Origin of the sequence: Marinobacter sp. UBA5687 (assembly GCF_002420325.1) — a bacterium.
Lineage (GTDB): Bacteria > Pseudomonadota > Gammaproteobacteria > Pseudomonadales > Oleiphilaceae > Marinobacter > Marinobacter nauticus.
Window position 1 is genome coordinate 21,536 of the sequence record NZ_DIHV01000122.1, and the last position, 100,548, is coordinate 122,083.

The following is a 100,548-nucleotide window of genomic DNA, read 5'->3' on the forward strand; positions in this document are numbered from 1 at the left end:
TGGCCATCATTCTGGCCATCGGCCTGGTGGTGGACGATGCCATTGTCATGCTGGAGAACATCCAGCGTCGCATTGATGAAGGCGAACCACCGTTGCTGGCGGCCTACCGGGGCGCCAAGCAGGTGGCTTTCGCGGTGATCGCCACCACGCTGACTCTGGTGGCGGTGTTTGTGCCCATCTCGTTCATGGGCGGCAACGTGGGCCGGTTGTTTGCGGAATTTGGCTTCACCCTGGCTGCCGCCGTGGTGGTCTCCAGCCTGGTCGCTCTGACCCTGGCGCCGATGCTCTGTTCCAAGTGGCTCCGGCACAGTCCCGAAAGTGCCGAGGGGCATCGGCTCTGGGCCTTCAGTGAGCGCATCCTGAACGGCCTCACCCACGGCTATCAGAGAATGCTGCGGTTTTCCCTGAACCAGCCCGGGCTGTTGCTCGGGCTCGGTATCGTCGGGCTGATTGTGGCGGTGGTGATTTTTCCCCGTTTGCCCCAGGAACTGGCCCCAACCGAAGACCGCGGCGTAATCATCATGCCCGTCAGCGCGCCCCGGGGCTCAACCGTCGAATTTACCGATCACTTTGTCAAACAGGCCGAAGAGCGACTGTTGCCCTACCTGGATGACGGTATCGCCGAGCGTTTCCTGTCCATCGTCGGATTCCGGGATGAAGAAGACAATGCCTTCATGATCATGGGGTTGGTGCCCTGGGAACAGCGGGAGATCAAGCAGCAGCAGGTCACCACCGAGATTCGCGACAAGCTGTCTGACATTTCCGGGGTGCGGATCAGTGTCATTAACCCGCCGGGGCTTGGCCAGCGCGGCTTCAATCAGCCAGTGGAGTTTGTCATTGCCGGCCCCGACTACGAGTCGGTGCAGGCCTGGAGTGAGGAGATCGTTGAACGGGCAAAGGAAAACCCGAATCTGCTGAATGTCGACACAGATTTTGAGCTGACCCGGCCGGAACTGAAGGTCAACATTGACCGCGACCGGGCAGCGGATCTGGATATCACCATCGAAGACGTAGGCCTCACCCTGCAGACCATGCTCGCTTCCCGGCAGGTAACCACCTATCTGGATCGGGGCCGGGAATACGACGTCATTATCCAGGCGGACGATGCCGACCGGGCCACGCCCGGTGATATGGAGCAGATCTTCCTGCGGCCTCGGGCAGGTGGGGAACTGATTCCGCTCAAGGCTCTGGTATCTGTGGAAGAGATCGGGGCCAATCCGGATCTGCGCCGGATTGACCGGCTGCCGGCGGTGGTGGTGAGTGCGTCCCTGGCCGAGGGCTATGACCTGGGTTCAGCGCTGACCTACCTGAATAACCTGGCTGTGGATAACCTGCCGCCGGAGGCCCGGCTCAGTTACAAGGGCCTGTCCCAGGAATTCCAGGATTCCTCGGCGGCCATCTACCTGACCTTCGGGCTGGCGTTTATTATCGTGTTCCTGGTGCTGGCGGCCCAGTTCGAGAGCTGGATCCACCCGCTGATTATCATGCTGTCGGTGCCGCTGGCGGTGACCGGTGCGCTGATCGCGCTGGCCTGGTCGGGCATCAGTCTGAACATCTACAGCCAGATTGGCATCATCATGCTGCTGGGACTGATGGCCAAGAACGGAATTTTGATCGTGGAATTTGCCAACCAGCTTCGGGACAAGGGCTACGAGGTGAAAGAAGCCATTCTGGAAGGCGCCAGCCTGCGCTTCCGTCCGGTACTGATGACCACCATATCTACGGTGTTCGGGGCGGTTCCGCTGGTGATTGCCACTGGTGCCGGGGCCGAGAGCCGGGCGGCTATCGGCATGGTGATCTTGGGTGGCCTGATTTTCGCCACCACCCTGACTCTGTTCATTATCCCGGTCTTGTACAACCTTCTGGCCCGCTTTGCGAAATCCTCGAACGCGGTGGAGCAGGAGCTGGAACGCCTGGCAGCGGGCCCATCCGGCGGTAGCAGTTCGGCGGCGGTGCCACAGCGCAAGGCGGACGATTTCTGAACCCGACCGGGTGAAATCCCGGTATCAAAGGGTGTCCGGGAACAGAACCTGACCGTCCAGGACCTCATCCGGATGGATATCCACGCAGAAGATCCGGTGGCCCTGGGCCAGTGAGGTGCCGGTGGACAGGGTGACGGTTCGTCGGGCGTCCGGAAGGGCGACGTAGGGACGACTGCAGCTGATGTGTTGCGGTCGCTCCAGGGCGTTGCGGAAATATTCCCGATGGCTCCAGCAGGCGCCAGCGGACTGATACAGCGGGTTGAATGCGGCATTCCGGGAAGCCCCGGATTGGGCCAGACTACCTTGCTGAACCCCTTTTTGATCGAGCAGGAAGCATCGCCGTACGCCCTCCATTTGCAGCAGAGGCCGGCAGACCCGATCAAATTCCTCGCCCCGGGCCAGGGCATGGCAGGCATCCATGATTTCGAATCTCAGCAGCTTGAGATAGGTCTCGCGGGTCCTGAAATCGTTCTGACACCAGCGTTCGGATTCCGACATGACCTGTCGCAACGCGGTTTCGGCGGTCTGTGTCAGTTCTTCGGACCCTTGCCCTGGTCGGGCAAACAGAAAGCCCTGCAGCAGATCCGCTTCGGTGGCCAGCGCAATGTGGGCCTGGGCATTGTTCTCGATGCCTTCAATCAGCACCAGGCTGCCACTCTCCCGGATCATCCGGACCAGGCTGTTCAACAGTAATCGCGCGCGGTTGTGATCCTGGGCGTTCATTAACAGGGAGCGGTCAATCTTCACGATCAGCGGGTTGATGCGCCACAGGCGCTCAAAATTGGAATCACCCATGCCAAAGTCGTCGATGGCGATCTGGAACCCCCGGGCCTTGGCTTCCTGGACGAACTCCAGCAGCGTGGCGCTGTCCCGGGAGGCGGTTTCCACCAGTTCCAGAACGATTTTCTCCGGATGCACACCCAGTTGATGGCAATGGTCAGCCAGTACAGACAGGTAGTCGTTATGGTGGAACAGAGTGTCCGGGTTGATATTGATAAACAGCCAGATAGGTAGGTTGGCCTGGGTGAAATTCTCCAGATGCAGGTTCAGCAGGTGCCGGTCCAGTTCCGAGGTGACGCCCTGAATGCTGGCCTGCTCGAAAAGCGAAGGCGGCGCCACTGGCTGATTACCACGACGAACCCGTACCAGTGCCTCGTAGCCGACCATCTTCTGATGGGTGGGGCTGAGAATGGGTTGATAGACCGACCGGAAATCGTGATGTTCGATAAAGCTGGCGGTTTTGCCAGAGGGGCGGTGCCGGTGCTCGGCAAGTCTGAGAACGCGCTTCATGGTCAGGAACCCTTGTACTGCCTGTTCGAGCCTTCCTGGCCGTGGTTGAGAAACTGCATTCCAGGCTCAAGCGAGTTCTGTGCCAAAACCTCTGGTTGGGCGCCTGACACCGGGGCCAAGCGACCGCGCTGGCGAGCCTGCGTGGAAACTGGCCCTTTGTTGGTGCACTTGCGTTCAGGGGTACCGGCTTTTTGCACCGTATATAGGCATTCGGTAAAAACGCTGTGGATAATTACTGGGATAATTTGCGAATAATGCCAGAGTAATTTGATTAAATTTATATTTAACAAATAGTTACCGACGTTTTTGGCTGTAAGTGAAGGCATCAATTGTGTGGATAACTTTTTGAAAACTTTTTTGAACAATGTATGACAAGGCTATGAAATCCTGAAACTTTCGGAATTTCCTTATCCTGTACGAACCCTGTCAGAGAGCCGCGTCGCACTGATATTCGGCCAAGGCCAGCCGACAGGGTTTTTATTCACCTCGTTGCTGGTTAAAATTTGCACATTCTGACTGCAATTTCCCGGGCGAGGCGTTATACTCGCCGCCCTGTTTTTTTCCCCGATTTCCGAGGTGTAGTGTGGAGTTTCCGACCCGTTTCGATGTCATTGTCATTGGTGGTGGCCATGCCGGTACTGAAGCCGCCCTGGCGGCTGCGCGCATGGGTTCGCAAACCCTGCTGCTGACCCACAACATTGAGACTCTGGGGCAGATGTCCTGTAACCCGGCCATCGGTGGCATTGGCAAGAGCCATCTGGTGAAGGAAATCGATGCCCTGGGCGGCGCCATGGCCCGGGCCACCGATCAGGCAGGCATCCAGTTCCGGGTCCTGAACAGCCGTAAGGGCCCGGCAGTGCGTGCCACCCGTGCTCAGGCGGACCGGATTCTGTACAAAGCCGCCATTCGCCATATGCTGGAAAACCAGCCCAATCTGACCCTGTTCCAGCAGGCGGCCGATGACCTGATTGTGGAAAACGACCAGGTGGTGGGCGTGGTGACCCAGACCGGCATCCGCTTCAACGCCAAAACCGTGGTCCTGACCACCGGTACCTTCCTCGGTGGCGTTATCCACATCGGTATGCAGAATCACGCCGGTGGTCGCGCCGGTGATGCGCCGGCCAATGCCCTGGCCAAACGCCTGCGGGAGCTACCGTTCAACGTTGGCCGCCTGAAAACCGGAACACCGCCGCGCATTGATGCCCGCACCGTGGATTTCTCCGCGATGCAGCAGCAGTGGGGAGACGATCCGACACCCGTGATGTCGTTTATTGGCAGCCGTGACGAACATCCGGAGCAGATCTGCTGTTACGTGACCCGCACCACCGAAGAAACCCACGACATTATCCGCAGTGGGTTTGACCGCTCACCCATGTTCGCTGGCAACATCGAAGGCGTGGGCCCGCGCTATTGCCCGTCCATCGAGGACAAGGTCAACCGCTTTGCCGACAAGGATTCGCACCAGATTTTCGTCGAGCCCGAAGGCCTGACCACCAACGAGCTGTACCCGAATGGTATTTCCACCAGCCTGCCGTTTGATATCCAGCTCAAGGCCGTGCGCTCGATACCGGGTTTCGAGAACGCCCACATCCTGCGCCCGGGTTATGCCATCGAGTATGACTACCTGAACCCGCAGGACCTGCGCCATACCCTGGAAACCAAGTATATCCAGGGCCTGTACTTTGCCGGTCAGATCAACGGCACCACCGGTTATGAAGAAGCTGGCGCCCAGGGCTTGCTGGCGGGCATCAACGCCTCGCTGCGGGCCCGGGACCAGGAAGAGTGGTACCCGCGCCGGGATGAGGCCTATCTGGGCGTACTGGTGGACGACCTGATCACCATGGGCACCCAGGAGCCTTACCGTATGTTTACCAGCCGTGCCGAATACCGGCTGATCCTGCGGGAGGACAACGCCGACCTGCGCCTGACCGAAACCGGCCGCAAGCTGGACCTGGTGGACGACGAACGCTGGCAGAAGTTCAGCGAGAAGTGCGAAGGCATTGCCAAAGAGCGTAGCCGCCTGGAAAGCACCCGCATCCATCCGAACACCGAGGCGGGTGAGCGAGCCAATGGCTACCTGAAACAGCCGATGACCCGTGACCAGTCTCTGGCAGAGCTGCTGCGCCGTCCGGAGATTGTCTACGATCACATCGCCGAGATCGGGGCCGAACGGGCGGAGGACCCGAACGTTGCCGATCAGGTGGAAATCGAGATCAAATACGAAGGCTATATCTCCCGGCAGGCGGACGAGATCGAGCGCCTGCGCAAGAACGAGAACACCGCGTTGCCGCTGGATCTGGACTACGACGTCATCGGTGGCCTGTCCAACGAGATCAAGCAGAAGCTCAAGGACGTGCGCCCGGAAACGGTGGCTCAGGCGTCCCGTATCCAGGGGGTAACCCCGGCGGCGGTCAGCCAGATTCTGGTGCATCTGAAAAAGCGCGACCTGTTGAAAAAGCAGAGCGCCTGAGATGAGTTATCCACAGTGGCCCGGCCAGCTTCGGGACGGCCTCGCGGCCATGAACCTGTCTTTGTCCGACAGCCAGCAGCAACAGTTGCTGGCTTTTCTGGCTCTGCTGAACAAGTGGAACAAGGCCTACAACCTGACCGCCGTGCGGGATGAGCGGGTCATGGTCTCCCGCCAGTTGCTGGACAGTCTGAGCATCCTGCCCTGGGTGACCACAGACCATTTGCTGGATGTGGGCGCCGGCGGCGGCCTGCCGGGTATTCCGCTGGCCATTGTGTTCCCGGAAAAACGCTTTACCCTGCTGGACAGCAACGGCAAGAAAACCCGATTCCTGAATCAGTGTGTGCTTGAGCTCGGGCTGGACAACGTTGAAGTTATCCACGGCCGGGCGGAAGACTGCCAGCCCGATCAGCCCTTCACCCAGATCAGCAGCCGGGCCTTCACCGCGCTGGAAAACCTGGTGACCTGGTGTGGTGGTCTGCTCGCGAATGACGGCGAGTTCCTTGCCATGAAAGGCCAGTATCCGGATGATGAAGTAGCTGCCCTTCCGGCGGGCTGGCAGGTAGAATCCAGCCATTCCCTGACCGTCCCCGGAGCCGACGGCGAACGGCATTTACTGATCGTCGCCCGGGCTGAACGACACCGGTAACCCTCAACAGCAGGAGGCAAAGCATGGCGCGCGTGATTGCAGTGACCAATCAGAAAGGCGGTGTGGGCAAAACCACCACCTGCGTCAATCTTGCCGCGTCTCTGGCGGCCACCAAGCGCCGGGTGCTGCTGGTGGATATGGATCCCCAGGGCAATGCCACCATGGGCAGCGGTGTGGATAAAAATTCCCTGGAGCTGTCCGGATACGATGTGCTGACCAAACGGGCTACTCCGGCGGACGTGATCGTCCACGCTGAAGCCTCCGGTTTTGACCTGCTGCCCGCCAACGGTGACCTGACCGCCGCCGAAGTGGAGCTGATGAACGAGATTGGCCGGGAACACCGGTTACGGCTGACCCTCAACACCGTTCGGGAAAACTACGACTACATCCTGATTGATTGCCCGCCTTCACTCAGTCTGCTGACCGTGAATGCTCTGTCTGCCGCGGATTCGGTACTGATCCCGATGCAGTGTGAATATTATGCCCTGGAAGGGCTGGCGGCACTGATGAACACCGTCCAGCAGATTCAGGAAACGGTCAATCCCAATCTGGAGATTGAGGGTATCCTGCGCACCATGTACGACCCCCGCAACAGTCTGACTCTGGATGTCTCCGGTCAGCTCAGTGAATATTTCGGTGACAAGGTTTACCGGGCGGTGATTCCCCGTAATGTCCGGCTGGCAGAAGCGCCCAGCTACGGCATGCCGGCACTCAAGTATGATCGGGTGTCCAAAGGTGCGGTGGCTTATCTGGCGCTGGCTGGCGAGATGGTACGCCGGCACGGATCGAAAAAGACATCGCCCGCGGTTGCGGTGTAACATAGATCGCCGTCAGGCAACCATGCACCCACTATTTCAACAGGAAGAATGACAACTACCATGGCGGCGAAGAAGCGAGGCTTGGGCGAACGGGGACTGGGGGCACTGCTCCAGGGCTCGAAGGTGAATCTCAATCAGGAGACCAGTGATCACGATGGTGAACTGCGTGAGATCCCGGTCGACCTGATCCAGCGTGGTCGTTATCAGCCGCGCCGGGATATGGATCCCGCCGCTCTGCAGGAACTGGCAGACTCCATTCGTCAGCAGGGCGTGATGCAGCCGGTCGTGGTGCGTCCGGTTTCGGAAGGCCGTTATGAACTGATTGCCGGTGAGCGCCGCTGGCGTGCCACCCAGCTGGCAGAACTGGACCGTATTCCTGCCATTATCCGCGATGTCCCGGATGAAGCCGCCATTGCGATGGCGCTGATCGAGAACATTCAGCGCGAAAACCTGAACCCCATTGAAGAAGCCTTCGCCCTGCAGCGCCTGCAGGACGAGTTCGGCCTGACCCAGGCTCAGGTGGCCGAGGCGGTGGGCAAGTCCCGAACGACGATCACCAACCTGTTACGGTTGATCGGCCTGACCGAAGACGTAAGGGTAATGCTGGAGCATGGTGATCTGGAAATGGGCCACGGCCGTGCCATGCTCACCCTGCCACCGGAGCAGCAGATGCAGGTGGCCCGTCAGGTGGTCGCCAAATCGCTGTCGGTACGCCAGACTGAAGCCCTGGTGCGCCGGGTTCAGCAGGAAAAACCGGAAGACAAAGCCAGCGCCAAGCCGGCTCTGGATCCTAACATCCGGGCCCTGCAGGACGATCTGTCTGACCGGCTCGGTGCCCGGGTGGCGATCAATCATGGTAAACGCGGCAAAGGCAAGCTGGTGATTGAGTACAGTTCACTGGACGAGCTTGACGGCATTCTGGGCCACATCCGTTAGTCGGCCCGATAAAACCTGAAAATCATCCTAAAGTCCCGTCTGGTGCCGGAAACACCACATGTGGTTGTGGTGATCGATGAGCAACACAACCTGTGTAAAACTTCAGGTTTCGGCGGCAAAACCTGCTCACTTTTTCGCCAATTTTTCCGTGCGGTTATGTTGAACACCTATCGGTTAACACATATAATTCCGCGCGCTTGGAATGACAGCTGGTGATATGAACCGTTCTTCGAGAGCCATCACGTACGTACCACTTGGCAAGTGGTTGATTATAGAGATGGCAGTTCTGCTGATTCTGAGCCTGTTGTGGTTGTTGGAAAGTCGTTTGGCCGGGTATTCCGCCCTCATTGGCGGTCTTATTTTTGTCATACCAAACGCGTACTTTGCTCACCGCGCTTATCGTTATCAGGGTGCCCGACAGATGCACCTGGCAGTGAGCAACATATTCAGGGCAGAGAGCATCAAGCTGGCCCTTACCGCAGTGTTTTTTGCGGCCGTTTTCACTTTAATGGAGCCAGTCCACGTACCGGCTCTGTTATTCACTTTTGCTGTGATGGTTGTGTTGGGTACGGCATTGCGCTGGCTCATCCGGCCGCGAACACAGCGATGACTGGACGAGAGCAGTATGGCAGCTGATACCCCAGTAGAGTATATAAAACACCACCTCACCAACCTTACCTATGGCAAGCTCCCGGAAGGCTATGAGCGCGCGGATGGCAGTGTCGTGCAGGAGGCCACCTGGACCTTCGCACGAACTGGTCAGGAAGCCACAGATATGGGCTTCATGGCAATCCACGTCGATACCCTCGGCTGGTCAATCGCCATGGGTATTCTGTTCCTGGGCCTGTTCCGCTTTGTGGCCAACCGGGTCACCGAAGGCACGCCGAGCGGCTTGCAGAACCTGATCGAGATGACCTTTGAATTTGTTCAGGGCATCGTGCGCGACGTTTTCCACGGCAAGAATCCGCTGATTGCGCCCCTGGCGTTGACGATTTTCGTCTGGATTCTGCTGATGAACATCCTGAAGCTGATCCCCATCGACTATATTCCGTCGATCGCTCACGCGCTGGGGCTTGAGTACTTCAAGATTGTTCCGACCACCGATCCAAATGCCACCTTCGGCATGTCGATTGGTGTGTTCCTGCTGATTCTGTTCTACAGCTTCAAGGTGAAAGGCGTCAGTGGTTTCAGTAAAGAACTGGCTTTCAACCCGTTCAATCATTGGATCATGATCCCGTTCAACCTGCTGCTGGAAATTCTGGCACTGATCATCAAGCCAATCAGTCTGGCGCTGCGTCTGTTCGGTAACATGTACGCTGGTGAAGTTGTGTTTATCCTGATTGCGCTGTTGCCACTGTGGATTCAGTGGACGTTGAACGTTCCCTGGGCGATCTTCCACATCCTGGTTATTCCGCTTCAGGCCTTTATTTTTACGGTGCTTACTGTGGTTTACCTCAGCGCGGCACACGAAGATCACTGATTAACCCTTAAATAAACAAACCCTTAACTATCTGAAAAAACTGAGGAGTCTTCAATGGAAATGGTATTTATCGCAGCTGCGTTGATCATCGGTCTGGGCGCTCTGGGCGCTGGTATCGGTTTCGGTCTGCTGGGTGGCAAACTGCTTGAGTCCACTGCCCGTCAGCCGGAAATGGCCAACCAACTGCAAACCAAAGCCTTCATCATGGCTGGTCTGCTTGACGCGGTTCCCATGATCGGTGTTGGTATCGCGATGTACCTGATCTTCGTTGTTGCTGGTTAATTAAACCGAGAGCTGTGGGCGCCGGCTAAGGCCGCGCCCCTCCTTCCGGAAACCAGGACGCAACGAATAGCAAGAGGTATATCGCCGTGAATATAAACCTTACGTTGATAGGGCAATCGATTGCCTTCGCTATTTTCGTCTGGTTCTGCGTCAAATATGTATGGCCGCCGATTACGGCTGCCATGGAAGCGCGCCAGAAGAAAATTGCAGATGGCCTATCCGCGGCCGATCGGGCATCACTCGATCTCGAACTGGCCCAGGAAAAAGCCACCAAAGAACTGCAAAAGGCGAAAGAAGAAGCTGCAGCCCTGATTGACCAGGCCAACAAGCGTGCCGCCCAGATTGTGGAAGCCTCCAAAGAGGATGCCCGCAAAGAAGGCGAAAAGCTTATTGAGCAGGCCAGGGCGGAAATTCAACAGGAGCGTGTTCAGGCTCGCGACGCACTCAGAGCAGAAGTGGCCACCCTGGCCGTTGCCGGTGCCGAGAAGATTCTGGAAACCTCTGTAGACGCCAAAGCTCACAGCGAGATGCTGGAAAAGCTGGCCGCAGAACTCTAAACGAGGGTCATCATGGCAGAACTTACAACGTTAGCCCGACCCTACGCGAAGGCCGTTTTTGATGCCGCGCAGGACCAGAACGCCGTTGATCAGTGGGATCAGGCTCTGGCTTTTGCCGCTCAGGTTGCGGCTGACCAAGAGGTAAAGAACATCCTGGCCAACCCCGGCCTGTCTGAGCAACGCAAGGCGGAACTCTTCGCAGAGTGTTTTGAAGAGCCGCTGCCTGAAGCACTCAGAAACTTCCTGTTGATTCTTGCTGAAAACAAGCGTCTGGCCCTGCTGCCGGAGATTTCTGCTTTGTTCCGTTTGTACCGTGCAGACCTTGAGAAGTCTGTGCACCTGACAATCGATACCGCATTCGACTTGTCTCCAGACGAACAGCAGAAACTGATCGACGCACTGTCCAAAAAGCTGGAGCGCAAGGTCGAACTCGAGACCACCGTGGATCAGTCCCTGATCGGTGGCGTGATCGTACGAACAGGCGACCTGGTTATCGACGCTTCAGTCCGTGGCAAACTGGCCAGAATGGCCAGGGCTCTGGGCTCCTGATTTCAGCACAAGGTTTGAGGACAAAGGCATGCAGCAACTGAATCCATCCGAGATCAGTGACATCATCAAGAAGAGAATCGAGAAACTCGACATCTCTTCCGAAGCAAAAAACGAAGGTACGATCCTGTCTGTATCTGACGGTATCGTGCTGATCCACGGTCTGGCCGACGTTATGTACGGCGAGATGATTGAATTTGCCAACGGCACATACGGCATGGCGCTGAACCTGGAGCGTGATTCTGTTGGTGCGGTTGTTCTGGGTGACTACGAAGGTCTGGCCGAAGGCCAGAAGGTACGTTGTACTGGTCGTATCCTGGAAGTACCCGTTGGTAACGAACTGCTGGGCCGTGTGGTTGACTCCCTGGGTAACCCCATCGACGGTAAGGGCGAGCTGGGCAACAGCCTGACCTCCCCGGTCGAGAAGGTTGCACCTGGCGTTATCGCCCGTCAGTCCGTTGACGAGCCGGTACAGACTGGTCTGAAAGCCATCGATACCATGGTTCCCATCGGCCGCGGCCAGCGTGAGCTGATCATCGGTGACCGTCAGATCGGTAAGACCGCGGTTGCCATCGACGCGATCATCAACCAGAAGCACACCGGCATCAAGTGTATCTACGTTGCCGTTGGCCAGAAGCAGTCTTCCATTGCCGCCGTTGTGCGCAAGCTGGAAGAGCACGGTGCCATGGACCACACCATCGTGGTTGCCGCTGGTGCCGCCGATCCGGCCGCCATGCAGTTCCTGGCTCCGTACGCCGGTACTTCCATGGGTGAGTTCTTCCGCGACCGCGGTGAAGACGCCCTGATCGTATACGATGACCTGTCCAAACAGGCCGTTGCCTACCGTCAGATCTCCCTGCTGCTGCGTCGTCCGCCGGGACGTGAAGCATTCCCGGGTGACGTTTTCTACCTGCACTCCCGTCTGCTGGAGCGTGCGTCCCGTGTAAATGCTGACTACGTTGAGCAGTTCACCAACGGCGAAGTGAAAGGCAAGACCGGTTCCCTGACCGCGCTGCCGATCATCGAGACTCAGGCTGGTGACGTGTCTGCATTCGTACCGACCAACGTAATCTCCATTACCGATGGTCAGATCTTCCTGGAAACCAACCTGTTCAACTCCGGTATCCGTCCGGCCATGAACGCCGGTATCTCCGTATCCCGGGTAGGTGGTGCAGCCCAGACCAAGATCATGAAGAAGCTCGGCGGTAACATCCGTCTGGCCCTGGCCCAGTACCGGGAACTGGCGGCGTTTGCCCAGTTCGCTTCTGACCTCGACGAAGCAACCCGTAAGCAGCTGGAGCATGGTCAGCGCGTCACCGAGCTGATGAAGCAGAACCAGTACAGCCCGATGACCGTTGCGGAAATGGGTACCGTACTGTTCGCAGCGAACGAAGGCTTCCTGGACGATGTGGATGTCAACAAGGTTGTGAAGTTCGAAGCCCAACTGCTGGACTGGATGCGGTCCGAGCAGAAGGAACTTCTGGACAAGATCGGCCCTGAAGGTAACTTCAACGACGACATCACTGCCGGCCTCAAAGCTGCTCTGGAGAAATTCAAGACCACTCAGAGCTGGTAAATCCAAAAGGCCCGCCGTTGTGCGGGCCTGCTGGTCCATTTGAGTGTCTAACTTGAAAAGGCAGTGACATATGGCCGTCGGAAAAGAAATACGTAACCAGATCGGAAGCATCAAGAGCACGCAGAAGATCACGTCTGCCATGGAAATGGTAGCCGCGAGCAAGATGCGTAAGGCTCAGGAGCGTATGCAGGCAACCCGCCCGTACGCTGAAAAGATGCGCCAGGTAATCGGACACATTGCGAAGTCCAACAAGGATTACCGCCATCCGTTCATGCAGGAGCGCGAGGTCAAGCGGGTAGGCTACATTGTGGTCTCCTCTGATCGCGGTCTTTGCGGTGGTCTGAACACCAACGCGTTCAAGCTGCTCGTCAGAGAAATGCGTGAATGGAAACAACAAGGTATTGAGACCGATATCTGCGCTATTGGCCAGAAGGGCGCCTCCTTCTTCCGCAACTACGGCGGAAACGTGGTGGCAGCCGTGACGCACCTGGGCGATAGCCCGAGTGCAGATCAGCTGATCGGTAGCGTCAAGGTGATGCTGGATTCGTTCGTGGAAGGCAAGATCGACCGCCTGTTCCTGATCAGCAACGAATTCGTCAACACCATGACCCAGAGCCCGAAGGCGCTGCAGTTGCTGCCGCTGCCGGAAGGCGATGATGAAGAAATCGGTCACCAGTGGGATTACATCTACGAGCCGGATTCCCGTCCGATCCTTGACGGGCTGATGCCACGTTATATCGAATCCCAGGTGTATCAGGGTGTGGTAGAAAATCTGGCCTGTGAGCAGGCTGCCCGGATGATTGCCATGAAGAGCGCGACAGATAACGCTGGCAGCATCATTGACGAGCTTCAACTGGCCTACAACAAGGCCCGTCAGGCAGCGATCACACAAGAGATTTCGGAGATTGTGAGCGGCGCGGCATCTGTTGGTTAACGCTCACAGACCTACTGGTTTTATTGACTATCAAGATAACGAGGAACCGAGCATGAGTAGCGGACACATCGTTCAGATCATTGGCGCGGTTATCGACGTGGAATTTCCACGTGACTCCGTTCCAAGCGTTTACGACGCACTGCTGCTTGAAGGTGGCGAAACAACTCTGGAAGTCCAGCAGCAGCTGGGTGACGGCATTGTTCGTACCATCGCCATGGGCAGCACTGAGGGCCTGAAGCGTGGCCTGAAAGCAGAAAACACCGGCAAGCCGATCTCTGTACCTGTTGGTACACAGACTCTGGGCCGGATCATGGACGTTCTGGGTCGTCCCATCGACGAACAGGGCGACATCGGCGAAGAAGAGCGCTGGGCTATCCACCGCAAAGCACCGGGCTATGCCGATCAGGCAGCATCTGCCGACCTGCTGGAAACCGGCATCAAGGTTATCGACCTGATCTGCCCGTTCGCCAAGGGTGGTAAGGTTGGTCTGTTCGGTGGTGCCGGCGTAGGCAAGACCGTAAACATGATGGAACTGATCAACAACATCGCGAAAGAGCACTCCGGTCTCTCCGTATTCGCAGGTGTTGGTGAGCGGACCCGGGAAGGTAACGACTTCTACTACGAAATGAAGGAGTCCAACGTTCTCGATAAGGTTGCCATGGTTTACGGCCAGATGAATGAGCCCCCTGGAAACCGTCTGCGTGTGGCCCTGACCGGCCTCACCATGGCTGAGAAGTTCCGTGACGAAGGCCGTGACGTACTGCTGTTCGTTGACAACATCTACCGTTACACCCTGGCCGGTACCGAGGTATCTGCACTGCTGGGTCGTATGCCTTCTGCGGTAGGTTACCAGCCGACCCTGGCGGAAGAGATGGGTCAGCTGCAGGAGCGTATCACCTCTACCAAGACCGGTTCCATCACTTCTATCCAGGCGGTCTACGTACCGGCGGATGACTTGACTGACCCGTCTCCGGCCACCACCTTCTCGCACCTTGACGCGACCGTGGTACTGAGCCGTGACATCGCTTCCAAGGGTATCTACCCGGCGATCGATCCGCTCGACTCCACCTCCCGTCAGCTGGATCCGCTGGTGATTGGTGAGCAGCACTACAACGTTGCCCGTGGTGTTCAGAACGTTCTGCAGCGCTACAAGGAACTGAAAGACATCATCGCGATCCTGGGTATGGACGAGCTGTCTGAAGACGACAAGCTGATCGTATCCCGCGCCCGTAAGATCGAGCGTTTCCTGTCGCAGCCGTTCCACGTTGCTGAAGTATTTACCGGTTCTCCGGGTAAGTACGTGTCTCTGAAAGAGACCATCGCCAGCTTCGAAGGCATTCTCAACGGTGACTACGACGACATGCCGGAGCAGGCGTTCTACATGTGCGGCGGCATCGAAGAAGCGATTGAGAAAGCTAAGGCAATGAAAGAGAAGGAAGGTAAGTAAGACACCTTTTTTCCTTTCTGACCCAAGAGGCGTATGAAATGGCTATGACCGTACATTGTGACGTCGTAAGTGCCGAGGAAAAAATCTATTCGGGCCTGGTGGAGATGCTGATCGCCACCGGTACCGAAGGTGAGCTTGGCATCCAGTATGGCCATGCTCCGCTACTGTCCGAGCTGAAGCCCGGCGCAGTGCGGATCATCAAGCAGGGTGGCAGTGAGGAGATTCTGTACGTATCCGGTGGTTACCTGGAAGTACAGCCCAATCTGGTTACCCTGATGGCCGACACCGCCGTTCGTGCAAAGGATGTGGACGAAGCAGCGGCCCTGGAAGCCCAGAAGCAAGCCGAGAAGGCACTGGCGAACAAGACAGGCGAGTTCGAGTACTCGCGTGCTGCCGCCGAGCTGGCCGAAGCTGCCGCTCAGCTGCGCACCATCCAGAAGCTGCGCAAGCACCTGCGTTAAGCAGAGCCTGTGTCAGCGCCCGGACTGGCCTGACAGTGAACCGCATCCTCAGGTGGAGGGCCCGGTATTCCGGAAACGGAGTGTCGGCGATTCCACCGGGACGCGGTTTTTTCATTTATGGACGTTTTGAATACCGGAGCTGATTGCCCCATGAGCCCGTTACACGTTGTGATCCTGGCCGCAGGCCAGGGCTCCCGCATGAAATCCTCCCTGCCCAAGGTGCTGCATCCGGTGGCGGGTAAAGCCATGCTGCACCATGTGGTTGATACCGCAAAACAACTGGGCGCGGAGAAAATTCACACGGTGATTGGTCACGGAGCCGATCAGGTTCGGGCGTCTCTGGAAGACGACTCGGTGAACTGGGTGTTGCAGACCGAACAGCTGGGCACCGGCCATGCCGTGGCCCAGGCACTGCCGGCACTGCCGGATGATGCCCGGGTGCTGGTGTTGTACGGTGACGTCCCTCTGACTCGCAAAGATACCCTGGAAACCATGGTCGCGGACCTGGACGAACGGAATCTGGCTTTGCTGACGGTGGATATGGATAACCCCCACGGTTATGGCCGGATCGTTCGCAACGAACAAGGCCTGGTTCAGGCCATCGTTGAGCAGAAAGACGCGACCGCCGAACAGCAGCAGATTCAGGAAGTGAATACGGGCATTCTCGCGGTATCAGCCAGTCATCTGAAGCAATGGCTGCCCGCTCTGTCCAACAGCAACGCCCAGGGCGAGTATTATCTGACTGACATTATCGCGATGGCGGTGGACCACGGCTTGTCAGTGACGGTTTCCCAGCCGCTGAATCCGTTTGAGGTTCAGGGCGTGAACAACCGCCTGCAACTGGCGGAACTGGAGCGTTGGTACCAGCGTCAGCAAGCCGAGCGTTTGATGACCGAGGGTGCATCCCTGGCGGACCCGGCCCGCATTGAGGTCCGCGGTGAGCTCATCATTGGCAACGACCTGTGGATAGACGTAAACGCGGTCTTTGAAGGCCGGGTGAGCCTCGGCAACAACGTTGTGATCGGACCCAACTGTGTGATCAAAGACGCCACCATTGCCGATGGTGCGGAGATCAAGGCCAACAGCGTGATTGAAGGTGCAGTAGTGGGTGCCAACGCCCAGATCGGGCCATTCGCACGTCTGCGCCCGGGCACTGAACTGGCCGCCAACACCAAGGTTGGCAATTTTGTCGAAACCAAGAAGGCCGTGGTGGGTGAGGGCAGCAAGATCAATCACCTCAGTTACGTTGGTGATGCCTCACTGGGCCGTAATGTGAATGTGGGTGCAGGTACCATCACCTGCAATTATGATGGTGTGAACAAACACCAGACGGTATTGGGTGACGGGGTATTTGTCGGCTCCAATACCTCACTGGTCGCCCCGGTGAACGTAGCGGAACAGGCCACCATTGGTGCCGGCTCCACCATTACCCGCGATATCAGCGAAGGGGAACTGGCGGTGGCCCGTGGCAAGCAGCGTAACATCGCCGGCTGGGAACGGCCGAAAAAAGCGTAACCAACGATTAACGAACAGGTGAAAACAGCATGTGTGGGATTGTAGGAGCGGTATCTGAACGGGATGTCCAGGGTATTCTGCTGGAGGGCTTGCGCCGCCTGGAATACCGGGGGTACGACTCCGCCGGCATGGCCGTCATCAATGGCCAGCACCTGGTGCAGAGAGCCCGGGAAGTTGGCAAGGTTGCGGCCCTGGCTGATGCCATTGAAGCAAACCCCCTGGCTGGTCACCTGGGTATCGCCCACACTCGCTGGGCCACCCACGGCGAGCCCTCGCAGGTGAATGCCCATCCCCATATGTCCGGCGAGCGGCTGGCCATCGTCCATAACGGCATCATCGAGAACTACCAGGAACTCCGGGATGAACTCAGGGCCGAGGGTTTTGAGTTCACCTCCCAGACCGATACCGAGGTGGTCGCGCACCTGATCGAGAAATACTTCCGTGAACAGGGCAAACTCTATGAAGCGGTAAAGGCGGCCATTCAGCGTCTGCGCGGTGCCTACGCCCTGGCCGTTGTTCACGCCGATGAGCCGGATCACCTGGTGGTCTGTCGCGAGGGCAGCCCTCTGGTAGTTGGCGTCGGTATTGGCGAGAACTTTATCGCGTCTGACCAGCTGGCCCTGTTGCCGGTGACCGACCGATTCATGTTCCTGGAAGAGGGCGATATCGCCGATATCCGCAAGGACAGCATCCGCATTCACGATCGCAGTGGTCAGCCGGTGGAGCGGACCATTACCCGTTTTGAACACGGTGCTGACTCTGCAGACAAAGGTGAATACCGCCACTTCATGCTCAAGGAAATCTACGAGCAGCCGAAAGTGATCAAGGCCACCATGGAAGGCCGGATTACCGACAGCCGGGTCCTGGAGCAGGCGCTCGGAACCGACGCGGCCAACCTGCTGGATAACGTCCGTCACGTCCAGATCATCGCCTGTGGTACTTCGTACCATGCCGGCATGGTAGCCCGCTACTGGATTGAGGAACTGGCCGGCGTGCCTTGTTCGGTGGAAGTCGCTTCGGAGTTCCGCTACCGCAAACACGTGATTCAGCCCGACACCCTGTTCCTGTGCATTTCCCAGTCCGGTGAAACCGCCGACACCCTGGCGGCATTGCGCCAGGCCAAACAGGCGGGCTTCCGCGCGGCTCTGGCTATCTGCAACGTGCCGGGCAGTTCCCTGGTGCGGGAATCCGATCTGGTCATCATGACCCAGGCCGGTCCGGAAATTGGTGTGGCGTCGACCAAGGCGTTCACCACCCAGCTGACCGCGTTGCTGATCTTCACCCTGGCGCTGGCACGCCACAATGGCCTGAGCGAAGAGAAAGAGGCAGACATCGTTGCTGCCATTCATCAGTTGCCCAAGCAGGTGAGTGATGTCCTCGCCCTGGATGCCGACATTGAAGAGATGTCCAAGGCGTTTATGGACAAGAACCACAGCCTGTTCCTGGGCCGCGGCTCTCAGTTCCCGGTGGCGATGGAAGGGGCCCTCAAGCTCAAGGAAATCTCTTACATCCACGCCGAGGCCTATCCCGCCGGCGAGCTCAAACACGGTCCGCTGGCCTTGGTGGACAGTGAAATGCCGGTAGTCACGGTGGCACCGAACAACGACCTGGTGGAAAAGCTGAAATCCAATCTGGAGGAAGTTCGCGCCCGTGGCGGTGAGCTGTTCGTGTTTGCCGACAAGGCGGCGGATGTGAAGCCGGAAGAAGGCATCCACGTGATGCAACTGCCATCCGTGCATGAGATCACCGCGCCCATCGTGTACACCGTGCCGCTGCAGTTGCTGTCTTATCACGTGGCGGTGTTGAAGGGTACGGATGTGGACCAGCCCCGGAACCTGGCCAAGAGTGTGACGGTGGAATAGGCCACCATTTAGAATGGGCCGGAGCTGTGGGATAATAATAAAGTTGGTAACAACATAAAATAGTTGGTAACTTTATAATAAAGTTGGTAACTCGCGGTCCGTGTGCCAGAATCACTCTATTCTCCTCGGGAGTGATAGAGAATGGCCAACTACAAAATCGACAAGAAAACTGAAAAGTGGATCAAAGAAGAACGCGGTAAAGGTAGAGGTAAAGATTATCAACCTTGGCTGACCGTCAGAGATCTACCCTCAAGCGGCCGTTCGCATCGAGTGATGGGACACCTGACAGGACGAACTCATCACTTCCTATCCGATACAGAGCTCGCCGCGTTTCTGTTACTAGAATGGAACCCGGATGTCATCGATATCCGTGAGCAGTTTCCTCTCCGAATAGAAGATACTCTCTCACTGGCTGAGCAAGCGAAAATTTCTCATCCGGCAGTAAGCGGATACCACCAGATCATGTCCAGTGACTTTTTGGTCGACCTTTCTTCATCGACTGGGCCACAGAGCATGGCCATCCAGGTGAAAGTTTCTTCCGATCTAATGGATCCGCGAACAGTAGAAATACTGGAAATTGAGCGTCGGTATTGGAAGCTTAAAGGTATCCCCTGGTATCTGATCACCGAGAAGCAGATGCCCGCCACCATAATGGCAAATCTGGATCTGCTTTATTCCGCACGAGTGCAAAGTGAGAGCCTGGAGGTCCTATTTCAGAGCTTGCCGATTTATGTCAGTGCGCTCGCAGATAACCCTAATACCAGGCTCCCGGAGATTGGAATGCTGATTGACCACTCTTACTCACTTGAGCCTGGCACATCGCTGGCTAGACTACGGGCGCTGGTAGCTTTGCGAGCACTAACGTTTGACATCTCCATTCCTTGGAACAAGCTTGTATCACAAGACCTGCAGGTAGTAGAGGACATAGCGCTGCTGAGGGCAAGTTATGCTGCGAATCAATGACGTCTTCAAGTTCGGCCAGGAGCGGTATCGCATATTGGTATTGGATGGCCAACACGCTATCTGGATAAATATTGACTCAGATAAGGCGTGGCCTGAACTGGTCAGAACCGTTGAGATCGAGCAATGGATATTGGATGAATTACTTAGCCGGGCAGAAGATCCCTACTCGGAACTCGCCTCGCTAGCCGTGGAACAAGGCAGTAAAGCCCAAGTGATTCGGGACCAGCGATATGAATTAATAGCGCCTCTGCTTGCTAATGAAGAAATTTATTACCGCAGTGGCAGGGGCCGGTTAGTTCAGTCGCATAGCGACGAAACCGGCAAACCCAAGAAATCGCTTTATAAAAATCTTCGGCAGTACTGGCAGCGCGGAGCAATGCCCAACTCTCTGTTGCCGGACTACCGAAAATCAGGGGGAAAAGGGCAGAAAAAAATTTCCAAGAAGAAACTGGGTCGACCCCGAAAAATCTCACCAGGTACCGGGGTTACGGTTGATGCCTCCATCGCAAAGATGTTCCGTCTGGTACTTGATCGCTACTACTTGAACGACAAGGGCCATTCCCTGCCATACGCCCATCGACGATTCATCGACATGTTCGAGGCCGCCAACCCGAACGTGCAGCCCGAAGATTATCCAACAATTACTCAAATAAGATATTTCTACCACCGAGAGTATGAGAACGCCGATCGGATTCGCTTAAGAGCGAACAGAATCTCCTACCAGAAAGATATACGACCGTTAATAGGGACCGCCACAGCAGGAGTGCTGGGCCCAGGCTCAAGATATGAAATTGATGCAACGATTGCTGATGTTTACCTGCTATCGGCAGACCGGCAACGGATCATCGGTCGTCCGACTCTGTATGTGGTGGTTGATGTCTTTAGTCGCATGGTGGCGGGCTTTTACATAGGGTTGGAAAATCCATCCTATGTCACAGCAATGAGTGCTCTGACTACGTCCATGTCAGACAAGACTGAACTCTGCGCCCGTTATGATCTGGAGATTACGCAAGAGCAGTGGCCAACCGTTGGAATCCCAGATGCCATCCTTGCGGACCGTGGCGAATTACTCGGGCATCAGATTGAATCCCTGGAGAAAGCGTTTGGCGTGCGCATTGAGGTTACACCGCCTTACCGGGGAGATGCGAAAGGGATAGTTGAGCGTTATTTCCGAACCCTGCAAGCTGAATTCAAGCCGTTTGCGCCGGGTGTCGTGACAGGGACAAAAGTCAGAAAACAGGGCGGAAAGGACTACAGGCTTGATGCAACACTCACTCTGGACGATTTCACCCAAATCATGCTCGCCTCGATTCTTCACAGGAACCAATATGCAGTGCTGTCGAAGTACGACCGCGATCCGGACATGCCAAACGATATGGCGTTAACCCCTCTCAACATCTGGAATTGGGGTATACAGAATCGAACCGGTCGCTTGAAGAACGTATCGGAACAAGCCTTGCGCATTGCTTTGTTGCCACGCCAAAAAGTCCACCTTTCTGATTTGGGGATTAGCTGTTTTGGTGCTTATTACACGTCTAAGGAGTTATTAGCATCTGGCTGGCTGCACAGGAACGGAGATCGCAGAGTCACAGGCCTTCAGGCAGCTTATGATCCTGCAGTGGCTGATTATATTTATCTGTTCCCGGAAAAAGACGGTTCGGAATACTGGGTGTGTTCTCTGACAGATCGTTCGCGCCAGTTTCGCGGCAAGTCCATGTGGGAGTTATGGGCCAGTCAGGAAGAACAACGAAAAGCGACGAGCGTTGCCAAAGTGGCCGAGACAACCAGCAAACGGGACCTGGAAAATCTGGTCAGCAACACTATAAAAAACGCTGAGCGTTCGCGCCCCGCCATCAATAAACAGCAATCGAAAGCCGCAACAGTCAGAGGCATACGTGATAATCGCAAGCAAGAGCGAGATGCTCAAAGAGCTGAACAAACGAAGGCGCGGCAACCTGACACTAGTAAACCGAAATCTGATGTAACCTACCTACATGGCAAGCCCGACGATGGCGCCTTCCCGGATTTTCTGGATGAGCTGTTTGGAGACGATGAATGACTTTACCTTCAGGCATGGTGAGGGCCGTTTACCAGGACACCGGGATACCGTCATATCATGGCAATCCACTGATTGAGGCCTTACCGCCAATACCAGACCGTAAACAGCTCATAGCCGGGCTCAGTGAGGCTATCGAGCTCCGATCGACAGAAGTATACCTAGACGGCCAGACACGAGTGCACATTATCTCCCAGCTCCTGGACGGTTTTTTTCAGCCGCTGGCGCGTCACATTGAGCTTGAATCAAAAATCTCGATCATGCTGCGTCAGGGATATGTGGGGCGCAATATTGCCACTGGTGATCTTTCGGCCCACCTACAGAACGGATATGAGCGAATCAAGAGCGGAGACTTGAAGGCATTTCGCTTTGATCACGTGGAGTCGACTGCGAAAAGCCTCGCATTCATCGGGTGCTCCGGTTCCGGAAAAACCAGTTCGCTAAATCGAATCCTGGCAACCTATCCACAGATGATCCATCACCCGGAACACAATTTCACGCAGATTGTGTTTCTGAAAATCGATTGTCCTCATGACGGCACTCTTAAGAGCCTCTGCCACAATTTTTTTCGGGAAATCGATTCCATCCTTGGGACAGATTATGTCCGGCATTATGGTGAAAAGCGTCACGGCGTAGAATCAATGATTGCGCTGATGTCGCAATTGGCAAACACCTACGCGATTGGGTTACTGGTCATTGACGAAATGCAGCACCTGAACCTCGGTAAAGCCGGGGGAGCCGAGAGGATGCTGAACTTCTTCGTAACTTTGGTAAATGAAATCTCCGTACCAGTGGTAATGGTTGGAACACCAAAGGCGCGACCGATTTTTGAGACAGATCTTCGATCTGCGCGGCGAGGAGCGGGGTTTGGATCAATATTATGGGAACCACTGCGTAAACCTACAGCCGACAAAAATGTAGACCAAACCGAGTGGGGTGCATTCACGAGAAAGCTTTGGAAGTATCAGTGGCTTACTAAAGCCAGTGACACCGTGTTGGATGATTTAAGAGACCTCTGGTTCGATCTGTCTCAGGGGATAATGGATGTCGTGATCAAATTGTTCGTCCTGTCCCAGATTCGAGCAATTGTAACAGGCGCGGAGCGAATCACACCCAATATCATGGAAAAGGTTTATCACGACGAACTGAAGCCGATTCACCCGATGATGGAAGCTCTGCGTTCCGGAGACCCGAGCAAAATAGCCCAATACTCAGACCTCACGATCCCTGATGTGGATAAAAAGATTCTGGAACTCAGTATCCTTCTGGAGTCGAGCAAAGATCAGATCCGAAAATCTGTTCAGTACAACGGGAACGATCAAGCAATTCGGCTGCACAATATGCTGGTTGATATGGGCTATGAATCAGACCTTTTGGAGCCGTTAATTCAACGAGCGTTTGAGGAGCACCCTGACATACAGCTAAAAGACCTGATGCCGATTATTCTTGAGTGGTACAAGTCTTCCGAGCAGGTGCGGCCGGTGACGGAAAAGCAAAAAATTAAATCGGTCAAAGTGAAAGAGTGGCAAACCCTCGACTCAGATGATTTGCGCTTTATGCACTCTCAAGCGGCGAACGAAGACGAGATGCTGGATGCCGCGCAGCAATCGGGGCTGGTGTTTAACAGCGCCCAGTGGTTGGGTTCTGGTAACCAGGCCTAGCTGCCATGCTGAATTTCCCGATTCCATATCCTGAAGAGCTGATATACAGCACAGTGGCCAGGGCAGGAATTCGGGAAGGGATTGTTAGCCCTAAGGAATTGCTGGATGACGTGTATGGTAACCGCAACGTCATTGCGACGCTGGATTTGCCTAACCAGCTGCAAAGGATTTCTACCTGGCTGCCTCCTGAATATACCGTTGAAACGATTGCCTATCGGCATACTCTATTCCCCTTGTATGCCCCATTTATCCCGGAAGAACGCCGCAAACGATGTCTGGCATGGATGGCCGGAGAATCCCGAGGTGCAGTGCACTTGTCGATGGGCTTAACCGCATCGCTTGTGAAGGTGCCGGGTCATGTTCGGTATTGTTCCGGGTGTCTGAAGAAGCAAAAACATACCTTTGGAGAATATTTCTGGAGGCGGGAGTGGCAGATAGCCGGAGTGGACTGCTGTGAAAAGCACGGCGAACTCATCAATACGGCCATTGCTCGTCCCTTAGCGGATCAACATCGGTACCACGACGCTTCTCCTGATACTTGCCCATTATTTCCCCAACGGCCAGCTCGTAGTGAATCTCGGATGATTCTAGCTCAGGTCAGGCAACTATTGGGACAACAGCCGGCCACGTCACCGAGTTATCAGCAGTGGTCTATTTACTATCATTGGTTGGCTATTCAGCGTGGCTTTATTCGCGGTCAAGCTCACATCAACCATAGTGAGATTGCCAAGGCCGTGACCTCTCTTTGGTCTGCAGAGTTTTTGCGGCGATATGGTTTGGGGATAGATCGGAACTCGGATTATTGCTGGCTGCGGGCGATGTTCCGGAAGCATCGGAAATCCTTCAACTACCTTCAACACATTATTGTTCACCACGCGCTATTGCCAGAGGGCTGGTCGATTGTCGATGTTATTGGCAGTGTTAGAAAGTTGCCAGCGCTCTCGTCACCAGGGTCAACAGTGGGGATTCCCACTGGCACGAACCAATGTTTGACGCAAGATCAGCAACATTGGATGAAAATGCTGGCAGAGCAACCACCGAAAAAGGCCCGCTCGGCAGCCCCTGCGCTTTACGCACGATTGTACCGGTACGATCGACTTTGGCTGAAACAGGCAAATCAAACACAGCCACGAGTAAACGTTAATAAAAGAAAACCGAGGGTTGACTGGCGGCGACGGGATCTGCAATACGAGAGTAAGTTGCGGGAAATCGTGACATTTTTGTGGGCTGACCAACGAGGGGCCCGGCGGTCACAGACGTATTTGTTGAAGCAGTTGGGTAAGCTCTCCACTTTGGAAAAGCAGATCAACCGGTTGCCGAGGACCAAGCAGTTGCTTGAACGCTACACCGAGAGCGTTCCCGACTATCAGATGAGGCGGCTAAGAAATGCATGGTGGCAACTCAAGCAGGAGTTCGATCACCCACCACGTTGGCGATTAATACGCGTTGCCGGGCTCAGTGAAACGCGACTCACCAAAGAAGCACGAGATTACTTGAATGACCTCGAAGAAAATGATGACAACTCCAATAATCAAGGGAATCGAGGACAACAGTCGAGTTAAAGAAATCGGTTCGATACACCGGCGTCTCGGCACCGCAGACTGGCGAATTAATATTAAGCTCGACCCTGGTCAGCGCAAAAAGCACTTCAGTCTCTCCCAAGTGGGATTGATGCCAAGACGGCGGCTTCTCAACATTACAGCGACAGGTGATGTGGCACGAGCAGGTTACGAAAAGGAAATTCAGGTGCATGACGCGACTACGTGGGGGCAATGCCTGATAGGCGACTGTCCAATCAAAAATATCCGCGAGCAGGAAGATTATGAGCAGTGGTGCTTCCACTTTGAGTCTGGTGGTGTCGAGTTCTTCTTGCCTCAAATTGAGTTGGCCAGAGTTCTCTTTTTTCACTATTCGTACATGACTCGGCTTGCTATGAGACCAAATGGGTTGGAAGAAGAATTTGATATTCAATCAGGTGAGGAGCCAGACACTAAAGAGATTCACATTTTACCGACTTGTTCATTGCCCGTGACTCCTCGTGGTAACACGGAACAGCGTAGGGTTTTGGCTTGGATTCTTCTGGATAATGACGTTCGACGATCATTCGGTAGTATTGCTCAATACCAGTTGACCGAAGGCAAGGAACTTAATGGTTATCGACATTGGCGTTTTCAATTTGATCCTCCTGCTTTAAAAAACGTAAAGATATCGTTACGTGGACAGTACCTCCCCGAATCTGAAGTCATGTTCGTGTATGAAATTGATAGCATTAAAAATCTGAGTACCCACAGTTCGAAACGGGTCGAGTTTTTTGATCCGAAGCTTGGTGAAAAGCAAACAGGAAATGCTATGAATCTTCAGGATTCCGGCCTACCGACGGAGGAGTTACAAATAAACGATGATGAGCTAGCTTCATCGGATACTGGTGAATATCAGCTTCAAGTTCCACCAGTGATACTGTCATTTTCCGAGCCTGCCTACACTACTCGTAAGCCTTATGACGGTCGGAGACGAAACGGGGGGCGCAAAGGAACGAAAGAGATACATGTAGCAGGTGACGCTCACATTGAAGTAAGCACCGACGAACCTACCATCAGAGGGGAGATTCCCGCAGGTGTATTTGATGGTATTGATGACCAGAGCGATGACTCTCATCTTTATCTTCATAGATTCAAAGCGTTCGTTTCAATGGTTGATCACCTGGAGGCAAAAGGATGCGAAGTGCTCTCTGGAGAGATCCGAAAATTGCCTGTATTGCAAGGTCATTCCAAATATCGTTTACCTGATGGCAATCCAAGATGCGTGGTTTATCGAGTACTGAAATATGAGCACCAGATATACGCGCTCGTGGAAGTAGATACCACAGATAAGGAAAAAAGACTGTCGACGTTGCTTATAAGACAACCAAATGACGTTTACGATTGGAGCTCGAAGGTTGAGGAGTTATGCCAGCTTTTGGTCAAAAAATCGTTATGTTGGCCAACAAAAAAATTGGATAGGGAGTTCTCAGAAGGATACAAACGTATACCTCACCAGAGGGTTTCCGATCACAACAAGTTGATACTGGACTCTGCGTCAGTGGAGCAGTGGGCAAAAAGGGTGCTAGGCGCTTTCTTTTGACACATTTGGAAGTCCATTTTTGCGAATTTAGCCGGGGATTGAGAAGATATATTGATATCTGGCAAGGGGCGGATTGAAACACTCAGGTGTTGTAGCAACTGGAGATCCACCGATGACTAGTGATCAAATGACAACCGACGATCTCAGGAGCCTGGCCTATACAGAGGCAGTGGAGTTGTTTGAGGGTGACAGCAAAGCTGCGGACAGATGGCTGTCCTCGCCGGCACATGGTTTGGGAGGTTGTGCGCCAGGCTCACTGATGAAGACCAAAGAGGGTATTGAGAAAGTCCGTACGTTAATCGGGCAGCTGGAGCGCGGTGTCTTACCATAAAGCCCGGAATCGAATGATCTATCCGTTCTCTCTGGAGATATACCGGACGCAGTTTCGTCCGGCTCAGAAACTGCTATTAGTGACATATCAGTAAAGGCTCACACACTCCGTAGTTCTTCAAACTTGGTCCGTGGCAGCCACTCAATTGCCAGATCGCTGCCGCGAACTTTGACAACGCCCTGGCTAGCGTTCGGTTTATTGTGCTCGGCGCGATACACCAGCAAGATATCCAGCAACTCCATCAAGTGCAGCTTGAAGCCGGAATCCTTCAATGAATCATGATCAGCCTCCTCGAACCGCCAACGAGCATGATCGATGCGGTTATCATCGGAATCACTCAGAAAAAACACTTCCCCTTTTGCTCGATTATCTGCCAGGTACTGTTCCGCCAGTTGGTTGAGTCGGGTTTGATCAAAGTTAGCGTCGTAGCTCATATCTCGTTTCCTTCTGATAAGGGCGTGCTACCAGCACAACCCAAGCTTGTTAAAAGTTCGCCCAGAATTTCCCGCTGTGGGCTGTTAGAAAAATCGGCAAGGTGGGTGATGCCCTGGTACTCAAGGGCTTCGGCGTATGTCATGACCTGAGGAAATATCTTGCTTTTCAGTGCACCAGGCTCTGAAAGCTTCATAATCGGCATCAGGCCCTCTATAGAGTGATCAGCATACTCTGTCAGCAGACAGCCCACATGGAGCATCTTGGAGCCGTAAAACAACATAAGAACCGCCTCCTTTGCCCAGGGACCGGTCTCCAGTCTATAGAAGGCGCCGCGGTTGCGTGTCCCATTACCCGGCCGGAAAAAATTGAACTTGGGCGCGTACAGGAGGCTGGAAGCATCATCCTTGAAGGTGCTATGGACGAAAGGATTCAGCAACTCGGCATTTTCCGGGCCGATCCTGGTCATGTCACCGTTACCTACGCACGGTTCGAATAGTTCTTCCAGATTGGTCGTCAACGCCTGCTCAAGCCAACTAGCGTGTATGGCCGGTAACTCGCTGGCCAACTGGATTGCCTGCTCATGGTGTCGCTTTCCCTCGGCAATGCCCTCTTCGAGAACGTCTTTTAGCGTTTTCACCTTGCTCACATACTCCTTCGTTGCCCGCTCTACCACTGCCTGATAATCCTGCAACGCCCAAGCGATGTGAGATTGCCGGTCAATCGCGTTGGCACATGACTCAAGCCAGGTATGAATACTGTCTTGCCCGGTATTTTTTCGATAACTGAGATTTTGATAGTGAGCGACCGGTTGGCTGTTGGTGTTGAGCAAACGGGATGTCCGGTGACAAACCGTTAACCCACCCAAACCAAAGGCGGAGGGGGCCTGTCGATTTTTAGTCAGGTAAATAAACAGCGTGTCGTCTGCCTGTGCCGGATCCGTGGCATTAATCACCTCAAGGTAACGCGCAACCTGCTGGGGCTGGTCCTGCGCATTGAGTTTGTTTTCGATAACGATCTGCCGTTTACCATCAGTTATCCACAGGTCAATCTGATCTCCTTGGCCATCCGGACAATGTTCTTTCAGCACGGTTACAGATGTCAGATCCAGCCAATCCTGTCGTCCGATAGCCTTCAGGAAGAGTTCAAGAAATCGCGTTCCCTGATAATGCTTCCCCTTCGGATTCAGCAGAGCATAGATAAACCGGGTATGAAGCCGGACTTCATCATTGACGGAAAGAACCGAGCTGAGCAGATTGAAGTCATTCAATCCTTTTCGTTTTTGTTCTGCTTGTTCCTCGTCAAACGCTTCCAGCGCAGCGAAGAGTTCTTCCCATGATTCCATTTCGCCTGCCTTATCCCGTCTCAACGCTGGTTTTAACCTGGTTATACACAGCCCGCATCAGATACTGGGACGCGATATTGCGGAAGGACGCATCGTTCATCAGGCGTATGAAGATGTCTTCGTTGCCGTCCATTCGCTCGACAAACAAGTTCTCAAGCTGCTTGTTAAATACCGGTTCGAAGTTCTCCAGGCTGTTAGCCATGACGGCCTGCCGCAACTGTTCGTTGGCAACGGCGGTTTCCTTTACCTGATCGAAGAACAGCTGATCCGCCGGGGTAAACTCAGTACCAAATCGCTCGTTGAGCTTGTCGACCAGTGTCGATAACTGCACCTCTTCCTCAGCCTGGCCGGTACCAACCTCGGTCGGGCCATACAGGGCTTCCGGCTCGCCTACTTTCAGGTCGATGGCTCCTTCACTGATTTTCTGAAGCCGGTAGTACTTCAGCTCTACCTCATCATCGACCTGCACCGTGCGCGTATCGGTGGTGTAAGGCAGCTTGGTGAGCAGGAAGCGGGAATAGGTGTACAGCTTCTCATGGTCCGAGTCCTGATAAGGAATGATCTGGGCAACGAAGCCGTACAGGTTACGGAAGCTGACCAATTGCCCCTTGAACAGGGCTTGGTCTTCCTCGCTCAATTTCTTGAAACGCTCGACAGCCAGGTCAATCAAACTGTTCAGCTTCTTATGCTCGCCGCCCGTCGGGTTCAGTCGGTTGCGGAACCAGATCTCGCACCAAGCGCTCACCTCGCCCTCCGTGAAAATCTGCCAGGTAGACAATGTGTGAGCCAGGTTATTGAGCTGTTGCGGGTCGGTATCCTCTTCCTTGGTGGTCACCTCGTAATAGGGTTTGAACGCTTTGTAGATTTCATCCGGCTCATTCACGAAGTCCAGGACAAAGGTATCTGTCTTACCCCTGGCCGTTCGGTTAAGCCGTGACAGCGTTTGCACCGCCTGAATGCCTGACAGCTTCTTATCCACATACATGCTATGAAGCAGTGGCTGGTCAAAGCCGGTTTGGTATTTTTCAGCGACCAGTAACACCTGGTATTCCTCGGTGTTGAATTTATCCGGTAGCTCAGACTCCTTGATGCCCTCGTTCATACCGACTTCGGTAAATGTCTTGTCAGCATATTCCTTGAGAGCGATTTCTCCCGAGAAGGCTACAAGGGACTTCACATCGGTATAGCCTTTAGATTTGATGTACTTGTCGAAGCCCAGCTTGTAGCGCACCGCATGTTCACGAGAGCTGGTCACTACCATGGCCTTTGCCCGGCCACCGATCTTGTGGCGGGTGTGGGTGCGGAAGTGTTCAACGATGACCTCAACCTTCTGCGCAATTTCATAGTCGTGGAAGGAAACAAAGCGTGCCAACGCCCTTGCTGCCTTGCGACGTGGTACTTCAGGGTCATCTTCCACCTTCTGGATCAGCTTGTAATACCGTTTGTAGCAGGTGTAGTGGGCCAGCACGTCAAGAATAAACCCCTCTTCAATAGCCTGCCGCATACTGTAGTGATGGAACGGAGCTTCCCCGTTTCGTCCCGGCTCGTTGAACACGGCCATGGTCTTGAACTTGGGGGTAGCGGTGAACGCGAAAAAGCTCAGATTGGGCTGTTTGGCACGTTTGAGCTGCTCCCGGATGAGCTCCTTTTTGGCCTCTTCGCTAAGGCTCTCGTCCTCCATGTCCAGCAACTGCTCAGCGATGGCTGACTCGATGCCATCCTTGTTGAGAATTTTCCGCAGCTCCATGGCCGTTTCGCCACTCTGCGAGCTGTGGGCTTCGTCCACAATCACCGCGAAGCGTTTGCCTTCCGTCGAAATCGAAATGCCTTTGCCTTTCTGCTCTAGCGTGCGGATGGCCTGGCTGATGAAGGGGAATTTCTGGATAGTGGAGATGATGATCGGCACGCCATCGGCCAGCGCCTTGGCCAGTTGCTGAGTATTCTCGTCGATCTTCTGGACGACGCCCAACTTGTGCTCGAACTGGAAGATGGTGTTCTGCAATTGCTGGTCGAGTACCCTGCGGTCAGTAATCACCACCACGGAATGGAATACCTTCTCGTTGTTGGCATCGTGCAGACTGGACAAACGATGAGCCAACCAGGCAATGGAGTTGGATTTACCGGAACCCGCAGAGTGCTGTACCAGATAGTTATGGCCGGAGCCCTTGGCTTTTGCGTGCTGAGTCAGAGACCTTACGGCATCCAGTTGGTGATACCGAGGGAAAATCAGCGTTTCCTTGCGATGGCGCTTGATTCCCTTTTCGGTCACGACCGTTTTCTCTTCCACCTGAAGGTGCAGAAAACGGGCGAGAATATCCATCAGGCTGTCCCGCTCCAGTACCTCTTCCCAGAGGTAAGCGGTACGAACATCACCTTCCATCGGCGGGTTGCCAGCGCCGTAATTAAAACCCCGGTTGAAGGGCAGGAAAAAGGTATCCTTACCCTCCAGGTGGGTCGTCATAAACGCTTGCTCGGTATCTACTGCAAAATGCACCAGGCAGCGATTTTTGAAGGCGAACAGCGGGTCTTTGGGATTCCGCTCGAAGCGGTACTGGGACTTGGCATTTTCTACCGTCCATCCAGTCGTCGACATGGCATTTTTCAGCTCCAGTGTGGCAACTGGGAGGCCGTTCACAGCCAGCACCATGTCAGGAATTGCGCCCGTCTTGGTATGTACCTGACGAACCACGGTAAACCTGTTCGCGGCGTAGCGTTCAGCCGCGCCGGTATCAATACTGGTATTGGGAGCAAAATAAGCCAGCTTCACCGACTTGCCGACGCACTTGAAGCCCTCACGCAGCACAGTCAGGGCGCCTTTTGCAGCCAGCTCCTTGGTGAGCGCATCCAAGAGCATGCTCTCGGCCTTGCTCGCATCCAGATTGTTCAACCGCTCCCAGATCTTGGGTTGTGTCTTCTGCACAAAGCTCACGACATCCGCCGGAAACAAGGCGGTTTCAGCATCGAAACTGGTGGGATCTCCCTTCTGATAGCCACCCTGGGTGATCAACGCCTGCTCTATGGCGTTCTCAAAGTCGATTTCTTTGTGCATAACCTATGTTCCTTTTTAAAACTGGGCTGGGTTCCAGCGACTACTCTTGGTCAGAATCGTCGTTCTGCTGCTTTCCCAGCTTCTTCTGAGCGTTTTCTACTTGTTTGACGCTTTTATCCGGCGTGGGCAGGTTTTCTGGCATGGTACCGCCCAGTTCGCCAATGGTTTGCCGAACCTTCTGGCCTACCTCGAAATGGGTTTTGTTGGCGTTCTGCTTACCCTGAATGTTGTCCCGGCGAAGCTTCTCTTCTGCCTGTGTAGCACGGAACAGATTGGCAGCGAGCTCTGTGCTCCCCATGTAGTCCAGAATCTTGTGGCTCTTCTTGAGCCCTTTTCTGGCATGTAAGTCCTTGGCGCCCAGCCCCCCGTATAGCCCTTTGTAGCCATGATCCTGAAAAATGGCGTAATCCAATGGGGTCTCCACGCCAGCATCCTGGGCAGCCGCCGCCAGGTATTTGTTGTGGGCAATAAGCTCCTTACGGATTGCCAGGCGCTTCTCATCCTCGGAGAGGGATGTGAACTGCTCGCTGTCCTCCAGCTCCTGTCGGCGTGTCTGGATAGCAAAGTAGGTCTGGCCGTTGGCGATGACCGGCTTCGTAGGGTCGCCGTTCTGGACGATCAGGTAACAGGCATACCGCGAAAGATGTACATCCGGGACCTCACGTTGCGCTCCAGAGCCAATACCAACCATTTTGCGCACGTCCGCAAAATGGTCTGCAACGACGTTCCCGGATCTTTCACAGGCATGTTTGGCCTTATCAATAACCGGGACAAAATTCCGCCACTGCGGGTATTCCAGCAGAGGTGCCAGCTCCCTGGCTGACCAGAACTCGTTGCCATGCTCATCCTCTCTGCGGATGCCTTCAAAGCTCTCGTGGTGAGTATTGGTGGACGGCGTATCAGCCATGGGCAACCTCCCTTTGCTCAGTGGTTGTGGGTATGCAGAAGTCCCGCACGTCAATTTTGCCGGTGACTGCGTTGGTGATCAGGGCAGAGCGGTATTCTTTGAGTCGCTCGATGACTTGGATAACTCTTTCGCGCTGTTTCGTTAGCTTATCCAACGAAGTCTTTACGTGGTCAATGATTTCTCTTCGCTCGGTTTCCGGAGGCAGCAATACTGGTAATTTCTTGATATTACTGGAGGAAATCGACGCCAGATTTGTGCTCTGTTTTGCGGTGGTAAAAAAGTAAAACTTGGCGTAACCCGACTGCGTAAGCAGAGCTAGCCAATCAGAAAACTCTGGAATCCTAGGACGCACAGCGAAAACATGATTCTGATGAAGACATGGGTCGATTTCACCCTTCCAAACAGCTCCACGACCAAGTTTGTCGTTGTCACCACCTTCATTCATCAGTACATCCCCCGTCTTCAGGGAGTACCGCTCCAGTTCTGTAGCCAAAATTTCAATGTTAGTAACATGGCTGAGATCAATGAAGCCGTCCTGGACATTTGCAACTCTCAGATACGGGACTTCCACCGTTTCCTCATTTGGTAGTTTGCGACCTTTCGCTACGCCCCCTCTCACCTCGGCGATATATCCGAGAATAGGTACCGTCCAATGCGCCGGGATTTCTCCAACCCAATCGACACCTGAATCTTTCATGGGTACTGACGGATTAAGCCCCTTGGTCACTGCATCACTGATGACGGCCGTTCGTTGCTCGGTTAGCTTGCCCAACAACAGTTGCTTCTTAGCAATCAGTGAATCAATTTGAGTAGTTTTGTAGTTAAGGAAATCAACTATTGCCTGCTGTTCACCTTGCGGTGGAATGCCAGTGATAAGATCTTTTATGAAGTCCTCTGGCACGCGTTTCTGACCTCCCGCGCCATACATTTCTGACTCACCCAGATCTCTGAACCAATCAGAAACCGTTACGTAAAACAGAAAGTCCGGATCGAGTAGATCCAGATCGACTCGTAGCACATGGAGTTCTGTCGTTCCAAAGGCGCACCCGTTTGCCAGTCCCTTGGCAATAGCCCCCTTTCCATTCTCGAAGCAGGGAGTGATTTTCGCGACAACCACATCGTTGTCACGAAAATAGGTATAGCCGCTGCCGATCTGCGCCAGCTCCTTGTCTTCATCTAGTCGAATACCGCCATACTCGCCGACAGCATCCATAGGAATGAATGAAACAAGTTCTGAATCGGATAGGGTGATCTCATTCTTGCTGGGATTCAGCGTCACAGCAAAACGTAAGCGCATAGCCTTCCAGTGATTTGGAAACCCATTATCATCGTATGCAGGGTAGGGGGAGTACCGACTCATCAAACCACCTCTGCCAACATAGCGACGATTTCCTTTTCCAACTGGCTAATCTCGCTGGCAATCTCTTCCAGCGGACGCGGTGGCTCGTACACATAAAAATGGCGATTCAGCGGAATCTCGTAACCAACCTTGGTTTTACTGTGGTCAATCCAGGCATCCGGCACATGGGGCAATACCTCAGCAGCCAAATAGGTCTCGCAATGGTCCTTTACCAACGCAAGCAGCTTGTCATGACCGGTTTCGTTGTCGTATTTCAGCGGCAAGGGCAGGCTGATATCAGCGGGCAACACCACGTTCTCGGTATCGCGCAACTCCGGATCTGGCTCTGGATTGCCCTTCTTGTCGCGGCAAATGTCGGCCTCTGGGTCTCGCTCTGACAGCGCCGCCAGTATCGCCTTCTTCACCGGAGCGCCTACCTTGAGGTCGGCTTTTTTCAAAGCCTTATTCAGCTCTCTATTCAAGACGGCTTCAAATTCATCCCGGTTCCGGTACAAGGTGTCGCCATCCAGCTCTTCCAGCAGGTCTTTTATGGCAGCCTGAGTCTGTTTACCCGCCTCAATTTCTGCCTGATAGGCTGCCGGGTCCTTACGTTTTTTACTGGTGGCCAGGTTGGCAAAGGCGCGCTGTTCGTCGAGTCGAGCAATTCTCTGGGGGCTGGCCTGAAAATTCAGCCTTAACGGGCGTTCCACTGTGATTTTCAGATAGCCAAACTCGTGGTTATCAAAGATCTTGCTGACGGTACGGGTTTCGGTTGCTGTCGGCCTTGATGAGCCTTTGCTGTGTACGGGTACAACAGAGGTCGCATCGTGCTGATGTTCAGCGTACAGGCGCACCAGCTCACGGATATGCTCCTCGGCCAGCTCGTTTCGCTTGTTACCCAGGCTTTTGTCCATCTTTTTGTAATGGCGGGTGCCGTCGATTAGCTGCACTTTGCCTCGGCGGTGTTCGGGCTTGCGGTTACTGACAATCCAGACGTAGGTGTAGATGCCGGTGTTGTAGAACATCTGGTCCGGCAGGGCCACGATGGCATCGAGCAGGTCGTTTTCGATAATCCAACGGCGAATATTGCTCTCACCACTACCGGCATCGCCGGTAAACAAGGGAGAGCCGTTAAAGACCACGGCAATCTTTGAGCCGTCACCACCCTCATTGATACCATCCACCAGCTTCGGCGGGTTGTGCATCTTGGAAATCATGTGTTGCAGGAAAAGCAGCGAGCCATCATTGATTCGGGGCAGACCCGCACCAAAGCGCCCGGAAAAGCCCTGGTCGTCGTACTCTTCACGAACGAAATCTTCTTCCGGCTTCCATTCAACCCCAAAAGGCGGGTTGGAAAGCATGTAGTGGAATTTCTTCTCCGGGTGGCCATCGTGCGGTACGAAGCCGTTGTTTTTGTTCTTGGCGTCTTTCACGCCCAGCGTGTCCCCATAGATGAGATTATCGATGGGTTCGTCTTTGATCAGGAGGTCTGAGCAACAAATGGCGTAGGATTCCGGGTTGTACTCCTGGCCAAACAACTCGATGTGGGCATCAGGGTTCAACCCTTCATGGTTACCGTCACCGCAAATGTACTTTTCAGCTTCCGAGAGCATGCCACCGGTACCGGCTGTGGGGTCGTAGATGCTCCGGTAAATGCCTGGTGCGAAAATGCCTTCCTCATCGGTAAACAACAGTTGCACCATCAATCGGATGACTTCACGCGGAGTAAAGTGGTCCCCGGCTTCTTCGTTGGCCTGTTCGTTAAACTTTCTGACCAGCTCTTCAAACAGATAGCCCATTTGCAGGTTGCTGATGGTCTTGGGTGATAGGTCAATCTCGCTGCTACAAAACTCCTTGAGGATTAGATACAGGCGGTTGGCCTCATCCAGCTTGGCGATTTCAGCCTCAAAATCAAACTTGTCAAAGATATCCCGAGCGCGGGGTGAAAAACCCTGGATGTAGGCAATCACGTTGCCCGCAATGTTCGGCGGATCAGCCAACAGTTTTTCAAAGGTGAAACCGCTGGTATTGAACAGTTCCTGTTTGCGGCCATCGGTGGCGATGCGGGATAGCGCTTTTTCCAATGCAGGGCCGGTTATGCCGCGGGCTTCCAGACGTTCCTTCTCAGCCAGTACCTTTTTCTGGTTTTCCGCCAATACCAAGTCAAAACGACGCAACACAATCATCGGCAACATCACGCGCCGGTACTGGGGCGGCCGATAGGGGCCCCGCAGTTTATTCGCGATATTCCAGATGAAGCCGACAAGGTTTTGATGATGGTTTTGCTGCATGCTGTTCTCGGTGTTGAATTCAGGTTTTCGAGCGTTTGGGCACAGGCAGGTGCTAGAGGAATGTTAGCGCGGTGTCTGCAAACATTGTGGTTCTGAAATCACAGGCCATATCCCTTCCCTGGGCAACTTGATGATTCGGGCTACAGTCTACTTTCAAAACTTTCACATGGGAAAGTTCAGGCAGCATTTCGGATGCCAACAAATGGGGGACGGAGCCCCTGGGTCATGATCAACCCTCTTGTCTGTGACCAGGTCGGTGTTAGACAACTGGTAGGTCTTCGTTCGGTTCTTCGGCTATATAAGAAAAATGTAACCTGCAAAGTGGAGGAGGCTATCTGTGGAAACGACCGCCGCAATTACTAGGGAGTCTCTTTACGAGGAAGTATGGACTGAGCCGGTTTCCAGAGTGGCACCTCGGTACGGGATCTCTGATGTTGCGTTGGGGAAGGTGTGTCGTAAGTACAGAATACCGTTGCCGCCGAGGGGCTACTGGGCAAAAATCAATGCTGGGAAGTCCCCCAGAAAACTCCCGCTTCCTACCGCCAGGGAGTTTGAGAATCACTCCCTGCCTCTTAGCCGATCGCCCACCTATGATCCGAACAACCCCGATGCCTCTCGGAAAAAGGCCATCACCGCCCAGGAACGGATCGGGCTAATCGCGGTGCCAGAGGAACTGGAGTCACCGCATCGACTGATACAAGCTGCATCCAAGCGATTAAAGCGAAAGGCAGGGTGGGACAACTACAAGGGGCTGCGCTCAGCGTCGGCAGAAATATTCGATTTCGAAGTGACTCACGGCGCCATCAATAGGGCACTATTGGTAGGCGATACGCTGATAAAAGCGCTTGAGCGCCAAGGTATAAAAGTATGGGTGGATCCTGAGAAGAGTCGTACTTTGATAGGAATTGGCGACACCTCGTTGCCAATAGCCATTAGCGAGCATGTTGCCAGAACCAAACATAAGGTAACCGCAGCGGAGCAAAAAGCCATTGAGCGCTGGCGACGATCTCCAAATCGTTGGGGAGCCGGATATCATTACCCAAGTCCGCCTGACTATGACTACCACCCGACCGGGAAGCTGACGATTTCAATCGGCATCTATCCTTCAAGAAGTTGGAGTGATACCCCTAAGACCTCGTTGGAGCAAAGGCTGCACCAGGTTGTTGCCGGTGCATTGGACCTGATTGAAGAGGAACGTATTCGCACCGAAGAACAGGAACGCAGGCGTCTCGCCTGGCAAAAGGCAAAAGACCGGTATGACCGTCAAGTGGAGCTTCGGAAACAAGAGCTGGCTCAACTTGAGAAGCTGAAGGCGAGTGCTGCGCAGTGGCTGGAAGCAGAACGGTTACGACAATATATCGATGCAGTTGAGCAATCAGCGGTAAGTGATGGCAGGACAAGTGAGGAACTTGCAGACTGGATTGCTTGGGCTCGGATCAAGGCAGATTGCATTGACCCATTGGTAGCGGTATCGGATGCGATCTTGGATAGCCCGGAACCTAGGTCGCCGGGCTATTATTACTGACAGGACTGATGCTTACAGAAAGCAGTGAGAAACTATTGGAGATTCGCTCGTGAAGGATCAAATCAATACCTTGGAGGAACAGCGGGAAGCTGCCAGGGAAGCGGCCATTGAGGCGTTTGATGGCGATGTGAAGCTAGCAGAATGCTGGCTAAACCAACCGATTAAGGTTCTCGGGAACGAGAGGCCGATCGATTTCATGGATAGCCTCGCACGCATTCGAATTCTCAGAAGCGTCATCGCCAAACTTGAACACGGATTTCCGTAGACAAAGATTTTCTATCAAAGTCGATTACGTGAGAGCTGACGCCTGAGAGTGAACGAATGACCGCTTTTGGGCGTCAGCGGCCAAGCCGGGCCTTGCTCCAGAAAAAACCGTCGCAAAAATTCCAGCAGCCGAGCATGGGCGTCTGAGTCTACAGTTGAACCGCAACATCGCATTCACTGATAGGAGAAACAGATATGTCCAAGTCACGTAGCAAAGGCACAAACCAAAACGCGAATCACCACTCGGATCAACTGAATTCGAATCGCGGTACTAATGGAACAAATCCGGCCAACGCCCACGTTAATGGCAACCGTGGCGGCCAGCTGAACCCAAATCGCAAACGATAAGGAAGCGGAAAGGTTCAAAGCCCCCACGCTGCTGGGGGCTTGCCTCCCAAATGAATATGACAGAATCCATCAGTTTCCCAACGCAAGGTGAGTTGGTCACCTATGCCTTCAAAGCCTTCGGGTTATTACCCACCAAGTACGATCGCGACTCCGAGTTCCGCGACAAGGCTAGAAGTTTTCAGAAGCTACTGAGCAGACTCAAAGACGAAGAGGGCCAGCTCACAAAGAATTTTGAGAAGGCTCTTGCGACATTCGATGAACGCCTTTCCCAGTATCTGGACGACAAGCAGGTCCGAGGGATAATCCTGGGTGTCTTGGCTGATCTATATCGAGAATACAACCGGACGATAATCGAGGAAGGCACATACCGCCCAAAGAACGATACGCTGCTGTATTTTCTGTTCACTCGCGCCACATCAGCTCTGGTGGAAGCCGCCACATTCCATTCGCTTCGTCAGCACAAGTTGTCCGGAGAAGACTTGGTACCCTATCTGGATATGTTTCTTCCCGACATCTCCACTGATGATGAGATTGTCTGGCCGATGGCTAAGGTCATTCGCTGGATCTATTCCGAAGCGGATTGTTCACAAATACAATTCCACGCTCCCGGAAGAGGCCCAGCCTCAGATAATCCAACGTTAGAACAGAACCTTGAGAATGCTGGAAACTGGGTAAGAGACGATGCGTTTCCGTCCTTGCCTTCGTTGCTGGCCAATTTCCAGTCTTCTCTGGCGCTGCAGGAAGGTACTCGAAAGATCCCTGAGAGTTTGAGCTCATCCATTGCGCTGCGACTTACACTGGCCCGAATATCGACGGCTGTATGCAAGGACATTCTGGCGGTCTATGGAGTGGGCGTGCTTAAGCAACTGACTACAAGCGTGCGGCTCTACTTCACTACAATTGCCGATGAAGTGAAGGAGTTTCGAAACGAGCTCAAACGGGCAAATAAAACAGACGATCTGAGTCAGCTCCCAGATCCGGTGTGGCAAGGAGCATGCTCACACTACTCAGAGTTCTTCCAGTTCAAGAAAAAGAGAGCGCTTGAGACTCTTCAAAAGCTCTATGCTGGTGATCCCGAAAACCCATTCAAGCCGGTTGTTATCGAGAAGCTCGCACGTGATATTGGACAGTATCCAGTGGTCACCCGCATGGATCAAATGTTGTTTAGCTCCGCCTGGTTTCCCAGCCGGGAGTTTGAGCGCCTGCTCAATCGAGGGTTTGAACTGAAGCGAGATACGCGGACAACAGAGTTGGACGTTGATCGGTTCGAGCAAGAATTATCCTTGGCCAACTTGGAAGAACAGCTGGCTTGGCTTGGCCCATGGCTTAGAGCGATTTGCCTCTACAGAGCAGAACGTTTCGCAGACGCCTTTGAGCACAGCGAGAAAGCGTACACGCTGGGAAAATACCGGGCTGGGCGCCACCAATACCGCCTGGTGAACCAATACATGGAACTGTGCGCAAAGACCAATCGTCGTCTGAGGTTCAAGCAGGCTCTCGACTGGGCAAACTATGCAGGTATCGAGGTAAGATGGATACGCTCTGAAGAACAGAGTAGAGACCAGATTGATTTCGCGTTTGAGGTCTTGAGTAAGGCAATTTATCCCATCCTGTAGCATCCAATTTATTATTCTACCGAACCGGGCGACAGCTTGCTCTACCGCCCCTGGATGCATCCAGAGTCGACCTTAGGTACCAAAATTTCGCTAGCTCCTGAGTACCGTTCGGAACTGGACCAAGCCGGCAGTTGTCGGCTTAGTCAGGTTTGAACCCAACTTCGTGTGCAGGCCTATTCGAATCTGCTGTATAGGCAAAGACAGGCCAAGCTATAGGGTTATCATGGACAGCCATTTCGTATTCGACCTTGCTCGAAGGAATGCGATTGTCGACAAGGAAATACCCGATCAAGGGTTTGCGCATAGTGACCCGCTTCCAGGCGCCACCTTCTTCAAGCTCATAATCAGACGCGATTAATGCCTGCTGCTCACCACTGAGGTGTGGGTTCGGCTTCAACTCAAGCTCAACAATCTGTTCCCAATCGGTATCTGCTTCAGGTGGTACTCCCTTGTACTGCTCGAAAGCGGACGCATTTTTTCCCGAGCTTTTATCGCTCCTTGGTGCCGTAACAACTTCTGGATTGCTCTTGAAACGGCCAATTAGGAAGTCTCGATAACCCATGTGGTCCCAGCAAAAGGCACGAATGTGGTAACGGTTGTTAACGAAGGCAACAGCTGTCGGAGTTAAACGCCTGATCCGGCCCTTTGGGGAACTCATTGTTGCGATCACAGCTTCGATAGATCGCTTGTGTTCAATAGCCGACAACAATCGAGCCAGAACCGTCAAATCATGCCGGCGCTGAAGCATTGGCATTTCTGTGGCATGCCCAGCACTGGGCGGCGCGTAATCTTCAATTGACTGCCACTGGAGGTCTTCGCCCGATAACAGCACCGGCTCAAAGGTTTCCGTTGGCTGATGGTAGGGAATGCCAAGTTGGTAGGGTTTCATCGCTGTCGGAGCGATCTGCTGATAGAGCTTGATGTCTTTTTGAGCCTGAGGCCGCGAAATTCCGAACGTTTCCATCAGCATGGTCGTGGTCAGCCGCCGCTCCCATAACAGTTGACGTTCGATGAAGCACAAACGCAGCCACTGTGGGTGCGAAAAGGCCCCGGCCTCAATCCGTCGACCAGCCAGATTCGCTGCAGACAGAGTGCTAGTATCTTCGCTGATCGCAGGTTTTATGTACTGCAAATACTGCATGGCAGGGCCCTTTAGCTGCTGGTTGCGTTCATATGTCCAGAATTTTAAGCCAATACTGTATAAATATCAGCTACCCATATAAAATATAGGGGTGTATAAAATATAGTGTTCCCCGTAAGTTCGGGTGTCAATCTTCGAGGGATGAGCCGGTGAGTTTCGCCACACTTAACACCAATTTGTTCAAAGCGATCGCTGGCGATAATGGGCGGTTAATGCTCGACCTGCTAGTAGAGCTCGATGCGTTTCTTGATCCGGCGCAGCTGGCGGATGAGCCGACGCCACAACAGGTGAGAGTTTTTCTTCGCGACTATCTCGCCAATAGTCACTTACGCCTGGAAATTGAATCAGGTGAGGCCGCAACCACCCCGCAAAGCCCAGAACATTATGTTTACTACCGGTTGCGCGATACAGGATGGATCCGAGAAGAGCTGGAAATCGGATACCGTTATGTGGTCTGGATGGCTCAAGAAGGTAGGCGACTACTGCAATTCCTCAGGAGTATGGGTGCTGAACACCCATCGCTTGGTGTGGTTTGCTTGTCGGTGCGCTCTAATCTTGCCGAAGTGGTTAAGGATCCGGCCAATGGGTCTTTGATCCGGAAAGCAGCCGATGACATGGAAGGCTTCCTCAACCGCCTCCGAGCCCTCGTGGGCAATATTCGCGAAATACACCATGTGATTAGCGGCGGAGACGTGTCAGGCAGTGGGAACTTCAATTTCTACTTCGAAGAGTACCTGGGTGAGCTATTTCTGCCGAACATTGAGAAACTCGCGTTGAAGGGCAACCCCAACCTTCACGCCAGCAAAATTCGCAAGCTGGTAAGTGATATACGATTCAATCCGGAGCGGTTGGAGGTGTGTGCTAAGGCATACCAGTGGGACGATATAGCGAATCCATCGACTGAAACGGTCGAAGCCGATCTGGATCGACTGAGTCTTGCGTTTGACGGTATTGGGCCCTTGTTCAAAAAAACACAGGACTATGCGCGGCGCATTACCCGTCGAATGCATGAAAGAATTAAATACACCGTGCACACTCCCAGCAATATAGGCCAACAGATCGAGAATTTGCTTGATCGTATTGGTCGGGATGATTCGATTGAAACCCTGCCCAGCCCGGTGATCAGCGAAAAACTGATTTCCGAAAGCCGTTTGGCCAAACCTAAGGCGAAATCGGTACCGGCGGTCGCAACGGTTCGCAAGGAATCCAAACCCCTGTGGGAAAAGCGAGCCTATAACCAGCTCAAACAAGAGCACATACACTTCCAGAGGTATGACCCTGACCGGGTGGTGAGCTTTATTGAGACAAATATGGGCGACCAAGCTCAGATGACCACCGATGACCTGACCATCAAGACTGCTGACGACATGATGGCAGCGTTGCACCTGCGCTTATTGGCGCAAGGTGTTTCTAAAACCCACGCTCTTTACCCCCTATTAGCTGAGTACAGCGTTACCTTCGACGAGCATGAATGGACACAGCTTGAATACATGGCCGGTCGTCGATTGATTATCACCAGGCAGGCCTTCTCGGAGATATCACGAAATGATTAATGACATTGTGCTGAGAGAGCTGAAAGAAATTGCGTCGCGAAACTCTGACGACTACGCCGACACTCTTCGAAAAACAGCTGCCTACCTGCTCCAGAAGCAGTGGGCCTGGAAAGGTAAGCGAGGGCAGAAAGAGCACTTCAAAGTCTGCGAGGACAATGCCACATACTTCCATAAGCTATTCGATGCACTGGACATGGACTGGTATTACGATCGCAACTTTGGGTATGTGGGGGTGCTGCCCAGAGGCACTGGAAGCCAGCTGGATGTCACGGCCACCATGTTTCTGCTGATATTGCGCAAAATGTATGACACTGAGGCCTCGATGGGGCGCACGGACCTCGGCCGCGTCACGCCGCCAACCGTGGAGCTGCTTAATCAGTATGAGCAAGTTAAAGGTGAAAGACCGATACTGACCGCTACCATCGAGGCCCTAGATACCCTTCGAAAGAGGGGCATCATTGAACTTGGGCCCAGAGATCCGGACACCAAGCTTCCTGATGTGACGGTGTTGCCCAATATAACGCGAGTGGTAGGCCCGGCCTTTCTTGGATCGCTCGAAAACTTCATGAACAGCTACGCTCCAGACTCAGAACCCGGAGATGAGCCACACCTGACCACTGACCCTGCGGAGGCGTCTGATGACAACGCCGAATAACCCAATGCCAGCGCATTTCCTTCAAAATTTTGTTTTCGCACAGTGGTATCTCTTGGATCTGGAAACCCTGGATGTGGGTGTAGCCGCATCTCTCTTGTCGGGTGAGAATGGGGCCGGGAAAACAACGATATTTGATGCCATCCAGTTTGTTCTGATGGGTGGAGACCAAAGGCGTGTTAGCTACAACGCGGCCTCTGACGGAAAAGCGTCGGGACGCTCTGCCAGAAGCTACGCCCTGGGCGAGTTCAAGGAAAACGATGTCACCACTTTCGAGCGGGAAAGTGCCAATACCTACATTTTTCTGAATTGGTACGACCACCACCAGCAGCCCTATTCGTTTGGGGTCTCTATCCACGCTACGCAGCAATCGGCCAGCATTGAAACACGTGGTCACATCATCAAAGGGCGCCATGTCTCGGAGGTAGACCTCTTATCCTCGGAGGACACTTTTTTACCGTGGCGTGAATTCGTTGATCGTATGAAGTCGACCGCCAAAGAGTACCGGGGTTCGATGAGCTACGAGATGATCGACGGGGCAAGGATTATGCGCGAAAAGTTCGCCGAGATGATGTCGGTTGATCAAACGCGCAGCGGGAAAATTGAGCCCGAAATGCTGGTCAAAACATTGTCCAGTGCGTTGCAGCTGAAGATGGATAGTCCGATTGATTCGTTTATCCGGGATTTCATTTTGCCACCCGAACCCATAGAAACAGAGCAGCTTCGTGAGGATCTGCTTGAGCATCGCCGCATTGAGGATGAAATCACGCGCGCGGAGAGTCACAAACTGGCTCGTGAAGCTTTGATCACTGAAACAGATAAGGTGACGAAGCACCGGACTGATGCTCACTTTGAGTTATGGGTCTCACAAGAGGCTGAAGTGGCCCGGCTTGATGAAAGAAACAGCGGTCTAGAGGATCGTCTGGATCAGCAGCTAGACAAGCTTGATGAAGCAGAACGGACGATTAATCAACAAACCCCTCGACTGCCTGAGCTCAAAAAGCGTCACGAGGATGCTCTGATAGCGTGGCAAAACTCAGATGCTGCAAGTCTGAGTAAAACCGTCGAGGCGGCACAGGAAAATGTCACGAATGCAACTACCTGTTTCGCTGAGCTAAACACCTCCCTCAGAAAAGCGGTGGATGATATCAGTCGCCAAAGCTTTGCTGACACTCTAGACATTGTCAGTTTTGAACAACTGGCGGAGCGGTGGACCGAATGTTCCGATCTTCTCGCCCGCGCTGACATTGCCAGTCTCAGTCCATCAGATCACGAAAATACCGGCACGGTCACTGCGGCTCTTCTGGATGCCAGACTGGTCTTAGATGAAATTTCCACATGGCTTGAAACGGCAGATAAACATGTCAGCCATGAATTGGAACAAATAAAGGATGCTGGCGCAGCACTTCAATCGCGAGTTGAAAGGTTGAAGAAGGGGCTTTCGGACATTCATGCGTCAACCAGCCTAACCATTGAACTATTAAAGCAGAAGGGTATTCAGGCGGTGCCCGTTTGTGACGTATGCGAGATTACCAATTCAGAGTGGCAAGAAGCTGTTGAATCCTATCTCGGGCCGAATCGTGAAGCTCTCGTAGTTGCAGCAGAAGATTTCGGTCACGCTCTTGAGATCTACGAAGTCGCTCAAAAACAAAGCCCGCGCATCAGGCGAGCACGCCTTATCAACCCAGATTTAGCCTTGCGCGAAAACAAATCACCCACTGCAGGAATGGTTTCAACACTGATCGAAACCCAGGAACCGGTAGCCCGGGGCTTCATGAACATCATCTTGGATCGAACCAAGATGGCCGCAACCCGTGAAGAACTCAGGCGCGAACGTAAAGCACTGATGGCTTCCGGTTTAACGGCTGGCGGCGCAACGATTGGCGGCACCTCTCAAATTGACGGTCTGCTGATTGGTAAACATGCCAAAGCTCAGCAGTTGGAACGGCTGGAAGAAGAGCTTGATAGCCTGGCCCGGCGAGTAGCCAGGTTTAATGGCCCGGCGACAACGCTGAGCAAGCTTAACCGTCAGTGGGCGGGCTTTTGTGCGGCGGTAACCGATGGCGCCGTCGCGCTGCAAGAGCAAAGTCAAAGCCTAGCAGCCTATGAGCAAACTCTCTCTCATGCCAGGGAGCAACTGCAACCTCTTACCTCTGAAGATGAGCGTCTTAAGAGAGCCAAAGAGAGGGCTGACCAGGACTATCATGACTGCAATGAAAAAATCACACAGGCAAGAAACGACAAACAACAGGCAGAGGCTACCATCAAAAGCCTGAAAGCTGACTTGGAGCAGATTCGTCCTTTACTGGAGAGGGCCCAAGAGCAACGCCGCAAGACAGAGACATCTGAATTGCACGACACGAATAAGGCGCTGGAACGCTGGGAAGCCTATGAACAGAAACATGAGAGTACTGAGGGTCGCTATGCACTGATTCGAAATGAGGCGGATAGGGGAAGACAGACTGCACGGGAAAAAGAGCTGACGTCACGCGGAAATCTGCGTGAAAAGGTAATCGAATTCACCAATGCTTTTTCTGAAGACATTGCCAATCGGGCCGAGCTTCTTGAGGCAGCCAAGCTTGAGGGTGATGACCCGGAAGCTTACCGTCTCATTAAGACCGATTGCGCCGATTGGGTGGATCGTATCCTTGCTGCTCAGCTACTGGATCATCGACACGCCGCTCAGGAAGCTGCGGAGAAAATGGAAATGAATTTCCGAGGCATCATCGTTGGGGAGCTTCAAAACCGCTTTGAGCAGATGCGGTACACCTTTCAGCAGCTCAACAGTGTTCTCAAAAGAATTCCTTTCCACGACAACATCTACAGCTTTCACTTCAAGCTCCGTGAGACCGAGAGCCTGGCCACTGTTTACGAATACATAACAACCGTGGATAGGGAGCAGGCCGAGTTGGTTGGCACCTTGTTCGAGAAAGATTCAGAGCATCCGGCCCTAGAACTGCTGAAAGAGGCTCTGATCTCTGGGGATGACCTGATTAATGAGATCAGGGATTACCGCTCGTTCTTCCAATACGATATGAAAATGCGTAATCCCAACACGGGGGAAGAACGCCGGGTAACCGAAATGCAAAGCACCGGTTCCGGCGGAGAAAAGCAGACTCCCGCCTATATCGCCCTGGCTGCCAGTTTCATGAATGTTTACAAGATTCGTGAAAACTCACCTCGCGGTGCCTCCCTGGTTCTCCTGGATGAAGCGTTCAACAATATGGATGGTGGGAACGCCAGTGGCGCGGTTGCCTTTCTGAAAGAGATTGGTCTGCAGCTAATTGTGGCAGCCCCGCCTGAGGTCACCCTTAAGATCGGCAAGGAAATGGACCAGATATACACCATCTGCCGAGAAGGCCGTGATGTGGTTATCGACCACACCAAGATTTTTGAGGGAGGGCAGGAGCTGATTGATCAACGCAACCCTGTTTATCACCCTGAGCTTGTCACTGAGCGAGCCGCTGAATTAAAAGCCAATGCGGAGACAATCACTGGGGTATGAGTAATCATGTCGAGACATTCGTTGCGCAGCTGATTAAGCACATTGATAAGCCAGATGGTGTTGTGCCTCAGGCACGGATACGCATTACAGATCACGCCTATCGGTGGTACTTCGCACTCAACAATAGTGCGAAGACAGCTCTCCACCAAAATTTAGAAGCGCTGCAGGATCTCGACATTCAGTATCAGCGCAGAGTGGCTCTGGGAGCATTCAGGCATATTGAGGCGGTCCAAATTACTGATGGACGCCGGCTCATGGCATCTCAAGGGCTAACCCCGCTGGCGGATGACGTACAGCTCGCCTTCGAACAGCTTGAGGCCACAGAGTTCAATATCCCCTGGTGGGAAACGACTAAGCGAGATATAGCGGAGGCATGGTCAGCCAACAAGACATTCAATGGCGTTAAGCGACAGCAATCCGAGCGGCTTTTCGATGCAATGAAGGTGGTAGAGTGGATCGTTCAGTCAGAAGACGCCTCGCCAGTCCCTGATATGAGAACCCTCAGCACGATGCTCTTTAGTAACTCCAAGAAGCTTGAGGAGAAGAGTTTCGCGAATCTGATTCGTCGTTTGATGCTCGGTCAACTGGATGATGACGTGGCAAGCCTGATGGACGATGGGCCGAAGTTGCTGGAGTATTTTGGGATCAGCAAATACCCAATGCCAATGCGGTTTAAAGCGAGCGCCCTGCTATTCTGCCGAGGTGTTGTTGATTTGTCCGCGCTCCATTACGGGATCGGTGTTTCCCCGGATGAAATTAAAGGGATTGAGTGGCGCCAACGACCAAAGTATTTGCTGTTCATTGAGAACCGAGCCAGCTTTGAGCGATATGTACGGGAGATCGATGATGCGGGGGTCGTCATTTACACCGCAGGGTTTCCGCCTCGTTCCTGGCTGCACGCAATCGAGATCATCATCTCTGAAATCCGATATGAAGTGCCAGTTTATCACTGGGGTGATCGTGACGTGGGTGGCTACAGAATCCTAGCGTTTCTGGCGAGACGACTTGATCTTGATATTCAGCCATACCTTATGGGGATAGATGCCCCGATATCAATTCAGGATGGTGACGACCTCAAAGAAATTCCCGTGGTCGGGTTGATTCAGGCGGTTGAGTCAGCGCGAGGTTATCCGGCCATTTCGGCGCTTTATGAAGCTCTTGGTAAGTGTCAGGATGCAAGCTTACCATGGATTGAGCAGGAACAAATTTCGCCCGTTAGCCCGCTGGGAAAAAGCTAAAGCAACGGCTGAGATTTGATGCAAGCTCCTCAAAGCAATGCCATTCAGATTCGTAGAGGTTAATTTGAACTACATCTCAATAGATGGAGACGATGTGGGCAGGAAGATCACGTCACTCTATCTTGAAAATGCGACAGCTAAGCTCTCTCAATTCTGTGATGAGATGAAAGGTGCCACGGAAAAAATATCCAATTTCCTCAAGGGGCAGGGGTTTGAGGTGATTTTCTGTGCTGCAGACGGTGTGGCAGCTTCAATAGAAAGTGATATTGATTTTGAGCGCGCTTTCACGGAACTCTGCAAGTTTGCTCCAGAGGGGATTACTCTCTCAGCGGGGGTAGGTCAGTCGCTGAGTCAGTCCTACATCGCTCTTCTATCTGCGAAGAGTAACGGTAAGAACTGCATACACCGATATTCAAGGATTGGAGAAATCTAGATGGTTCGGATTATCCGGTTTGATTCACTACTCAAGTATGTGGCGTACACAACTGTCGCCTTGAGCATCGGAATCTACGCCTTTGTTCAGGCCATATGGCTTCCAGATTATTCTCTATTTAAGGTCGTCACGATCTCCTCAATTGTCAGCACATTTATAGTGACCTTACTAATGCTCCCTTCGTGTTCGCGGAAGATTTGGGCATTCATAGGGTATATTAACGAATCCATCTACCCTGACCTGAATGGAACTTGGAAGGGTGAGATAACCCTCGAAGATGGAAAGGCCATAGATGTTCGAGCTGTAGTTCGCCAAACTTTGCTTTCCACGGAAATCGATATCCATGGTGAAACGATGAAATCTGTCACGCTCGACACAACGCCCAGCATGGAAGCCGGGCAAAAGAAACTGTACTACGTTTATCGCGCTGACCCGAAGAATCCCGCATGGCCAAGCTATTGTGGCTCGACGATTTTTGACGTGCGTCGCGTTCAGTTGGAAGGTAATTGTCAGTTAGAGCTTTCCGGCAAGTATTTCACAGATCGCAAAACCGTGGGACGGATAGTGTTGCGCCAGCTCGGGACAAATAACAATCATGATGTCTCTTTCTACTAGCGTCCGGGTTCTCCCGGCGTGAACGTTAGGCTCGTGTTAAATTCAGGAACGATAGTAACCCATAAGTTCACCAATACTCGGAGCGATTATGTCTCAGTACTGGAATGACCGATTTTCTCGATGGTCTCGACCACCAAGCGATAGTGAAGAAGCTAAGGCAGATCGGGCCGCAAGAATGGTGAACGACGCGATATCCGGGCATGCTCCTCTGGAAGGCAAAAGAATAAGCGTATATGGAACAGGCTCTTATAAAAACAATACCAATACTAGAAACGAAAGTGACATTGATATTGCCGTGGTGCTCCACGATTGTTTCTTCTCAAAATATCCGAATGGTAAGCCGCCTCAACCAGAAGACTTAGGTCATGCAGGTGGAGTGAAGTACGGCTTAAAAGCATTTCGCGAAGATGTGGGAAAAGCTTTACGCGCCAAATTTGGCGCCGACGGAGTGACCGCTGGCTCAAAAGCATTTGACGTCCACTCTAACACTGCTCGACTAGACGCGGACGTTGCGGTTTTCCTAGAGCATCATAGGTACACCGGGAAGCAAAACGTGGACGGGACATGGCACTATTTAGAAGGTGTCGAAATGAGGGGTAAGGATAATTCAAGAATTATTAACTGGCATGGAGACCACTATGCAAATGGTGTTGACAAAAACAGCCGCACTGGTCGTCGATATAAACGCGTCGCAAGAGTTTTAAAATGTCTTCGCGACGATATGAAGCAGAGTACAGACGAGGCGATACGAAAAGCCGCTGACGTGCCCTCTTTTTTGTTGGAATGTTTGGCTTTCAATGCTTCAGATGGCTGCTTCCAGCAAGGCGACTTATACGACGACTTAAAAGCTGTAATCACTGAGGTTTGGAATGGCACAAAGCCAGAAACAGATGATTTGGTCTACTTGGAGGTGAGCGGACTAAAATGGCTTTTTGGTAGCGAGCAGCCGTGGACCAAAGCTGGAGCACATTCGTTCCTTCTGAAAGCTTGGCAGCATGTCGGGTTCAGCAAGTGAATAGGGCGTATGCAACCATCATTGTAGGATTGGTCGTCGCTACTTGGGCTATCTATCTATTGCTACAAGGGCAAACTTTGACATGGAGCTACTTGGGACCATTCTCGGTAGCTGTCGCCGTGCTCACCGCCACGGCCTTCGTATTCAAACATTGGGCTTGGCACTGGCCTATTGTTCACTTGCTAACCAAAACACCTAACTTAACCGGGACGTGGGTCGGGAAGCTTAAATCTGATTATATTCATGATGGGGAAACCGAACCGCGTGGCCCAATAGATGCGGTCCTTATCGTTACTCAAACAGTAGACGAAATTAACGTTCGCCAGTATACGAAAGAGTCATCATCAACCACGGTCGCTGCGTCAGTAACGGCGGAGCCTGGCGACAAGTTCATTCTAGCAACGGTTTTCTTAAATGAACCAGAAATAGAATTACAGCAAACCCGCAGCCGCATGCATTATGGTGCTACACGACTGGGCATAGAAGGTCCTCCGAGATCGCCAGAGAAACTAGTTGGGAATTATTGGACAGCTAGAAAAACGTCGGGGTCAATAGAGTTTCAGTTGGTAAGTCGAAAGCGTGCGCACTCATTCGAGCAGGCATGGCGACTCCAAAAAACTGCCAAGTGAAGGATGCTGGGGCCCCTAATCAAAGGCTGTCTAACCATGCGCTTCAACCGATCGCTAGTGCGGCGGTTGAGCCCAGGCGTCAAGTGTTTATGACTGAAACTTGTGCGATTGATGTAATGATCCGAAAGGCCGCGCCGCGTTCCTATAAAGTCACTGGCGGGCATTTTGACTATGGAAGCCTTTACCTGGCGAGCATGGCCGGTGAGTCTTATGTCCTGCCCATCTCTCAGATTTCAGAAATACAGGATCTTGGTAATGGGCGGCACATTGTGGTTTTGCCGAGATGGTTGGCCCGCAAAAGCGGGCTTCTAAAGTACGAGCGTAAGTTATAGTCTCGGTAGCTGACTAGCAAATGCACCAATTTGCGGGATGGTTATACGACCATCCGTACCGTTTTCGAGACCCATTTTGGGAAGCTTGAATCTTTCGCTGGAAGCTCGCCAAAAAAGTTACCAACTTTTTTGTGATAAATTTGGGCGTCTTTTTCGGAGAATGCCCCAAAAGTTACCAACTTTATTTATTTTTATGGTTGATTGGATATTATGAAATGCGGTCTAGAGAGTCATTTTGTTACCAACTTTTTTATGCTGCTACAGGAGCCTGCCTGGATCCGGTCCTGAAAATATCAGATCCAATATTAGGCATGACCGTCATTTGTTCAGAAAGTTACCTTGTTAATCGAGAAATCGGTTAAAATACCGTCGCCGTTTCGGCAGTAATTAAGTAGTATTACTTAAATTTCCTGTGGTGCCCGGCTCTATCTCGCCTTCTTTTTGTTATTAAGACCAAAAGCGGACTGAAATTCGTACCTTTGGACCATACTCCGGTACGTAAATATCAAGGAAGATGCGGGTCTTCTGGCGCACAATACCAACAAACCGATTTCTCAGAAGATGTCTGTAATGCCCACGACTGTTATCTCCGGCTTTACCCATAATTTCCTTGGCAAGGCACCTGTCTGGTACAAGCAGGTCATTCTGCTGTTTCTGGTCATCAATCCGATTGTCATGTATCTGCTTGGGCCCGGCGTGGCGGGTTGGCTGTTGATCGGTGAGTTTATTTTTACGCTGGCGATGGCACTGAAGTGCTATCCACTGTTGCCGGGGGGCCTGCTGGCGGTGGAGGCCCTGCTGATCGGGCTGACGTCGGCGGATGCGGTGTACCATGAGGTTCTGACCAATTTCCCGGTCATCCTGCTGCTGATGTTCATGGTGGCGGGTATTTACTTCATGAAAGAGCTGCTGCTGGTGACCTTCACCCAGATTCTGGTGGGGGTGCGGTCCAAGTCGGCGTTGTCGCTGCTGTTCTGCAGCGCTGCAGCGGTGCTGTCTGCGTTTCTCGATGCCCTGACCGTCACCGCCGTCATCATCAGCGTTGCGGTAGGTTTCTTCTCGGTCTATCACAAGGTGGCATCCGGCAAGGGTTACCAGCAGAAAGACCACAACACCAACAGCGACGACGAAGTGATTGAGCTGCACCGGGAAGATCTGGAAAACTTCCGTGCCTTTCTCCGCAGCCTGCTGATGCACGGGGCGATCGGTACCGCTCTGGGCGGCGTCGCCACCATGGTGGGTGAACCCCAGAACCTGCTGATCGCCAAGGTGGTTGGCTGGGATTTCGCCGGCTTTTTCCTGCACATGGCACCGGTGAGTATTCCGGTTTTGTTCGCCGGTCTGGCCACGTGCTGGGCGCTGGAGAAACTACGCTGGTTTGGCTATGGCGGTCGACTGCCCAAGCCGGTGCGACGGGTGTTGGAAGAGTTCGCTGATAATGAAAAGGCTCGGCGCACCAAGTCTGATCAGGCGGCGCTCTGGATTCAGGCGGTGGCCGCGGTCATTCTGGTGTTTGGTCTGGCATTCCACATCGCCGAAGTAGGATTGATTGGCCTGCTGGTGATTATCCTGATTACCTCCTTTACCGGCGTGACGGACGAACACCAGATTGGCAAGGCGTTCCAGGAATCCCTGCCCTTTACCTCATTGCTGGTGGTGTTTTTCGCCGTGGTGGCGGTGATTCACGAGCAGCACCTGTTCAAACCGATCATTGATTACGTACTGGCGCTGCCTGAAGGCCAGCAGCCGGGCATGTTCTTCATTGCCAACGGGCTGTTGTCGATGATCAGCGACAACGTGTTTGTGGCGACCGTCTACATCAGCGAAGTGAAACAGGCGCTGGACGCCGGCAGCATCAGCTACGAGCACTTCCAGACCCTGGCCGTAGCCATCAATACCGGTACCAACCTGCCGAGCGTAGCTACACCCAATGGCCAGGCGGCGTTCCTGTTCCTGCTGACCTCAGCCATTGCACCTCTGGTGCGTTTGTCCTACGGGCGCATGGTGATCATGGCGTTGCCTTACACCATCGTGATGGGTGGCGTCGGTCTGTACATGGTCACCCACGCGTTCTGAGTCAAGGTTTTGCATATTTCACCGCACAGTTTTCATAGGATCTGTTAACCTTCAGGTAAACAGATAAAAGAAAAGCGGTATACATGCGCAGTTGTCAACAACCCCAATCGACCCTTTCGCGCGCCTGTCTGATGGCGCTTTTTCTTGTTCTGGTTTTCTCATATTTGTTCTATCCCACCGCTGTCCGTGCCTCAGATTCGGAGGCTTTTGTCGATAAAACCATACGGGTTGCTTATGTTGAGTTTCCGCCGGTCACTTATCGGGATGACAAGGGCGAGCCTGCCGGAGAGTTTGTGGACATTACCCGCAAGGTAGCGACAGAGGCGGGTTACCAACTGGAATTCATCTACCTGCCGGTGGCCCGCACCTACCTCTATCTGAAAAACGGCACGATCGATTTGTGGATGGGGCTAACCGACATTCCCGCTTTAAAAGACGACATTCTCGAAAGCTGGATCAGCCCGATTCCGGTGGAACTGAGTGCCTGGTATCTGGAGGGCGTGCCGCCAGTGGATCATATGGATCGCCTGCGCAACAAAACCGTGATTCTGATCGGCGGCTATACCTACGCCGGCCTCAGAGACTGGCTGACCTCCCAGCCCGATATCCAGATTACCGAAGCACCGAACCATCGCTCCGGCCTCAATATGCTCAAGCGTCATCGCGGTGATTACCTGCTGGACTACCGGCAACCGGTGCAGGAAACCCTGAGCCGGACGACAGATGCCGAGATTCGCGAATCGGAAATGCGCAGCCGCAATGGCGCCTGGCTGTTTTCCCTGGCCAATCCGCGTGCGGCCATTCTACGTGAGGCCTTTGACGACGCTTACCTGCGCCTGGCCGAAAAGGGCGAAGTACCGCCGGTGCGACGGTTTCAGCAAACCTATGTGGTGCCAGGATTCCCGGAGCAGTACCGGTAACACCGGCAGGTTTTAAAGCGTTGCCAGCACCCGAATGGCATTGGCCGCTGCCGCCGTCCGGTTTTCCACATTCATCTTCCGGAACACCTGCTCCAGGTGTTTGTTCACGGTGCGGGGGCTCATCTCCAGAATCTGTCCGATTTCCCGGTTGGTCTTGCCATTGGCGATCCACAGCAGGACATCCGACTCCCGCAGGGTAAGATCAAAACGTTCCCGCAGCGCCGCTGAGGCGCTGTTCTGGTTCTGGGGTGTTTTCAGACGCAACAGGTATTCCTGGTCATCCACCAGGGCCAGATATTCGATGGAGCGGGGCGTGTCCAGCAACCGGATGGGCAGACTGTGGCCGGGATCCGGTCGGTGGCCCAGCCAGTCCTCAAGTTGTTCCCGTACTCCCTGGAAGTCCTCGTGATCCGGCGGCGGCAGGCAACGGCATACTTGCGGGGTACCCCACAGCAGGTTGCCCTCGCGGTCGACCGCAAACAGGTTCTGACCGGCGGTATCGAGCGCGCAACGGGCGCTGCGGGTCATTCTGGCGTTGGCCAGGTGCACCGCCATGCGGGCCAGTAACTCGGTGGTGTCGATGGGCTTGGTAACATAGTCCACGCCGCCGGCATTCAGGCCCATAACCACGTGTTCGGTATCGCTCAGGCCGGTCATGAAAATGATCGGAATGTCCGCGAAGGCGGGGTTTTCCTTGAGTCGCCGACACGTCTCGAAGCCATCCATATTCGGCATCAGCGCATCCATCAGCACCACATCGGGGGTGATGTTCTGGCTGATGGTCAGGGCCTGATTACCTTCCAGCGCCACCAGCACGGTCATGCCAGCTTCTTCCAGTGCATCATTGATCATGCGGATGGAATCGATGGCGTCGTCGACGACCAGTACCACGGTTTTGCGGTCATCAGGATGCTTCATGTTCGGTTACCTCAAGAAGTTCGAGAATCTTCTCGAACTGGAAATCGTTGGTGAATTTGGTGATCTCCTGAACGAAGGCGTCACTGGCGTCTCCGGCATACTGCAAGCTGTGCAGTGCCTCCAGCAGGCCCTTGCGATGGCCGATTCTGGCCAGGTCTGCCAACGCCTCGCAGTGCTCCCGGGCGGGCAGTTCAAGCGCGCCGCTGGCTGGCAGCGGTAGCGCGGCCAGGGGCTCCGGGCTTTTCTCGAAGCGCCAGTCCAGGCCCATGACCCGGCCAATGGTGTCCAGCAGCAGGTTCAGTCGCACCGGTTTGATGATGTAACCGTCGTGCAGGCGCGGTGCCTCGGCGCTATGGTGGCCCTCGTTGGCGTCGGCCGAGACCATCACCACGGGCAGGTTGTATTTCATTTCCCTGAGCTCGGCCAGCACCTCCCAGCCGCTTTTCCCGGGCATCGACACATCGAGCAGAATCAGGTTGGGGCGCTCCTGTTCCACTCGTTCCGGAACGGTCATGGCATTGCCGGTGTCGCTGATTTCAAAGCCAAGTGGCGACAGCATGGCCCGGATCACCTGACGATGGGAGTCGTCGTCATCCACCAGCAGGATTTTCCGGCGGGCGCCATGGTAGCCGTAGATCCTGCGGGCTGGCGTCGAGATCGAGCGTGGGCTGGCGGAATGCAGGCTCGACAGCATCAGGCTGACCTTGAACACGCTGCCCTCGCCAGGTTCGCTCTCCACCGAGATGTCGCCGCCCATGATTTCCGTCAGCAGTCGGGTGATGGTCAGGCCCAGGCCGGTTCCGGTGCGGCTCTGGCCGGGATTGCGGATACGCTCAAACGGCCGGAAGATGCGTTCGATGTTTTCTGCGGCAATGCCCTCGCCGGTATCACGCACGGTGAATTCCGCCACCTGGCTGCGGTAGCGGAGGGTCAGTGACACGCTGCCCTGGTCGGTGTATTTGATGGCGTTCGACAACAGATTGATCAGTATCTGGCGCAGGCGTTTTTCATCGGTGGTCACCAGTTCTGGCAGAGGGTGAGGGCAGTGGTAGTCAAACGCCAGGCCCTTTTCTTCGGCCTGAAGCCGGAACATGGTGACCAACTGCTCCATCAGCAACCCGATGCGCACCTGGTCACGGTGCAGATCCAGCCGGCCCGCCTCAATTTTTGAGATATCCAGTAACCCTTCAATCAGATCCGCCAGGTATTCGCCGCTGCGGCGAATGACCCCCAGGGCTTCCTTGCGATGAGGCGGTACCGAGTCGTCGTTCTCCATGAGCTGGGCGTAACCGAGGATGGCGTTAAGGGGCGAGCGTAACTCGTGGCTGATTCCGGTCAGGTACCGGCTCTTGGCGCCGTTGGCGGCCTCGGCCTGCTCTTTGGCCTGCTGCAGGGCCTGGTCGGTGCGTTCGTGGGCGACAATCTCCTCGGTCAACAGGCGGGTCTGGCGCCGGGATTCCTCCTCCGCCACTACCCGGCTTTCATGGGCCAGTACAAACAGCCAGCAGATCACCCCGGTGACAATGACCAGAATGAAGAACACTTTCCACAGGGTGACAGACAGCAGCGTAGCCTCGGCAAGCGAAGCCACCGGGGTTTTGAAGTAGATCAGCGACAGCAGCAGTGCGGAAAATCCGTTGATGACCACCAGCAGCGACAGGAAATGCCCGAGCCGGGAGCGCAGTGCCGACAGCAGTGGCGCCGGAAGGAACCGCCCGAGAAACTGCTGCATCTGCTCCTGGTAGCCGGCGCCCGGTTTGCAGGCGTCCTCACAGCGGGCATCCAGCGAACAGCACAGCGAGCAGATAGCGCCATCGTAGGCGGGGCAGTGGGTGACATCTTCCGGCTCGAAGCGGTGTTCGCAGATGCTGCACCCCACCAGTTGGTGATCGGTGGCCAGGGGCACAAACGGACGGGCGGTGTAGAAACGCCCGCCGGTCTTCCAGGCAATCAGGGGCGCGGTGACCAGTGCCACCGCCAGGGCGATGAAATGGGACAGGGCCTGGGCGTAGTCACCCAGTACCCCGGTGTGGCAGGTGATTCCCACCACCGAGGCGGTGATCATGGCGCCCACACCCACCGGATTGATGTCGTACAGGTGCGCCCGTTTGAATTCGATATGGGCCGGGCTCAGGCCCAGGGGTTTGTTGATCACCAGGTCTGCCACCAGGGCACCCACCCAGGCAATGGCGACAATGCCGTAGAATCCCAGGGTCTCTTCCAGTGCCCGATACACGCCAAGTTCCATCACCAGCAGGGCAATGGCGACATTGAACACCAGCCAGACCACCCGGCCAGGGTGGCTGTGGGTCAATCGGGAGAAGAAATTGGACCAGGCAATGGAGCCGGCGTAGGCATTGGTCACGTTGATCTTGATCTGACACAGAATCACGAAGATGCCGGCCATCGCCAGCGAGAGCTCGGGGGAATGGGTGATGTAGTTGAACGCCACCAGATACATCTGGGTTGGGTCGGCCGCTTCTGTTGCGGAAATGCCCTGATTCAGTGCAAGCACGGCCAGAAAGGAGCCGGCCAGAATTTTTACCATGCCGATGACAACCCAGCCGGGGCCGCCGGCCATCACCGCCACCCACCAACGGCGCCGTTCCGGAGCATTGGTGGGCTCGGGAATGAAGCGCAGGAAATCCACCTGTTCGCCAATCTGGGCAATCAGGGAGAACACCACCGCGGCGGCCGCCCCGAACAGCAGCAGGTCAAAGCCATTGTCGGCGGGCAGGCCCACGCCCTGGAACTGCGTCCAGTCGGTGATGGAGGAGGCATCTGCGTAGATGATGAAAACGAAAGGCGCCAGCTGCAGCAGGATAAACAGGGGCTGGGTCCACACCTGAAAGCGGCTGATGGTGGTGATGCCGTGGGTGACCAGAGGAATGATCACCACGGCGCAGATCAGGTAACCCAGTACCAGGGGAATGGCAAACAGCATTTCCAGCGCCATCGCCATGATAGCGGCCTCAATGGCGAAGAAGATGAAGGTAAAGGAGGCGTAGATCAGCGAGGTAATGGTCGAGCCGATGTAGCCGAAGCCGGCGCCCCGGGTCAGCAGGTCGATGTCCACCCCGTAGCGGGCGGCGTAGTAGCTGATCGGGATCGCGGTCAGGAAAATCACCAGGCTGACCGCGAGGATCGCCGCGACGGCGTTGTCGAAACCATAGTGCAGGGTAATGGAGCCGCCGATGGCCTCCATGGCCAGGAACGAGATGGCCCCCAGCGCAGTATGGCTGACCCGCGCAGCCGACCACCGGCGTGCACTTTTGGCGGTAAAGCGCAGGGCGTAGTCTTCCAGGGTCTGGTTGGCTACCCATTGGTTATAGCTACGCCGGACCCGAAAAATATTCTGTTTTACTGCCATTCCCGCCCTGCTCCTGGCCCGCCGGGCCGCCCTGAATTGGTGCGCGTTTGCTGCCGTCACGCACCGGATCAGAAAGCTGGAACAAGAACCGTGCCATAAACCGGTGCAACGGATGTGCGCCTTGGGGTTGCCTGCGGTTGTAACCTGTCTGACCTGGCACGGGTATGCGTCAAATGACGTACCACGCTGGGGTGAATGCCGAATGGGCACCCATGACAGGCCTGAGCAGAATGATTGACGTGGGCACTGTGCTTCCGGAGCGGAGCACGGTACCGGCTTTCAACCACTGCGAGGAATGACCATGGGAACCACAACCATTGCCGCCGGAGGGCGGAGTCACAAGAGCAAAGGGCTGCGAAAGAGCCTGGCCACCCTGGCCGCATCCATCATGCTGGCCACGTCGGCCCAGGCGGCCACGCCGGCAACCGACGAGGTAAACACCACCGGACTGGCGGTCACTGACGACACCGTCAAGGTCGGTATCCTGCACTCCATCACCGGCACCATGGCCATCAGTGAGATTGGTTCGGTGCAGGCCGAGAAGCTCGCCATTGAGCAGATCAACGAGTCCGGTGGTGTCCTTGGCCGGCAGATCGAGTTTGTCCAGGAAGACGGCGCCAGTGACTGGCCCACCTTCGCGGAGAAATCCCGCAAGCTGCTTCGCCAGGACAACGTCGCGGCCATCTTCGGTGCCTGGACCTCGGCTTCCCGTAAAGCCATTCTGCCGGTCATCGAGCAGTACAACGGTATGCTGTACTACCCGACCTTCTACGAGGGTCTGGAGCAGTCACCCAACGTGATCTACACCGGCCAGGAAGCCACCCAGCAGATTCTGGCGGGTATCGACTGGGCGGTGAAAGAGAAAGGCGCCAAAACCTTCTACCTGCTGGGCTCGGATTACATCTGGCCCCGTACCTCCAACAAAATTGCCCGCAAGCACATCGACAAACTGGGCCTGAAAGTGGTGGGCGAGGAGTACTACCCGCTGGGCCACACCCAGTTCAACTCCGTGATCAACAAGATCAAGCTCAAGAAGCCGGACGTGATCTTTGCGTCGGTGGTCGGTGGTTCCAACGTGGCCTTCTACAAGCAGATGAAAGCCGCCGGTGTCGATTTCACCGACGAGAAGCCGCTGCTGCTGACCATCTCCGTCACCGAGGATGAAATCCGCGGTATCGGCGGCGAGAACGTGGAAGGTATCTACGCCTCCATGAAGTATTTCCAGAGCCTAGATAACCCCAACAACGAAGAATTCGTGGCCGCCTTCAAGGAAGCCTGGGGTGACGACATGGTGATTGGCGATGTGACCCAGGCGGCCTATCTCGGCCCGTGGCTGTGGAAGATGGCGGTGGAAAAAGCCGGCTCCTTCGACATCGACAAGATTCGTGAGGCCTCACCCGGCATCGAATTTACCAAGGCACCGGAAGGCTATGTCCGCATCCACGAAAACCATCACCTCTGGTCCAAGACCCGCATCGGCCGCGCCAAAACCGATGGCCAGTATGAAGTGGTTTATGAAACCGACGAGCTGATGGAACCCGATCCGTTCCCGGAAGGTTACCAGTAAGCAGCCGTGGCCGGTGCCTTCGGGCACCGGCGTCCGGCTCGGACGCAAGCACGTGTTCTTAAGCGACGGGAGTAAGGGTCATGTTTGACGGATACACCACCAGCGAATTGATGTCGATTTTTGCCATGCAGGGCTTTGCCGGGCTGTCCCTGTTCTCGGTATTCGTACTGATGGCACTGGGCCTGGCGATCATTTTTGGTCAGATGGGGGTGATCAATATGGCCCACGGGGAATTCATGATCCTCGGCGCCTACACCACCTACCTTGTCTCCGGGTTTTTCCAGTCGGTCCTGCCCGGTCTGTTTGGCGGATACTTCTTCGTCGCCATCATTATTGCGTTTCTCATCTGTGCGGCCCTCGGGGCCTTTATCGAATGGGCCATGATCCGGCACCTCTACCGGCGCCCGCTCGACACCCTGCTGGCCACCTGGGGCCTGAGCCTGATCATGCAGCAAACCTACCGCTCCATCTTCGGCGCCCGGGAAGTGGGTGTGGAACTGCCGGAGTGGATGATGGGCGCCATCCAGGTTACCGATCTGGTGGAACTGCCCATCAACGGCCTGTTCGTGATGATCATTGCCCTGTCCATCGCCCTGGGGGTTTACCTGCTGATGTACCGCTCCGGCTGGGGCAAGAAGGTCCGTGCCGTGGTACAGAACCGCCCGATGGCCGAAGCCGTGGGCATCAACAGTGCCGGGGTTGACCGTATGACCTTCGCCCTGGGCTGTGGCATTGCCGGTATCGCCGGTGCGGCCTTTACCATGATCGGCTCTACGGGCCCGTCCTCCGGCCAGGCCTACATTGTCGATACCTTCCTGGTGGTGGTGTTCGGCGGTGCCCAGAGTCTGATTGGCACCATTGTCTCTGCTTTCGGTATTTCCCAGGCCCAGTCCACGATGGAGTTCTTCCTCAGTGGTTCCATGGCCAAAGTCCTCACCCTGCTGGTGGTCGTTGGCATCCTGATGCTGCGCCCGGAAGGCCTGATGGCGCTCAAGGTCCGTCGCTAGGAGACTGTCATGAAAAACACTTCCCCTTTGAAATGGTTTGCCTCCCGAGAGGGGCTCTACTATCTGGCACTGGCGTTGCTGCTGGTCGTCATCCTGCCGCTGGCGCTGGACCCGTTCCGCCTGAACATGGTGGGTAAATACCTCACCTACGCCTTCGTGGCCATCGGCCTGGTGATGTGCTGGGGCAAAGCCGGCATCCTCAGCCTGGGCCAGGGCGTGTTCTTCGGCCTGGGCGGCTACTGCATGGCCATGTTCCTGAAGCTGGAGGCTTCCACGCCGGAGGCCACGGCCATCCAGTCCACCCCGGGTATCCCGGACTTCATGGACTGGAACCAGCTGACCGAACTGCCGTGGTTCTGGGAACCGTTCCACAGCTTCTCGTTCACCCTGCTGGCGATCGTCGGTGTGCCGGTGCTGCTGGCATTCATCATCGGTTTTGCGATGTTCACCCGCCGGGTGGGGGGCGTCTACTTCGCCATCATCACCCAGGCCATCGCAGCCATCCTGACCATTCTGATCATTGGTCAGCAGGGCTACACCGGGGGTGTAAACGGCATTACCGATCTGCAGACCCTGATGGGCTGGGACATCCGCACCGATGAGGCCAAAACCATCCTGTACTTCGTGTGCGTGGGCCTGCTGTTCGTGTGCCTGTTCGTGGCCCGGTTTGTCCAGAACCGCAAGCTCGGTCGCATCCTGGTGGCCATGAACGCCCAGGAAAACCGGGTGCGTTTCTCCGGCTATGATGTGGCCGCCTTCAAGATCTTCGTGTTCTGCCTGGCCGCCGCCTTTGCGGGCATTGGCGGCGCGCTGTTCACCCTGATTGTCGGCTTCATGTCGCCCTCGTTCATCGGCATCGTGGCCTCCATTGAAATGGTCATCTTCTGTGCCCTCGGGGGTCGCCTGTCGATTCTGGGCGCAGTCTACGGCGCGTTGCTGGTGAACGCCGCCAAGAGCGGCTTCTCCGAATCCTTCCCGGAATTGTGGCCGTTCGCCATGGGCGCGTTGTTCATCGGTGTGGTGCTGGCGTTCCCGAATGGCCTGGCCGGCCTGTACCAGACCTACGTGATGCCCCTGGAGGACCGCCTGTTCAAGCGCAAGCCGAAAGCAGCGGTGAGCGCCCCGGCGAAGCCAGCGCCTGCTGCCCGCCAAGATGAGGGCCGTGATTACGACCCGATGCTGGACCAATACAGCCCGGAGAAATCCTGATGAACGCAGCCAAAGCACAGAGCAAGGACTTCCTGCTCGCAGTCGAGGGCCTGACCGTCTCATTCGATGGCTTCAAGGCGGTGGATGATCTCTCGTTCTACCTGGACCCGAAAGAGATCCGGGTCATCATCGGCCCCAACGGGGCCGGCAAAACCACGGTACTGGACCTGATTTGCGGCAAGACCAAGGCGACCTCGGGTTCCATCAAGTTTGATGGCAAGGAGCTGACCAGACTCAAGGAGCACCAGATTGTGCATTCCGGCGTTGGTCGCAAGTTCCAGACCCCGTCGGTGTTCGAGGACCTGACGGTGTTCGAGAACCTGGAGGTGTCTTATCCACAGGGCCACAGCGTGATGGGGGCGCTGGCCTTCAAACGCTCGGCTGAGGTGGTGGCTGCGGTGGAAGACGTGGCCGAGACCATCTTCCTGAAAGATGCCCTGGACCAGCCGGCGTCGCTGCTCAGTCACGGCCAGAAGCAGTGGCTGGAGATTGGCATGCTGCTGATCCAGAAGCCGGACCTCTTGATGCTGGATGAACCGGTGGCCGGCATGTCGGTGGCCGAGCGCAAGAAAACCGCTGAACTGCTGCGGCGCATTACCAAAGACCACACGGTGCTGGTGATCGAGCACGACATGCAGTTTGTCGGGGATATCGCAGACCGGGTCACGGTGATGCACCAGGGCAAGGTTCTGTCTGAGGGGTCCATCGAGCACGTGAAGTCGGACCCGAAAGTCATCGAAGTCTACCTGGGGCATTGATCATGCTGAGCGTCAAACAACATTCGGTGGCCTATGGCCAGAGCAGCATCATCCAGGACCTGAACCTGGAGGTGGGCAAGCAGGAAATCGTGGCGGTGGTTGGCCGCAACGGTATGGGTAAAACCACCCTGATGAAATCCCTGGTGGGCATGACTCCAAGCCGCGGTGGCCAGGTCACGCTGGATGGCACGGACCTGTCGAACCTGAAGAGCTTCCAGCGGGTGAGGGCCGGCATCGGGTTTGTGCCCCAGGGGCGGATGATTTTCCCGACCCTGACGGTGAAGGAAAACATCGAGACCGGTCTGGCCGCGGTAGGCGAGAAGAAAATTCCGGAAGACCTTTATGAGCTGTTTCCGGTGCTGAAGGAAATGCAGCACCGCCGGGGCGGCAACCTTTCCGGCGGGCAGCAGCAACAACTGGCCATTGCCCGGGCCCTCGCGACCCGGCCCAAGGTGCTTCTGCTCGATGAGCCGACCGAGGGCATCCAGCCCAACATCATCAAGGACATTGCCAAAACCCTTCGGCGGATTCGCGACGAGCGGGGGTTGTCGATTGTGGTGTCGGAGCAGGTGTTGAGCTTTGTGATGGATGCGGCGGATCGGATTCTGGTGATCGAGAAGGGGGAGATTGTGCACGAGGAGCTTCGGGAAGAGGCGGATCAGGACAAGATTGCCAGTTATCTGGCCGTTTAGCTTTGTTGAGGGGGAATAAATATGAGACACGGTGATATTTCCAGCAGTAACGATACCGTCGGCGTGGCGGTGGTGAACTACAAGATGCCCCGGCTGCATACCAAAGCCGAGGTGCTGGACAACGCCCGCAAGATTGCGGACATGATCAAGGGTATGAAAGTGGGGCTGCCGGGGATGGATCTGGTGGTGTTTCCGGAATACAGCACCATGGGGATCATGTACGACAACGACGAGATGATGGAGACCGCCGCCACCATTCCCGGAGACGAGACAGCGATTTTCTCGGCGGCCTGCCGGGAGGCGAACACCTGGGGGGTGTTTTCGCTCACCGGCGAGCGCCATGAAGATCATCCCAACAAGGCGCCTTACAACACCCTGGTGCTGATCAACAATGAGGGTGAGATTGTCCAGAAATACCGCAAGTGCATTCCCTGGTGCCCGATTGAGGGCTGGTACCCCGGCGACACCACCTATGTGACCGAGGGGCCGAAGGGGATGAAGATCAGTCTGATCATCTGTGACGACGGCAACTACCCGGAGATCTGGCGCGACTGCGCCATGAAGGGGGCGGAGCTGATTGTGCGGTGCCAGGGTTACATGTATCCGGCCAAGGAACAGCAGATCATGATGGCCAAGAGCATGGCCTGGGCCAACAACTGTTACGTGGCGGTGGCTAATGCCTCCGGCTTTGACGGGGTGTATTCGTACTTCGGGCACTCGGCCATCATCGGCTTTGATGGTCGTACCCTGGGTGAATGTGGAGAGGAGGACATGGGGGTTCAGTACGCCCAGTTGTCGGTCAGTCAGATCCGCGACGCCCGCGCCAACGACCAGTCCCAGAACCACCTGTTCAAGCTGCTGCACCGGGGCTACACCGGCGTTCACAACTCCGGTGATGGCGACAAGGGCGTGGCCGATTGCCCGTTCGAGTTCTATCGCACCTGGGTGATGGACGCCCAGAAAGCCCAGGAAAACGTCGAGGCCATGACCCGCAAAACCGTGGGCACGGCGGAGTGCCCGGTGGGTGAACTGCCGTTCGATGGCAAGGAAAAAACTGCAGGGGCCTGAGCCCGGGAGACCGCGATGCCGTTTATCAATGAGCGGCTGGAAGCCAACCGGGAAACGCTGGCAAGGAACCGGGCCGATTCAGGCCCGGTTCGTGTTTCCCGGTTCCGCTTTGAGCCGGATGCCGTAATGGCGAGCCTGCGGGCCAATATCGTGGGCCAGCAGCACGCCCTGGAGGCGATGGAATCCATGCTGGTTCGGGTCAAGGCCGACATCGGTGAAGAGAACCGCCCGCTGGCGGTTCACTTGTTTCTGGGGCCGACCGGGGTGGGCAAGACTGAAACCGTGCGGCTGATTGCCGAGGCCATTCATGGCAGCCGCGATGCCCTGTGCCGCATCGACATGAACACCCTGGCCCAGGAGCACTACGCGGCGGCGCTGACCGGCGCGCCGCCCGGTTATGTGGGCAGCAAGGAAGGCCACAGCCTGTTTGATCTTGAGAAGGTTCAGGGATCGTTCAGCAAACCGGGCATTGTCCTGTTCGACGAGCTTGAAAAGGCCAGCAAGGAGGTCACCCGGACCCTGCTTAATGTGCTCGATACCGGCCGGCTGGTGTTCCCCTCCGGCAACCGGCAAATCGACTTCCGCAACACGCTGATCTTTATGACCAGCAACGCCGGAGCCCTGGAAGCGGAAGCGCACCATCATCGCTATCAGCGAGGCTGGCGCCGCTGGCTGGGGCTGGAGCCGGGCCCGCAGGAGAACCTTCGGGACAAGGCCCTGCGCCGCCATTTCGACCCGGAGTTCCTGAACCGGATTGACCAGATTCTTACGTTTAATCCCCTGACAGACCAGTGGCTGTATGCCCTTCTGGAGATTGAGCTGGCCGGCTTGAACAAGCGCCTGGCCCGCAAACAGGCCTCGCTGGATTTGTCGGTGGAGCTGCGCAGTGTGTTGTGCCGCGATTACGACAGCCGCTATGGCGCCCGCGAGATGCTACGGGCGTTCCGCCAGAAACTGGAGCCGGCGCTGGCCCGTGCGTTGCTGGCGCATCCCGAGCATTCCTCATTTCTGGCCGAGCTCAAGGGGCAGGAGATCGTGGTGCGCCAATACGTCGAATGACGTAGGTGCCGGGGGCAATTCGCGAATACCGCGCCGGTGGCGTATCGCGGATAGTGAAACGGTCAGCGCAGGCGCCGTCGGGCACTGCGTTCCCAAGCTTAGACGCCGAACGCCAAGAACCAAGGAGCGACCGCTATGGCCGAAACACTCATCAAGATCGATTTGAGCAAATCCGCGTACGAGAACGAGAATATCCACAACCGCTGGCATCCGGACATTCCCATGGCGGCGACGGTCAAGCCCGGGGACGATTTCATCCTCGAGTGTTACGACTGGACCGGTGGCCAGATCAAGAACGACGACAGCGCCGACGACGTGCGCGACGTGGACCTGACCCAGGTTCACTTCCTGTCTGGCCCGGTGGGCGTGGAGGGCGCAGAACCCGGCGACCTGCTGGAAGTGGACATCCTCGACATCGGTGCCTTCAAGGACAGCCAGTGGGGCTTCAACGGTTTCTTCTCCAAGAAGAACGGCGGCGGCTTTCTGACCGAGCACTTTCCGGAAGCCCAGAAATCCATCTGGGATTTCAACGGCATGTTCACCAAATCCCGCCACATCCCCAACGTTGAATTCGCCGGCATGATCCACCCGGGCCTGATCGGCTGCCTGCCGTCGAAGGAAATGCTGGCGGAGTGGAACAAGCGCGAGAAAGAACTGTACGACACCGAGCCGGATCGGGTGCCCGGCCTGGCGAACCTGCCCTACGCCGACACCGCCCACCTGGGCAAGCTGGCGGGGGATGCCGCCAAAGAGGCGGCGCTGGAAGCCGCCCGCACCGTACCGCCCCGGGAGCACGGTGGTAACTGCGACATCAAGGACTTGTCCCGTGGTTCCAAGGTGTATTTCCCGGTCTATGTGAAGGGGGCAGGCCTGTCGGTGGGCGACCTGCACTTCAGCCAGGGCGACGGCGAGATTACCTTCTGCGGCGCCATCGAAATGGCCGGCTGGATTCACCTGCGGGTGAACCTGATCAAGGACGGTATGGCCAAATACGGCATCAAGAACCCGGTCTTCAAACCCAGCAGCATCAAGCCGCGCTACGAGGACTATGTGATCTTCGAGGGCATCTCGGTGGATGAAGAGGGCCAGCAGCACTACCTGGACGTGCACGTGGCCTACCGCCAGGCCTGCCTCAACGCCATCAACTACCTGACCAAGTTCGGTTACACCCCGGCTCAGGGCTACGCGTTGCTTGGCTGTGCGCCGGTGGAAGGCCACATCAGTGGCGTGGTGGATGTGCCCAACGCCTGCGCCACCTTGTGGTTGCCGACCGAGATTTTTGACTTCGACATCAACCCCACGGCGGAAGGACCGACCAGGAAGGTCACGCCGGGCACCGACGTACCCCTTTCACCGGACAAGGAGTAAGCCATGCCACTGTACGACTACAAATGCCGGGAACACGGGCTGTTCCAGGAACTGGGCGCCATGGCCGAAGCCGGTAACCCGGCCCATTGCCCCACCTGCAAGGCGCTGTCACCCCGGGTGATTGTGCTGCCGCCGGAGCTCCTGGCCATGGACCCGGCCCGCCGCAACGCGGAGGCGCGGAATGAGAAGGCGAGCCACGAGCCCATCATCTCCACCGCCGACCAGCGGGCCCGGGACGCCGAGCACCGCAAGAGTTGTGGCTGCAAGAAAAAGTCGGACGGTAAACACATGCTGTTCTACACCGCCGACGGCAAGAAGATGTTCCCGTCCATGCGGCCCTGGATGATCAGCCACTGACCATTGCTTTCACGTGTTTGGCCCCCTTGAGGGGCCTTTTTTATGGCTGCTCACTGGTTGTGCTCGAGGGTGAGGTCGCCATACCAGGCCGTGGCCTGCTCGCCGGTGTTGTCGGCGTCGGTCATGATGGCCACGCCCACAATGGCGGGCGGTTCTTCGCCGAAGGCCTGCCGGTAATCTGCCACCAGATCCCGGGTAACGGTCACCCATTCGCCCACCTGCGACGGCCCGGAGTTGACGGCAATCATCATGGTTTTGTCGGTGTAGGCGTTGGCGACCATGCTCTGTTCTGGTAGCTGATTGGCCCAGATGTAGTTCAGGGCGTTGCCGGGCAGGGTCTCGCCGAACAGCACTTCCACGGTCTTGCGCCTGGCCCGTTCAAAAAAACCGGCTTTGTCCGGTTGAAACTCAAAGGCGACGTAGATGCGGGCAGGGTAGTCATCACCGGATTTTTCGCGGGCGTTGCCGGCTTCGTAGATGTTCGACACCTTCCAGCGCCATGACAACGTGAGCGAGTCGCCGGGCACCAGCTCAACACGGGCAATCAGCCCGGAGGCGCTGTCGTCTGCGTCGGCACGGACCACCTGCTGGCCGTCGTCCGTGTCCAGGGTGTAGCGGGTATGTGTCTCGATGTTCGGAAAGGTCAGGGGCTCCCAGCCGTCCTCCAGTGAGGTCATGGTGGAGAACCGGGTTAGCCGGTCTGTTTCTGCCCACACCGGGCTGGCGGCGAGACCGAGCGTCAGGGTACTGGCCAAAAGCAGCGAAATTCTCACATTCATTCCTCAAATCCGGTGGTCTGGAGATGGACAGGCGCTGTTGCAAAAAGTGCCTTGTCTTGGCGTATTCGGCCCTATATAGTGACCGGGTCCTTGGTTAACTACCATATATTGTGATCAAGCTCTGATCATCTTGATCACAGGGTAGTCGGGAATCCGGTGAGAATCCGGAACTGACGCGCAGCGGTATTGGGGAACGAGCGTGGCAAGATGACACTGGCGCAAGCCGGGAAGTCGCCACGTTAGGCAGAGCTGAAAGGTTCACGCCCCTGAGTCCGAAGACCTACCAGGGATCAGAAGCCCCCATGGGTTTCTGGACTGCACCTTCGCGATTCAAGGGTGAGCAGATTGGTCAGGCCTGCCCGTATTCGGGGCAAGGTGTGCCACTGCGTTCGCGAGGGTGAAACGGAACCAACGCGAATTCAGGAGAGCACCATGACAGCCACTGCCATTGCCGAACCCCCGGCCCCCGCGACCGATACCCAATCCCTGCAAGTTATCAAACGAAACGGCACCCTGGTGAGTTTCAACCCGGCCAAGATCAGTGTGGCGGTGACCAAAGCCTTCCTGGCGGTGGAAGGGGACCAGGCAGCCGGTTCCGCCCGCATCAACGACGCCGTGCACCGGGTTACCGAACAGGTAGTGCAGGCCATCAGCCGCCGCCTCAAAGCTGGTGGCAAGGTGCACATCGAAGACATCCAGGACCAGGTGGAACTGGCCCTGATGCGGGCCGAAGAGCAGAAAGTGGCCCGGGCCTACGTTCTGTACCGTGAAGAACACGCCCGCCAGCGCGCCGTGGACGAGCCGGTGGAAGCGCATCCGCACCTGACCGTGAAAAAAGCCGATGGCAGCATCGCCCCGCTGGACCTGGGCCTGATGAAGCAGCAGGTGGAACAGGCGGCTACCGGCCTGGACGGCATCAACGGCGATTCGCTGGTGGAAGATGCCCTGCGCAACCTCTACGACGGCATCGAAGAGACCGAAGTCCTGTCTGCCCTGATCATGACCGCCCGGGGCCGCATTGAACGGGAACCCGACTACAGCGCCGTAACCGCCCGCCTGCTGCTGGAACAGCTCCGGCTGGAAACAGCGGAAGCCCTGGACCTGCCCCGCAGTCTTCCGCTGGCGGAGATTTATCCACAGGCCCTGAGCGCCTTTGTTCACGCCGGTATCCGCTACGAACTGCTGGACGAAGCCCTGGCGGCCTTTGATCTGGAACGCCTTGGCAACGCCCTGAAACCGGAACGCGATCTCCAGTTCGGCTTCCTGGGCCTGCAAACCCTGTACGACCGTTACTTCCTGCACTGGAACAAAGCCCGCCTGGAACTGCCCCAGGTGTTCTTCATGCGGGTGGCCATGGGCCTGGCACTGCGTGAGGACGACCCCAACGCCCGCGCCATCGAATTCTATGAGCTGCTGTCCAGTTTCGATTACATGGCCAGCACGCCCACCCTGTTCAACAGCGGCACCCGGCATTCCCAGCTGTCGTCCTGCTACCTGACCACGGTGGGCGACGACCTGGAGGGCATTTACGGGGCCATTCGCGATAACGCCCTGCTGTCCAAATGGGCCGGTGGTCTGGGCAACGACTGGACCCCGGTGCGGGCCCTGGGCTCCCACATCAAGGGCACCAACGGCCAGAGCCAGGGCGTGGTGCCGTTCCTGAAAGTGGTCAACGACACCGCCGTGGCGGTGAACCAGGGCGGCAAGCGCAAGGGCGCGGTCTGTGCTTATCTGGAAAGCTGGCACCTGGACATCGAAGAGTTCCTGGAACTGCGCAAGAACACCGGCGATGAGCGCCGCCGTACCCACGACATGAACACCGCCAACTGGGTGCCGGATCTGCTGATCGAACGCATGCGCGAAGACCGCGACTGGACCCTGTTCTCCCCCAGCGATGTGCCAGATCTGCACGACCTGTACGGCAACGCCTTCCGTGAGCGCTACCAGCACTACGAAGCCCTGGCCGAGCAAGGCAAGATCAAGCTGTTCAAGAAAATTCCGGCCAAACAGCTGTGGCGCAAGATGCTCACCGTGCTGTTCGAGACCGGTCACCCCTGGATCACCTTCAAGGACCCGTGCAACCTGCGCTCCCCGCAGCAGCATCAGGGCGTGGTGCACAGCTCCAACCTGTGTACCGAAATCACCCTGAACACCAGCGCCGATGAGATTGCGGTGTGCAACCTGGGCTCGGTGAACCTGGCTGCCCACATCAAGGACGGCGAGCTGGACGTCACGCGCCTGGAACGCACCGTGAACACCGCCGTGCGCATGCTCGATAACGTCATCGACATTAACTTCTACGCCGTGCCCCAGGCGCGCAATTCCAACCTGAAGCATCGCCCGGTGGGCCTGGGCCTGATGGGCTTCCAGGACGCCCTGTACCAGCTGGGCCTGCCGTACTCCAGCCCGGAAGCGGTGGAGTTTGCCGACGTTGCCATGGAGCAACTCAGCTACTTCGCGTTGCGTGCCTCCGCCACGCTGGCGGGTGAGCGGGGCGCCTACGACACCTACGACGGCTCGCTGTGGAGCCAGGGCATCCTGCCGATGGATTCGGTGGGCCTGCTGAAGGACAACCGCCGGGACGGCGACCTGTCGCTCAATACCCACAGCCGCCTCGACTGGACCCCGGTGCGGGAGCTGATTGCCAAAAACGGCATGCGCAACAGCAACGTGATGGCCATTGCCCCGACCGCGACCATTTCCAATATCGTGGGCGTGTCCCAGTCCATCGAACCGGCGTACCAGAACCTGTTCGTGAAATCGAACCTGTCCGGCGAGTTCACCGTGGTGAATCCCTCGCTGGTGCGTGATCTCAAGGCCGAAGGCCTGTGGGACAACGTGATGGTGAACGACCTGAAATACTTCGATGGCAGTGTGCAGCAGATCGACCGCATCCCCGCGGAGCTCAAGGCCCGCTACGCCACAGCATTCGAGATTGACCCGCGCTGGCTGGTGGAAGCGGCGGCCCGGCGCCAGAAATGGCTGGACCAGGCCCAGAGTCTGAACCTGTACATGGCCGAGCCCAGCGGCAAGAAGCTGGATGCCCTGTATCAGCTGGCCTGGGAGCGTGGCCTCAAAACCACCTACTACCTGCGCTCCCTGGGGGCCACTGGCGCCGAGAAGACCGCGCCGGTGTCGGCGCCACAGCCGCAGGTGTGCAGCATCGACAATCCCGACTGCGAAGCTTGTCAGTAACCATTTACTTATTTGGGAGGCACCCACATGCTGGACTGGGACGACGAACCAAAAGCGCAAACCGCTGCCGCCGCCACCGGCGGCCCGGCGCCCGTGAATGTCGACGACAAGCGGGTGATTAACGGCGAGACCGACATCAACCAGTTGGCACCGTTCAAGTACCCCTGGGCCTGGGAGTACTTCATGAACGCCAACAAGAACCACTGGACGCCGCTGGACGTGAACATGGCGCAGGACGTTCACGACTACCACCACCGGCTGACACCGGCGGAAAAACACGTGTACGAGAACGTGCTGGCGTACCTGACCACCTCCGACATCCTCGCCATGCGCAACATCGGCCTGGCGGTGATGGAGAAGATGAGCGCGCCGGAGCTGCAGATCTACCAGGCCCGCCAGGTGTACGAGGAAGCGCTGCACACCTGGACCTACCAGCACTGCATTGAAACACTGAACCTGGACCAGAGCGAGATCTACAACCGCTACCGCGTGGTGCCGGAGATCAACGGCAAAATCCAGTTGGCCAACCGCCGGCTGGACGCCGCCATGCGCTCCGACATGAACCTGCGCAACCCGGACGAGCTGCAGGACTTCGTGATGTCCTACCTGTTCTTCGCCGCCGTGTTCGAGGGCTGCTGGTTCTACAACGGCTTCAGCCCCATCTTCGCCCTGCAGCGCCGGGGCCTGATGCGGGGCACCGGTGAACAGTTGCAGTACATCCTGCGGGACGAAGCCATGCACTTCTCCTTCGGCCTGAAAGTGGTGAACCAGATTCTCGAGGAAGAGAAAATCACCCTGGACCCGAAAGCGGTGCGTGAGATGTGGGACGAATCCGAAGCCGCGGAAATGGCTTACGCCAACTACGTGCTGCGGGACCCGATCCTGGGTTACTCGGCGGAATACCACAGCGAACAGTTCCGCTTTGTGGCCAACCGCCGGGCCCGCACCGTGGGCCTGGAAGAACCGTTCCCGGGGGCGAAGAACGTATCGCCCTGGCTGGACGAGCAGGCCACCCTGCGCAAGGAGAAGAACTTCTTTGAAACCCGGGTGATTGAGTATCAGACCGGCGCGCAGCTGGAGTGGTAATTGAGCATTCAGATACCTGCTCTGAGAAGTGGGTATCTGTCAGAGTTCTTTACAAAACAGAATAGAAATAGCATTGGTCTGTATATTAACTGACCAGATAAAGCGTGTTTTTTTACGATAGGCCTGATTGTTGCTTGAGTAAGCACTCATAACTTGCTCGCTTCCGCAGTGCGGGCAGCGTGGGATTGCATCCCCGTGCGGAGGCCAGAGTGCAGACGTTACATGCAGGCACATCGCTAGCCGGAATGATTCGCCGCCACTGGGCGCTCCTGGTGGTGGGCTACTTTCTTTTTTTTGCCGATCCTTTTGGCATCAGCTCAAGAAGCACCCAAGCGATCAGTGACGGATTTGATCGGCTGTTTTCACCGTTATATGACCAGGCGGTGACGACCAGCGGTGCCGACCTGGTCGATGTCATTCTGATTGATGACGCCTCCATCCGCCGGCTCTCCCACGAAGAAAATGGTTACCTGAGCGCCAATGACTGGCCTCTGGCCTACAGCGACCACCTGGTTCTGATCGACGCCCTTCGCCGCCTGGGGTATGGCACGATTATTCTCGACATCACCTTCTATCGTGCGCGCCAGCTGGATGACAGCTTTCCGCTACTTGTGGCCCGATTGCAGTACTTTCGGGAGCACACGGGTTTGGCCCTGGTCATGAGTGCTGGTGAACATCCGGGCCACCTTGAACCCTCAATTCAGCCACTCATTGCAGCAGCTTCTGATATCGGGTTGGTTGGCTGGTCCGGCTATGGCTCACACTATCCGATTAGGCGAGCACTGCCTGAATACGGTGAGGTTCCAACGCTGGCTGTTGCGGGATATGAGATCTATTGCCAGCAACCGAGGTCCAGGCCTTGCGGTGATCTATCGAAGGCAGCGGAGGCCTGGATGGTACCCCAGCCTCCCGGTATGCATCTCAGTTGGGGAATGCCGGCGCAGCGTATCACCTCAACGCTGGATTGCCGTGCAACGCCCGAAAACAATGGCGGATTTAGCTCACTCTGGCACTGGGCCAGGAATATCCTTCGCGCAGAATCCGTCAGTAACAACGGTGCCAAGCCATGCCCGCCGGTGCCGACTGCCACCCTTCGGGATGCCTTTTGCCTGGCGCCAAACTGCGATGATTTCTTCACCGAGATGCCCCTGCATAATCGGATTGCGATTGTGGGTGTGTCTTTACCCTCGGCCAGAGATCTGTTTAACCCACCAATTGCGGGGCAGTTGCCTGGCGTTTATCTGCATGCCGAAGCACTTCGCAACCTACTGCATTACGGCGCGGACTATCTGAAACCGATCGGGGTGGAATGGAATCTCGCCGGGATTGGCCTGCCAGGGTGGACCATTCCGGTCGATCTGTTGCTGTCCTGGCCGCTGATCCTTTTTCTCATCCTCATGCTCGCGCGCTGGGTTCTGGCATGGCGCTGGCGCGACGAGCGTCGAGCGGAATGGCCAGAGTTGGCGGTGGAGCTGGCTGAGTTGATCATCATCGTCCTCAGCCTTTGTGTGCTCTACAGCGTTTTACTGTTGTTTCACCGCACCCCTGGCTTCCTGGCAGAGCTGATCGGTTTGACACCGTTACTGTTGATCGCAGTCAGAAAAGAAAGAAAGGAGATGGAAAATGAACGGAAAGCGATGGCTTTGGCTGCTTGCACTGCTGTGCAGTTCGGCCTTGGCAGAGGCTCAGTCCATTGAGGGTTTTCATGACCCGGAGAATGCCTTCGTCAGCAAACCGGATGGCTCGCTTGTACCGGCACGTGAGCTCGGTTTGCAATTGCCCGTCACGATCAGTGGTAAGGAGCGGGGCCAGTACCTGTTTGAAGGGCCGGGGGGCACCTATCGGGTGTTTGTTCCGGAGGTGATTACCAGCGATTCGAAACAGCCGGTTATTTACTGCGATAAATCACAGGTGGTGTTTGCGGATGACCATCAGGTGGCCAGTGCCCGTGGCGTAGGGGAGGACTGCCCATGAACTGCCAGCACAAAATAGCGCTTGTTTTACTCGCCGTGTGTTTCGGCTTGATCGGCTGCAGCTCATCGCCTTACCAGTCGAAAGACTGGAGCACCAACAAAGAGATGCGGCAGCAGGAAATCAATGAGCTTGTTGTCCAGGCCGATCAGTATCAGGCGGCTGGGCAGGATCCTTCCGAGGATGCGGTTCGTTTGCGCAGTGACAGCGTGGCGCCATTGAATGCCCGTGATGTCACCCCGGCATTGCAGGCCATTGCCGAGGAACTGGCAGAAAGCTGGTACGGCGGACCCTGTCATTGTCAGGTTCGGGTGGGCCCGAGCTACAGTTTCGGCGGGTTTACCTACCCTGAGGGTACCGTCGTGATTCAGGCAGGAACCCTGGAATATCTGGATACCCGAGATGAGGTGGCCGCACTGCTGGCCCATGAACTCTCTCATCTATGGCTGAATCATCACCAGAAGAACGAACTGCAAAGCACAACAAAAGGCATAACTGATCTGGCCCAGGCCATTTCCCTGTTCGGTAATGACGACAAAGCCCGTGAGACCACCCTGCGCATGGGCGGATCGACCGATGCCCTGGTGGCGGCGGCAGGATTCACCCAATGGAACCGGCAGCAGGAAACCGAAGCGGATTTGTTGGCCGTGAAGATTCTGGAAAAATCCCGATACAGCCCAATGGCCATGATTGCGCTGTTAACCAAGCTCAAGAATGACAAAGAGGGAATACCCGTAGCCGGCAGTGCCTACGAAGAGATGATGACCGTAGCTGCCTTGAAAGCCAGAAAGCAGGAGGCGGAAGTCAGCGACAACCAGCTCCAGAAATGGCTGTCTTCTGTTGCCAGCGATATGGGCGGTCGCGAGTATCTGTCATCGGAAGAGCGTCGGACTATTGTCCGGATGGTGATCTACGATCTGGATGGCGCAATACTGGCACGCTCGTTTACGGACCTTCAGATCGATGTCGATGCCCTGGCGCCTGTGACGTCCCTGAAAACCATCCACACCTACCCGCCCGCCAGTAAAGACTACGCGCAACTGGTTGACCGTGCCCTGGCAAGCGAGCCCGACAATCTCCATCTGCAACTGTTGAAGTTTCGTGCTCTGCTGGCCCGGGGTGAGCAACAAAAAGCCCGGGAAATGGCGGAAGCCTTCATCGCAAGACCCGATGCCAGTTTCAGTGTTCTCAGTGAGGCCACCCGGTTTCTGGACCAGCAATCTGGCCTCTCGGATACCGACAAAAAACGGCTCATGCACGACGCAGTGTCCAGGCTCGCGGATCTCGACCTGCCAGATGCCTACGTGGCCGATGAATACTACTTGTCCAAACGGTATCAGGTTCCTGGCGTGAGTGCGCTGAAGGAAAAGCTTTGTGAAGCCGGAGCCGGTAAGGTGGCGGTAAGAGAGAGATGCGACCTTGCCAGGCAGGCACTGGAACGCAACGTGAGTTTTTATGAGTTGCTTGCCAGGGCAGAAAGCCAATAAAGGGTTACCGGTTGCGGTTGATTGGATGAGCTTCTGCTAGGCTAGTGCCATACGCACTGGCCTGGCCGATTTGCTTTGAGGCAACCACCATGACCGACCCTCGCACACCCATCTTCTGGCGCGACGCCCGCATGCCCCATGTGGAACTGCGCAAAGTCGCGGATGGGCGCGAGGTCTGTTATGCCCTGCACACCCACCGGCACTGGTCGATCGGCGCCATCACCGGCGGTGAAAGCACGTTCCTGTACCGCACCGACCAGTACCACGTGAGCGCCGGCACGCTGGTGTTGATGAACCCGGAATGGCCCCACGCCTGTAATCCCATTGATAACCAGCCCTGGGCGTATCTGATGCTGTATGTGGATACCGCCTGGCTGACCCGGCTCAGATTTGAGGCGGGCCTGCTGCCCAGCGAAGACTGGCAGGATCTGGACACGGCAGTGATCACCGACCCCCGCCAGTACCAGGACTACTGCACCATGGCCGATTGCCTGCTGGACCCGGGCCGGGACCTGCTGGAAAAGCAGAGCCGGGTTGCCGAGTATCTGCTGGACCTGATGCAGAGCCTGGCGGAAGCGCCGGCCCGGGGTATTCCGCGCCCCTCGGGCACCCTGGCCGCGGTGGCTCAGTACCTGGACAGCCACTGTACCGATGAGGTATCGCTGGACGACCTGTGCGGGCTCAGTGGCTACAGCCCGGGGCATCTGGTGCGGGCGTTTCGCCAAAGCTACGGATTAACGCCCCACGCCTACCTGATCAACCGCCGCATACAGCACGGCCAGAGCGAACTGAAACGCGGCGTGAGTATTGCCGACGCGGCCCTCAACGCCGGCTTTGCCGACCAGGCGCATTTCCAGAGAACCTTCAAACGCGTGGTGGCGGCCACCCCGAACCAGTATCGCCAGCCCTCAATCCAGCAGCAGGAACACGCAACTTCCGGCAAGTAACAGCGCCAGAACCCGGTTGAACCCGCGCAGGATTCGCGGCTGCTGCACCAGCCGGCGAAGCCCGACCCCGACATACACCCAACTGGCCAGCGACAGCCAGCAAATGGGCAGATACAGCCCCGCGAACAGCCAGAGCAGGGTGCTGTCGCCGCCCTCGGTAAACGCGCTGATACCCGCCACTGACGCAAGCCAGGCCTTGGGGTTCAACCATTGCATCAGGGCGCCGGTGACAAAGCCGGGGGCCGGGCGTGCCTCATCCTCACTGAGATGGCCATCGGCGGTGGCCAGCTGGTAGCTCAAGTACAGCAGGAAGGCGACGCCAGCCCAGCTCAACCAGCGCTCGAACCCGGGCGCGTGTTCCAGCAGCGAATTCAGGCCCAGGCCCACCGCCATAAACAGCGCGATAAACCCCAGAGTGGCCCCGGTGACAAACACCAGCCCCTGAGACACCGGATAGCGCGTGCCACTGCTCAGGCACACCAGATTGACCGGCCCCGGCGATACCGAAGCCACCAGGGCGAAGGCCGACATCGGCAGGATAATAGACAGACTCATAGCATCAGCACTCTGTGAACCAACGGAGGCGCCCAGTGTGCCCGGAGCCTTGTAACCGGTATTGAATAAAATTGCGGTGGCTCGCCGCCGGGCATTTGATTTATGTTTGAAGAACCCCGTACCCACCCAGACCGGATGAGGCCAATCCCATGAAAGTGGCGGTTTTCAGCACCAAGCCCTATGACGAACAGTTCCTGGCACAGGCGAACCAGGCCAGCCACCAGCATGAACTGGTGTTCCTGGAACCACGCCTGAATGCGGCCACTGCGGCGCTGGCCAAAGGCTTCGACGCGGTATGTGTGTTCGTGAACGACCAGGTGGACGCCAACGTACTGGAACAGCTGGCCGCCGGCGGCACCCGGGCCGTGGCCCTGCGTTGCGCCGGCTTCAACAACGTCGACCTGAAAGCCGCCGAACGCCTGGGCATCGCCGTGGTGCGGGTACCGGCGTATTCCCCCTATGCGGTGGCCGAACACACCGTGGCCTTGATCCTGACCCTGAACCGGCAGATTCACCGGGCCTACCACCGCATTCGTGATGGCAACTTTGCCCTCGACGGCTTGCTGGGGTTCGATCTGCGGGGCCGCACCGTGGGTGTGGTGGGCACCGGCCAGATTGGCGTGGAAGTGGTGCGCATCATGCGCGGGTTCGGCTGCCGCGTGCTGTGTTACGACCTGCACGCCAACCCGGAGGCGCAAACGCTGGGCGCGGAATATGTGAGCCTGGACGAACTGTTCCGGGAAGCAGACATTGTGACCCTGCATTGCCCGCTCACCCCGGACACCCATCACCTGATTGATGCCGCGGCCGTGGCCAAAATGAAAAAAGGCGTGATGCTGATCAACACCAGCCGGGGCGCCATGGTGGACACCGCCGCCATCATCGAAGGCCTGAAATCCGGCCAGGTGGGCTACCTGGGGCTGGATGTATATGAGGAAGAAAGCGACCTGTTCTTCGAAGATCTCTCCAATATCGTGCTGAAAGACGACGTGTTCGCCCGTTTGCTCACATTCCCGAATGTGGTCATCACCGGCCACCAGGCGTTTTTCACCCGCAACGCCCTGGAAAGCATTGCCCACACAACACTCAGCAACCTGACGGACCTGGAAACCGGCGGCGAGTGCGCCAACCGGGTGCTGGCCGCCAACGGCAGCACCTGAACTGAGACAAGCCGCCCGCGCCTTCGTACAATGCCGCCATGCCCAGACCCTTCTACAGAACCGGCCCCGACCACCGCGCCGGGGCACCGGTCAGCTTTCTAGACGTGCGCCGGCGGTTCCAGTTTCGATCCGTCGAGATTGGCCGCTGGGTAACCGAGCCTGAAAAACAGCACAGTGCCGCCCTGTTCTACGACGCCCTGTGCGACCTGATGACCATCCTCGGCGGCACCGAAAGCCTGATCTCCCTGCGTGGCACTTTGGCCCTGCAATACGGCATTGGTGGCCGCCCCGGGGTGTCTGCCCATTACACCCCCGCCACCCGCAGCTTCGCCCTGGCCAAAAACGCCGGCCCCGGCAGCATCGCCCACGAATGGTTTCATGCCTTCGACCACTACATCGGCGACAAACTGTTCCCCAACATACCCCGGGGCCAGTTCGCCTCCCGCCAATGGCTCACCCGCCAGGACGCCATCCATCACCCGCTGAACCAGCGCCTGCAAGCCTGCTACCAGGCCATCCTGCTGGACGACACCGGCCAAGACCCCAGCCCCCTGTTCCAGAACTCCGCAAAAGCCGACAAAGCCGCCGGCGGGCACTACTACAGCCAGCCAGAAGAACTCTGTGCCCGAGCCTTCGAAGCCTTCATCCAGGATGCTGCAGTAAAGAACGCCTTTCTGGTGAAGGGCACCAAAGAGAGCGAAGAAGCCCGCCTGGGGCTATACCCACAGGGCGAACAGCGCGACCGGATAAACGCCGCCTTCCGAACCTACTTCCATTCCCTGGGCCGGGCCCTGCAGCAAAAACCTGCCTAAAAACCGGAGTTATACGAACGCGTTCGCAAAACCCCGGGCAGGCTCCGGAAATTGTTGCTAACCTTCTGATAAGTTTGAAAAGGAAAACAGGGCGGGCGGAGTTATACGCCCCCAACATGGAGCAGGGGTGGCTCGAACACGGGCGTATAACTCCGGCGGTAGCCGTGGTGGAGTGCGAGTCATCTACTTCACCAGATTGGCAAATGGTGAGATCTGGTTATTGGTGATCTACAAGAAGGCCGTCAAGGAGAACATACCCGCGCATATCCTGAAGTCGATTCGTGAGGTATTGGAAAATGAGTAATGAGACTCTGAGTGCTGAGGAGCTTGGCAATAAGCTCCTCCAATCTGTTAAAGAAATGAAAGCGGGCAAGGCTGCGCGCGTCAGTCGTGTGGAGCCAAATCAGGTCGCAGAGGCGCGTGGCAAGACTGGCCTTACACAGCGGGAGTTTGCCGAGGTACTCCATATTTCTCCGCGAACGTTACAGGAATGGGAGCAGGGGCGACGTAAACCTTCAGGGCCGGCAAAGGCGCTCATCGAGATTGCGTTTCGTCATCCCGAGGTTATTCGGGAAGACCTCGAACTCAGGGGTTAACAAGGTGGTCAACGGGACGCTGGACTTCCCCCACTTCAGTAAACACCTTCTATAGCTAGGGAAGCCCTTGGCTCAAAGTGCTCCATAAACCACGGAGGGATTGTATGGAAATCAAGTGCATTTCAGGTTTTGCGTCCATAACCAAAGACCCTGCGGCCAGTGCGTCTCTGTATGAGGATGCGCTGGGCCTGCCGCTGGAGAAGATGGACGACTATCGTTTCATGGATAAATTCCCCGGAGCGAACCATTTCGGAGTATGGCCCCTTTCGATGGCAGCTACCTCTTGTTTTGGCCAGGAGGAATGGCCCGATTATATTCCGGAGCCGACGGCGACCATCGAATTTGAGTTGCCGGATGCAGCGGCTGTAGAGGCGGCCGTGCAAGAGATGAAGGAAAGAGGGCAGGAATTCGTTCATGAAACCCGCACTGAACCCTGGGGGCAGACGGTGGCACGGTTTATGAGCCCCGAGGGTGTGTTGATTGGCCTGAGTTATGCGCCATGGCTTCATGAATAAGTGCCTAACTGTGGCGTCAATGCGAATGTGATTGTCCGCTGATGCTCCAACGCCAGCCGGTTACGCCGGGCGTTAAATGCCAGAGGGATCTATGTCGGAGATAGCAAAAACCCCTGAGCCGCCGTATTACGCGGTTATTTTCAGTAGCCATCGCACTGAGGGCGACAATGGCTACGAGGCAATGGCAGACAGGATGGTTGAGTTGGCTGCAAGCCAGCCAGGGTTCCTGGGAATGGAATCGGTGCGTGAGGAATTAGGCATCACCGTTTCCTACTGGGAGAGCCTGGAGTCCATCACCAACTGGAAAAAGAACGCAGAGCACCGAGAAGCTCAGAGGCTTGGCCACCAAACCTGGTACTCCACCTTTCGGGTTCGTATTGCGAGGGTTGAGCGCGACTACGGCATTTAACCCGTTCCCGGTGTCAACAACAGCGAAGTTTGACCGCTTTTTATCAGTTTAGATTGTCCGGTTTTTGAGCGTCAGTGTCTTCAGAGTCCTCCTGTTGGACAGTAGTACCGGGAACGAGGCCGGTCCAAAGACATAGCCATCTTGTAAGATCTGGTGAGTTGAGGCCAACCATGAGGATGGTGAGCTTTGAAAGAGCAATATCTCTGTGTTTCCTGTGAACGTTTCTTCCCTACAGGAGAGGCTGTTGATGGCGGTGATCAGGGTTTTCGGAAAGGCTTTCTCTGTCCTTTTTGCAGCGCCAATTTGAGTGAGGCAGGTGAGTCGGACGACATCCTTCATCTACGGTTCGGCCCGGTCTATTATCTGGCCATGATTTTGGTGTTTTTGGTGGTCATTGGAGAGGTGGTTCAGATTCCGGTCAGTTCAAACTCCTACATCAACGATTTTTGCACTTTCATACTCCTGTCTGCGATCCCCACTGTCCCGTTTCTAATAGTGAACCGGAAATCCGTTTTTGGAACCAGGACGATCTACACTCGTAGAATTGATAGCCAGTAGCGTAAGCGGAGCCGTTTCCCAACGCGGTTGACCTGACCACAGCTTTTTATTCGATGCTACGGGATGCCGTACTGGTCACCATGATGGCAAGCCTGTCGGGCTTGGGCAGCAGAGACGCCTTTTTCTTATTGCCCGGAAGTCCCGTTAAATACGAATGACGGTGGGTGTTCGCGAAAGGCATTCCTCGCCTGGGTTTTTCGTTGCCAGATCGACAACGCAGTTACGCCCCTGTTTTTTGGCGGCGTACAGCGCGTTGTCCGCACGGTGCAGCACGGCACTCCACTCGCGGTCTCTGGAATCGTAGTGAGCCACTCCGAAACTGGCCGAGAGCGTTAAACAGACATCATCACCAATCGTGATCTGGGTGTCTGCCGTTTTGGCTCTGAGTTTCTCCGCCACCTCTAATCCCTGCTCGGTGTCTTTACCAGGCAACAGCAGAACAAATTCTTCGCCCCCGAAACGCGCCACCACGTCATGCTTTCGTATGTGCTCTTTGAGCGTATTGGCAAAGCGCCTCAATACCTCATCGCCTACATGATGGCCATACTCGTCATTCACGTTTTTGAAGTGGTCCAGGTCGCACATGATAATGGCGAAGGGCGCACCTGAACGCTGCGCACGGCTGAACTCAATGTCACAACATTCGTCGAATGCCCGCCTGTTGTAGAGCCCCGTTAAAGGATCAATCCTGGCGATTTCGGAGAGTTCATCCTGCAACTCATCGGACGCCATCCATATCGTGCAGAAGGATGACAGAATAACCAGTAGTTCTCCGGCAATGATCGTCAAGGCGCTGAGCAACCCAGCCCTCATGAAATCTTGAGGCGGTATGGCGTAGAACGACCAGAAAAAGCGGAAAATAAACAAGCTACTCATCAGCAAAAACATGGCGATGAGCATTTTGGCGACCATGCGGTTGCGGATGTCCCGGTGTTTCAGCAGTCCGCTGGCACCGATCAGGCAGATCGCTGCACAGACCATAGAGAAGGCCTGTATACGGATATTTATATCTGGAATATGAAAGGTATAGAAATACAGTAAAGCAGCAAGCAGGACCACCAGTGTGGTGCTTAGCCAACGCTCATGGCGCAGCGTGATACCCAGGAAACGAAACAGTCCCCGGTAAATCAGCACAACGCCCATAATGATTGCGATATTGGCAATCACGATGGACAGGAAATCGTAGATTACATGGCGCAGGCCGAGCAGCACACAGCCACCGCCGATCAGAAAATAGCCTGCGCCATGCAGCCAGTTGGTGGTGCCTTTGCCGAAGCTTTGCATGCACGCGAACACCGGTTGATACCTTGAATACTGATGGGAGGAAATGCGATGACGGATTATGTTGGCTCTTGCCTGTGTGGCGCCGTGAAGTTCGAGGTGCACGGAGACTTCGACAGCTTTTACCTGTGTCATTGCCGGTATTGCCAGAAGGACACCGGGTCTGCCCACGCGGCAAACCTGTTCTCCCAGTCGGCCCGGCTGGTCTGGCTGTCGGGTGAGGAGGCCGTGGCCTCCTTTACGCTCCCGGGCACCCGGCACCAAAAGTGTTTTTGCCGGACCTGTGGTTCGGCAGTGCCCAACACCCATATTCCGGGTTTGCTGGTAGTGCCTGCCGGGTGTCTGGACTCGGAGCTCTCCCGGGTGCCTACCGCGCATCTTTTCACGTCGAGCCGGGCAGCCTGGGATCGCGCGCTGGGCGATGTGCCGGAGTTCTCCGGTTTACCAAAGGCGACTTGATGCAGGCTATCGGGTGGAAGGACGGCGGATAATGATGACGGTTTTGCTGAAGGGCCTGTTGGTCTGGAGCGGTATTCTGGTGCTGGTCATCGCCGGTTTCCAGTGTTCGCAGAACCGTCGAGCCGTCCAGCAGGTAGAAGCGGACATCATCCAACTGGGAGTAGCCGAGTTCGGCCACCAGGTTGAGCCCGGCCGATGTGGCGTTCTCTGTGGGCACGCGCAGCCATTAGGCCGATGACGTAATGCCAAGGGTAGCTTTGCCGTCGGGCTGGTGTTGCTAGTCGCCGGCCGGCAGTGAGAGCACGTCCTGCAGAGATGCGAGGCCATCGCTGTCTTCCCAGTACTGGAACTGGCTGGCGATAGGTTGGTCTGCTCCGATGACGACGGTGGCTGAACGGGCAAAGGCGGCCTGGCTGCACAAAAGCAGCAACAACAGGAGAATGCGACACGTGTGTAGCAGGTTCACCGAAAGCCGACCTCGCTCGTCAACCCGAGACTGTTTGTTGTTTTCTTAACTCTGTCAGTCTAGCAATGCTGGCGGGCGAGAAAAGCCGTTGTTGTGGGTTTTAATGCAGCAAAATGTGTCAGGTTTCTAAGTAATTAACGTGGCTGGGCGTTTGCCTCATTGCTTTCGGGCCAGGGTATCCAGCATGCGGTTCACCACTTCCAGATGTTCCGGCTCATTGTGGCTCATGCCCTGGAAGCAGGCGCAGATATCCAGGAAATCCCGCAGTTCCGTGCGCTGGGCCATTTTCATCAGGCGCTTGGTCAGCCGGGTGGCCTTGGCGGGCTGCTGGGCGATACTGCGGGCAAGTGTCATGGCCGCGTCCATTAGCTGATCGGCAGGCACCACGTCCATCACGATACCAAGCTGTCTGGCTTCGTTGGCGTCGATCACGCGGCCGGTCAGGGTCAGCTCAAACGCTTTCTGGTAGCCGATCAGGCGTTGAAGGAACCAGGCCCCACCGTCACCGGGAATAATGCCCAGATTCAGGAAGGTTTCGCCAAACTTCGCGTTGTCTGCGGCCAGGCGAAGATCCGCCATGTTGGCCAGATCAAATCCTGCGCCGATGGCGGGGCCGTTCACCGCCGCAATCACTGGCACTTCCACGGCGTCCAGTGCCAGGGGAATACGCTGGATGCCCTTTCGGTAGCGCTCGGCGCATTCCGCCGGATCGCCTGCGAAGTCACCGCCCCGTTCGGCCATATCGCGAATATTACCCCCGGCACTGAAGGCCGAGCCTGCACCGGTGATCACCAGCACGGATACCTCCTCGCAGCTGTTCACCCACTCGGCCGTGGCAACTATATCGTCGATCAGATGGGAGCCGGTGAGCGCGTTGCGCAGGTCGTGGCGGTTCATGGTGAGCGTGGCCACTCGGTTTTCCAGAGTCAGCAGGGCATCGGTGAGTTGGGGCAGGGTACTCATAGTGGCTCCTTGTTGTTCGCGGTTGCCCCGATTGTGTCCTGACTGGCCGGCGGTTGCCAGCAACCTTTGGTGGAAGAGAGATCCGGTTTGATGAGGTGGTGTGGTGGTTTTCTGATCAAATTTGAAATCCCTGTCACGTTTCTGTAGCCTTTAATTTAATTGAACGTTCAATTAATAAAGATTGGATGGAAAGCCCATGCCGAAAGTCGGAATGAAAGACACCCGCCGCCAGCAACTGATCGACGCCACCATGGAGTCCATCGCTGAACTGGGGATGCAGAACACCACGATCGTGAGCATCAGCAAGCGGGCGGGAATGTCGTCCGGCATCATCAGCCACTATTTCGGGGGCAAGCAGGGGCTGATTGAGGCCGCCTTGCGCTACCTGCTGGACCAGTTAGGCAAGGAGCTGCGGGAGCGCATGGCGAAAACCGATCGCTCCCCGGCCCAGCGGTTGGACTGCATCATCGAGTCCAACTTTTCCGAGTTCCAGCGGTCGGCGCTGGCGGCGAAAACCTGGCTCAGCTTCTGGGCCCGCTCGATGCACGAGCCGGGGCTGAAGCGTTTGCAGCAGATCAACAACGCCCGGCTGTACAGCAACCTGCGTTATTCCTTCGCGCAGGTGCTGCCGCAGGCCGAGGCGACAGCGGCGGCCCGGCAAACGGCGGCGATGATCGACGGGTTCTGGTTGCGCAGTGCCCTGAGCCTGGACCCGGCCGAGAGCTTTGAAGCCGGCGAGCGGCTGTGCAAGCAGTTTGTCCACGAGACACTGGCCCGGGCTGGCGCCTGAGCCAATTTGAATTCCACGGCCCACAAGGCCTGAAGACACCGAACAGAGGTTACCAACGCGCTATGTCTGCATCTCTTCCTGTGGTTCAGAACTTTGTCCACGGCCTGTTTCTGGCCAACAGCACCGGCGAGACCTTCCCGGTGATGAATCCGGCCACGGGCCAGGTGATCTATGAAGTGGAAGTGGCGGATGAGTCTGTGCAACAGGCCGCCATCGAGAGCGCCCGCGCCGGTTTTGCCCAGTGGGCCGCCACACCCGCCATTGAGCGCAGCCGCATTCTGCTGAACGCGGTGGCCTTGCTCCGCGAGCGAAATGACGAGCTGGCGGCAGTGGAAGTGCGTGATACCGGTAAACCCTGGCAGGAAGCGGAAGCTGTGGATGTGGTGACCGGTGCCGATGCCATTGAGTTCTTTGCCGGCCTGGCGCCGTCCATCGAAGGTAACCAGCAGGATCTGGGGGGCGATTTCTATTACACCCGGCGGGAGCCGCTGGGCATCTGTGCGGGCATTGGTGCCTGGAACTATCCGATCCAGATCGCCTGCTGGAAGTCGGCCCCGGCCCTGGCCTGCGGCAACGCCATGATCTTCAAACCCTCCGAAGAAACGCCCATGGGCGCGGTGAAGCTGGCGGAAATCTTTATCGAAGCCGGTGTGCCGGCGGGCGTGTTCAACGTGGTGCAGGGCGCTGCTGAAGTTGGCCAGTGGCTGACCCATCACCCGGAGATTGCCAAGGTGTCGTTCACCGGTGAGGTGGGCACCGGCAAGAAGGTGATGGCCGCCGCCGCGTCGTCGCTGAAAGACGTGACCATGGAACTGGGTGGCAAGTCGCCGCTGATCATTTTTGACGACGCGGACCTGGAGAACGCCATCTCCGCCGCCATGGTGGGTAACTTCTACACCCAGGGCGAGATCTGCACCAACGGTACCCGGGTGTTTGTGCACGAGGACCTCTACCCGCGCTTTATCGAGCGCCTGCTGGAGCGCACACGCAAGAACATCAAGGCCGGTGACCCGATGAACCCGGACACCAACTTCGGCGCGCTGATCTCCAAAAAGCATCAGGAACTGGTGTTGGGTTACATCAGCAAAGGGCTGGCCGAAGGCGCCACGCTCAGCCACGGCGGACGGGCCTTTGAGCCGGAGGATTCTCAGGGCGGCTATTTCGTGGAACCGACCATTTTCACCGACTGCACCGACGACATGACCATCGTGAAGGAAGAGATTTTCGGGCCGGTGATGTCTGTGCTCACCTTCCGCGATGAAGACGAGGTGATTGCCCGGGCCAACAATACCGATACCGGACTTGCCGCGGGTGTGTTCACCAATGATATCCGCCGGGCACACCGGGTGATTCACCAGATTCAGGCCGGCATCTGCTGGATCAACAGCTACGGTGCTTCGCCGGCGGAAATGCCGGTGGGTGGCTACAAACTCTCCGGTATCGGCCGTGAGAACGGGCGCGAAACCATTGCGCACTACACCCGGATCAAGTCGGTGTATGTGGGCATGGAAGACATCGACGCCCCGTTTTAACCCCGCAGGCCACAGAGGAGAACGCGTATGAAAGAAAACCAATACGACTACATCATTGTGGGTGCGGGCTCAGCCGGTTGCGTGCTGGCTAACCGTCTGACCGAGGACAGTGAAAACCGGGTGCTGCTGCTGGAAACCGGTGGCAGTGACAAGAGCATCTTCATCCAGATGCCCACCGCGCTATCCATTCCCATGAACACCAAAAAGTACGCCTGGCAGTTCGAGACCGAGCCGGAGCTGTACCTGGACAATCGCCGTATGCATTGCCCCCGGGGCAAGGTGCTGGGTGGTTCGTCATCCATCAATGGCATGGTGTATGTCCGTGGCCATGCCCGGGATTTCGACGAGTGGCAGTCTGAAGGTGCCGACGGCTGGAGCTACCGCAACGTGCTGCCCTATTTCAAGAAGGCAGAAACCTGGGCCTTCGGCGGCGATGCCTACCGGGGGGGGGCCGGCCCCCTGGGTGTGAACAACGGCAACAACATGCGAAACCCGCTGTATACGGCGTTCATCCGGGCCGGCGTCGATGCCGGTTATCTGGAGACCGATGATTACAACGGTGCCCGCCAGGAAGGTTTTGGCGCCATGCACATGACCGTGAAGAACGGTCGCCGCTGGTCCACCGCCAACGCCTACCTGCGCCCGGCCATGGCGCGGCCGAATCTGACGGTGGTCACCCATGCCCTGGTGCATAAGGTACTTCTGGAAGGGACAACCGCCACCGGCGTGCGTTATGAGCAGGGTGGTCAGGTGCAGGAGGCCAAAGCCGCCAAGGAAGTGATTCTGTCGGCCGGTTCTATTGGCTCGCCACATTTGTTGCAGCTGTCAGGTATTGGCAAGCGCGAAGTGCTGGAGCAGGCTGGTATTGAGGTGAAGCATGAGCTGCCGGGCGTGGGTGAGAACCTTCAGGATCACCTGGAGTTCTACTTCCAGTTCCGCTGCCAGAAGCCGGTCTCCCTGAATGGCAAACTGGACTGGTGGAACAAGCTCAAGATCGGGGTGCGCTGGATTCTGCGCAAGGATGGCCTGGGGGCCACCAACCATTTTGAGTCCTGTGGTTTTATCCGCTCCAAGGCCGGCGTTGAATGGCCGGACCTGCAATACCATTTCCTGCCGGCGGCCATGCGCTACGACGGCCGCGAAGCCTTTGATGGCGACGGTTTCCAGCTCCACATCGGTCACAACAAGCCGAAGAGCCGGGGTTTTGTGCATGTGCTGTCTGCCGACCCCAAACAGGCCCCGCGCATTCGTTTCAACTACCTGGAACACGAGGCCGACCGCGAAGGCTTCCGCGACTGTGTGCGCCTGACCCGGGAGATCATCAGCCAGCCGGCCATGGACGAGTACCGTGGTGCGGAAATCCAGCCCGGTGTGGATGTGCAGAGCGATGAGCAGATCGATGCCTTCGTGCGCCAGGCGGTGGAGAGCGCTTATCACCCGTCCTGTTCCTGCAAGATGGGCACTGATGCGCTGGCGGTGGTAGACCCGGAAACCCGCGTGCGCGGTATCCAGAATCTGCGGGTGGTGGATTCGTCCATCTTCCCGACCATACCCAATGGCAACCTGAACGCGCCCACCATCATGGTGGCCGAGCGGGCAGCCGACCTTATCCGGGGCAGGGAGCCCCTGCAACCTTCGGACGCGCCGGTCTTCATGGATGACCAATGGCAGGCGCGCCAACGTCCGGGACAAGCGAAACGGTCGCTGGCCTAGCGACCGCAGTCCCGGCCCGGGTACGCAAGGTGCCCGGGTAGCAAGCCCTCAGGATTTCCCTATCAGCGCGACGGCATCCCGCCGTTTTCGGGCGACTGATAGGCAAGTCCTGGGTTTGTGTCCGATTCGAAAGAAGCAGCGCTTACAAAGTAGAGGAGGAACACCCATGCTGTGCACTACAATGACAAGGAACAACCGGAGGGAGATCGCATGACACTCTGGTTATCCACAGGCCTGATCTTTACCTTCGCCGCCATCGCCCTGATTCTGTATCGGTGGTGGGACATGCAGTGCATCGGCGTTACGCCGGTTCGCACGCTGACCTTCATTGCCATCCTGTTCACCTCCGGTCTGGATGTGGGGCTGATCATGTTCCCTCTCACCGAGTTCGGTGGTTACGGCAATGTCTCTGAAAACCCGGAATACGCCTTTGCCAACCCGCTGGCCATTGAGTTCGGGTTCTGGGCCTTCCTGATCTGGGGCTTCTATTTCCTGACCTGCTTTTACTTTGCCATCATTGAGCCGCGGGTGAAGTTCTTCGAGATTCCGATGGTGAAGCTGGTCAACAACGTGGTGATTATCGGCACCTGCGCGTTCACCGCTTACCTGCTGTTGGTGAATCTGCCCTGGTATCTGCCGCAACTGGGCGATGGTGAATCGGTGGTGCCGGCGTTCTACCTCATCGTGTTCCTGTCCATTGCGCTGGCGGTGTATTCCAGCTCCAAGGTCAAATACATCCGCATTCTGAGTGTTGGTTCCAGTGTGCTTTTCATTACCCTGATTGCGGGTATGTGGTTCCGGGCATTTGTTCTGGGTAAAGGCTCGCCGGCAGATTTCTTTGGCACCGCCGGCATGCTCGGTGAGTACTTTGCCAACATCCATCACTTTGTCCTGCCCATCAACGACTACCACGAGTTTTATCTGTTCTGGTGGTTTGCCTGGAGCATCATGATTGGTCAGTTCACCGCGCGTTTCGTGAGTGGTATCAAAACCTGGCAGCTGCTGATTGCCATGCTGGTCGTGCCGTCCGTTGCCATTGGCGTGTGGTTCAGCGTGCTCTATTACTATCACGCGGAGGGGCTGAAGATTGCCGCCTTCACCAACATCGCCATGATCTCGGTGGGCGTGTTGATGGTCATCAACTCCCTGGATTCCCTGATCCGGCTCTACACCGATAACCTGAACCTGACGGCGCAACGCCTGGGGCGGGTGAATTATGTGCTCTTCAACCTGGTGGCCATGGTCGGGCTGACCATGTTGTTCAAGCTGGATTTCCTGCGGATTCAGTGGGTGGGTGCGCTGGTCATTGCACTCTACTTTGGTTGCTTTGGTTATATACTGCTCAGGAAACGTTCAGAGGTGGCTGCCATCCAAACGTCACCAAAAGAAAATATTCTGGACTTCCGCAAGATTGAACTTGCAGGTTAAGGCCCCATATCAATGGCAGGTGGCTGAAGGCCCGGAAGGCTTTTGGCCGCCATGTTTAGCCGAAGTTGATGGCTGTATATAGGCTATGCCTATGCTGAGATTGGAAATAATCAATTTTCACTCAGATGGTCAAACCCGTATCTTGTGCATCGTTTCCAAACCATCAGTTAAATGAACCGACAGGAGTTATTCTGAGATGGGTATCGTTAACAGCGAAATCAAACCGTTCAACGCCACCGCATTCAAGCAGGGCGAGTTCGTAGAAATTTCTGAAGCCGACGTTAAAGGCAAGTGGGCCATCTTCTTCTTCTACCCGGCCGACTTCACCTTCGTGTGCCCGACCGAGCTGGGCGATGTGGCTGACAAGTACGAAGAGCTGCAGAAGCTGGGCGTAGAAGTGTTCTCTGTATCTACTGATACTCACTTCACCCACAAAGCATGGCACGACACTTCCGAGACCATCGGCAAGATCAACTACTACATGGTTGGCGACCAGACTGGCACCATCACCAACAACTTCGGTGTTATGCGTGAAGGCCAGGGCCTGGCAGACCGCGCCACTTTCCTGATCGATCCGGACGGTATCATCCAGGCTGTTGAAATCACTGCCGAAGGCATCGGCCGTGACGCAGACGACCTGCTGCGCAAGGTTAAAGCCGCCCAGTACGTTCGCAACCATCCTGGCGAAGTTTGCCCGGCCAAGTGGAAAGAAGGCGAAGAAACTCTGGCTCCGTCTCTGGACCTGGTTGGCAAGATCTAAGTTTCCCCGATTCGGTGAAACTTACAGAAAGGCCCGCACTGCGGGCCTTTTTTGTATCTATCAATCGTTACGACTGAATTTTATAGGTATGGCCTATCAGAAGGTTTGGGTCAATCAATTTGAGCAACGAACCGTCTGGCCGTATCTTAATCATAACTTCAGATAACGATTCATTATTGAATTCAGAAACTTAGTTTCACGACATAAAGGGGAATACCAAACATGTTGGATGCCAATATCAAAGGACAGTTGAAGGCCTATATGGAAAAGCTGCAGCAGCCGATTGAGCTGGTGGCAGCCTATGACGACAGCAAGAAGTCCGAGGAGCTCAAGCAGCTGCTGGAAGAAATCGAGCCGATGTCCGAGAAGATCAGCCTGCGGACCGAGGAATCGACTGAGGTGCGTCGTCCGTCCTTCGCCATCAATCGTGTAGGCACCGACATTGGCGTTCGCTTTGCCGGTATTCCCATGGGCCACGAATTCACTTCGCTGGTGCTGGCCCTGCTGCAGGTGGGTGGCCATCCATCCAAGGCGTCTCAGGAAGTGATCCAGCAGGTTCAGGAGCTGGAAGGTGAGTTCGAGTTTGAAACCTACTTCTCGCTGTCCTGCCAGAACTGCCCGGACGTGGTTCAGGCCCTGAACCTGATGAGCGTGCTGAACCCGAACATCAAGCACACCTCCATTGACGGTGCCCTGTTCCAGGACGAAGTTGAGCAGCGTGAAGTGATGGCGGTACCCAGTGTTTACCTGAATGGCCAGCCCTGGGGCCAGGGCCGGATGACGCTGGAAGAGATTGCGGCCAGGCTGGACACCAACTCGGCTGAAAAAGAAGCTCGTAAGATCAACCAGAAAGATGCGTTTGACGTTCTGGTGATCGGTGGTGGCCCGGCAGGCTCTGCTGCGGCTATCTATGCCGCACGAAAGGGCATTGCGACCGGTATCGCGGCTGAGCGTTTTGGTGGCCAGGTGGCCGACACCATGGGCATCGAAAACCTGATTTCTGTGCCTTACACCGAAGGCCCGAAACTGGTGGCGGCCATGGAGCAGCACGTCAACGAATACGAAGTCGACATCATGAACATGCAGCGTGCCGAGAAGCTGATTCCGGCCGAGCAGACCGGAGGCCTGCACGAGGTACGCCTGGCCAACGGCGGCTCTCTGAAAGCTCGCACGGTGATTCTGTCCACCGGCGCCCGCTGGCGTCAGATGGGTGTGCCGGGTGAGGAAGAGTACCGCAACAAGGGCGTGGCCTACTGCCCGCATTGCGACGGCCCGCTGTTCAAAGGCAAGCGCGTAGCGGTGATTGGCGGTGGTAACTCCGGCGTGGAAGCGGCCATCGACCTGGCAGGTATTGTCGGCCACGTGACGCTGATCGAGTTTGGCGAGCAGATGCGTGCCGATGAAGTGCTGCAGAAGAAACTGCGTAGCCTGAACAACGTGAAGATCATTACGTCTGGCCAGACCACGGAAGTGGTGGGTACCGATGGCAAGGTCAGCGGCCTGAACTACACCGACCGTACCACCGGTGAGTCGCATCACGTTGAACTGGAAGGCGTGTTTGTTCAGATCGGCCTGGTGCCGAACACCGAGTGGCTGAAAGGCGACATCGAACTGAGCCAGCACGGCGAGATCATCGTAAATGATCGTAACGAGACCTCGATCCCGGGTGTGTTCGCGGCAGGCGATGCCACCACCGTGCCCTACAAGCAGATCGTGATCTCTATGGGTGAAGGTTCCAAGGCTGCCCTGAGCGCCTTCGATTTCCTGATCCGTAATTCTGCTGAGTAAGTTGTTCACACAAGCCTGAATTCAGGCTGACCCCTGAAACCGGCGCCCACGGGAAGTGGGCTGCCGGTTTTTTTATGGCTTCAGGAACGGTCCGAGATGTCCTGTTCCAGGCTGCCCGTCATGGTTTGGGGCTGGCCATCCGCTTCAAACAGGTGGCCATAGGCCCGGCGAACGCCGTCAACGATGAAATCGAAGGGCACATCGTCGAACACGCCGTGATCATTGATGTATTCCATATGCGCCTGGCCGTCTTCCGTGAATTCCTGGAAGACCGAGTCGTTCACCCCATCAAATGGCAGGGGCTCTACCTTCATCAGCTCGCATAACTGTCGGTTGAAGGCCGGTGTGGCTTTCACCCAGCGACCATTGAGATACAGCTCGATAAAGCCGTGCATGCGGAAAATGTCGGAACGCAGCCACTCAATCAGCTTCGGGCTGGACAGATGGTTACGTACATCCGCCAGGCCCAGCCGGCTGGGAATGCCGATGGAGCGGGCTGCGGCACCCAGCAGCACGGCTTTGGGAATGCAGTAGGTTTCGCCCGATTCCAGCGCGTAACTGGCCGAGAGCGTGCGTGGCTCGGTTCTGAACACGTAGGGGTTGTACTGGATGCTGTCGCGCACCGCCAGATACAGCGCCTTGATCTGTGCCACCGGGTCGTCCGCTACGCCGGCCAGGTGCTGCTGAACCCAGGCCTCGACGGCGGGATGGTCGTAGTCGAAGAAGGGGGTGGCTCTCAGGTAGTTTTCCATTCCGGGCATCCAGAGTTTGCGCATGGTTGGCTGATGATCTCCCGATTAGCAAGCTACAGGCAATGACATTTTCCACCAATCCGGGTGACCAGAGGCACCGGGTTCGATCGGCTGGGGAGAGGTCGATGCGGATACCGTATTGTTCGTTATACTGACCGGCAAGATTTGCCGACGGCTAAGGAGCTGCATGGTTTTACGTGTTGTACTGATGATCAGCCTGTTTCTGGGCACCGTTAGTCGGGTGGCGGATGCGGATACGCTCCCAAACCCGAGTGCGTCGGACACGCTCCCGAATGTGGTGTTCCTGTCACCGGATACATCCCGTTTCTGGCACATGGTTGCAGGTTTCATGGAGCAGGTGGCTGCGGACCTGGAGGTTGAGTTTGACGTCCTGTTCGATGAGGGGCGGCATCGGCTCAGTTATCTGAAGCTGGTCCAGCAAGTTCTCAGTCGGGAGGAGAAACCCGATTACCTGATCATCATGTGGAAGGAGCAGGTAACCGCGCAGATCCTGGATTATGCGCGCCGGCAAAGCGTTAAGGTGTTCTCGTTTAACACTGCGGTGCCAGAGGCCGCGCGAGAGAAGGTGGGTTCTGCGCCCAGAGAAAAAATGGAGAACTGGATTGGCCATCTGGGGGTCGATAATGTCTCCGGTGGTCAACTACTGGCCAGGATGCTCGACCAGCGAGCACGGGTGCTCAACCTGGTCAGGTCTGATGAGCCGGTACCTGTTGTTGCACTGACTGGCACCCTGGATTCCTCTGCAGCTCGTGATCGCAGTCTCGGGCTGCTTGAGGCGACGGATGGGGCAGGCTCGGAACTGTTGCAGTCTGTTCGTGCCGACTGGAGCGAGCTGGAGGCGAGAGACAAAACATCGGTGCTGTTGCGGCGGTATCCGAATACGGCTGCAATCTGGAGCGCCAGCGACGGCATGGCGCTTGGCGCCATGGATGCTGCCAGGCGCGCGGGCTTACGTCCCGGCAATGACTTGGTAGTGGGTGGCATTGACTGGGAGCCGGAAGCGCTTGCGGCGATTCGCGCGGGCGATCTGTATGTCAGTCTTGGCCGGCATTTCATGGGTGGAGGGCTGGCGTTATTGCTGGTGCACGACTATCACCGGGGATACGATTTTGCAGATAGCGGACAATCGGCCTCGATGCACTACCAGTTTAAGGCTGCGACTGCCGACAACGTGGACGACATCGCCCACATGCTTGCGCCGGAAAACTGGAAAGCTGTCGATTTCCGGGCTTTCAGTCGGGTGTTCAATTCGCAGCTCCGCGAGGTGCCTGTGAGTGCCGAGCGATTAATGGACGGCTTTTCGGCGGCGTTGATGAAACAGGGTGGCAGATAGCGCGCCGGAGGAAGGGGCTCCCTCCGGTCGCCAGTATTACTCAGGATTTTCCCTCAAAGCCCTGCATGACATTGACCGCATTTACGCCAATGGCGTCCACATCGTAGCCGCCTTCCATGGTAAACACGGTGGGCAAACCCAGCTGCGCCAGGCGCTGCCCCAGGCTGAGGTAGTCTTCCGAGGCCAGCTTGAAGAACGAGATGGGGTCGTGCTCGAAGGTGTCCACGCCCAGCGCCACCACCAGGGCATCGGGCTTGAACACTTCAATGCGCTCGCAAGCGGTTTCCAGGCCCTGGCTCCAGGTGCTGTAGGGCGTTCCCGGCGGATAGACGATGTTCAGGTTGTAGCCTTCGCCGGTGCCTTCCCCCAGCTCGTCTTCAAACCCTAGGAAGTGCGGGAACACCAGATCCGGGTCGCCGTGCAGGCTGATAGTGAGGACATCGGCCCGGTCATAGAAAATGGCCTGGGTGCCATTGCCGTGATGGAAATCCACATCCAGGATAGCAACCTTGCCGTAGCCCTGGTCCCGGAACGCCTGCGCCACGATAGCTGCGTTGTTGAAGAAGCAGTAGCCGCCGAACAGGTCGGCGTGGGCGTGGTGCCCGGGTGGTCGGCACAGGGCAAAGGCAGCGCGCTCACCATCGGCCACCAGTTTCTGGGCGGTCAGGGCCACGTTGGCGGAAGCGCGGGCGGCTTCCCAGGTGCCCTCCGAGATCGAGGTTTCGGCGGCAAAGCTGTAATAGCCCAGGCGGCCATCAATGTCCTTGGGAATCCGGTGGCGCATGCCCCGGCCTGCCCACACCGCGGGAATGGCTTCGCCGGGCTTGCCCGCAGCCAGCCAGTCCTGCCAGCAGGTCTCCAGAAACGCCACGTAATCCGGTGTGTGCACGCGCTGGATCGGCGCCAGCCCGAATTCTTCCGGCTCCAGAATCTCGCCCAGGGCCTGGTCTTTCACCCTGGCCAGGATGGTCTCGGCTCTTGAGGGTTTTTCATGGGGTTCGATCAGCAGGCCGCCATCCAGTTCGGTGCGTACATGGCGCCGGCTGTGCAACGGGGAGAAGACGGTTTTCATAGGGCGCGGGTCCTTGATATCAACGTGGAAGCACTCTGGCACAGGTTTGTGCATGGCTCAAACCCGGTAAGTGTGGCAGGCTGGGGTGCAGCATCGGGAGAGGGGATTACCGCTATGACAGAACTGGTTGCCGGGCTTACGCTCAGCCAGGGGCTGGGGCAGCTGTGTGGGTTGGTGGCCCTGGGGTTCTGTATTGCCGGTTTTGCCAACAAGAACGACGACCGCCTCCTGGTACTGCTGATTTCGGCCAATGTGGCCTTCGCCCTGATGTTCGCGTTCTTTCAGAGCTGGACGGCGGCGGCCCTGACGGTACTGGTGATCCTGCGCATCGCCCTGGCGCGCCGGTACCAGGGCAACGGGTTGATCATGGCGGTCATGCTGGTGGTCAATCTGCTGGTGGCCTGGGCAACCTGGACGTCTGCTACCGATGTGTTTCCCCTCACCGCCGCCGTTCTCGGCACCGTGGGCATGTTCATGCTCCGGGGTATTCCCCTTCGTATTGTTCTGGGGCTGGCGGCGCTGGCCTGGATGCTCAATAACCTGGTGATCGGATCCGTCGGCGGTACTCTGGCTGAGGGCATGGTGCTGGTTACCAACATCATTACCATCATCCGGCTGTACCGGTTGCAGAAACAATATCCCGGGCTTGATCTGCAGGCGCCACGGTCGGGAGAAGAGCGCGGGTAAGTTTGTCGTCGTCGCTGGCTTTGGCTATGGTCTAAGGGTGCCAACGGGCACCTAGTAACCGCCAATCAGGAGTGATGCATGGCAAACGACAGTTATCATGAGCCGGTGGGTGAACTGACAGACGACACCCGTGATATGCACCGGGCCGTCAGTTCGCTGATGGAAGAGTTTGAAGCCGTTGACTGGTACAACCAGCGGGTGGATGCCTGCAAGGATCCGGAACTCAAAGCGATTCTTGAACATAATCGCGACGAGGAGAAAGAACACGCGGCCATGGTGCTTGAGTGGATTCGGCGGAAGGATCCGACCATGGACAAGTACCTTCGGGAATTCCTGTTCAAAGAGGGGCCAATCGGTCACCACGACTGACTCAAACAGCCATATCCTGAGCGCAGATTGGCCAATTCCCGGAGCTGTCGGCCTGCGCTATCGTGATTCTCTACACGTGATTACAAGAAACGGATCGGATTCCGAGAGGGCAGGATATGGCTAAACAGCATTATGATGTATTGATCATTGGCGCCGGAGTATCCGGCATCGGCATGGCCTGCCACCTGAAACGGGAATGCCCTGGCAAGCGTTTCGCCATTCTGGAGCGCCGCCAGTCCCTCGGCGGCACCTGGGACCTGTTCCGTTACCCGGGTATTCGCTCGGATTCCGATATGTTCACCTTTGGTTATAACTTCCGGCCCTGGACCGGGGGCAAGGTGCTGGCGGACGGCGCTTCGATCAAGAACTACGTGGCGGAAACCGCGAAAGAGAACGATGTCGAGCGCCACATTCGTTATGGCGTGGCCGTGAAAACTGCGGACTGGTCCAGTGCCGACAAATGCTGGACCCTGACGGCCGAGAACGAGCAGACCGGTGATCGGGAAACCTTCACCGCCAGCTTTTTGGTGGGCTGTACCGGCTACTACAATTATGATCAGGGCTACAAACCGGATTTTCCGGGCGAGGCCGACTTCAAGGGGCAGATTGTCCAGCCCCAGCACTGGCCGGAAAACCTGTATTACACGGGCAAGAAGGTGGTGGTGATCGGCAGCGGTGCCACGGCCATTACTCTGGTGCCCACCATGGCGGAGAAGGCCGCACACGTTACCATGTTGCAGCGTTCGCCCACTTATCTCATGCCGCTGCCATCTACCGATAAAGTCACCCTGGCCTTGCAGAAAGTCCTGCCGGAAAAGGCCGCCTACCGGCTGACCCGTGCCCGTAATATCTCCATCTCCCGTTTGCTGTATGAGCGCTCGCGCAAGAGCCCGAAGGCCATGCGCCGGTTGTTCCTGGGAATCATCAAGCGCCAACTCAAGGGCAAGGCCGACATGCGCCACTTCAGCCCGGACTACAACCCCTGGGACCAGCGTCTGTGTGTAGTGAAAGATGGCGACCTGTTTGAGGCCATTAAAGCCGGCACCGCCTCCATCAAGACCGATCATATCGAACGCTTCACCAAAACCGGCATTCGCCTGAAGTCCGGTGAGGAGATGGAAGCCGACATCATCATTCCGGCTACCGGCCTGGACATCCAGATGCTGGGCGGCATCACGCCCCGGGTGGATGGCCAGGAGGTGGCGCTCAAGGACAAGGTGATCTACAAGAATGTGATGGTGGAAGGCGTACCCAACGCGGGCATGATCTTTGGCTACACCAACATTTCCTGGACCCTGAAAGCCGATATTGCCAGTGAGTACCTGTGCCGGCTGATCAACCACATGGATCGTAACGGCCATCAGGTGGCCGTGGCACGAGATACCGAGAACAGTAAAGGAGACGATACCATTCTCGGTTCCCTCGACGCGGGTTACATCAAGCGGGCAGAAGACCGGTTGCCGCGTCAGGGCACCCACGGCCCGTGGAAAGCCTCCCAGAACTATCTGCAGGATGTGAAGATCCTGCGCTTCGATCCCATCGAAGACGGCTATCTTGAGTTTGATGGCCAACCCAGTCGCGCGAGCGAAGGCCGTTCATCCGGTTTCCTTCGCCCGCTGCGTTCGGCTCTGTTCGGGGCCTGAGTCAGGCCCCGATTGTTACCGCTCCTCCGCCGACACCGAGACGTTGGCAGTAGTGTCGGCAGCTTGCCTCCAGGTACTGAGCGAACGGCGGTAAATGCACGTTCTGCTGCGCCAGAAACTGCTCTGTACGGGATGTGTCGAAACGGCAGGTCTGAATAAACGCCAGGGACTCCGGGGCCACCTTCAGCAGCCCGGGCAAGCCAGGTATGGCCAGCAGAGCTTTCATCACGCCGATAGGAAGATGCCTGCGGGGACCAGGCTTGCCCAGGAGTTGCGCAGCGGCCTGTAACAGTCCCGCCAGGTTGGGCGTGTTCTGGTCCAGCGCCAACAGCGTATCGGGCACCCGATTGGCCGTGCAGGCCGCTGCAATTAGTTGCGCCAGGCTATCCACCGGAATCAATGGCAACCAGTGCTCTGGCGACCCCGGAATCATGGCCAGTCGCCCGTGGTAAAGGTTGTCGAGCAAGCTGTACAGCGGTTGGGCCGGGTCCAGGTCCCCCGTTGAACGGTGGCCCGCCACCGTCGCCGGCTGTACTTCGACCGCATCCAGCCCGTGCTTTGCCACGAATTCCCGCAAGCGGAATGCGGATTCCAGTTTGCTGGCCTCATAGCCACCGGCTTGCCGGTACACCTGGCTCCAGTCGGTCTGCTCCGGGTGACTCAATTGAATGCCCTGGCGTGACAGGTGTGCCTCGTTGGCGAGCATGAACCCTGTGATAAACACCAGCCGGCAGTCCAGGTGGCGGGCCAGTTCCGCCACCCGAAGACTGCCGGTAACGTTGGTGTGACGGGCCTCATGCTCGGACAGGTTCCAGGCGAACCGGGCGGCCAGATGCACGATGCATTCGATGCGGTCCGGTAAGGTGACCAGGCCCAGGTCCGGCTTTTCCAGATCGCCTTCCAGGGCGGAAAACCGCTCCATGGCGACGCCCTGCTGTTCGAGAAAGCCGGTGAGCTGTGTCAGGCTGGACTTGGAGCGGGTCAGTGCCTGCACGTCATGCCCCTGCTGCAACAGGGTGAGGCAAAGATATTTACCAATAAAACCGGTGGCGCCGGTGATCAGGATGGTCATGGTGCGTTCCTTGTTCATTGAGTCGAACGCAGCCTAAAGTATGGAGTATGCTCGAAGGTCAACAGGGAGGGTGCTTGGCATGAGGATATCGGAACTGGAAAGGCGCACCGGGGTGACCCGGGATACCCTGCGCTACTACGAAAAACAGGGGCTGATCCGGGAGGTGGGCCGCAGCGGAAACAACTATCGGGACTACCCGGAGCAGGCCGTCGCGCGTGTGGCGATGGTGCGGCAACTCAAGAGCCTGGGTTTTTCGCTGAACGAAATCCGTGAGTTGCTGGATGCGGTTCGCTCGGACCGGATTGATTGCCTGCAGGGTGCGGCGGTGATGGCCCGCAAGAGGGCTCTGGTGGATGCCCGGATTCGCGAACTGAAGGCCGTCAGCGCGTTATTGAAACAGGAGCAGGCCCGCCTGGAGGCCAGTGCCAGGGAGCATGGGCTGGTTTGATGGCCATCCTCATAATTGCTGATGGCGCGGTAAAAGTAGCTTCCTTAACATAGGTGGTCTATTCGGGTTCCTTTGATCTGTCCGGGAAACGGTCTTGCTGCCACTTCGCTCTGCGTTAGCCTACGTTGCCTTACTCTCTGCCATTCTGGCGAGCCTGCCGGGTATGACCTATCTGGGTGCTGCCGCCGCGGGTGCGACCGTCTTGCTGGGCTGGCAGGACATGCGCAATGTGCCCCGGGTGGTGTTTGTGGTGGCCCTGGCCATGTTCGTTTTCGCCCTGGGCTATGACCCGGAGCTGATTGAGACCGCCTCCGGCAACATGACCCGGCTGGCCGGCCTGATGCTGGCGGTGATGCTGCTGTCGAATGTG

The 100,548-nt window shown here is 56.2% G+C and carries 88 protein-coding genes, 1 pseudogene and 1 riboswitch; of the genes and pseudogenes, 70 read left to right on the forward strand and 19 right to left on the reverse strand.

Translation table 11 applies throughout. The annotated features are described in order from the left end of the window. On the forward strand, positions 1–1,982 hold a 1,982-nt coding region (locus B3Y70_RS12670; RefSeq protein WP_288589918.1), incomplete at its 5' end, for an efflux RND transporter permease subunit. Positions 1,983–2,006: 24 nt separating this feature from the next. On the opposite strand, the gene B3Y70_RS12675 is transcribed toward B3Y70_RS12670, so the two are convergent. Beyond that, on the reverse strand, positions 2,007–3,272 hold the full coding sequence (locus tag B3Y70_RS12675) for a sensor domain-containing phosphodiesterase (protein ID WP_121208015.1): 1,266 nt from the start codon (positions 3,270–3,272) through the stop codon (positions 2,007–2,009). A gap of 583 nt (positions 3,273–3,855) precedes the next feature. Here B3Y70_RS12675 and mnmG point away from each other — a divergent pair. The 21 genes from mnmG (at position 3,856) to B3Y70_RS12780 (ending at position 26,933) form a co-directional block, all read left to right on the forward strand. Continuing rightward, positions 3,856–5,742, forward strand: a complete 1,887-nt coding sequence (mnmG, locus tag B3Y70_RS12680) for a tRNA uridine-5-carboxymethylaminomethyl(34) synthesis enzyme MnmG (protein WP_273030947.1) — start codon at positions 3,856–3,858, stop codon at positions 5,740–5,742. A 1-nt stretch (position 5,743) separates the two neighbouring features. Next, positions 5,744–6,388, forward strand: coding sequence for a 16S rRNA (guanine(527)-N(7))-methyltransferase RsmG (rsmG, locus tag B3Y70_RS12685; RefSeq protein WP_022992616.1), 645 nt, complete (start codon positions 5,744–5,746; stop codon positions 6,386–6,388). Positions 6,389–6,411: 23 nt separating this feature from the next. Then, a complete protein-coding gene (locus tag B3Y70_RS12690; protein ID WP_014423140.1) occupies positions 6,412–7,206 on the forward strand; it encodes a ParA family protein in 795 nt (264 codons plus the stop codon). A 60-nt stretch (positions 7,207–7,266) separates the two neighbouring features. Beyond that, positions 7,267–8,142, forward strand: a complete 876-nt coding sequence (locus B3Y70_RS12695; protein ID WP_031211705.1) for a ParB/RepB/Spo0J family partition protein — start codon at positions 7,267–7,269, stop codon at positions 8,140–8,142. 277 nt (positions 8,143–8,419) lie between these two features. Further along, positions 8,420–8,752: an ATP synthase subunit I gene (locus B3Y70_RS12700; protein ID WP_273030949.1), complete on the forward strand. Its 333-nt coding sequence runs from the start codon at positions 8,420–8,422 to the stop codon at positions 8,750–8,752. Positions 8,753–8,767: 15 nt separating this feature from the next. Next, a complete protein-coding gene (gene atpB, locus B3Y70_RS12705) occupies positions 8,768–9,622 on the forward strand; it encodes a F0F1 ATP synthase subunit A (RefSeq protein WP_011787282.1) in 855 nt (284 codons plus the stop codon). Between the two features lie 54 nt (positions 9,623–9,676). After that, positions 9,677–9,904 carry a F0F1 ATP synthase subunit C gene (atpE, locus tag B3Y70_RS12710; RefSeq protein ID WP_014423137.1) on the forward strand — a complete coding sequence of 76 codons (228 nt, stop codon included), beginning with the start codon at positions 9,677–9,679 and terminating at the stop codon, positions 9,902–9,904. Between the two features lie 86 nt (positions 9,905–9,990). Continuing rightward, a complete protein-coding gene (locus tag B3Y70_RS12715) occupies positions 9,991–10,461 on the forward strand; it encodes a F0F1 ATP synthase subunit B (RefSeq protein ID WP_011787280.1) in 471 nt (156 codons plus the stop codon). Positions 10,462–10,473: 12 nt separating this feature from the next. Next, complete coding sequence (locus tag B3Y70_RS12720) at positions 10,474–11,010, forward strand: F0F1 ATP synthase subunit delta (RefSeq protein WP_183579563.1); 537 nt, start codon at positions 10,474–10,476, stop codon at positions 11,008–11,010. A gap of 28 nt (positions 11,011–11,038) precedes the next feature. Beyond that, the gene (gene atpA, locus B3Y70_RS12725; protein ID WP_011787278.1) at positions 11,039–12,583 is read left to right on the forward strand and encodes a F0F1 ATP synthase subunit alpha; all 1,545 of its coding nucleotides are present in this window, start codon (positions 11,039–11,041) and stop codon (positions 12,581–12,583) included. A 70-nt stretch (positions 12,584–12,653) separates the two neighbouring features. Beyond that, on the forward strand, positions 12,654–13,517 hold the full coding sequence (atpG, locus tag B3Y70_RS12730) for a F0F1 ATP synthase subunit gamma (RefSeq protein WP_011787277.1): 864 nt from the start codon (positions 12,654–12,656) through the stop codon (positions 13,515–13,517). A 52-nt stretch (positions 13,518–13,569) separates the two neighbouring features. Beyond that, on the forward strand, positions 13,570–14,964 hold the full coding sequence (gene atpD / locus B3Y70_RS12735; RefSeq protein ID WP_011787276.1) for a F0F1 ATP synthase subunit beta: 1,395 nt from the start codon (positions 13,570–13,572) through the stop codon (positions 14,962–14,964). Between the two features lie 38 nt (positions 14,965–15,002). Then, the gene (locus tag B3Y70_RS12740; protein ID WP_011787275.1) at positions 15,003–15,425 is read left to right on the forward strand and encodes a F0F1 ATP synthase subunit epsilon; all 423 of its coding nucleotides are present in this window, start codon (positions 15,003–15,005) and stop codon (positions 15,423–15,425) included. 150 nt (positions 15,426–15,575) lie between these two features. Then, complete coding sequence (gene glmU / locus B3Y70_RS12745) at positions 15,576–16,940, forward strand: bifunctional UDP-N-acetylglucosamine diphosphorylase/glucosamine-1-phosphate N-acetyltransferase GlmU (RefSeq protein ID WP_288589919.1); 1,365 nt, start codon at positions 15,576–15,578, stop codon at positions 16,938–16,940. Positions 16,941–16,969: 29 nt separating this feature from the next. Continuing rightward, positions 16,970–18,802, forward strand: a complete 1,833-nt coding sequence (glmS, locus tag B3Y70_RS12750) for a glutamine--fructose-6-phosphate transaminase (isomerizing) (protein ID WP_014423134.1) — start codon at positions 16,970–16,972, stop codon at positions 18,800–18,802. Positions 18,803–18,943: 141 nt separating this feature from the next. Further along, the gene (locus tag B3Y70_RS12755; RefSeq protein ID WP_286893949.1) at positions 18,944–19,765 is read left to right on the forward strand and encodes a TnsA endonuclease N-terminal domain-containing protein; all 822 of its coding nucleotides are present in this window, start codon (positions 18,944–18,946) and stop codon (positions 19,763–19,765) included. Beyond that, the gene (locus B3Y70_RS12760) at positions 19,749–21,824 is read left to right on the forward strand and encodes an integrase catalytic domain-containing protein (protein ID WP_286893947.1); all 2,076 of its coding nucleotides are present in this window, start codon (positions 19,749–19,751) and stop codon (positions 21,822–21,824) included. The genes B3Y70_RS12755 and B3Y70_RS12760 overlap by 17 nt, the downstream gene beginning before the upstream one ends. Beyond that, a complete protein-coding gene (locus tag B3Y70_RS12765) occupies positions 21,821–23,482 on the forward strand; it encodes an AAA family ATPase (RefSeq protein ID WP_286893945.1) in 1,662 nt (553 codons plus the stop codon). The genes B3Y70_RS12760 and B3Y70_RS12765 overlap by 4 nt, the downstream gene beginning before the upstream one ends. Before the next feature lie 5 nt (positions 23,483–23,487). Next, positions 23,488–25,044: a TnsD family Tn7-like transposition protein gene (locus B3Y70_RS12770; protein ID WP_286893943.1), complete on the forward strand. Its 1,557-nt coding sequence runs from the start codon at positions 23,488–23,490 to the stop codon at positions 25,042–25,044. Then, positions 24,980–26,602 (forward strand): Tn7-like element transposition protein TnsE, encoded by a 1,623-nt coding sequence (locus B3Y70_RS12775; RefSeq protein ID WP_286893941.1) that lies wholly within the window; start codon positions 24,980–24,982, stop codon positions 26,600–26,602. Before B3Y70_RS12770 ends, B3Y70_RS12775 begins: the two co-directional genes overlap by 65 nt. Positions 26,603–26,714: 112 nt before the next feature. Further along, on the forward strand, positions 26,715–26,933 hold the full coding sequence (locus B3Y70_RS12780) for an MbcA/ParS/Xre antitoxin family protein (RefSeq protein WP_286893939.1): 219 nt from the start codon (positions 26,715–26,717) through the stop codon (positions 26,931–26,933). A 98-nt stretch (positions 26,934–27,031) separates the two neighbouring features. Here B3Y70_RS12780 and B3Y70_RS12785 read toward each other — a convergent pair whose 3' ends face one another. From B3Y70_RS12785 to B3Y70_RS12810, 6 genes are read right to left on the reverse strand one after another with little or no spacing between them, the layout of a single operon-like run. Beyond that, complete coding sequence (locus B3Y70_RS12785) at positions 27,032–27,367, reverse strand: hypothetical protein (protein ID WP_286893937.1); 336 nt, start codon at positions 27,365–27,367, stop codon at positions 27,032–27,034. Next, the gene (locus B3Y70_RS12790) at positions 27,364–28,710 is read right to left on the reverse strand and encodes a PD-(D/E)XK nuclease family protein (protein WP_286893935.1); all 1,347 of its coding nucleotides are present in this window, start codon (positions 28,708–28,710) and stop codon (positions 27,364–27,366) included. The genes B3Y70_RS12785 and B3Y70_RS12790 overlap by 4 nt, the downstream gene beginning before the upstream one ends. 10 nt (positions 28,711–28,720) lie before the next feature. Then, positions 28,721–31,759 (reverse strand): type I restriction endonuclease subunit R, encoded by a 3,039-nt coding sequence (locus B3Y70_RS12795; protein ID WP_286893933.1) that lies wholly within the window; start codon positions 31,757–31,759, stop codon positions 28,721–28,723. 40 nt (positions 31,760–31,799) lie between these two features. After that, positions 31,800–32,666 carry a DNA damage-inducible protein D gene (gene dinD, locus B3Y70_RS12800; RefSeq protein WP_110693428.1) on the reverse strand — a complete coding sequence of 289 codons (867 nt, stop codon included), beginning with the start codon at positions 32,664–32,666 and terminating at the stop codon, positions 31,800–31,802. After that, on the reverse strand, positions 32,659–34,026 hold the full coding sequence (locus tag B3Y70_RS12805; RefSeq protein WP_286893930.1) for a restriction endonuclease subunit S: 1,368 nt from the start codon (positions 34,024–34,026) through the stop codon (positions 32,659–32,661). Before B3Y70_RS12805 ends, dinD begins: the two co-directional genes overlap by 8 nt. Continuing rightward, a complete protein-coding gene (locus tag B3Y70_RS12810) occupies positions 34,026–36,296 on the reverse strand; it encodes a type I restriction-modification system subunit M (protein WP_286893928.1) in 2,271 nt (756 codons plus the stop codon). The genes B3Y70_RS12805 and B3Y70_RS12810 overlap by 1 nt, the downstream gene beginning before the upstream one ends. A gap of 337 nt (positions 36,297–36,633) precedes the next feature. On the opposite strand from B3Y70_RS12810, the gene B3Y70_RS12815 reads away from it, so the two are divergent. From B3Y70_RS12815 to B3Y70_RS12825, 3 genes are all read left to right on the forward strand, one after another. Continuing rightward, the gene (locus B3Y70_RS12815) at positions 36,634–37,821 is read left to right on the forward strand and encodes a hypothetical protein (RefSeq protein ID WP_286893926.1); all 1,188 of its coding nucleotides are present in this window, start codon (positions 36,634–36,636) and stop codon (positions 37,819–37,821) included. Positions 37,822–37,870: 49 nt separating this feature from the next. Continuing rightward, positions 37,871–38,086, forward strand: coding sequence for an MbcA/ParS/Xre antitoxin family protein (locus B3Y70_RS12820; protein WP_200201652.1), 216 nt, complete (start codon positions 37,871–37,873; stop codon positions 38,084–38,086). Between the two features lie 397 nt (positions 38,087–38,483). Further along, positions 38,484–40,049: a hypothetical protein gene (locus B3Y70_RS12825; RefSeq protein WP_200201653.1), complete on the forward strand. Its 1,566-nt coding sequence runs from the start codon at positions 38,484–38,486 to the stop codon at positions 40,047–40,049. A gap of 139 nt (positions 40,050–40,188) precedes the next feature. On the opposite strand, the gene B3Y70_RS12830 is transcribed toward B3Y70_RS12825, so the two are convergent. Continuing rightward, positions 40,189–41,190 (reverse strand): WYL domain-containing protein, encoded by a 1,002-nt coding sequence (locus B3Y70_RS12830; protein ID WP_286893924.1) that lies wholly within the window; start codon positions 41,188–41,190, stop codon positions 40,189–40,191. A gap of 149 nt (positions 41,191–41,339) precedes the next feature. On the opposite strand from B3Y70_RS12830, the gene B3Y70_RS12835 reads away from it, so the two are divergent. The 10 genes from B3Y70_RS12835 (at position 41,340) to B3Y70_RS12875 (ending at position 54,158) form a co-directional block, all read left to right on the forward strand. Continuing rightward, positions 41,340–42,743 carry a Wadjet anti-phage system protein JetA family protein gene (locus B3Y70_RS12835; RefSeq protein WP_286893922.1) on the forward strand — a complete coding sequence of 468 codons (1,404 nt, stop codon included), beginning with the start codon at positions 41,340–41,342 and terminating at the stop codon, positions 42,741–42,743. Next, positions 42,736–43,398: a DUF4194 domain-containing protein gene (locus B3Y70_RS12840; RefSeq protein WP_286893920.1), complete on the forward strand. Its 663-nt coding sequence runs from the start codon at positions 42,736–42,738 to the stop codon at positions 43,396–43,398. Before B3Y70_RS12835 ends, B3Y70_RS12840 begins: the two co-directional genes overlap by 8 nt. Then, positions 43,382–46,900 (forward strand): SbcC/MukB-like Walker B domain-containing protein, encoded by a 3,519-nt coding sequence (locus B3Y70_RS12845; RefSeq protein ID WP_286893918.1) that lies wholly within the window; start codon positions 43,382–43,384, stop codon positions 46,898–46,900. The genes B3Y70_RS12840 and B3Y70_RS12845 overlap by 17 nt, the downstream gene beginning before the upstream one ends. Continuing rightward, positions 46,897–48,138 carry a Wadjet anti-phage system protein JetD domain-containing protein gene (locus B3Y70_RS12850; RefSeq protein ID WP_286893917.1) on the forward strand — a complete coding sequence of 414 codons (1,242 nt, stop codon included), beginning with the start codon at positions 46,897–46,899 and terminating at the stop codon, positions 48,136–48,138. Before B3Y70_RS12845 ends, B3Y70_RS12850 begins: the two co-directional genes overlap by 4 nt. A gap of 64 nt (positions 48,139–48,202) precedes the next feature. Further along, positions 48,203–48,571, forward strand: coding sequence for a mCpol domain-containing protein (locus B3Y70_RS12855; RefSeq protein WP_200201659.1), 369 nt, complete (start codon positions 48,203–48,205; stop codon positions 48,569–48,571). After that, a complete protein-coding gene (locus B3Y70_RS12860; protein WP_286893913.1) occupies positions 48,572–49,186 on the forward strand; it encodes a hypothetical protein in 615 nt (204 codons plus the stop codon). 88 nt (positions 49,187–49,274) lie between these two features. After that, positions 49,275–50,201 carry a nucleotidyltransferase domain-containing protein gene (locus B3Y70_RS12865; protein ID WP_286893912.1) on the forward strand — a complete coding sequence of 309 codons (927 nt, stop codon included), beginning with the start codon at positions 49,275–49,277 and terminating at the stop codon, positions 50,199–50,201. Between the two features lie 119 nt (positions 50,202–50,320). Beyond that, positions 50,321–50,830, forward strand: a complete 510-nt coding sequence (locus B3Y70_RS17610) for a hypothetical protein (protein ID WP_422655533.1) — start codon at positions 50,321–50,323, stop codon at positions 50,828–50,830. Positions 50,831–51,732: 902 nt separating this feature from the next. After that, on the forward strand, positions 51,733–53,238 hold the full coding sequence (gene nhaB / locus B3Y70_RS12870; protein WP_041656555.1) for a sodium/proton antiporter NhaB: 1,506 nt from the start codon (positions 51,733–51,735) through the stop codon (positions 53,236–53,238). 164 nt (positions 53,239–53,402) lie between these two features. Further along, positions 53,403–54,158, forward strand: coding sequence for a substrate-binding periplasmic protein (locus B3Y70_RS12875; protein WP_278350840.1), 756 nt, complete (start codon positions 53,403–53,405; stop codon positions 54,156–54,158). Between the two features lie 12 nt (positions 54,159–54,170). Here the strand turns inward: B3Y70_RS12875 and B3Y70_RS12880 are convergent, their stop codons facing one another. Then, positions 54,171–55,076 carry a response regulator gene (locus B3Y70_RS12880; protein ID WP_228224560.1) on the reverse strand — a complete coding sequence of 302 codons (906 nt, stop codon included), beginning with the start codon at positions 55,074–55,076 and terminating at the stop codon, positions 54,171–54,173. Beyond that, the gene (locus B3Y70_RS12885) at positions 55,063–58,446 is read right to left on the reverse strand and encodes a hybrid sensor histidine kinase/response regulator (RefSeq protein ID WP_278350841.1); all 3,384 of its coding nucleotides are present in this window, start codon (positions 58,444–58,446) and stop codon (positions 55,063–55,065) included. The genes B3Y70_RS12880 and B3Y70_RS12885 overlap by 14 nt, the downstream gene beginning before the upstream one ends. A gap of 301 nt (positions 58,447–58,747) precedes the next feature. Between B3Y70_RS12885 and urtA the strand changes: the two genes are divergently transcribed. The 9 genes from urtA to B3Y70_RS12930 all read left to right on the forward strand — a co-directional run bounded on the left by urtA (position 58,748) and on the right by B3Y70_RS12930 (position 67,531). Continuing rightward, the gene (gene urtA, locus B3Y70_RS12890) at positions 58,748–60,013 is read left to right on the forward strand and encodes an urea ABC transporter substrate-binding protein (protein ID WP_011787268.1); all 1,266 of its coding nucleotides are present in this window, start codon (positions 58,748–58,750) and stop codon (positions 60,011–60,013) included. 80 nt (positions 60,014–60,093) lie between these two features. After that, entirely contained in the window at positions 60,094–61,020 is a 927-nt protein-coding gene (urtB, locus tag B3Y70_RS12895; protein WP_011787267.1) for an urea ABC transporter permease subunit UrtB, read from the forward strand. Between the two features lie 9 nt (positions 61,021–61,029). Further along, a complete protein-coding gene (gene urtC, locus B3Y70_RS12900) occupies positions 61,030–62,229 on the forward strand; it encodes an urea ABC transporter permease subunit UrtC (RefSeq protein ID WP_121208004.1) in 1,200 nt (399 codons plus the stop codon). Beyond that, entirely contained in the window at positions 62,229–62,987 is a 759-nt protein-coding gene (gene urtD, locus B3Y70_RS12905; protein WP_011787265.1) for an urea ABC transporter ATP-binding protein UrtD, read from the forward strand. The genes urtC and urtD overlap by 1 nt, the downstream gene beginning before the upstream one ends. 2 nt (positions 62,988–62,989) lie before the next feature. Beyond that, on the forward strand, positions 62,990–63,679 hold the full coding sequence (gene urtE, locus B3Y70_RS12910; RefSeq protein ID WP_011787264.1) for an urea ABC transporter ATP-binding subunit UrtE: 690 nt from the start codon (positions 62,990–62,992) through the stop codon (positions 63,677–63,679). A gap of 21 nt (positions 63,680–63,700) precedes the next feature. Further along, entirely contained in the window at positions 63,701–64,747 is a 1,047-nt protein-coding gene (locus B3Y70_RS12915; protein WP_014423120.1) for an aliphatic amidase, read from the forward strand. Between the two features lie 15 nt (positions 64,748–64,762). Next, positions 64,763–65,806 carry an AAA family ATPase gene (locus B3Y70_RS12920; protein ID WP_023011871.1) on the forward strand — a complete coding sequence of 348 codons (1,044 nt, stop codon included), beginning with the start codon at positions 64,763–64,765 and terminating at the stop codon, positions 65,804–65,806. Between the two features lie 135 nt (positions 65,807–65,941). Further along, the gene (gene fmdA, locus B3Y70_RS12925; protein WP_023008410.1) at positions 65,942–67,174 is read left to right on the forward strand and encodes a formamidase; all 1,233 of its coding nucleotides are present in this window, start codon (positions 65,942–65,944) and stop codon (positions 67,172–67,174) included. A gap of 3 nt (positions 67,175–67,177) precedes the next feature. Then, positions 67,178–67,531 (forward strand): zinc ribbon domain-containing protein, encoded by a 354-nt coding sequence (locus B3Y70_RS12930; RefSeq protein ID WP_011787260.1) that lies wholly within the window; start codon positions 67,178–67,180, stop codon positions 67,529–67,531. A gap of 50 nt (positions 67,532–67,581) precedes the next feature. On the opposite strand, the gene B3Y70_RS12935 is transcribed toward B3Y70_RS12930, so the two are convergent. Then, the gene (locus B3Y70_RS12935; protein WP_278350842.1) at positions 67,582–68,310 is read right to left on the reverse strand and encodes a DUF3047 domain-containing protein; all 729 of its coding nucleotides are present in this window, start codon (positions 68,308–68,310) and stop codon (positions 67,582–67,584) included. 105 nt (positions 68,311–68,415) lie between these two features. Beyond that, positions 68,416–68,612, forward strand: a riboswitch (cobalamin riboswitch). 130 nt (positions 68,613–68,742) lie between these two features. Here B3Y70_RS12935 and B3Y70_RS12940 point away from each other — a divergent pair. The 6 genes from B3Y70_RS12940 (at position 68,743) to B3Y70_RS12965 (ending at position 76,996) form a co-directional block, all read left to right on the forward strand. Then, a complete protein-coding gene (locus B3Y70_RS12940) occupies positions 68,743–71,505 on the forward strand; it encodes a ribonucleoside-diphosphate reductase subunit alpha (RefSeq protein WP_228224563.1) in 2,763 nt (920 codons plus the stop codon). Positions 71,506–71,532: 27 nt separating this feature from the next. Further along, positions 71,533–72,591, forward strand: a complete 1,059-nt coding sequence (locus B3Y70_RS12945) for a ribonucleotide-diphosphate reductase subunit beta (RefSeq protein ID WP_022990159.1) — start codon at positions 71,533–71,535, stop codon at positions 72,589–72,591. Positions 72,592–72,800: 209 nt separating this feature from the next. Next, positions 72,801–74,288, forward strand: coding sequence for a CHASE2 domain-containing protein (locus tag B3Y70_RS12950; protein ID WP_153739677.1), 1,488 nt, complete (start codon positions 72,801–72,803; stop codon positions 74,286–74,288). Next, on the forward strand, positions 74,266–74,565 hold the full coding sequence (locus B3Y70_RS12955) for a hypothetical protein (RefSeq protein ID WP_014423113.1): 300 nt from the start codon (positions 74,266–74,268) through the stop codon (positions 74,563–74,565). The genes B3Y70_RS12950 and B3Y70_RS12955 overlap by 23 nt, the downstream gene beginning before the upstream one ends. Further along, positions 74,562–76,049, forward strand: coding sequence for a M48 family metalloprotease (locus B3Y70_RS12960; protein WP_153739676.1), 1,488 nt, complete (start codon positions 74,562–74,564; stop codon positions 76,047–76,049). The genes B3Y70_RS12955 and B3Y70_RS12960 overlap by 4 nt, the downstream gene beginning before the upstream one ends. Before the next feature lie 89 nt (positions 76,050–76,138). Beyond that, positions 76,139–76,996 (forward strand): AraC family transcriptional regulator, encoded by an 858-nt coding sequence (locus B3Y70_RS12965; RefSeq protein WP_153739675.1) that lies wholly within the window; start codon positions 76,139–76,141, stop codon positions 76,994–76,996. Here B3Y70_RS12965 and B3Y70_RS12970 read toward each other — a convergent pair. Further along, the gene (locus tag B3Y70_RS12970) at positions 76,958–77,551 is read right to left on the reverse strand and encodes a LysE family translocator (protein ID WP_011787255.1); all 594 of its coding nucleotides are present in this window, start codon (positions 77,549–77,551) and stop codon (positions 76,958–76,960) included. The two genes, B3Y70_RS12965 and B3Y70_RS12970, sit on opposite strands and share 39 nt — an antisense overlap. 149 nt (positions 77,552–77,700) lie before the next feature. Between B3Y70_RS12970 and B3Y70_RS12975 the strand changes: the two genes are divergently transcribed. The 7 genes from B3Y70_RS12975 (at position 77,701) to B3Y70_RS13005 (ending at position 81,601) form a co-directional block, all read left to right on the forward strand. Next, the gene (locus B3Y70_RS12975) at positions 77,701–78,711 is read left to right on the forward strand and encodes a 2-hydroxyacid dehydrogenase (RefSeq protein WP_153739674.1); all 1,011 of its coding nucleotides are present in this window, start codon (positions 77,701–77,703) and stop codon (positions 78,709–78,711) included. 38 nt (positions 78,712–78,749) lie between these two features. After that, positions 78,750–79,523 carry a CLCA_X family protein gene (locus B3Y70_RS12980; RefSeq protein WP_153739673.1) on the forward strand — a complete coding sequence of 258 codons (774 nt, stop codon included), beginning with the start codon at positions 78,750–78,752 and terminating at the stop codon, positions 79,521–79,523. A gap of 127 nt (positions 79,524–79,650) precedes the next feature. Then, positions 79,651–79,827 carry a hypothetical protein gene (locus tag B3Y70_RS12985; protein ID WP_199451938.1) on the forward strand — a complete coding sequence of 59 codons (177 nt, stop codon included), beginning with the start codon at positions 79,651–79,653 and terminating at the stop codon, positions 79,825–79,827. Next, positions 79,820–80,119 (forward strand): helix-turn-helix domain-containing protein, encoded by a 300-nt coding sequence (locus B3Y70_RS12990; RefSeq protein ID WP_153739672.1) that lies wholly within the window; start codon positions 79,820–79,822, stop codon positions 80,117–80,119. The genes B3Y70_RS12985 and B3Y70_RS12990 overlap by 8 nt, the downstream gene beginning before the upstream one ends. 104 nt (positions 80,120–80,223) lie before the next feature. Then, entirely contained in the window at positions 80,224–80,634 is a 411-nt protein-coding gene (locus B3Y70_RS12995; protein WP_153739671.1) for a VOC family protein, read from the forward strand. Between the two features lie 91 nt (positions 80,635–80,725). Beyond that, complete coding sequence (locus tag B3Y70_RS13000; protein ID WP_153739670.1) at positions 80,726–81,043, forward strand: antibiotic biosynthesis monooxygenase family protein; 318 nt, start codon at positions 80,726–80,728, stop codon at positions 81,041–81,043. Between the two features lie 186 nt (positions 81,044–81,229). After that, positions 81,230–81,601 carry a hypothetical protein gene (locus B3Y70_RS13005; protein ID WP_199451937.1) on the forward strand — a complete coding sequence of 124 codons (372 nt, stop codon included), beginning with the start codon at positions 81,230–81,232 and terminating at the stop codon, positions 81,599–81,601. Positions 81,602–81,745: 144 nt separating this feature from the next. Here B3Y70_RS13005 and B3Y70_RS13010 read toward each other — a convergent pair whose 3' ends face one another. Further along, the gene (locus B3Y70_RS13010; RefSeq protein ID WP_288589925.1) at positions 81,746–82,813 is read right to left on the reverse strand and encodes a GGDEF domain-containing protein; all 1,068 of its coding nucleotides are present in this window, start codon (positions 82,811–82,813) and stop codon (positions 81,746–81,748) included. A 120-nt stretch (positions 82,814–82,933) separates the two neighbouring features. Between B3Y70_RS13010 and B3Y70_RS13015 the strand changes: the two genes are divergently transcribed. Further along, the gene (locus tag B3Y70_RS13015; RefSeq protein ID WP_153739668.1) at positions 82,934–83,341 is read left to right on the forward strand and encodes a GFA family protein; all 408 of its coding nucleotides are present in this window, start codon (positions 82,934–82,936) and stop codon (positions 83,339–83,341) included. On the opposite strand, the gene B3Y70_RS13020 is transcribed toward B3Y70_RS13015, so the two are convergent. From B3Y70_RS13020 to B3Y70_RS13030, 3 genes are all read right to left on the reverse strand, one after another. Further along, positions 83,265–83,558, reverse strand: a complete 294-nt coding sequence (locus tag B3Y70_RS13020) for a 7TM-DISM domain-containing protein (protein ID WP_227548769.1) — start codon at positions 83,556–83,558, stop codon at positions 83,265–83,267. The two genes, B3Y70_RS13015 and B3Y70_RS13020, sit on opposite strands and share 77 nt — an antisense overlap. Positions 83,559–83,618: 60 nt before the next feature. Continuing rightward, positions 83,619–83,807 (reverse strand): hypothetical protein, encoded by a 189-nt coding sequence (locus B3Y70_RS13025; RefSeq protein ID WP_226538070.1) that lies wholly within the window; start codon positions 83,805–83,807, stop codon positions 83,619–83,621. A 156-nt stretch (positions 83,808–83,963) separates the two neighbouring features. After that, the gene (locus B3Y70_RS13030) at positions 83,964–84,770 is read right to left on the reverse strand and encodes an enoyl-CoA hydratase-related protein (RefSeq protein ID WP_153739667.1); all 807 of its coding nucleotides are present in this window, start codon (positions 84,768–84,770) and stop codon (positions 83,964–83,966) included. A gap of 196 nt (positions 84,771–84,966) precedes the next feature. On the opposite strand from B3Y70_RS13030, the gene betI reads away from it, so the two are divergent. The 6 genes from betI to ahpF all read left to right on the forward strand — a co-directional run bounded on the left by betI (position 84,967) and on the right by ahpF (position 92,781). Further along, entirely contained in the window at positions 84,967–85,560 is a 594-nt protein-coding gene (gene betI / locus B3Y70_RS13035) for a transcriptional regulator BetI (RefSeq protein WP_023008748.1), read from the forward strand. Between the two features lie 62 nt (positions 85,561–85,622). Further along, a complete protein-coding gene (gene betB / locus B3Y70_RS13040) occupies positions 85,623–87,092 on the forward strand; it encodes a betaine-aldehyde dehydrogenase (protein WP_286893874.1) in 1,470 nt (489 codons plus the stop codon). A 27-nt stretch (positions 87,093–87,119) separates the two neighbouring features. Further along, the gene (gene betA / locus B3Y70_RS13045) at positions 87,120–88,805 is read left to right on the forward strand and encodes a choline dehydrogenase (RefSeq protein ID WP_153739665.1); all 1,686 of its coding nucleotides are present in this window, start codon (positions 87,120–87,122) and stop codon (positions 88,803–88,805) included. A 171-nt stretch (positions 88,806–88,976) separates the two neighbouring features. Continuing rightward, a complete protein-coding gene (locus tag B3Y70_RS13050; protein WP_227548768.1) occupies positions 88,977–90,233 on the forward strand; it encodes a BCCT family transporter in 1,257 nt (418 codons plus the stop codon). A 196-nt stretch (positions 90,234–90,429) separates the two neighbouring features. Continuing rightward, on the forward strand, positions 90,430–90,993 hold the full coding sequence (gene ahpC / locus B3Y70_RS13055) for an alkyl hydroperoxide reductase subunit C (RefSeq protein ID WP_011787240.1): 564 nt from the start codon (positions 90,430–90,432) through the stop codon (positions 90,991–90,993). 222 nt (positions 90,994–91,215) lie between these two features. Beyond that, on the forward strand, positions 91,216–92,781 hold the full coding sequence (ahpF, locus tag B3Y70_RS13060) for an alkyl hydroperoxide reductase subunit F (protein ID WP_199451933.1): 1,566 nt from the start codon (positions 91,216–91,218) through the stop codon (positions 92,779–92,781). 80 nt (positions 92,782–92,861) lie between these two features. On the opposite strand, the gene B3Y70_RS13065 is transcribed toward ahpF, so the two are convergent. After that, positions 92,862–93,533 (reverse strand): transglutaminase-like domain-containing protein, encoded by a 672-nt coding sequence (locus B3Y70_RS13065; RefSeq protein ID WP_228285468.1) that lies wholly within the window; start codon positions 93,531–93,533, stop codon positions 92,862–92,864. Between the two features lie 187 nt (positions 93,534–93,720). Here B3Y70_RS13065 and B3Y70_RS13070 point away from each other — a divergent pair, with 187 nt between their 5' ends. Continuing rightward, positions 93,721–94,887 (forward strand): ABC transporter substrate-binding protein, encoded by a 1,167-nt coding sequence (locus B3Y70_RS13070; RefSeq protein WP_199451931.1) that lies wholly within the window; start codon positions 93,721–93,723, stop codon positions 94,885–94,887. A 40-nt stretch (positions 94,888–94,927) separates the two neighbouring features. Here B3Y70_RS13070 and B3Y70_RS13075 read toward each other — a convergent pair whose 3' ends face one another. Then, positions 94,928–95,959: a histone deacetylase family protein gene (locus B3Y70_RS13075; protein ID WP_023008741.1), complete on the reverse strand. Its 1,032-nt coding sequence runs from the start codon at positions 95,957–95,959 to the stop codon at positions 94,928–94,930. A gap of 114 nt (positions 95,960–96,073) precedes the next feature. On the opposite strand from B3Y70_RS13075, the gene B3Y70_RS13080 reads away from it, so the two are divergent. From B3Y70_RS13080 to B3Y70_RS13090, 3 genes are all read left to right on the forward strand, one after another. After that, entirely contained in the window at positions 96,074–96,646 is a 573-nt protein-coding gene (locus tag B3Y70_RS13080) for a YgjV family protein (protein ID WP_113879346.1), read from the forward strand. Positions 96,647–96,724: 78 nt separating this feature from the next. Continuing rightward, positions 96,725–97,015, forward strand: coding sequence for an encapsulin-associated ferritin-like protein (locus B3Y70_RS13085; protein ID WP_011787234.1), 291 nt, complete (start codon positions 96,725–96,727; stop codon positions 97,013–97,015). Positions 97,016–97,131: 116 nt separating this feature from the next. Beyond that, positions 97,132–98,658 (forward strand): flavin-containing monooxygenase, encoded by a 1,527-nt coding sequence (locus B3Y70_RS13090; protein WP_199451930.1) that lies wholly within the window; start codon positions 97,132–97,134, stop codon positions 98,656–98,658. A gap of 1 nt (position 98,659) precedes the next feature. Here B3Y70_RS13090 and B3Y70_RS13095 read toward each other — a convergent pair whose 3' ends face one another. Then, positions 98,660–99,730: an SDR family oxidoreductase gene (locus B3Y70_RS13095; protein WP_286714212.1), complete on the reverse strand. Its 1,071-nt coding sequence runs from the start codon at positions 99,728–99,730 to the stop codon at positions 98,660–98,662. A gap of 79 nt (positions 99,731–99,809) precedes the next feature. Between B3Y70_RS13095 and B3Y70_RS13100 the strand changes: the two genes are divergently transcribed. Further along, entirely contained in the window at positions 99,810–100,178 is a 369-nt protein-coding gene (locus B3Y70_RS13100) for a MerR family transcriptional regulator (protein ID WP_199451928.1), read from the forward strand. Between the two features lie 94 nt (positions 100,179–100,272). Beyond that, positions 100,273–100,548, forward strand: a pseudogene (locus B3Y70_RS13105) (hypothetical protein); the annotation flags it as partial.

Coding starts and splice junctions, on each gene's coding strand:
- B3Y70_RS12675 (WP_121208015.1), bottom strand. CDS start 3,272: ATGAAGCGCGTTCTCAGACTTGCCGAGCACCGGCACCGCCCCTCTGGC.
- rsmG (WP_022992616.1), top strand. CDS start 5,744: ATGAGTTATCCACAGTGGCCCGGCCAGCTTCGGGACGGCCTCGCGGCC.
- B3Y70_RS12690 (WP_014423140.1), top strand. CDS start 6,412: ATGGCGCGCGTGATTGCAGTGACCAATCAGAAAGGCGGTGTGGGCAAA.
- B3Y70_RS12695 (WP_031211705.1), top strand. CDS start 7,267: ATGGCGGCGAAGAAGCGAGGCTTGGGCGAACGGGGACTGGGGGCACTG.
- B3Y70_RS12700 (WP_273030949.1), top strand. CDS start 8,420: ATGGCAGTTCTGCTGATTCTGAGCCTGTTGTGGTTGTTGGAAAGTCGT.
- atpB (WP_011787282.1), top strand. CDS start 8,768: ATGGCAGCTGATACCCCAGTAGAGTATATAAAACACCACCTCACCAAC.
- atpE (WP_014423137.1), top strand. CDS start 9,677: ATGGAAATGGTATTTATCGCAGCTGCGTTGATCATCGGTCTGGGCGCT.
- B3Y70_RS12720 (WP_183579563.1), top strand. CDS start 10,474: ATGGCAGAACTTACAACGTTAGCCCGACCCTACGCGAAGGCCGTTTTT.
- atpA (WP_011787278.1), top strand. CDS start 11,039: ATGCAGCAACTGAATCCATCCGAGATCAGTGACATCATCAAGAAGAGA.
- atpG (WP_011787277.1), top strand. CDS start 12,654: ATGGCCGTCGGAAAAGAAATACGTAACCAGATCGGAAGCATCAAGAGC.
- atpD (WP_011787276.1), top strand. CDS start 13,570: ATGAGTAGCGGACACATCGTTCAGATCATTGGCGCGGTTATCGACGTG.
- B3Y70_RS12740 (WP_011787275.1), top strand. CDS start 15,003: ATGGCTATGACCGTACATTGTGACGTCGTAAGTGCCGAGGAAAAAATC.
- glmU (WP_288589919.1), top strand. CDS start 15,576: ATGAGCCCGTTACACGTTGTGATCCTGGCCGCAGGCCAGGGCTCCCGC.
- glmS (WP_014423134.1), top strand. CDS start 16,970: ATGTGTGGGATTGTAGGAGCGGTATCTGAACGGGATGTCCAGGGTATT.
- B3Y70_RS12755 (WP_286893949.1), top strand. CDS start 18,944: ATGGCCAACTACAAAATCGACAAGAAAACTGAAAAGTGGATCAAAGAA.
- B3Y70_RS12760 (WP_286893947.1), top strand. CDS start 19,749: ATGCTGCGAATCAATGACGTCTTCAAGTTCGGCCAGGAGCGGTATCGC.
- B3Y70_RS12765 (WP_286893945.1), top strand. CDS start 21,821: ATGACTTTACCTTCAGGCATGGTGAGGGCCGTTTACCAGGACACCGGG.
- B3Y70_RS12770 (WP_286893943.1), top strand. CDS start 23,488: ATGCTGAATTTCCCGATTCCATATCCTGAAGAGCTGATATACAGCACA.
- B3Y70_RS12775 (WP_286893941.1), top strand. CDS start 24,980: ATGACCTCGAAGAAAATGATGACAACTCCAATAATCAAGGGAATCGAG.
- B3Y70_RS12780 (WP_286893939.1), top strand. CDS start 26,715: ATGACTAGTGATCAAATGACAACCGACGATCTCAGGAGCCTGGCCTAT.
- B3Y70_RS12785 (WP_286893937.1), bottom strand. CDS start 27,367: ATGAGCTACGACGCTAACTTTGATCAAACCCGACTCAACCAACTGGCG.
- B3Y70_RS12790 (WP_286893935.1), bottom strand. CDS start 28,710: ATGGAATCATGGGAAGAACTCTTCGCTGCGCTGGAAGCGTTTGACGAG.
- B3Y70_RS12795 (WP_286893933.1), bottom strand. CDS start 31,759: ATGCACAAAGAAATCGACTTTGAGAACGCCATAGAGCAGGCGTTGATC.
- dinD (WP_110693428.1), bottom strand. CDS start 32,666: ATGGCTGATACGCCGTCCACCAATACTCACCACGAGAGCTTTGAAGGC.
- B3Y70_RS12805 (WP_286893930.1), bottom strand. CDS start 34,026: ATGAGTCGGTACTCCCCCTACCCTGCATACGATGATAATGGGTTTCCA.
- B3Y70_RS12810 (WP_286893928.1), bottom strand. CDS start 36,296: ATGCAGCAAAACCATCATCAAAACCTTGTCGGCTTCATCTGGAATATC.
- B3Y70_RS12825 (WP_200201653.1), top strand. CDS start 38,484: ATGAATATGACAGAATCCATCAGTTTCCCAACGCAAGGTGAGTTGGTC.
- B3Y70_RS12830 (WP_286893924.1), bottom strand. CDS start 41,190: ATGCAGTATTTGCAGTACATAAAACCTGCGATCAGCGAAGATACTAGC.
- B3Y70_RS12840 (WP_286893920.1), top strand. CDS start 42,736: ATGATTAATGACATTGTGCTGAGAGAGCTGAAAGAAATTGCGTCGCGA.
- B3Y70_RS12845 (WP_286893918.1), top strand. CDS start 43,382: ATGACAACGCCGAATAACCCAATGCCAGCGCATTTCCTTCAAAATTTT.
- B3Y70_RS12850 (WP_286893917.1), top strand. CDS start 46,897: ATGAGTAATCATGTCGAGACATTCGTTGCGCAGCTGATTAAGCACATT.
- B3Y70_RS12860 (WP_286893913.1), top strand. CDS start 48,572: ATGGTTCGGATTATCCGGTTTGATTCACTACTCAAGTATGTGGCGTAC.
- B3Y70_RS12865 (WP_286893912.1), top strand. CDS start 49,275: ATGTCTCAGTACTGGAATGACCGATTTTCTCGATGGTCTCGACCACCA.
- nhaB (WP_041656555.1), top strand. CDS start 51,733: ATGCCCACGACTGTTATCTCCGGCTTTACCCATAATTTCCTTGGCAAG.
- B3Y70_RS12880 (WP_228224560.1), bottom strand. CDS start 55,076: ATGAAGCATCCTGATGACCGCAAAACCGTGGTACTGGTCGTCGACGAC.
- B3Y70_RS12885 (WP_278350841.1), bottom strand. CDS start 58,446: ATGGCAGTAAAACAGAATATTTTTCGGGTCCGGCGTAGCTATAACCAA.
- urtA (WP_011787268.1), top strand. CDS start 58,748: ATGGGAACCACAACCATTGCCGCCGGAGGGCGGAGTCACAAGAGCAAA.
- urtB (WP_011787267.1), top strand. CDS start 60,094: ATGTTTGACGGATACACCACCAGCGAATTGATGTCGATTTTTGCCATG.
- urtC (WP_121208004.1), top strand. CDS start 61,030: ATGAAAAACACTTCCCCTTTGAAATGGTTTGCCTCCCGAGAGGGGCTC.
- urtD (WP_011787265.1), top strand. CDS start 62,229: ATGAACGCAGCCAAAGCACAGAGCAAGGACTTCCTGCTCGCAGTCGAG.
- urtE (WP_011787264.1), top strand. CDS start 62,990: ATGCTGAGCGTCAAACAACATTCGGTGGCCTATGGCCAGAGCAGCATC.
- B3Y70_RS12915 (WP_014423120.1), top strand. CDS start 63,701: ATGAGACACGGTGATATTTCCAGCAGTAACGATACCGTCGGCGTGGCG.
- B3Y70_RS12920 (WP_023011871.1), top strand. CDS start 64,763: ATGCCGTTTATCAATGAGCGGCTGGAAGCCAACCGGGAAACGCTGGCA.
- fmdA (WP_023008410.1), top strand. CDS start 65,942: ATGGCCGAAACACTCATCAAGATCGATTTGAGCAAATCCGCGTACGAG.
- B3Y70_RS12930 (WP_011787260.1), top strand. CDS start 67,178: ATGCCACTGTACGACTACAAATGCCGGGAACACGGGCTGTTCCAGGAA.
- B3Y70_RS12935 (WP_278350842.1), bottom strand. CDS start 68,310: ATGAATGTGAGAATTTCGCTGCTTTTGGCCAGTACCCTGACGCTCGGT.
- B3Y70_RS12940 (WP_228224563.1), top strand. CDS start 68,743: ATGACAGCCACTGCCATTGCCGAACCCCCGGCCCCCGCGACCGATACC.
- B3Y70_RS12945 (WP_022990159.1), top strand. CDS start 71,533: ATGCTGGACTGGGACGACGAACCAAAAGCGCAAACCGCTGCCGCCGCC.
- B3Y70_RS12960 (WP_153739676.1), top strand. CDS start 74,562: ATGAACTGCCAGCACAAAATAGCGCTTGTTTTACTCGCCGTGTGTTTC.
- B3Y70_RS12965 (WP_153739675.1), top strand. CDS start 76,139: ATGACCGACCCTCGCACACCCATCTTCTGGCGCGACGCCCGCATGCCC.
- B3Y70_RS12970 (WP_011787255.1), bottom strand. CDS start 77,551: ATGAGTCTGTCTATTATCCTGCCGATGTCGGCCTTCGCCCTGGTGGCT.
- B3Y70_RS12975 (WP_153739674.1), top strand. CDS start 77,701: ATGAAAGTGGCGGTTTTCAGCACCAAGCCCTATGACGAACAGTTCCTG.
- B3Y70_RS12980 (WP_153739673.1), top strand. CDS start 78,750: ATGCCCAGACCCTTCTACAGAACCGGCCCCGACCACCGCGCCGGGGCA.
- B3Y70_RS12990 (WP_153739672.1), top strand. CDS start 79,820: ATGAGTAATGAGACTCTGAGTGCTGAGGAGCTTGGCAATAAGCTCCTC.
- B3Y70_RS12995 (WP_153739671.1), top strand. CDS start 80,224: ATGGAAATCAAGTGCATTTCAGGTTTTGCGTCCATAACCAAAGACCCT.
- B3Y70_RS13000 (WP_153739670.1), top strand. CDS start 80,726: ATGTCGGAGATAGCAAAAACCCCTGAGCCGCCGTATTACGCGGTTATT.
- B3Y70_RS13015 (WP_153739668.1), top strand. CDS start 82,934: ATGACGGATTATGTTGGCTCTTGCCTGTGTGGCGCCGTGAAGTTCGAG.
- B3Y70_RS13030 (WP_153739667.1), bottom strand. CDS start 84,770: ATGAGTACCCTGCCCCAACTCACCGATGCCCTGCTGACTCTGGAAAAC.
- betI (WP_023008748.1), top strand. CDS start 84,967: ATGCCGAAAGTCGGAATGAAAGACACCCGCCGCCAGCAACTGATCGAC.
- betB (WP_286893874.1), top strand. CDS start 85,623: ATGTCTGCATCTCTTCCTGTGGTTCAGAACTTTGTCCACGGCCTGTTT.
- betA (WP_153739665.1), top strand. CDS start 87,120: ATGAAAGAAAACCAATACGACTACATCATTGTGGGTGCGGGCTCAGCC.
- ahpC (WP_011787240.1), top strand. CDS start 90,430: ATGGGTATCGTTAACAGCGAAATCAAACCGTTCAACGCCACCGCATTC.
- ahpF (WP_199451933.1), top strand. CDS start 91,216: ATGTTGGATGCCAATATCAAAGGACAGTTGAAGGCCTATATGGAAAAG.
- B3Y70_RS13065 (WP_228285468.1), bottom strand. CDS start 93,533: ATGGAAAACTACCTGAGAGCCACCCCCTTCTTCGACTACGACCATCCC.
- B3Y70_RS13070 (WP_199451931.1), top strand. CDS start 93,721: ATGGTTTTACGTGTTGTACTGATGATCAGCCTGTTTCTGGGCACCGTT.
- B3Y70_RS13075 (WP_023008741.1), bottom strand. CDS start 95,959: ATGAAAACCGTCTTCTCCCCGTTGCACAGCCGGCGCCATGTACGCACC.
- B3Y70_RS13080 (WP_113879346.1), top strand. CDS start 96,074: ATGACAGAACTGGTTGCCGGGCTTACGCTCAGCCAGGGGCTGGGGCAG.
- B3Y70_RS13085 (WP_011787234.1), top strand. CDS start 96,725: ATGGCAAACGACAGTTATCATGAGCCGGTGGGTGAACTGACAGACGAC.
- B3Y70_RS13090 (WP_199451930.1), top strand. CDS start 97,132: ATGGCTAAACAGCATTATGATGTATTGATCATTGGCGCCGGAGTATCC.
- B3Y70_RS13095 (WP_286714212.1), bottom strand. CDS start 99,730: ATGACCATCCTGATCACCGGCGCCACCGGTTTTATTGGTAAATATCTT.
- B3Y70_RS13100 (WP_199451928.1), top strand. CDS start 99,810: ATGAGGATATCGGAACTGGAAAGGCGCACCGGGGTGACCCGGGATACC.